The 115,343-nt window shown below is 53.6% G+C and carries 83 protein-coding genes (1 of these 83 running past the window's edge); 41 read left to right on the plus strand and 42 right to left on the minus strand.

The window, feature by feature from the left end:
* From ACO064_RS00005 to ACO064_RS00020, 4 genes are all read left to right on the plus strand, one after another.
* The coding region (locus ACO064_RS00005; RefSeq protein WP_421825373.1) for a SusC/RagA family TonB-linked outer membrane protein at positions 1-2,841 on the plus strand (2,841 nt) is incomplete at its 5' end.
* A gap of 97 nt (positions 2,842-2,938) precedes the next feature.
* The gene (locus ACO064_RS00010; protein WP_421825374.1) at positions 2,939-4,399 is read left to right on the plus strand and encodes a SusD/RagB family nutrient-binding outer membrane lipoprotein; all 1,461 of its coding nucleotides are present in this window, start codon (positions 2,939-2,941) and stop codon (positions 4,397-4,399) included.
* A complete protein-coding gene (locus ACO064_RS00015; RefSeq protein WP_421825375.1) occupies positions 4,396-5,670 on the plus strand; it encodes a dipeptidase in 1,275 nt (424 codons plus the stop codon). Before ACO064_RS00010 ends, ACO064_RS00015 begins: the two co-directional genes overlap by 4 nt.
* A gap of 157 nt (positions 5,671-5,827) precedes the next feature.
* On the plus strand, positions 5,828-6,736 hold the full coding sequence (locus tag ACO064_RS00020; RefSeq protein ID WP_421825376.1) for a Nif3-like dinuclear metal center hexameric protein: 909 nt from the start codon (positions 5,828-5,830) through the stop codon (positions 6,734-6,736).
* Between the two features lie 113 nt (positions 6,737-6,849).
* On the opposite strand, the gene ACO064_RS00025 is transcribed toward ACO064_RS00020, so the two are convergent.
* The 4 genes from ACO064_RS00025 to ACO064_RS00040 all read right to left on the minus strand — a co-directional run bounded on the left by ACO064_RS00025 (position 6,850) and on the right by ACO064_RS00040 (position 10,160).
* Positions 6,850-7,032, minus strand: coding sequence for a hypothetical protein (locus ACO064_RS00025; RefSeq protein WP_421825377.1), 183 nt, complete (start codon positions 7,030-7,032; stop codon positions 6,850-6,852).
* A 12-nt stretch (positions 7,033-7,044) separates the two neighbouring features.
* On the minus strand, positions 7,045-7,200 hold the full coding sequence (locus ACO064_RS00030) for a hypothetical protein (RefSeq protein WP_421825378.1): 156 nt from the start codon (positions 7,198-7,200) through the stop codon (positions 7,045-7,047).
* Positions 7,201-7,283: 83 nt separating this feature from the next.
* The gene (locus tag ACO064_RS00035) at positions 7,284-8,681 is read right to left on the minus strand and encodes a sialate O-acetylesterase (RefSeq protein WP_421825379.1); all 1,398 of its coding nucleotides are present in this window, start codon (positions 8,679-8,681) and stop codon (positions 7,284-7,286) included.
* Positions 8,682-8,753: 72 nt separating this feature from the next.
* Complete coding sequence (locus ACO064_RS00040) at positions 8,754-10,160, minus strand: sulfatase (protein ID WP_421825380.1); 1,407 nt, start codon at positions 10,158-10,160, stop codon at positions 8,754-8,756.
* A 129-nt stretch (positions 10,161-10,289) separates the two neighbouring features.
* Between ACO064_RS00040 and ACO064_RS00045 the strand changes: the two genes are divergently transcribed.
* From ACO064_RS00045 to ACO064_RS00065, 5 genes are all read left to right on the plus strand, one after another.
* Complete coding sequence (locus ACO064_RS00045) at positions 10,290-11,459, plus strand: alpha/beta hydrolase family protein (RefSeq protein WP_421825381.1); 1,170 nt, start codon at positions 10,290-10,292, stop codon at positions 11,457-11,459.
* Between the two features lie 602 nt (positions 11,460-12,061).
* Positions 12,062-13,195: an FAD-dependent oxidoreductase gene (locus ACO064_RS00050; RefSeq protein ID WP_421825382.1), complete on the plus strand. Its 1,134-nt coding sequence runs from the start codon at positions 12,062-12,064 to the stop codon at positions 13,193-13,195.
* A 58-nt stretch (positions 13,196-13,253) separates the two neighbouring features.
* Complete coding sequence (locus tag ACO064_RS00055; protein WP_421825383.1) at positions 13,254-13,775, plus strand: RidA family protein; 522 nt, start codon at positions 13,254-13,256, stop codon at positions 13,773-13,775.
* A gap of 56 nt (positions 13,776-13,831) precedes the next feature.
* A complete protein-coding gene (locus ACO064_RS00060) occupies positions 13,832-16,024 on the plus strand; it encodes an alpha-galactosidase (RefSeq protein WP_421825384.1) in 2,193 nt (730 codons plus the stop codon).
* Positions 16,025-16,150: 126 nt separating this feature from the next.
* Positions 16,151-16,888 (plus strand): carboxypeptidase-like regulatory domain-containing protein, encoded by a 738-nt coding sequence (locus ACO064_RS00065; protein ID WP_421825385.1) that lies wholly within the window; start codon positions 16,151-16,153, stop codon positions 16,886-16,888.
* 9 nt (positions 16,889-16,897) lie between these two features.
* On the opposite strand, the gene ACO064_RS00070 is transcribed toward ACO064_RS00065, so the two are convergent.
* From ACO064_RS00070 to ACO064_RS00085, 4 genes are read right to left on the minus strand one after another with little or no spacing between them, the layout of a single operon-like run.
* Positions 16,898-19,120, minus strand: a complete 2,223-nt coding sequence (locus ACO064_RS00070; protein ID WP_421825386.1) for a VWD domain-containing protein — start codon at positions 19,118-19,120, stop codon at positions 16,898-16,900.
* Positions 19,121-19,164: 44 nt separating this feature from the next.
* The gene (locus tag ACO064_RS00075; RefSeq protein WP_421825387.1) at positions 19,165-19,692 is read right to left on the minus strand and encodes a hypothetical protein; all 528 of its coding nucleotides are present in this window, start codon (positions 19,690-19,692) and stop codon (positions 19,165-19,167) included.
* Positions 19,689-20,303, minus strand: coding sequence for a hypothetical protein (locus ACO064_RS00080; RefSeq protein WP_421825388.1), 615 nt, complete (start codon positions 20,301-20,303; stop codon positions 19,689-19,691). Before ACO064_RS00080 ends, ACO064_RS00075 begins: the two co-directional genes overlap by 4 nt.
* Before the next feature lie 57 nt (positions 20,304-20,360).
* Positions 20,361-20,978 (minus strand): cupin domain-containing protein, encoded by a 618-nt coding sequence (locus ACO064_RS00085; protein WP_421825389.1) that lies wholly within the window; start codon positions 20,976-20,978, stop codon positions 20,361-20,363.
* A 222-nt stretch (positions 20,979-21,200) separates the two neighbouring features.
* On the opposite strand from ACO064_RS00085, the gene ACO064_RS00090 reads away from it, so the two are divergent.
* The 4 genes from ACO064_RS00090 (at position 21,201) to ACO064_RS00105 (ending at position 28,603) form a co-directional block, all read left to right on the plus strand.
* Positions 21,201-24,320 (plus strand): two-component regulator propeller domain-containing protein, encoded by a 3,120-nt coding sequence (locus ACO064_RS00090; RefSeq protein ID WP_421825390.1) that lies wholly within the window; start codon positions 21,201-21,203, stop codon positions 24,318-24,320.
* A complete protein-coding gene (locus tag ACO064_RS00095) occupies positions 24,298-25,053 on the plus strand; it encodes a LytR/AlgR family response regulator transcription factor (RefSeq protein WP_421825391.1) in 756 nt (251 codons plus the stop codon). The genes ACO064_RS00090 and ACO064_RS00095 overlap by 23 nt, the downstream gene beginning before the upstream one ends.
* A gap of 572 nt (positions 25,054-25,625) precedes the next feature.
* The gene (locus ACO064_RS00100) at positions 25,626-25,961 is read left to right on the plus strand and encodes a PadR family transcriptional regulator (protein WP_421825392.1); all 336 of its coding nucleotides are present in this window, start codon (positions 25,626-25,628) and stop codon (positions 25,959-25,961) included.
* Complete coding sequence (locus ACO064_RS00105; RefSeq protein WP_421825393.1) at positions 25,958-28,603, plus strand: ABC transporter permease; 2,646 nt, start codon at positions 25,958-25,960, stop codon at positions 28,601-28,603. The genes ACO064_RS00100 and ACO064_RS00105 overlap by 4 nt, the downstream gene beginning before the upstream one ends.
* Before the next feature lie 126 nt (positions 28,604-28,729).
* Here the strand turns inward: ACO064_RS00105 and ACO064_RS00110 are convergent, their stop codons facing one another.
* Entirely contained in the window at positions 28,730-29,710 is a 981-nt protein-coding gene (locus tag ACO064_RS00110; RefSeq protein WP_421825394.1) for a 3-keto-disaccharide hydrolase, read from the minus strand.
* Positions 29,711-29,770: 60 nt separating this feature from the next.
* Positions 29,771-30,676, minus strand: coding sequence for an oxygenase MpaB family protein (locus ACO064_RS00115; RefSeq protein ID WP_421825395.1), 906 nt, complete (start codon positions 30,674-30,676; stop codon positions 29,771-29,773).
* Between the two features lie 216 nt (positions 30,677-30,892).
* On the opposite strand from ACO064_RS00115, the gene ACO064_RS00120 reads away from it, so the two are divergent.
* From ACO064_RS00120 to ACO064_RS00140, 5 genes are all read left to right on the plus strand, one after another.
* Complete coding sequence (locus tag ACO064_RS00120; RefSeq protein ID WP_138991778.1) at positions 30,893-31,351, plus strand: (2Fe-2S)-binding protein; 459 nt, start codon at positions 30,893-30,895, stop codon at positions 31,349-31,351.
* Positions 31,352-31,453: 102 nt separating this feature from the next.
* Positions 31,454-33,595 carry a molybdopterin cofactor-binding domain-containing protein gene (locus tag ACO064_RS00125; RefSeq protein WP_421825396.1) on the plus strand — a complete coding sequence of 714 codons (2,142 nt, stop codon included), beginning with the start codon at positions 31,454-31,456 and terminating at the stop codon, positions 33,593-33,595.
* Positions 33,596-33,895: 300 nt separating this feature from the next.
* On the plus strand, positions 33,896-34,678 hold the full coding sequence (budA, locus tag ACO064_RS00130; RefSeq protein ID WP_421825397.1) for an acetolactate decarboxylase: 783 nt from the start codon (positions 33,896-33,898) through the stop codon (positions 34,676-34,678).
* Positions 34,679-34,800: 122 nt separating this feature from the next.
* Positions 34,801-35,322 carry a GreA/GreB family elongation factor gene (locus tag ACO064_RS00135; protein ID WP_421825398.1) on the plus strand — a complete coding sequence of 174 codons (522 nt, stop codon included), beginning with the start codon at positions 34,801-34,803 and terminating at the stop codon, positions 35,320-35,322.
* A 94-nt stretch (positions 35,323-35,416) separates the two neighbouring features.
* Complete coding sequence (locus ACO064_RS00140; RefSeq protein WP_421825399.1) at positions 35,417-36,802, plus strand: DUF4403 family protein; 1,386 nt, start codon at positions 35,417-35,419, stop codon at positions 36,800-36,802.
* A gap of 5 nt (positions 36,803-36,807) precedes the next feature.
* Here ACO064_RS00140 and ACO064_RS00145 read toward each other — a convergent pair whose 3' ends face one another.
* Positions 36,808-37,677, minus strand: coding sequence for an alpha/beta hydrolase (locus tag ACO064_RS00145; RefSeq protein WP_421825400.1), 870 nt, complete (start codon positions 37,675-37,677; stop codon positions 36,808-36,810).
* Positions 37,678-37,789: 112 nt separating this feature from the next.
* Between ACO064_RS00145 and ACO064_RS00150 the strand changes: the two genes are divergently transcribed.
* Positions 37,790-39,664, plus strand: a complete 1,875-nt coding sequence (locus ACO064_RS00150; RefSeq protein WP_421825401.1) for a CocE/NonD family hydrolase — start codon at positions 37,790-37,792, stop codon at positions 39,662-39,664.
* Between the two features lie 11 nt (positions 39,665-39,675).
* Positions 39,676-40,452, plus strand: a complete 777-nt coding sequence (locus tag ACO064_RS00155; RefSeq protein ID WP_421825402.1) for a zinc-dependent peptidase — start codon at positions 39,676-39,678, stop codon at positions 40,450-40,452.
* A 27-nt stretch (positions 40,453-40,479) separates the two neighbouring features.
* Here ACO064_RS00155 and ACO064_RS00160 read toward each other — a convergent pair whose 3' ends face one another.
* From ACO064_RS00160 to ACO064_RS00215, 12 genes are all read right to left on the minus strand, one after another.
* Positions 40,480-44,019 carry a tetratricopeptide repeat protein gene (locus ACO064_RS00160; protein ID WP_421825403.1) on the minus strand — a complete coding sequence of 1,180 codons (3,540 nt, stop codon included), beginning with the start codon at positions 44,017-44,019 and terminating at the stop codon, positions 40,480-40,482.
* 161 nt (positions 44,020-44,180) lie between these two features.
* Complete coding sequence (locus ACO064_RS00165) at positions 44,181-49,313, minus strand: putative Ig domain-containing protein (protein ID WP_421825404.1); 5,133 nt, start codon at positions 49,311-49,313, stop codon at positions 44,181-44,183.
* A gap of 103 nt (positions 49,314-49,416) precedes the next feature.
* Positions 49,417-49,686, minus strand: a complete 270-nt coding sequence (locus ACO064_RS00170; RefSeq protein WP_421825406.1) for a hypothetical protein — start codon at positions 49,684-49,686, stop codon at positions 49,417-49,419.
* Positions 49,687-49,715: 29 nt separating this feature from the next.
* Entirely contained in the window at positions 49,716-50,864 is a 1,149-nt protein-coding gene (locus ACO064_RS00175) for an NAD(P)/FAD-dependent oxidoreductase (protein WP_421825407.1), read from the minus strand.
* Positions 50,865-50,914: 50 nt separating this feature from the next.
* Positions 50,915-51,580 carry a peroxiredoxin gene (locus ACO064_RS00180; protein ID WP_421825408.1) on the minus strand — a complete coding sequence of 222 codons (666 nt, stop codon included), beginning with the start codon at positions 51,578-51,580 and terminating at the stop codon, positions 50,915-50,917.
* 32 nt (positions 51,581-51,612) lie between these two features.
* Positions 51,613-51,810 (minus strand): hypothetical protein, encoded by a 198-nt coding sequence (locus tag ACO064_RS00185; RefSeq protein ID WP_421825409.1) that lies wholly within the window; start codon positions 51,808-51,810, stop codon positions 51,613-51,615.
* Between the two features lie 214 nt (positions 51,811-52,024).
* On the minus strand, positions 52,025-52,768 hold the full coding sequence (locus ACO064_RS00190) for a LytR/AlgR family response regulator transcription factor (RefSeq protein ID WP_421825410.1): 744 nt from the start codon (positions 52,766-52,768) through the stop codon (positions 52,025-52,027).
* A gap of 5 nt (positions 52,769-52,773) precedes the next feature.
* Complete coding sequence (locus tag ACO064_RS00195) at positions 52,774-56,031, minus strand: histidine kinase dimerization/phosphoacceptor domain -containing protein (protein WP_421825411.1); 3,258 nt, start codon at positions 56,029-56,031, stop codon at positions 52,774-52,776.
* 408 nt (positions 56,032-56,439) lie between these two features.
* Positions 56,440-57,153, minus strand: a complete 714-nt coding sequence (locus ACO064_RS00200; RefSeq protein WP_138991762.1) for an RraA family protein — start codon at positions 57,151-57,153, stop codon at positions 56,440-56,442.
* 42 nt (positions 57,154-57,195) lie between these two features.
* Positions 57,196-58,047, minus strand: a complete 852-nt coding sequence (locus ACO064_RS00205; protein WP_421825412.1) for a LamG-like jellyroll fold domain-containing protein — start codon at positions 58,045-58,047, stop codon at positions 57,196-57,198.
* Positions 58,044-59,303, minus strand: a complete 1,260-nt coding sequence (locus ACO064_RS00210; RefSeq protein WP_421825413.1) for a spinster family MFS transporter — start codon at positions 59,301-59,303, stop codon at positions 58,044-58,046. The genes ACO064_RS00205 and ACO064_RS00210 overlap by 4 nt, the downstream gene beginning before the upstream one ends.
* A complete protein-coding gene (locus ACO064_RS00215) occupies positions 59,303-62,182 on the minus strand; it encodes a glycosyl hydrolase 2 galactose-binding domain-containing protein (RefSeq protein ID WP_421825414.1) in 2,880 nt (959 codons plus the stop codon). The genes ACO064_RS00210 and ACO064_RS00215 overlap by 1 nt, the downstream gene beginning before the upstream one ends.
* A gap of 18 nt (positions 62,183-62,200) precedes the next feature.
* Between ACO064_RS00215 and ACO064_RS00220 the strand changes: the two genes are divergently transcribed.
* Positions 62,201-62,437, plus strand: coding sequence for a hypothetical protein (locus ACO064_RS00220; protein ID WP_421825415.1), 237 nt, complete (start codon positions 62,201-62,203; stop codon positions 62,435-62,437).
* On the plus strand, positions 62,409-62,582 hold the full coding sequence (locus ACO064_RS00225; RefSeq protein ID WP_421825416.1) for a PIN domain-containing protein: 174 nt from the start codon (positions 62,409-62,411) through the stop codon (positions 62,580-62,582). Before ACO064_RS00220 ends, ACO064_RS00225 begins: the two co-directional genes overlap by 29 nt.
* Here ACO064_RS00225 and ACO064_RS00230 read toward each other — a convergent pair.
* The 9 genes from ACO064_RS00230 to ACO064_RS00270 all read right to left on the minus strand — a co-directional run bounded on the left by ACO064_RS00230 (position 62,564) and on the right by ACO064_RS00270 (position 76,427).
* Complete coding sequence (locus ACO064_RS00230) at positions 62,564-63,358, minus strand: SDR family NAD(P)-dependent oxidoreductase (protein ID WP_421825417.1); 795 nt, start codon at positions 63,356-63,358, stop codon at positions 62,564-62,566. The two genes, ACO064_RS00225 and ACO064_RS00230, sit on opposite strands and share 19 nt — an antisense overlap.
* Positions 63,359-63,545: 187 nt before the next feature.
* The gene (locus tag ACO064_RS00235; protein WP_421825418.1) at positions 63,546-64,736 is read right to left on the minus strand and encodes an enolase C-terminal domain-like protein; all 1,191 of its coding nucleotides are present in this window, start codon (positions 64,734-64,736) and stop codon (positions 63,546-63,548) included.
* A 69-nt stretch (positions 64,737-64,805) separates the two neighbouring features.
* The gene (locus tag ACO064_RS00240; RefSeq protein WP_421825419.1) at positions 64,806-66,182 is read right to left on the minus strand and encodes an endo-1,4-beta-xylanase; all 1,377 of its coding nucleotides are present in this window, start codon (positions 66,180-66,182) and stop codon (positions 64,806-64,808) included.
* 114 nt (positions 66,183-66,296) lie between these two features.
* Entirely contained in the window at positions 66,297-67,745 is a 1,449-nt protein-coding gene (locus ACO064_RS00245; RefSeq protein ID WP_421825420.1) for a RagB/SusD family nutrient uptake outer membrane protein, read from the minus strand.
* Positions 67,746-67,834: 89 nt separating this feature from the next.
* Positions 67,835-70,834, minus strand: a complete 3,000-nt coding sequence (locus ACO064_RS00250) for a SusC/RagA family TonB-linked outer membrane protein (RefSeq protein ID WP_421825421.1) — start codon at positions 70,832-70,834, stop codon at positions 67,835-67,837.
* 188 nt (positions 70,835-71,022) lie between these two features.
* A complete protein-coding gene (locus ACO064_RS00255; RefSeq protein WP_421825422.1) occupies positions 71,023-71,760 on the minus strand; it encodes an IclR family transcriptional regulator in 738 nt (245 codons plus the stop codon).
* Between the two features lie 163 nt (positions 71,761-71,923).
* The gene (locus tag ACO064_RS00260; protein WP_421825423.1) at positions 71,924-74,734 is read right to left on the minus strand and encodes a M14 family metallopeptidase; all 2,811 of its coding nucleotides are present in this window, start codon (positions 74,732-74,734) and stop codon (positions 71,924-71,926) included.
* A 159-nt stretch (positions 74,735-74,893) separates the two neighbouring features.
* A complete protein-coding gene (gene budA, locus ACO064_RS00265) occupies positions 74,894-75,715 on the minus strand; it encodes an acetolactate decarboxylase (RefSeq protein ID WP_421825424.1) in 822 nt (273 codons plus the stop codon).
* 316 nt (positions 75,716-76,031) lie between these two features.
* Positions 76,032-76,427, minus strand: a complete 396-nt coding sequence (locus ACO064_RS00270) for a Dabb family protein (protein ID WP_421825425.1) — start codon at positions 76,425-76,427, stop codon at positions 76,032-76,034.
* A 215-nt stretch (positions 76,428-76,642) separates the two neighbouring features.
* Here ACO064_RS00270 and ACO064_RS00275 point away from each other — a divergent pair, with 215 nt between their 5' ends.
* The gene (locus tag ACO064_RS00275; RefSeq protein ID WP_421825426.1) at positions 76,643-77,965 is read left to right on the plus strand and encodes a DEAD/DEAH box helicase; all 1,323 of its coding nucleotides are present in this window, start codon (positions 76,643-76,645) and stop codon (positions 77,963-77,965) included.
* Positions 77,966-78,022: 57 nt separating this feature from the next.
* On the opposite strand, the gene ACO064_RS00280 is transcribed toward ACO064_RS00275, so the two are convergent.
* On the minus strand, positions 78,023-79,603 hold the full coding sequence (locus tag ACO064_RS00280; RefSeq protein WP_421825427.1) for a serine hydrolase: 1,581 nt from the start codon (positions 79,601-79,603) through the stop codon (positions 78,023-78,025).
* Positions 79,604-79,817: 214 nt separating this feature from the next.
* Between ACO064_RS00280 and ACO064_RS00285 the strand changes: the two genes are divergently transcribed.
* Positions 79,818-80,213: a T9SS type A sorting domain-containing protein gene (locus tag ACO064_RS00285; protein WP_421825428.1), complete on the plus strand. Its 396-nt coding sequence runs from the start codon at positions 79,818-79,820 to the stop codon at positions 80,211-80,213.
* A 77-nt stretch (positions 80,214-80,290) separates the two neighbouring features.
* Here ACO064_RS00285 and ACO064_RS00290 read toward each other — a convergent pair whose 3' ends face one another.
* Positions 80,291-81,007, minus strand: coding sequence for an SDR family oxidoreductase (locus ACO064_RS00290; RefSeq protein ID WP_421825429.1), 717 nt, complete (start codon positions 81,005-81,007; stop codon positions 80,291-80,293).
* 349 nt (positions 81,008-81,356) lie between these two features.
* On the opposite strand from ACO064_RS00290, the gene ACO064_RS00295 reads away from it, so the two are divergent.
* From ACO064_RS00295 to ACO064_RS00310, 4 genes are all read left to right on the plus strand, one after another.
* Positions 81,357-81,959, plus strand: coding sequence for a peptidylprolyl isomerase (locus tag ACO064_RS00295; protein WP_421825430.1), 603 nt, complete (start codon positions 81,357-81,359; stop codon positions 81,957-81,959).
* Between the two features lie 85 nt (positions 81,960-82,044).
* The gene (locus tag ACO064_RS00300; RefSeq protein WP_421825431.1) at positions 82,045-85,209 is read left to right on the plus strand and encodes a SusC/RagA family TonB-linked outer membrane protein; all 3,165 of its coding nucleotides are present in this window, start codon (positions 82,045-82,047) and stop codon (positions 85,207-85,209) included.
* 36 nt (positions 85,210-85,245) lie between these two features.
* Positions 85,246-86,658, plus strand: coding sequence for a SusD/RagB family nutrient-binding outer membrane lipoprotein (locus ACO064_RS00305; RefSeq protein WP_421825432.1), 1,413 nt, complete (start codon positions 85,246-85,248; stop codon positions 86,656-86,658).
* A gap of 135 nt (positions 86,659-86,793) precedes the next feature.
* Entirely contained in the window at positions 86,794-87,558 is a 765-nt protein-coding gene (locus ACO064_RS00310) for a cupin domain-containing protein (protein WP_421825433.1), read from the plus strand.
* Between the two features lie 322 nt (positions 87,559-87,880).
* On the opposite strand, the gene ACO064_RS00315 is transcribed toward ACO064_RS00310, so the two are convergent.
* Entirely contained in the window at positions 87,881-89,350 is a 1,470-nt protein-coding gene (locus ACO064_RS00315; RefSeq protein WP_421825434.1) for a PLP-dependent aminotransferase family protein, read from the minus strand.
* A 186-nt stretch (positions 89,351-89,536) separates the two neighbouring features.
* On the opposite strand from ACO064_RS00315, the gene ACO064_RS00320 reads away from it, so the two are divergent.
* From ACO064_RS00320 to ACO064_RS00365, 10 genes are all read left to right on the plus strand, one after another.
* Positions 89,537-90,160, plus strand: a complete 624-nt coding sequence (locus tag ACO064_RS00320) for a pyridoxamine 5'-phosphate oxidase family protein (RefSeq protein ID WP_421825435.1) — start codon at positions 89,537-89,539, stop codon at positions 90,158-90,160.
* A gap of 108 nt (positions 90,161-90,268) precedes the next feature.
* Complete coding sequence (locus tag ACO064_RS00325) at positions 90,269-90,880, plus strand: RNA polymerase sigma factor (protein ID WP_421825436.1); 612 nt, start codon at positions 90,269-90,271, stop codon at positions 90,878-90,880.
* 69 nt (positions 90,881-90,949) lie between these two features.
* Complete coding sequence (locus tag ACO064_RS00330; RefSeq protein ID WP_421825437.1) at positions 90,950-92,059, plus strand: FecR family protein; 1,110 nt, start codon at positions 90,950-90,952, stop codon at positions 92,057-92,059.
* A gap of 107 nt (positions 92,060-92,166) precedes the next feature.
* Positions 92,167-95,562, plus strand: coding sequence for a TonB-dependent receptor (locus tag ACO064_RS00335; RefSeq protein WP_421825438.1), 3,396 nt, complete (start codon positions 92,167-92,169; stop codon positions 95,560-95,562).
* A 13-nt stretch (positions 95,563-95,575) separates the two neighbouring features.
* The gene (locus ACO064_RS00340) at positions 95,576-97,018 is read left to right on the plus strand and encodes a RagB/SusD family nutrient uptake outer membrane protein (protein ID WP_421825439.1); all 1,443 of its coding nucleotides are present in this window, start codon (positions 95,576-95,578) and stop codon (positions 97,016-97,018) included.
* 11 nt (positions 97,019-97,029) lie between these two features.
* Positions 97,030-98,376: a polysaccharide pyruvyl transferase family protein gene (locus ACO064_RS00345; protein WP_421825440.1), complete on the plus strand. Its 1,347-nt coding sequence runs from the start codon at positions 97,030-97,032 to the stop codon at positions 98,374-98,376.
* A 1-nt stretch (position 98,377) separates the two neighbouring features.
* Positions 98,378-99,664 carry a polysaccharide pyruvyl transferase family protein gene (locus tag ACO064_RS00350; protein ID WP_421825441.1) on the plus strand — a complete coding sequence of 429 codons (1,287 nt, stop codon included), beginning with the start codon at positions 98,378-98,380 and terminating at the stop codon, positions 99,662-99,664.
* 34 nt (positions 99,665-99,698) lie between these two features.
* Positions 99,699-100,973 carry a polysaccharide pyruvyl transferase family protein gene (locus ACO064_RS00355; protein ID WP_421825442.1) on the plus strand — a complete coding sequence of 425 codons (1,275 nt, stop codon included), beginning with the start codon at positions 99,699-99,701 and terminating at the stop codon, positions 100,971-100,973.
* A gap of 58 nt (positions 100,974-101,031) precedes the next feature.
* Positions 101,032-102,300: a polysaccharide pyruvyl transferase family protein gene (locus ACO064_RS00360; RefSeq protein WP_421825443.1), complete on the plus strand. Its 1,269-nt coding sequence runs from the start codon at positions 101,032-101,034 to the stop codon at positions 102,298-102,300.
* Positions 102,301-102,330: 30 nt separating this feature from the next.
* The gene (locus ACO064_RS00365) at positions 102,331-103,602 is read left to right on the plus strand and encodes a polysaccharide pyruvyl transferase family protein (protein WP_421825444.1); all 1,272 of its coding nucleotides are present in this window, start codon (positions 102,331-102,333) and stop codon (positions 103,600-103,602) included.
* Here the strand turns inward: ACO064_RS00365 and ACO064_RS00370 are convergent.
* The 7 genes from ACO064_RS00370 to tkt form a co-directional block, all read right to left on the minus strand.
* Complete coding sequence (locus ACO064_RS00370; protein ID WP_421825445.1) at positions 103,599-104,483, minus strand: alpha/beta hydrolase; 885 nt, start codon at positions 104,481-104,483, stop codon at positions 103,599-103,601. The genes ACO064_RS00365 and ACO064_RS00370 overlap by 4 nt on opposite strands.
* Positions 104,484-104,611: 128 nt before the next feature.
* On the minus strand, positions 104,612-105,346 hold the full coding sequence (pgl, locus tag ACO064_RS00375) for a 6-phosphogluconolactonase (RefSeq protein WP_421825446.1): 735 nt from the start codon (positions 105,344-105,346) through the stop codon (positions 104,612-104,614).
* Positions 105,346-106,860, minus strand: coding sequence for a glucose-6-phosphate dehydrogenase (zwf, locus tag ACO064_RS00380; protein WP_421825447.1), 1,515 nt, complete (start codon positions 106,858-106,860; stop codon positions 105,346-105,348). The genes pgl and zwf overlap by 1 nt, the downstream gene beginning before the upstream one ends.
* The gene (gene gndA, locus ACO064_RS00385) at positions 106,857-108,284 is read right to left on the minus strand and encodes an NADP-dependent phosphogluconate dehydrogenase (RefSeq protein ID WP_421825448.1); all 1,428 of its coding nucleotides are present in this window, start codon (positions 108,282-108,284) and stop codon (positions 106,857-106,859) included. Before gndA ends, zwf begins: the two co-directional genes overlap by 4 nt.
* A 125-nt stretch (positions 108,285-108,409) precedes the next feature.
* Positions 108,410-109,513, minus strand: a complete 1,104-nt coding sequence (gene tal, locus ACO064_RS00390; RefSeq protein ID WP_421825449.1) for a transaldolase — start codon at positions 109,511-109,513, stop codon at positions 108,410-108,412.
* Positions 109,514-109,641: 128 nt separating this feature from the next.
* Positions 109,642-110,088: an RpiB/LacA/LacB family sugar-phosphate isomerase gene (locus tag ACO064_RS00395; protein WP_421825450.1), complete on the minus strand. Its 447-nt coding sequence runs from the start codon at positions 110,086-110,088 to the stop codon at positions 109,642-109,644.
* Positions 110,089-110,208: 120 nt separating this feature from the next.
* Positions 110,209-112,221, minus strand: a complete 2,013-nt coding sequence (tkt, locus tag ACO064_RS00400) for a transketolase (RefSeq protein ID WP_421825451.1) — start codon at positions 112,219-112,221, stop codon at positions 110,209-110,211.
* A gap of 196 nt (positions 112,222-112,417) precedes the next feature.
* Here tkt and ACO064_RS00405 point away from each other — a divergent pair, with 196 nt between their 5' ends.
* From ACO064_RS00405 to ACO064_RS00415, 3 genes are all read left to right on the plus strand, one after another.
* A complete protein-coding gene (locus ACO064_RS00405) occupies positions 112,418-114,535 on the plus strand; it encodes a S9 family peptidase (RefSeq protein WP_421825452.1) in 2,118 nt (705 codons plus the stop codon).
* 82 nt (positions 114,536-114,617) lie between these two features.
* Complete coding sequence (locus ACO064_RS00410) at positions 114,618-114,938, plus strand: DUF4377 domain-containing protein (RefSeq protein WP_421825453.1); 321 nt, start codon at positions 114,618-114,620, stop codon at positions 114,936-114,938.
* A 21-nt stretch (positions 114,939-114,959) separates the two neighbouring features.
* Positions 114,960-115,343: the 5' portion of a hypothetical protein gene (locus ACO064_RS00415; protein WP_421825455.1), read on the plus strand. It continues 270 nt past the right edge of the window; 384 of the gene's 654 nt are visible here — the first part of the coding sequence; its start codon is at positions 114,960-114,962; its stop codon lies beyond the right edge, outside the window.

Genomic DNA, 115,343 nt, shown 5'->3' on the forward strand with positions numbered 1-115,343 from the left:
ATCGGCAGCAAAACTTCCATCGATGTGGCACTGGAAGAAGATGCGGCACTGCTCGGCGAAATTGTCGTAACGGCCCTCGGCATCACCCGCGAAAAGAAAGCCCTGGGCTATTCGGTTCAGGAGGTAAGCGGCAAACAACTTACCCAGGCGCGGGAGACGAACCTCGTCAACGCCCTGTCCGGTAAAGTGGCCGGGGTTCAGGTGACCAACTCCAACGGCGCACCCGGTGCCTCCTCCCGGATGGTGATCCGGGGAGCCAGTTCCATCGGCAGCAACAACCAGCCTTTGTTCGTGGTAGACGGTGTTCCGATCGACAACGGCAACTACGGTTCTTCGACGGCAGTGGATTATGGCAACGGTGCCGGGTCGCTAAACCCGGATGATATTGAGTCGGTTAGCGTCCTGAAAGGTCCCAGTGCAGCCGCCTTGTACGGTTCCCGCGGAGCCAACGGCGTGGTCCTGATCACGCTGAAAAGTGGAAAAGGAGGCCGGGGCATCGGCGTTTCGGTCAACTCCAATACGGCTTTCGACAGCCCGTTCCGACTGCCGGAATGGCAAAATGAATACGGACAGGGCGGTAAAGGCCTGTTCTCCTACGTCGACGGACGGGGCGGTGGCGTCAACGATGGCGTCGATGAAAGCTGGGGGCCTAAACTGGATGGCCGGTTGTTGCCGCAGTTCGACTCACCCATCGGCGCCGATGGCAAACGGACGCCGACGCCCTGGGTAGCCCATCCCGACAACGTCAACCAGTTTTTTGAAACCGGCCGGACGCTGACCAACAACGTTTCCGTTACGGGAGCCAGCGACAAAGGTGATTTCCGGCTTTCGTTCACCGACCTGAACCAAACCGGCATTCTGCCCAACACCGACTACAAACGGCGGACGGTTTCGCTGAATGCGGGCTGGAATCTGACCAAAAAACTGAGCATCCGCGCCACCGGAAACTACGTGAAAGACGGCAGCGACAACCGCACCAACTGGGGCCTCTATTTCATCTGGTTCGGCCGGCAGGTTGACATGGAAAAACTGAAACAGTATCAGGCTCCGGGTAGCATTTACCAGAACAACTGGAACTACAATTACTGGACCAACCCCTATTACCAGCTCAACGTCAGCGCCCGCGAAAACGAACGCGACCGCCTGTTTGGCAACCTGGCCGCTACCTACAAATTCACGCCCTGGCTTACCCTGACGGCCCGCACGGGAACGGATTTCTACGAAGACCGCCGGAAAACGAAGAATGCCGCCCGGACCTCCAACCTGTTCGACAGCTACAACGAAGAGCAGATTTATGTCCAGGAATCGAACTCCGATTTCCTGCTGAACGCCACGCATAAATTCGGCGAATTCGACGTAACCGCTAACATTGGCGGAAACCACCGCAAAAACTTCTACCAGCGGAACTACATGGGGGCCACGGAGTTAGCCATTCCCCGCGTCTGGAACATGGGGAACTCCCGCCAGCGGCCGGTAACGGAAAACTCCTACAACCAGCGCGTTATCAACAGTGCCTACGCATCGGCCAACGTTGGTTTCCGGAATTACCTGTTCGTAGATTTGACCGCCCGGAACGACTGGTCGAGCACGTTGCCATCCAACAACCGCTCGTATTTCTACCCCTCGGCCGCTGTCAGTGCGGTGTTGACCGACATGTTCAATGTGAACTCGCCGGTGCTGTCGTTTGCCAAAATCCGGGGCGGTATTGCCCGCGTCGGGAACGACACCGAGCCGTTTAACCTGCTGCAAACCTACGCCTACGCCAACGCCTGGGGCAGCACGCCGTCGCTGGCCGAAAGCAACGCCATGCTGAACGCCAATCTGAAACCGGAAATCACGAATTCGTACGAAATTGGGGCGGAAGTGAAACTCTGGAACAACCGTGTGGGCGTCGATGTGACGTATTACAACAAACAGTCGTTCAACCAGATTCTGAACGTCAACATCTCGAACGCAACCGGTTTCTCCTCCAAGCTGTTGAATGCCGGTCGGCTGGAAAACAAAGGGATCGAACTGCAACTATCGGCCACGCCCGTCAAAACCGGTGCGTTTCAATGGGATGTTGTCCTGAACTGGGCCCGTAACCGCAACAAGGTACTGGAACTGGCCGAAGGTCTGACGACGTATACGCTGAACCCGACCACCAACATCCGCGGCATGGGCGTTGAAGCCCGCATCGGTCAGCCGTATGGCACGTTCTTCGGACAAGGCTTCCTGCGCGACCCGAACGGCAACATCGTTTACAGTGGCGGAGTGCCCCAGATCGACCCGGTTCGCCGGATTCTGGGTAACTTTACCCCGAAATGGATTGGTGGTATTCAGAACACCTTTACCTATAAAGCACTCTCGCTGAGCACCTTGATCGACATCAAACAAGGGGGCGACATTTTCTCGCAATCGATCAACATTGGTCGCTACACCGGGGTGTTGAAAGAAACGACCTTCGGTCGGGAAGACGGCATCATCGGCGAGGGGGTTAAAAACATCGGAACCGCAGCCGAACCCAACTATGTGCCGAACGATGTGCGGGTTTCGTCGGAAGAGTGGCACCACAAATACTACTCGCTGACCAACAACGAAGGCACCATTTTCGATGGCAGCTTTGTCAAACTGCGGGAAGTTCGGTTGAGCTACGTCCTCTCCGGTCAGGTGTTCAAGCGCTTACCATTCCGGGACATCTCGTTCTCGATCGTGGGCCGGAACCTGGCGTTGCTGCACAGCAATGTGCCGCACATCGATCCTGAAACCAGCTTCTACAACGACGGAAACCTGCAGGGCATCGAAAACGGCCAGATTCCCACCACCCGCTCCGTTGGCTTCAACATCGGCTTCAATCTGTAATCTGTTTTCGGTATACGGTATACGGTTGGCTGACGCGTCCTTATTCGTGCGTCAGCCAACCGTATACCGAAAACCGAAAACCCCAAACCAACATACCATGAAACGCAACTCTTTTTCTTTCCGCTATAAAGCCGCTGTGGCCGCGCTCTTTTTGAGTATGTCGTCCTGCACGGAAAATTTTGATGACCTCAACACCAACCCCAACAACCCGACGGTAGCCTCTGCCGACCTCTTTATGCCCCACGGTATTCAGAGCGCGGTCGATGTCTATTGGGGCGGCTCACTGGGGCAGGACATTGGCTCCGGCATCTCGCAGCACTGGGCCCGGATTCAGTATACTGACGTCGATCAATACACGATTTCGAACGACATCATCAGCAACAGCTGGCGCGACTTTTACATCGAATCGCTCGCTGATTACCAGCGCATTTACAAAATCGGGGCCGAAACCGGCAACACGAACTACCAGGCAGTGGCTGTCATTCTGCGCTCCTGGGTGTTTTCATTGCTGACGGACATTTACGGCGACATTCCCTACAAAGAAGCGATCATGGGGCTGGAAGGCTCGCTGCAACCGAAATACGATACCCAGAAAGACGTCTATGCCGGTTTGGTGGCCGAACTGAAAGGAGCCAGTGACCTGATCGATGTGACCGACAAAAGCAAGGCCATTGCGGGTGACATTCTGCTCGCCGGTGACCTGACCAAGTGGAAGAAGTTTGCCAATTCGCTCAGCCTGCGACTGCTCAACCGGATGTTGAGCAAAACCGACGCGCCCATCGACGTGAAAGCCGAAATCACCCGGATTCTGAGCGATCCCGCCAAATACCCGGTGCTGGCTTCCAACGCCGATAACATTCAGTTGAACTACCTGGCGGCTGTTCCCAACAACAATCCGATCAACGAAAACCGCAAAACCCGCGATGACCACCGCATTAGCGCAACCATCGTCAACAAGATGCTGGCGTTGAGCGATGCGCGGCTGGCGGTGTATGCCGACCGACCCGCCGACGGGGGTGAGTATAAAGGAGTTCCGAACGGCCTGTCGGCTTCGGATGCCAATGCCCTGGGGTTGTCGAAAACCTCGAAAGTCGGGGCGTATTTTACCAGCGCAACGGCACCGGGTGTCATCCTGAGCTACGCCGAACTGCTGTTTACCAAAGCGGAGTTTGCCTACAAAGGCATCACCGCAGCCGGTACGGCCGCCACGCTCTACAACAGCGCCATCACGGCGTCGCACGATCAGTATAAACTCACGGTTTCACCGGCTTACCTGACGGCGAATGCGATGAAAGACGGCGCTGCGGGCTACACGCAGTTGATGGAACAGAAGTGGATTGCGCTCTACGGCCAGGGTCTGGAAGCCTGGTCGGAATACCGCCGGACGGGCATCCCGACGTTGACCGCTCCCGCCCTGAACACCAACAACGGCGTGGTTCCCACCCGCTTACCGTATCCCGGCTCGGAAGAATCGCTGAACTTCACCAATTTCGATGCCGCGCTGAAAAGTCAGGGAGGTCAAAACGACAAGAAACTTAAACTCTGGTTTGCGAAATGAAAAACTGGCTATTCCCCACCCTCCTGGCCTGTCTGGCAACCGGCGCGCTGCCGGCATCGGCCACCGACGATGACAAAGCCCTGCTGAAAAAAGCGAAGAAAATCCACGAAAAAGCGTTTACCGTGGACACGCATGCCGACACGCCCATGCTGCTGTCACGCGGGGGATTCGACGTCACGAAGGAAAACGATGCCCGCACAACCAACAGCAAAGTGGATTATCCGCGCATGAAAAAAGGCGGACTGGATGCCATTTTCTGGGCGGTTTATCTCGGACAGGGACCGCGCACGCCGGAGGGTCACGAAGCCGCCAAACAGAAAGCCCTCGGCATTTTCGATGCGGTTCATGCCACGCTCAAAAGTACGGCTTCGGAAGCGGAACTGGCGACGACGCCCCAGGATGCCCTCCGAATCGGAAAAACCGGGAAGCGGGTCATTTTTATCGGGGTGGAAAACGGCTATCCGATGGGGCATGACGTGTCGATGCTGAAGAAGTTTTATGACCTCGGTGCCCGCTACATGACGCTTTGCCATTCGAGCAACAATGACATCTGCGACTCCTCGACCGATCCGAAAGGGGCTGAATACCAGGGCCTGAGTCCGTTGGGTGAGCAGGTTGTTGCGGAGATGAACCGGCTGGGTATGATGATCGACGTTTCGCACGTTTCCGACTCCACGTTTTATGATGTCGTCCGGCTGTCGAAAGTCCCCATCATTGCGTCTCACTCGGGTGCCAAAGCCGTTTGCGATCATCCCCGCAACCTGACCGACGACATGCTGAAAGCGCTGGCGAAAAACGGGGGCGTGGTGCAGTTGAACCTGTTGAGCGACTACGTAAAAACCATACCGCCCAGCCCCGAGCGGGAAGCGGCCCAGAAAGCCATGATGGAAAAATGGGGTGTCAAAGACCGCCGGTCGATGATGGGTGCCATGAGCAAACTGTCGGAAGAGGATCAGAAGAAAATCCGCGCTGATTTCATGGAACTCAACCAAAAATACCCGGTGCAACTCGCCACGGTGAAGGATGCTGTCGATCACATCGACCACATCGTGAAGCTGATCGGCATTGACCACGTGGGCATGGGAGCCGACTTCGACGGCGGTGGTGCCCTGGCCGACTGTTTCGACGTCAGCCAGTACGAAAACTTCACGGTCGAGTTCGTGCGTCGCGGGTATTCCAAAAAAGACATCGAGAAAATCTGGAGCGGCAATTTCTTTCGGGTCATGAAAGCCGTTGAAAAAAGTGCCCCGACAGAAATGATCGGGAAATAAACGGGGTTCCTTCTGTGGAATAAACCGTCTTTCTTAACCTAAACATCCGAAATGCCCCGCTGCAAAGTGGGGCATTTTTTATGGCGCATTCGCCCGAAATGTCCGCAATTTTGGTTAAGCTTGCCGTGGCACAAGCGTTCAAAAAATAACCGAAGCCATGATAACCCCGGAAAAACCAGGACGAAGAGAATTTGTCGGCACCCTCACCAAAGCATCGCTACTCCTGACCCTCCCAGGTCGTACGCCCACAAACGGTTTTTGGCAATCTGCCGAATCCGTCACGGTGGGTCAGGTGATGGAACTGATTCTGAAAACCATTCCAAATGCGCCGTTTCCGAAAACCGTCGATACGCTCAAATCCGGCACGGTGGATCAAAAGGTGACGGGTATCGTTTCCACGATGTTTGCCACCATGGACGTCATCGAGCAAGCCGCCCGACTGGGAGCCAACTTCATCATCGTTCACGAGCCCACCTTTTACAACCACGCCGACGAAACCGACTGGCTGGCGAAAGACGAGGTTTTTAAGCGGAAACATGATCTGCTGGAGAAACACGGCATTGCCGTCTGGCGGTTTCACGACTACTGGCATTCGCACCGCCCCGACGGCATCCGCATGGGTGTGGTAACGGCCCTGGGCTGGGAAAAGTACATGGATGCCGGCAACCCGCGGATGATCACGCTCCCCGCGCCCCTGCCGTTGAAACAGGTTATAGCTCACGCCAAAGAGAAACTGGGCATCGCGATGATGCGGGTGGTGGGCGATCCGGCGCAGGCCTGTCGGCGGATTTTGCTCATGCCGGGTGCTTCGGGGGGACGAAGCCATATCCTGGCGATTCAGCAGGACAAACCGGATGTGATTCTGTGCGGGGAAATCAGCGAGTGGGAAACCGCCGAATACGTTCGGGATGCGCGCCAGCAGGGCCAGAAACTATCTTTGGGTATTCTGGGACACATCATGAGTGAAGCGCCGGGAATGCAGTGGCTGGTGCCCTGGCTGCAACCGAAACTGCCCGGAATGAAGATCACGTATATCGATTCCAAAAATCCGTTTATGTATTTGTAAAAGGAAGAAGGAATGTAAAATGATAAATGACGAATGCTAAATGTAAAAGTAGCCAGGCGCTCTGGAAAGACTTTTACATTTAGCATTCGTCATTTATCATTTTACATTCCCTTTCAGATAAAGCTATCATCGAACTCGTCAACAACGGTCAGGTCATTCATGTCGAACCATTCTTCCGAATCGTCATCCAGTCGGCAGAGGACCTGCGTTTCGTCTTCATTCAGGCTCGAAACCGTCAGGGTATGGCCGTTGTTGACGCTCGCATCCGCGTGTTTTACCGTATCTCCGTAGTGCATAGGTAGATAGATTTAAACAACGGGTGTTCCACGATGTGCGTTTTGTTCGCGAAGTTTGGCAAGAGCCTCTTTTTGGTTTTCATCCAGCGGTTTTTGCTCACCCTTCCGTTGCTCCAGAATCCAACGAAACAAAGCAGTACCGCGTAAGGGATGGCTAAATGTTTTCATACTTTCGATCTACTTTTTATCAAATTTACAAAAATCGGTTATTAATCGCCCCACTCTTTTCATTGTTAACCAGGAAATACTACTTATTTTTTAACTCCCAGCCCCAAATCCCACGCATCCGTGCGAAACGGAATCACCGGCAGGCCTTCCTTGCTAAAGAGATTCGGCACCGGGGCATCGCGGAACGCAAACCGCACCGCCACCGGATTTTTGATGTTCTCGGCCCAAACCTCCAGCGTGTTTCCTTTGATGCGGGCCTGCGCTTTGGAAAATACTTTGTCGGCTTCCGCAATTTCCAGCTCGGTAATGTCGGTTCCTCTGGCAATCAAGCCGTTGGGCGCGTTGTCGAACGTAATCCGGATTTTGTTGCCGTCCACCTGCATCGAACGGTATTGGGGGCTTTTGTATACTCCCACAGTCTGGCCGTAGGTTTCCGCCAACGCCCAGTTAGCCAGACGATTACCCACTTCTTTTTTGTAGGCCGGGTGAATATCCTTCAGGTTGTCCACCAGATCCGTCGTCACGATCATCCCGGATTTCGGAATGTCCATCGCTTTTGTCTGGCTTTCCCGCGTGGCTGCGGTCTGGTACTTATCACCGTAGGTATAGGGAGCTATCTGGACGTAATAAAACGGAAAATCCGTCTGCCAGACGCCCCGCCAGGCGTCGACCAGCGCGTGCGTCAGTTTGTAATAAGCCGGGGCATCGTGCCGGTTGGCTTCGCCCTGGTACCAGATTACGCCGGCAATCGGGAACGAGGTGATCGGTGCGGCCATGCCGTTGTAAAGCACACCCGGTTTGTTGGGTGCCCAGGGCACTTTCGACATCGCCTGCGCCGACCGGCGGGTTTCCGGGTAAAGCATCGCGATGGGTTCCGGCACCCAGGAGTCCATGTAAGAACCGCCCCACGACATGTCGATCAAACCGATGGGAACGTTGAGGGTGTTTTGCAGTTTCTTTCCGAAAAAATAACCGACCGCGCTGAAATACTTCATCGTCAGGGAATCGCAAACCGCCCAGTTGCCCCGAACGTCGATCTGGGGCGAATCCGCGGCCCGTTTCGGAATTTTGAAGAACCGGATGTTGGCATTGAACGCCGTTGGCAACTCGGCGCGGGCATCTTTGGCGCCCCCGCTCGCCGTCATTTCCATGTTCGACTGCCCGGAACACAGCCAGACCTCGCCAATCAGGATGTTGGTCAATTCGACTTTGTTATATCCTTTGATCGTGATCGTGTAGGGTCCACCGGCTTTCGGAGTTCGGAGACTTACTTTCCAGATGGCATTGTCGGCGCAGGTCGTGCTCACCGGCTGGCTTTCCCAACTAGCCGAAACCGTCACTTTTTCCGTCGGATCTGCCCAGCCCCAGATCATGATTTCGGTCTGCTGCTGCAACACCATGTTGGAATTTAAAACAGACGGCAAGGTGACATTGGCCCAGGAGGTCGTAGCCAGCAATACCAGCGCGAGTATCTTTTTCATGCAGTTTATCGAAGACGGATCAGGGAGTTCGTTCCAGGACCGCAAAGTAAACGGTATTCGTCATAAAACCGTCTATTTCTCCACAATGGCATCCAGCAAGGGCGCTACCGGCACCACCCCCGCCCGGTGTTTTTCAAACTCCTTTTTCAGATCCTCCAGAATCTCGGGGTGTTTGCTGCCCACCTCATAGCGTTCGCCGGGATCAACTTCCAGGTTATACAGCAAAGCCGGGTCGTGCGGAACCGGCGCTTCCGGCGAATACGACGGATGGGTCGTGAAATGCGCCTTCCAGGGGCCTTTCCGAATGGCATACAACCGGTCGGAATCGTAATAATACACCAGATCGGTCACCTTGTCTTTTTGGCCGGTCCACAAATCATGGATGTTCTGGCCGTCCAGCACCCGATCTTTCGGCAGTGGCACCTTCGCCAGCGTCAGAATGGTTGGGAACAAATCCATCGACGTTGCCACGGCGGACGACACGGTGTTGGCTTTTACCCGGCCGGGACCCCAGACGATGGTCGGAACGCGCATTCCGCCCTCGTAGGTCGACCCTTTCGCTTCGAACAACGGCCCCGCCGAACCGCCTTCTTCTTCCAGGCGGTTTTTGATCAGCCACGGACCGTTATCGCTCAAAAAAACCACATAGGTGTTTTTATCCAGTTTCAGATCCTTCAGTTTTCTCAGAATCTGCCCCACGCTCCAGTCCAGTTCCTCCACCACATCGCCATACAGACCGCGCTTGCTTTTGCCGTTGAAATCGTCGGATGCGTATAACGGAACGTGCGGAAACGGGCTGGCATAGTACATAAAGAACGGTTTTCCTTTGTTCGCCGTAATAAATTTCAGCACCTCATCGGTATATCGTTTGGTCAGTAAACGCTGATCCGGTTCCGTTTCGATGACCTGGGTATTCCGGTATAATGGCAAAGGCGGGTTCGTGTTGGGTGGAATCCCGGCGGCTTTCGCCCCCGAAATTGATCCCACTTTCCCCATATCATTCGAATAGGGCAAGCCAAAATACGAATCAAAACCGTAGTTCAATGGCAGGTATTCCGGCCGGGAACCCAAATGCCATTTCCCGACTAAACCCGTCTGATACCCATTGGTTTTCAGCGCTTTCGCGATGGTAACTTCTGAATGCGGAAGGCCATTGGCTGAGTTCGTAAAAAACACCACCCGTTTTCCGAAAATGCCGTTCCGAATCGGCAACCGCCCCGTCAGCAGAGCCGCCCGGCTGGGCGTACAAACGTTGGCGGCCACGTAAAACTGGGTAAAGCGGGTTCCTTCGACGGCCATCTGATCAAGGTGGGGCGTTCGAATGGTGGGATGACCGTAGCAACTTAGATCGCCGTAGCCTAAATCATCCGCCAGAATGATGATAAAGTTAGGCTGTTTGGCCGACTGCGCCCTTCCATCATACAAAGTCCATAGTGCCAGTAGAGAAAATAAGCCTGCGGTTTTGAAAAAAGACATCATGGAGGGTTAAGTTTTGATTCGAACCGCAAATAAACGGTTTTAAACGTGATTAGTCCACGGGAAACCGCATCTTATTTTGTCTCCATGCCAAAAACATTTACTTTAGCATAACCCTAAATTCAACCTGAAATGCGATCTTCGTTTGCCGCTCTTTCGTTGCTCTCTCTCCTTTCTTTGCATGTGGTTGCCCAACCGAATCCCGACCGGCCCGAGTTGCGGCAGGGGGCCTACTATAGCGAACCCGACGGTGCCAAAGCCCTCCAGAATTGCGCCATTGCGTACAACGACCGGGCTTCCTGGGAAAAACGGGCCGTCCAGATTCGGCAAGGGATTCGCGACGGTTTGAAACTGCCGGAAAAACCGGCCTTCGCCCCGCTCAACCCCATCCGGCATAGCCTGCGAAAAATGGACGGCTATACGGTCGAGAACGTTGCATTTGAAAGTTTACCCGGTTTTTACATCACCGGAAATCTGTATAAACCAGTCGGCATTTCCGGGAAAACAGCCGCCGTTCTTTGCCCGCATGGGCACACGGCCAACGCCGACGCCCGGTTTGTGGAGCAGACCCAGCAACGCTGCATCACGATGGCCAAAATGGGTGCCGTGGTGTTCGTATACGATATGCTGGGCTACGGCGATTCGAAACAGTGCAGTCACAAACTCCCGGAAGCCGCCAAATTACAGACGCTGAACAGCATCCGGGCGCTGGATTTTCTGACCGGTTTGCCCGAAGTCGATCCCGAACGCGTGGCGGTTTCGGGCGAGTCCGGCGGGGGAACGCAGACCTTTCTGCTCACGGCGCTGGATTCGCGCGTGAAGGTTTCGGTGCCGGTTGTGATGGTTTCGGCGCACTTCTTCGGTGGTTGCGTTTGCGAGAGCGGTATGCCGATTCACAAACGCCCGACCCACGAAACCAACAACGTTGAGATTGCCGCCCTGGCCGCTCCCCGCCCCATGATCATGATTTCGGACGGTGGTGACTGGACCAAAAATACGCCGAATGTCGAATTCCCGCATGTCCAGCGGATCTACGGTTTTTACAACGCCAAAAACCGGGTCGAGAATGTTCACCTGCCGAACGAAAAGCACGACTTCGGCCCTTCCAAACGAACGGCAGCCTACCGCTTTCTGGCCCTGCATCTCAAGCTCGACCTGACTAAAGTGATGAAAGACGGCCACATCGACGAGAGCCCGAACGTGCTGTTAAAACCGACTGATTTGCAGGTTTTTACGGACGTCTATCCGCGCCCTTCCAACGCCGTGGTGGGTGATGAGGCCGTGATGGCGTTGCTGAAGTAGAAAATCTAACCAACTGAATGATCTATGAGCAAGATTTTCAAAGCGCGCGCGTCAGAGGACATACCAAGCTACGACAAAATGTATTGGTGGTCAAAAACACCAGAGGAACGATTGCAAGCTGCGCTGAAATTGATCCAGCATGCTAAGGAAATCTACCGCGCCAATCCGGCTAATCCTCCCCTTGCCAATGGAAACCGAATACATAAATCTAATACGCCTATTGAACGAAGAAGGCGTTAGGTATGTAATTTGAAGAATGTCACCAAAACCCCGTCGTCCTGACCATACAAGGAACTCCTGTCAATTTTATCAGCCTACCAGACTTAATAAAGAACAAAAAAGCAGTCGGCAGACCACAGGATTTGCGTGACCTGGAAAATTTGCCCAACGCCTAAGACCACAATCTTCCCAAAATAGTCCATTTTAAAAAATAAATAGGATATATCCCCTACAATACCAAAAGTATATTTTGAAATTTCGAAATTTATAGTAGATTTATTCCGACCGCTTCATTCTCTTTTCCAATAGCCTGATCAGGCTATTTTTCCGTTTCATCATCACTAATCCATCTAAAAACCGGGCAAGCTGTCCGGTCTGCGACTATGAACCGTCGACATTTTCTGCACACAGCCGGTATGAGTTCTCTGGCCGTGGCCTCCGGAGTAAGTTCCTGCGCTCCCCGCCTGAGCGCCATGTCAAACCAGCCCCTGCACCGCGTTCCGAAACTGAAACTCTCGCTGGACCGCATTGTGAAAGAAACCGTGGGACTTCGACCCTTCCGGGCATCCGGACCACGCATTGCCAAAGAGACACTGGGCAGCAAAACCCTGGTTCACAACTATGGCCACGGCGGCAGCGGCTGGTCGCTCTCGTGGGGAACCGGCAATCTGGCCCGCGAGCTCGTCCTGTCGACCGGCGAGAAAAAAGTGGCGGTTTTGGGATCGGGAACGGTTGGTCTGGCAACCGCCCGCTTGCTGCAGGAAAAGGGCTGTGAAGTAACCATTTACACCAAAGACCTGCCGCCCAATGTGACGAGCAACCTGGCAACCGGCACCTGGTCGCCCGCTTCCCGCGTGTGTGATCCGAAAGTAGCCACCCCCGAATTTCACGCTTTGTGGGAAAACGCCACGCGGTTTTCGTTCCGGCGGTTTCAATTTATGCTCGGATTAGACGATATTGTGTCGTGGGTCGACGAATATGGAGTCAGCAACGAACCGTTCCGGCAACAAACGGACCCGGCCATCGGCGGTGAGGTCTACCACCTGGCGGGTCTGATTCCCGAGCGGAAAGAGCTGACACCGAAAGAGCATTCGTTTGGTGCCAAATATGTTTCCTGGCGGTCGAGCATGATGTTCAATATTCCGAGTTACCTCCACCACCAACTGAGTACGTTTATCATGCTGGGGGGAAAACTCAAGGTGCAGGAGATCAAAAAACTGGAAGATATCGATGCCCTGCCCGAAATGTGCGTCGTCAACTGCATGGGGCTGGGTGCCAAGGAAATCTTTAATGACGAAGAACTGACGCCGATTTCCGGGCAACTCGCCTGCCTGATTCCGCAGAATGAAGTGACTTACAAGCTCAATGCCCGGGGTGCCAGCATCATTTCTCGGAAAGACGGGATTTACCTGGGGGGCAACGGGTTGGTTGGCAACTGGGATACGACACCCAAACGGGAAGTAACCGAAAAATTTGTCGATACCATTCAGCAGGTAATGAAGGAAATGAGAAGCTAATAAACGCCTTACTGTTAACTGATTACCTACTTTCAATTCACCATAAACTTTACCCTTTGTGAAAAAAATCTTTACGGTTTTTGTTCTTGGTTTATCCATCGTGTCGGGTGTTGCATTCGGGCAATCAGTCGAAGCCAAATTAAAGGAGCAGGGCATCGAACTGGCTAAACCGACCGCTTCACTGGCCAATTACGTCAAAGCCGTCCGCACCGGCAACCTGGTTTTCCTCTCGGGCCATGTCTCCAACCGGGCCGATGGAACCGGTATCAAAGGCAAACTGGGCAAAGACCTGACGGTTGAGCAGGGCTACGAAGCGGCCAAATTATCAGCCATCGGGCTGCTATCATCCCTGAAAGCCGAAATTGGCGACCTCAACAAGGTGAAACGCATCGTCAAAGTGTTGGGAATGGTCAACTCCGCTCCCGATTTCACCGATCACCCCAAAGTGGTCAATGGCTGTTCTGATTTATTCGTCAAGGTGTTCGGTGACAAAGGCAAACACGCCCGCTCGGCCGTTGGGGTGGCCGCGCTGCCCTCGGACTACGCGGTTGAAGTGGAGATGATCGTTGAAGTGGAGTAAAGTAACTTCCCGTACAGTTTCTTTTGTTAGCTTTGCGGCCTATAATTCGTGCTACCATGAGAAACTTTTGCATTTTCCTAGCCTTTATTTGTCTCAACGCGTTTGCCAACCCGAAAGCCCCCGGCGACACCCAGATTGCCATCGAAACCCAGCGAACGGCGCTGGTCATCCGGGTCGATAATGCAGGCGACCCCACGGTGATCCACCTCGGAAAGCGGCTGCAAAACACCGCCGAATACGGCCTTTTATCAGACAACGGAAAGCGCGGAGAAGATTATACCCAGCTTTACAATTCGGCTTACACCCCAGCGGGCGCGCGCAATCTGCTCGAACCGGCGCTTCAGGTTGCCCATGCTGACGGCAATCCTTCTTCGGATCTCAAATACATCCGTCACGAAACGCAGACGGTTTCCGACGGCGTTGTTCTGACCACGATTTTCCTGAAAGATCCGCAGTATCCGTTTGAAGTAAAGCTGTTCTACAAAGCCTATCAGCAGGAAGACGTGATCGAACAGTGGTCCAGTATTCGGCATACGGAGAAAAAAACCGTTCGTTTGCAGAAATATGCGTCAGCCAATCTCTACATTCCCGCGAAGAACTATTACCTGACGCACTTCCACGGCGACTGGGCAAAGGAGATGAATCCCGAAGAAATCCCATTGACGGCGGGGCTGAAAGTGCTTGATTCGAAGCTCGGAACCCGCGCCCATCTGTTCCAGCCGCCTTCCTTTCTGCTCTCGCTGAACAAACCAGCGGAGGAAGAAACCGGTGAAGTCATCGCCGGAACGCTGGCCTGGTCGGGGAATTATCAGATTCAGTTCGAGGTCGATCCGCTGCAAAATCTGCGGCTGATTGCGGGCATCAATCCGTATGCTTCGGAATATCTGCTGGCCCCGGACAAGGAGTTTGTTACCCCGGCTTTTCTGTATACGTATTCGGATTCGGGCAAAGGACAGGCCAGCCGGAATTTGCACCGCTGGGCGCGAAAACACCGCATTCCTCAGGGCGAAGGCAACCGGTTAACACTGTTAAACAACTGGGAAGCGACCTATTTCGACTTCAATGAAGAAAAACTGACGACTTTATTCAAAGACGGCAAAAAGCTGGGCGTTGACTTATTTCTGTTAGATGATGGCTGGTTTGCCAACAAATACCCCCGCAACGACGACCATACCGGCCTGGGTGACTGGCAGGAAAACAAGCAGAAACTCCCGCACGGACTGGGTTATCTGGTGAAAGAAGCCGAAAGCGCGGGTATCAAATTCGGGATCTGGCTGGAGCCGGAAATGGTCAGCCCGAAAAGCGAACTCTACGAAAAACATCCCGACTGGGTGATCAAACTGCCAAACCGCCCGGAATACTATTTTCGGAATCAGTTGGTACTGGATTTGTCCAATCCGAAGGTACAGGATTTTGTATACGGCGTCGTCGACGGAATTCTGACCAAAAATCCTACCCTGAGCTACATCAAATGGGATTGTAATGCGGTGATTTACAACGCCTATTCCGCCACCAATCCCAACCCGTCGCACCTGTATGTGGAGTACGTGCAGGGTCTTTACAAAGTGCTGGAAAAGCTGCGGGTCAAATACCCGAAGCTGCCGCTGATGTTGTGCTCGGGCGGGGGCGGGCGGGTCGACTACGGCGCCTTGAAATACTTCACCGAGTTCTGGCCGAGTGACAACACCGACGGTCTGGAGCGTATTTTCATCCAGTGGAATTATTCGTATTTCTTCCCCGCCATCGCGATGTGTAACCACACCACCGACTGGGGCAAACAACCCATCAAATTCCGCACCGACGTCGCGATGATGGGCAAAATGGGGTACGATATTGTGGTCAGCAAACTCGACGAAAAAGAGCTGGCCTTCAGCCAGGACGCACTGAAAACCTACAGCCGCGTGAAGGAGGTGATCTGGAAAGGCGACCTGTTCCGGCTGGTATCCCCCCAGACTTCCGACATGGCTTCATTGCTGTATGTGAGCGAAAAGCAGGACAAAGCCGTGTGGTTCAATTACCTGGTCGGAAACCGCTATCGGGAAGGCAGCCAGGGAGCGATTCGGTTGAGCGGTTTGCATCCGGCGAAGAAGTACCGGATTCAGGAAGTGAACGTATATCCGGGCACCAATTCACCGATCAATAGCAGTCAGACGGTTTTTTCGGGCGATTATTTGATGACGGTCGGTTTCAATCCCACGGTCGATGCGCGCCGGGCCAGCGTCGTGCTGGAAATTACGGAAGCAAATTGAGTGTGGCGGTCGTTTCATCGGTTCGAACTTCCATTTCACCTCCGGTTTTTGTCAATTACTACCAGTTTTAGATGAATTTGGGTCGGTTTACCTGCACATTTGAGAAAGTAAACAACCGACTTTCTCATGAAACCATCCCTTCTCGCGCTGCTGACCGTTGCAGCGCTCAGCCTTTCTTCGTGTTCCAAAACCAAAGACCCCGTTGAACCGGGAGATGCTCAGGCCGGTTTTGTGTCCGGCAAAGTGGTCGATTCGCAGGGCAAACCCATTGCCAAAGCCGACATTGTAGCCGATGACACCCGGTATTATAACAGCAACGTGCTGGGGCAAACCGACGCGAAAGGCAACTACAAACTGGAGGTCGGCAATGGTTCGTTTTATGTCCGCGGAACCGTCAAAATGAAGTACGAGGGCCAGAATTACGTGCTGGATCTGTTCGTGGAAGACGACGGTGCTTTTGCCGGTTCCGACGGTGCCGTTAAAAACATGACCTTGAAACTGACCGGCGAGCGAACCGGAAATTTCGGCGACGACGGCGTTTATGGTGGCAAAATCGAGGTGTTCACGCCCATCGGTTTCTACGACACCGAGAATGTGGAACTTACGCTGGAACCCGTCGCCCCGCTCATCGACGGCACCACCGGAAAGAAGATCGTTCAGAAACCGGATTACCTCTACATCGACGACGTTCCCCTCGGAAAGTACAAAATAACGGCCCGGTATGTGCCCGAAAACAAACCCATGAAAGTCCGTGTCCGCAACGTCGGAAGTTTTCAGAATTCCCTCACGACGCTGTTCGTACCAGCCTATGCCGGTGCTACCGGCCGGTATAAAATGGACATCGAAGTTTCCGAGCCGGAATAGAACGCCGGCCTATCTTTCAATTTTCACATCGAATGCAAACGAAGCCGTTCCGGCGGCTTTATTCACCTGTCCCTGGGTAAACCGGATCAGGCCTTTTTTGCCCTGCTGGGTGCGAAACGACCACAGGTATTGCGTGAGTGGAGCCGACGTATTGAGATCCGTCAGTCCTTTGACGAGTTCCGTTTTCTCGTCGGCTCCCGCATCGAACGTCCAGGCTTTGCGCAGGGCCGCGGCATCGGCGAATGTCTCCCATTGGTTGGCCGGAATGGTGGTGTAACGCAGGAACGTATTCGCAAAAAACGGCCATTTCTGCTGGTCGATCAGCGGCCAGATGGTGTAGGCTCCGCAGGAAACCCCGCAGTTTTGAACTGCCCGCGGCCCCGCAAACCAGGGACCGGAATAGTAATCAAACACCACATCGATTTCGTAGGCGACTTTTGCGCCATCGGCAAACCGGTAGAACGTGCCGTTGTCGAGATCCAGTAAATTGCGGGTTTGCGGGTCATTCGACTGCCCTTCTTTCAGATCCAGTTTCAGGTTGGCGAACACGCGGACGTCGGCGCTGGCCGGAAATTCCTGCTGACCCAAAACCGCCGACCGCGCCAGCCGTTCATCACCCGTGATGGCGACGTCGAAAATGCAGTGGCCAAGTTCGGGCTGGCGGTTGACGCCCGCAGCCTGACACACGCCTTCCGCCCATTTGTATTTTTCGGGATCAATCACCGGAAACGTTTTGGGAAAGGACCGGTCGGTATACGAATCGGTGGTTTTCCCGTTTTCGTACACAAAAAGCGAGTTGGGGCTGGTAATTCGCCAGCTATCGGCAAACGTGGTGTGGATCGTCGGAAAGCTTCGTTCGATGGCGGTTCCATTGGCCAATTTAAAATCATTTTTGTCGTCTCCGTCAAAATTGCCCATCAACCCGGTTACGTTTCCCTTGCGGGCATCGCCGAGCATGACGGCATAGTCGAGGTAAGGCGTATTCCAGCGAATCGTGACGCCCTCACCCTGGGCATTCGTAAACACCAGCTTCTCTTTTGCGGCTACCCGCAGTTGGTTACCGTTGGCGAGGGGCAGTTGGGTGAAGGAGAACAGAGCGATTTCTTTCTTGTTGACAAAAAGCCGGGGCGCTTCGAGCGCAGCGGGGTTTACCAGAAAGCAGATTTCATCGGTGCCGATGCGGGCCGCAACGCCCGTCGTAACGGTTGCCCGGTTGGTCTTGTAGGCATCTTCCTGCCGGGCCTGAATTTCAATCATCTCGCCTTTGGTGGCCACAAACTCTCCTACGGCCTGAAAACCGTAATCCAGGCCATCGTGTGTAACGACGTGTGGGTCACCCATCGCCCGGCCGGCCGCAGCCGCAGCATTGCCAAAAGCATCTCCCAGTCGATCAAAAATACCGTTAAAGGCATCGCTGACACTCCTCGGACCGCGGTTGGTTCGCCCGGCCTGGGCGGCTGCCCGGGCAGCTTCTTCGCGGGCCGCTTGCTCGGCGGGCGTTTCTCCCCGCGAGTTTCGTTGCACTGGCGCGGCATTGGAAGGCATTTGTGCCTGCGGAACCGGATTGACAAACCGGTATTCGGGCAAGGGCGAACCGGGCTGGGGGGGTGGCGAATAGAAGTATCCACTGTGATAGTTGACACCCTGATTTCGTCCCAATGTCTGTGCCCGGGCGGGCGTCGCCAGCAGCGCAACCAGAAATTCGTCCAGATCGAACAAGCCGGACTTCCGGTGCAGATCGGCCAGTACCGGTCCTTCGTTTGCCAGAATACCCCAAATGGTGTTTTCGCTCAAGTTGGATTTGGTGGCGCTGTAATCAGCGACTTTCGTGAGCCGACTAACGATGAAATCAGTCAGGGTACCGAAGCTTTTGACTTCGGGAGCTTTAGCGGCAATGTCGGCCTGCGCGGTTTGAATGGCGGCATCGATGGCGGTAAATCGGGTGGTTTTATAGGCCAGGTATTGCGCCGACATAAAACCGGCCACTTCCTGATTCGCATACACATCAAACCGAAAATCCAGAATGGCCACGCCCTTGTTTTGGGTCGTTGCTTCCGTACACTCGATAATGAGCTGGTGATACCGAATTTCTTTTGGCCCCTCGGACGAAGCTGCCGGATCGGTTTCTTTCTGTTTACACGACAGCGAGAGCAGCAACAGGAACACCACAGCCGCGCCGAACCTGGGTCGAAACCCCATTCGCCCGGTATTTTTTTGGAACGTACGATTCATCGTCGTTTGCTGTTTCTACGGTTGGATGACTTTCAGACAGACACTCAATCAATCGTTAAAAACTCACCGTCGGTAATGGTAACCGTCGTGGGTCCGGCGGTTCCGCTGCCCAGGGCATATTCCAGATTCAGTGTCCCGCTGAAGGTTCCGGCTACCCGCTCACTGCTGGCCTGGGTGACCTTCACGGTCAGGCTGCTGCCGGGTGCTTTGGTGCTGAGATAGCTGCCATTTACCGAGCCATCACTCAACGACAGGGCCGCTATGCTGCCGCCGGCACTCTGAGGAATGATGGTATACGAACCGGGGGCTGTGCTGCCATAAATATTGACGGTCAGGTTGTCTTTCCCCGCGTCTCCACTGAACGAAATAATCCCCTGATCGGCAATACCGGGCACTTTACCCGCAACACCCGTGATTTTGCTGGTCGCCGTCCAGGCTTTGCCGTTGATTTTCATGCGCAGGAAAGCCTGAGCCCCTGGCTCCGGATCGTCGGTTTTATTGCCCCCGCAACCCGCTCCCGAGTTGATCAGCAAAACCGCCAGGAATAGACTGTACTTGAAGAGTTTTTTCATGATTGTACCCGTGAAAAATGGACCGTCACTTTTTTATCAAACCGGGGGTCGGCACTGCTCGAATAGCCCGAACCGGTGGCAGTGTTATACGTAAAAGCGAGCGTCAGGATGAGCTGGTCACCCTGCCACTGTCCGCCGTCGACCGCCGACAGGACATTGAAATTTTTGCGCAGTTGCTGTTTTTCATCCAAAGCCCGAAAATGAATCGTGTTGAGCCGACTTCCGGTTTTGTCGCTAACGGCCCCGTAAAATTCGTATTCCTCAATACCCCGCTGACTGGTGACGGTCGCAAACCCGTCGAACCGCTTTTTGTCGGATCGCGAACCCAACCCTTTCCGGTGCCGGGTTCGGTGGCTTGCCTTTTTGGCCCGTTCATCCTCCGTCATCGGCACCAGAATTTCAAGCCGAATGGTTTTCCGTACGCCGTCCGGGTCCAGAAAGTTACCCTGCCAGGTGCCCACGAGTAGATCTGCCTTTTTATCCTCGCTGTAGGCCCACGGGCGTTGCGATAGATCATTCCGGTAGCTGACGTAGTAGTTGCACTCATAAACGCCCCAACTAATGCCTGCCAGCCCGATGATCATCAGAAGAATCGTTTTGCCTTTTGTCATTGCTTTCTGACTATTTACCGTCGGAGCGGTTAGTTTCCGGTTGAGCAGTGCGTTGCCTCATCCTCTGAGCCCGTATTTTTCGATCAGGGGCTGTCGTTTTTCAGGAAATCCTTTCATTCCGAACTTTTTAGCCAGTTCCCGGTATTTGGTCCTGATTTCAGGGGAATCCATCGCCAGCCCTTGCGCCTGAGCCTCTTTGGGAAAAGTGTGAAAGGAAGCTTCCAGATAGTCTTCAAACGGCTGTTGGAAATACATATCGATGGCGCGGACGGTCTGGTCGGTCGCATTCCAGAACGTATGAATGATCCCCCGCGGACGCAGGTGCCAGCCCCCCGCCTGAACCTGAAAAACCTCCTCACCGACCAGCACACTGACGGTTCCTTCCAGCACATACATCAACTCATCGAGGGCTTCGTGAAGATGCGGAGCCGGACCCATTATTTTCGGACCGACCACAAACTCAACACAGGAATACTGCCCGTTGGTCTGGCTCTGACGCACCCGGGTTCGAATCCCGATGCCCTGTGGACCCGGCAACAGCGGTTCGGTCGCGGGCGGCAGGTAAAAAGGGAGCAACTGCTCACCGGATCCGGGCTGATCGGCCAAAGCAGCCGAAGGGATGCCTGCTAAAAAACCGGATGCGACCGTTGCCGCAAGAAAATCACGACGTTCCATATAAAGATCATTTAGTAATCCCGGAACCTGCTGGCCTGATCGGGCTGTCAGATTCTTTTTCACTACGCGGCCAGTTTGGTCAATATGGCCCCAAGGTGAATGCAGCCTTGCTTAAAATCCAATGCGTTGAGGGAACGGACGCAGCGATTGAGGAAACGGCCCGGCCGGGCGTTGACAACGTAGAAATCCGGGCGTACCTTGTGGGCGAAAGCCTTTCCGGATATGAAGCGCATTGCCCGGCTGATGATGGGGTTGATGATGAGCCTGTTGCCCTTCCTATCGCGGGGACAGACGGAGTCGTTTGTGATCGAAACCATCGGGCTGCGGCAGGGTTTGCCGACCTCCGATATTCACGCCTTGTTCCGGGATGCCAACGGCTACCTCTGGCTGGGCACCGACATCGGGCTGGTTCGCTACGATGGCTACGGTTTTGAAACCATCAGCGTGTCGCAGGAAGGACGCTGGCTGGGCCTGGTCAATGCCATCACCGAAGACCAAAACGGGCAGTTGTGGGTCGGAACGGAAGACGGTTTATTTGTGGTTCAACATGGCATCGCTCACGCGGTTCGGAGTCTGCAAACCGGTCGTTTCGTGCGCATGAACCACTTGCTCTTCGATCAGCGGCAAAACCTCTGGTGCGCCACCAGCAGCGGGGCTTACCGGATCGATCAGTCGGATCTGCAAACCCTCACCGCCAATCCGGCCGCAACCATTCAGCCCAAAGCCTTGCCGGATTACGAGAAATGGGTTCCGAAACCGGCGGATCGGCGGGTGTTTTCGCTGGCTTTCGACGAGCAAAACCGGCTCTACATCGGCGGGAAGTTCGATTTATTCCGCTATCAACCGGGCAAACCGCTGGAACAAATCTGGCAAAGTCCGGGGCCTAAAGTGGAGATTCAGTCGCTGGCCGTACGGTCTTCCAACGACCTGATGTTCACCACCCTCGGCCTGTCGTGTGTGATCCGGCTCCGGAACGGTCAGGAAGAACGGCTGTTAACCGACCGGATTTCCAGCGATGTCATCTGGCAAAATAACCAGTTCTGGCATCTCTCCTACGGGCTTTACCACCAGGGAGCCAACGATGCGCAGCCCATTCAGGAAATCAATTTATACCGCAAAACCAGCGGCAGCTTCACCAAAATGCTGCTCGATCAGGAGGGCATTTTCTGGATTGCCACCAACGAAGGGCTGCTCAAACTCCGGCGTTCGGTCTTTGAGCGGTTTCCGCTGCCGCCTTCGGTAGCTGGCAACGAAATCAGCGGTTTGGGTCGGTTCCAGCGTCAACTGCTGGTCGGCGCGCCCCACGGTCGGCTGTTTGTTCGAAAAGGCCACCAACTTCAAAAAATAGGCCGGGATCTGACAACGATTGCCGGGATCAGCGCCATTCGGGAGGATGCGCAGGGGACGCTCTGGCTGGCCACCACCTATCAGGGACTGTTTTCGTTCGACGGAAAAACCGCCCGTAAGTACACGGCCGCCGACGGGCTGGGCGATGAAGGATTCAACGACATTTTCCCAGATAAAAAAGGTAATCTATGGGCCGTGGGCGACGTCGGCATTACCCAAATTTTGGCTGACAGCGCGGCAAACCGCCGGTACCGGCTGCGGTTTTATGAACCGGTCACCAATCGCTACAAGTTCACCATTTTTTATTCGGGACTGGCCGCACCGGACGGCACGCTCTGGCTCGCCAGCGACTACGGTCTGGTTTCTTTTCGACACGGTAAATTTACGCACCACCGCCTGACCATCGGGCCGGTGACGGTTCGCTCCATCCGTAAAATTGCCTTTGACAAACGGGGCCGGGTTTGGCTGGCGACCGAAGGACAGGGGCTGCTGCAGGGGCATTTTACGGGCGGTCTTTTTCGGCCCATCCGCCAATACACCACCCGTGACGGTTTACCTTCCAACACGTTCAACGACGTGTTGGTGGACAGCAAAGGGCGCATCTGGGCGGGTGGTTCAACGGCCCTGACCTGCCTGATTGCCGACGCAGCCATCACCCAAATCCGTAATTTCGATTACAAGGACGGTTTTTTCGGTGAGTCGTTTCAAAACCCGCATCTGTTTGAATATCCGAACGATACGCTCTGGATCAGCAGTTCAGAAGGACTTCTGCGCTTCCCGCTCCGGCAACTCGACCAGATCCGGAAAGCGCCGTCCAGTCTGATTACGCGGGTTCGGTTGCGCGACGGCAAAGACGCCATTTTTCAGTATGCCGAAAGCCGGGACGTCCGCAGCGGGTTGCCCCTACGTTGTCAGTTGCCGGCTTCTCTGAACGCCCTGACATTCGGTTTTGCCTTGCCGAGCCTGGTCAATCCGTCGTTCAACCGCTACCGGTTTCGGCTCGACGGCAGTGGCGAAAGCTGGCGGCAGGCATCGGGCAGCGATCGGTCCGTGACCTATGCGGGTCTGAAACCGGGTTCGTACACTTTTCGGATGGTGGGGGCTTCGGCCAATGGAATCTGGAGTTCCGTCGTTTCGTTTCCGTTTGAGATTCTGCCGCCCGTCTGGCAACGAGCGTGGTTCATCGCCCTGGCAATCATCGGACTGAGTCTTGGGATTTGGGGGTTCATCCGCTACCGGGAACAGCGGATCAAGCGTCGGGAAGTGGAGAAAAACCGCCTGGCTCAACTCATCGCCGATCTGGAAACGCGGGCCATTCGGGCGCAGATGAACCCCCACTTCATTTTTAATTGCCTCAACTCCATTCAGGAATGCATTCTGGCCGATCATACCGATGCGGCTTACCGGTATTTGTCGAAGTTTTCGCGGCTCTTGCGCATGGTTCTGGAAGAATCTGCCCGGAATTTTCACGCCATCCAACACGAACTGGAGCTGATTCGGCTGTATCTGGAACTGGAATCCATGCGCTTCGACCAGCCGATGCACTACAGCATCGACGTCGATCCGGCCATCGATACGCAAAACTGGCAAATACCGTCGCTCCTGCTGCAACCGCTGGTCGAAAATGCCATCTGGCACGGCCTCATCCACCAGTCGGAACCGCGCCAGCTTCGGCTGGAAATCCGGCAAAATAACGACCAGACGCTGACCTGTATCATCGAAGACAACGGCGTCGGTCGCCAGCGCGCGGCTGCGCTTTCGGCCCAAAAACTGGTGACCCGCAGCACCCGCGGACTGGCACTGGTGACGGAACGTTTGCAACTGCTCGAACCGGCGGGGCACGGGCGCGGAAGCTTGCAGATTGAAGACCTCGTCGATGCCGAAGGACACCCCGCCGGAACCTGCGTCCGGGTTCAACTGCCGATCATCACCCAGATTGCCGTCCGGGCCAGCCCCCTCTATCCTCCTGCTTATGTATCGCGCCCTGGTCATTGACGACGAACCCCGAGCCTGCCACGTTCTCGAAATTCTGGTCGGGAAATACCTGCCCGAAATCACGGCTTTCAAAACCGCCTTAAGTCCCCGGGAAGGGATTTCGCTCATTCGTTCCTTCAAACCCCATTTGGTTTTCCTGGACGTCGAAATGCCGGTTTTGAACGGTTTTGATGTGTTAAATGCCATCGATGACTGGGGGGCCAGTCGCTGGGATTTCGAGGTTATCTTTACCACGGCCTACCACCAGTTCGCCTTGCAGGCCATCAAAGTGAGCGCGCTGGATTATTTGCTGAAACCGATCGACATCGATGAATTGCGGATTGCCTTCGACAAGTTTTTGCGCCGACAACCGCAACTGATTCCGCCCGGTGTTCTGATCAAAAATCTGGTTCATAACCTCAAAACACCCAACCCGACTCAGCATAAACTGCCCATTCCGACCACCGAAGGCATTCACCTCCTCACCATTGCCGACATCATCCGCTGCGAAGCCGACAACAACTACACGTTCTTTTACCTGACTGAAAACCGCCGGTTTTGTGCCTCCAAAACCCTGAAAGAATTCGAAACCATGCTGCGGGAACACGATTTTGTGCGGGTTCATAAATCCCATCTCGTCAACCTGCAGTTTGTCGAACAGATCGACCGGGATGGAACGGTTCAGCTTACCAACGGCACCGCCATCATGATGTCCCGGCGCGTCCGGCAATCTTTTTTCTCCAAACCGGGCTAACCCTTCGGCTCCCAACCGACGGTTATTCGATCAACCGCCCCCATCCCGCACCGCCAAAAAGCCCAACGGGCTGATCATCATTAGCCCCGGATGAAATCCGGGGGACAAAATAGGCGTCATCCCACACCACCAGCAAAGCCCAACGGGCTGCCCATCATTAGCCCCGGATGAAATCCGGGGGATGGGAATGCGTCATCCAAATCGTGCATAAACCCTGAAAGGGTTGAATCCCTCCTACCATAATCCTATTTAACCCTTTCAGGGTTTGAACTGAAACTACGCCTATTCTATTCCCCGGATTTCAACTCCATCCCCCGGATTTCATTCCCATCCCCCGGATTTCATTCCCATCCCCGGATTTTATCCGGGGCTAATGATGATCAGCCCGTTGGGCTTTGCTGGTGGTATGGGATAAGGTTCGCCTGGATACCCGGATTGCATCCGGGGTTATCCATAGGGCAACCCGTTGGGCTTTTTGCACTGTCCAATTATTTTACATACATATACTGAATTAATAATTTTATTTTACATACATTTGACAAATTAATCAAACCTGTTTAAAGAACGAGCCCATGAAGGGGACGAATCTCGGAGAATTTGAAGAACTGGTGTTGCTGACCATTGCCGCCCTCATCAGCGAAGCCTACAGCGTGGCCATTTGCGACGAACTGGAAAAATATACCGGCCGGGCGACCAAGCTGGGGGTTGTTCATGCCGTTCTGAACCGTCTGGAAGAAAAAGGACTGGTGAAAAGCTGGCTGGGCGAAGCCACCAGCGCCCGGGGTGGCAAACGCAAAAGGTTTTACGAAGTGACCCACGCGGGAAAAGTTGCGCTGACGCGTTCCAAGGAGGTTCGTGAAGCCCTCTGGCGGATCATTCCCGGCTTTAATCTGGAAGGTTCCGTATGAAAACGGCCGCTGAAAAACCGCCTGAACCACCGCGCTGGGCCCGCAATCTGCTCCGCTGGTACTGCCGTCCCGACCTGCTCGAAGATCTGGAAGGCGATATGAACGAATATTTTGAACGCAACCTGATCACCAAAGGCGTCCGGCGCGCCCGCTGGATTTATATCCTTGATGCGCTGAAATTTTTCAGACCGTATACCATCCGCAAACCCGATTTCCTCCACTTCCTCATTCATTGGATCATGATTGGCAGCTACCTCAAAACGTCCCGGCGCAGTCTGGTGCGCAACAAACTGTTCTCATTCATCAACATCATCGGGCTGGCCGTCAGCCTGTCGGTAGGCTTGCTCGTCATCGCGTTTCTGACGGACCTGCTTTCCTACGATGTTTTTCACGAAAAGAAGAACCGCATCTACCGCATTCAGACAAAAAATGAAACGGCTGACAAAAATGTCATGGATTTTGCTTCAACGTCGCTGAAAGCAGGCTATAAAATCCGGGAAACAATCGCGGGCGTTGAAGACGTATCGCTGATCCGGCGAGGGTTTTACAGCGATGCGAAAGTCAGCGACGAAACCATCATTCCGCTCGAGGCAACCTGGGCCGATCCTTCGTTTTTCAAGGTGTTTACCTTCCCTCTGCTCAAAGGAAACCCGGCCACGGCGCTGAAAGAACCGTATTCGCTGGTGGTCACCGAAAAAACCGCCCGGAAGTTATTTGGCGATGCTGAAGCCATGGGTAAAACCGTCCGGTTCGATACGTTAAATTACACGGTAACCGGCGTTCTCAAAGACCTGCCCAAACTGTCGCACATTCAACTGGATGCGTTGGTTTCGCTGGCGTCGATGGTCGGCCAGAAAGCCGATTCCGATGGTGGTATTCTGGACTGGAGTAACATCTTCCAAAACTACGTGTACCTGACGGTCCCTGAAAACGCCAATCTTCAGGCCATTCAGGCTGGTCTTGATAAACTGAGTGCTGCCGAAAATACCAGACTTGACCGCCAGAAAATTACGCTTTCACTCCAACCGATGGACAAAATTGTCCTGGGGGGACGGTTATCCAACGAGATTGGTGTCAACATTCCAAAGCCCGCGGTCTGGACGCTGATTGGGCTGGCTTTTGTGGTGATTCTCTCCGCCTGCTTCAATTACACCAATCTTTCCATTGCCCGGTCGATGCGACGTTCCCGCGAAGTGGGCATTCGCAAAATTGTTGGTGCGCTGAAAGGCCACGTGCTGGGGCAGTTTCTGGCCGAGTCGGTCATCATTTCCGTGCTGGCACTGGTCTTTTCGTTTCTGCTGTTTCTGTTCCTGCGCATTCAGTTTCTGGCGCTCGCTCCTCCCTTAGCAGAGGTGGTTTCGCTTGAATTATCACCCCGACTTATCCTTTATTTTTTGCTCCTGGCCGTTGTCGTTGGGCTTGCCGCCGGTTTTTTGCCCTCCCTGTTTTTCTCCCGCATCCAGGCGGTTCAGGTGCTGAAAGATGCCTCCTCTCTCAAGGTATTCCGGCACGTCAACCTGCGCAAGGCATTGATTGTGATCCAGTATACGTTTTCGCTGATCTTTATTACGGCCACCCTGATCGGCTACAAACAGTACCGGGGGTTTCTGTCGTTCGATCTGGGCTTTACCACTGAAAACATCCTGAACATCCGGATGCAGGGCAATAAAAATAATCTACTGAAAAAGGAATTGGCCCAAATCCCGGCGGTGAGCCAGATCGCCACTTCACGCATGATCACGAGTCTCGGGAGCCTGTACGGAACCCAGTTGAAATACCAGAACAAAGGGGAAAAGGATTCGGCAATGATCTGGCAAAACTTTGTCGATGAAAACTACATTCCACTCCACCATCACCGATTTTTAGCCGGAACCAATTTCATCAACCGTCCAATCAGTGGCAACGAAACGGAAGTCGTCGTGAACGAGCAGGTTCTGAAACGATTTCACATAGCCGACCAAAACCCGGCCGAAGCAGTAGGCCAGCAGGTGATTGTGGATAACAAACCCTTGACAATCGTTGGGGTGTTAAAAGATTTTCATTACGGCACGATGGATCAGAAAATTGAGCCAACGGTTTTCCGGTATTCCGCCGACGAATCCAATGGTTATCTGAACGTTGGCATCAAATCCGAAGATTACCCGGCGGCTCTGTCCAGCATCGAAACCGCCTGGCAGAAAATCGACAAAGTGCACCCGCTGAAAGCCGTCTTCTACGATGAGCAGATTGAAGAAGCCTACAAACAGTTCGAGGTAATGGTGAAAGTGATCGGTTTCATCACCTTCCTGGCCATCTGCATCGCGTCGATGGGATTGTTCGGCATGGTGGTGTTCACGACGGAAACCCGCTTGAAAGAAATCAGCATTCGTAAAGTGCTGGGGGCCAGTGAAGGAGGACTAATTTTTCACCTGAGCAAAGGCTTTTTGGTGTTGTTGCTCATTGCCACCGTGATCGCACTGCCGGTTACGTACCTTTTCTTCGACCAGTTCATCCTGACGAAATTCGTTTACCACCAGCCGATCGGACTGAGTGAATTGCTGATCAGTGTGCTGGTGGTCATGGTGCTGGCTTTCCTGCTCATTGGCTCGCAGACCTTGAAAGCAGCCAGGAGCAACCCGGCGAAGGTATTGAAGAGTGAGTGATGTTATTACACAGAGTTTATCAGAGGAAATCAGACGGGGCCGCCCGGCGGTTAACCAGAGAGTCTTTGATTAACCGCCGGGCGGCCCCGTCTGATTTCCTCTGATAAACTCTGTGTAACGACCAAATCACTTCTTATACGTACACTTCGAATTATCCGCCACCCGGTAATACGACTTGTAGTTCAGCGCTTTCTTCACCATGCAGCCTTTCAGATTCAACACTTCGATGTTTCGGAAGTCGATGGCGTGGCTTTCACTTTGCAGGGCGATGTAGCCGCCCGTCAACAGCGTGTTATCTTTCTTGAGCCAATAGTCCGGATTTCCCACGTGGCCGGAGGCAAAATCGTTCTGCTTGCTGATGTAGCCACCGCCAATTTTCGGTTTTTCGTAGGTCAACACCGTGTCGCCTTCGATGATGTGGTGAATGATTTCTCCGCCCAGCACCACCGCCGTTACCGTGACCCACTGATCGCCGTCGTAAGTTTTGGATTGCGAGTCGATGCAGTGATCGGGAATTACTTTGCCACCCATTTCGACGATGGTCCCCGGCGTGCAGAGGTTGGCCGTGTGCCGAACGCCCTTGCCCAAACCGCCCAGCGTCTGTATTTCCAGCGAAATCGGAAAATCCTGGTCTTTGGTCAGGCTCTTTGCCGACTGTGAGTGGATCATTACCCCGCTGTTGCGCACATTCCAGTTGGCACCACCCGGCACCTGGTCGCCCAGAAACCGGTAGTCAAACTTGAGAATATAATACGAAAAAGGCTCTTTGTAGTAAATGTGACCGTATTTGTTGTCGAAAGTCTTGTATTGGTCATACATAATCCGCATCATGCCGTTTTCGGCCCGGAACGTATTCTTGTAGTTGACATTCAGGTCTTCCCCGGCAACCTTTATATCCCAGCCGCTCAGGTCTTTGCCGTTGAACAGTTGAATCCACTCCTCCTTTTTCGGGTCGTTCTTCTGGGCGAAAACGGGTTGGAAGAAAAGCAGGAAAAGACTGTAACACAGGGTTAATCGGGGATAATCAGAGTTTATCAGGGAAACTCTGATAAGCTCTGATATCCTCTGATTAACTCTGTGTAATGATTTCTTCGTAAATAATGTCATCAGTTTTGAGCTTTATATTGATTGCTGCCATAAGAAAAAACGAGATCGAGTCTACTCAGGTCAGGACATCCGTTGTTTTTTTTGAATCAGCTTTGTTGGCCCCAACTCCTCCACGGCGGGCAGACCGGTTGTATACGTGCGATGGAACGTATTTTCGACCAGTTTCGGATACGGTTCAAACGTAATCCAGCGCAGCGGTCCTTTCCGAAGCCAGAACGAAGCTTCCAGCAATCCGCAGAACCAGGCTGGCGGTTTCGGATAGCCAAACGCTTCCCGCAGTTTGTCATTGATTAAAGCCGCAAAAACCGGCTTCACGGCGGGTCGCAGCGGTTTAGGCACCCAGCCCTGCACAATGCGGACGGTAGAATCGGCGACGTGGCGGTTGCTATCGGCATACCGGAAATGCTCCGCTTCGTAGGATTCCGTGAAAATGTTGAGAGCTTCAATCGTTTCAGGAATATCGGTCAGGTTCATGCGCTGCCCGACTTCCCGGAAAAACAGAAAGAAAGCCTGCTCCTCCGCCGGAATCAGCTTCCGCCAGCCGTAGCGGTTGATCCAGTTGATGGGATAAAAGATGAAGGTGGCCAGCACCATCAGAAAATCCTCGTTCGGGATCTGGTAAAAACCGTGGATGCGGTTCATTTGCGTGACGGCGCGCAAGCCGGTTTCGGTATTCAAACCGTATTGCATGAACCAGGCAATCAGGATGCTGGTGTCATCGTAGCGCTTCTGGCCGTGTTTCTCAAACTCGCCCGTTCGCATCAGCAAAGCCGAGGTTCGGGGACTGGCGTAGGTGTGAAAGAGAGCCAGTTCGAGCGCCCGCGTGATGTCGAACGGAAATTCGTAGCCCACCAGCAACTGCACCATGCGCTGGTAGTCCCGCTGCGGATCGAGCTGTTCCAGTTCGCGACGAACCGCCGGATTTCGGAATACGCCCGCTACTTTTGAATAAACCGGTGCTGTCATAGCCGTATTCTTTCGATGAATTGGGGATAGGAACGCGGATGAAACGGATCAAAACGGATTTTATCTGTGTAAATCCGTTTTGATCCGTTTCATCCGCGTTCCCATCCAAATTAATTAACAGACAATAGACTTCAAACTGCATAAATTCGGGCCAATCTTCCGGATTCGTGCGCTAAATTTGTAATTTAGCTCCGATTCCAAACTCACTCCTTCACTATGGCCTTGTTCAAACTGCAAATCAACGGCAAAAGCTACCAGACCGAAGCCGAAGCCGACACCCCGTTGTTGTGGGTATTGCGCGATAATCTGGGGCTGTTCGGCACCAAATACGGTTGCGGGATTGCCCAATGCGGTGCCTGCACCGTCCACCTCAATGGCGAAGCCACCCGTTCCTGCACCTTACCCGTTTCGGCCATCGGCACGTCCAAAGTTACGACGATCGAAGGATTGTCCAAAAATGGCGACCACCCGGTTCAGAAAGCCTGGGATGAGGTGGATGTAGCCCAGTGCGGCTACTGCCAGGCCGGACAAATCATGACGGCGGCTGCGTTGCTGAAACGCAAGCCCCAGCCCACCGATGCGGAGATTGAAGCCACCATGTCCGGGAATATTTGCCGCTGCGGCACCTACCACCGCATCAAAGAAGCCGTGAAAGTAGCCGCAAAAACAAAATAAGTTTACGGTTTAAGGTTTTCAGTTTACGGTGGCTGACGCACGCTAAATGAATGCGTCAGCCACCGTAAACCGTAAACCGAATACCCCAAACCCCAAACCAACATGTCTTCACAACTCAATCATAACCGCCGGAATTTCCTAAAAATTGCCGCAGCAACCGGAGGAGGTCTCCTGCTGGGCTTCAACTGGACCGATTCCGAAGCCGCCGTTGCAGGCGCACCCCTCAAAGGCGTGGCCGCTCCGGCCATCGATTTCAATAGTTACCTCTCCATCAATCCGCAGGGTGTCATCACCATTTTGTCGCCTAATCCGGAAGTGGGCCAGGGCATCAAAACCGCCTTCCCGATCATCGTGGCGGAGGAACTGGATGCCGACTGGAAGAACGTTGTCGTTGAACAGGCCCCGCTCGATACCCAGAAATTCGAACGGCAGGTCGCCGGGGGCAGTGGCTCCATTCCACACTCCTGGAAACGGCTGCGCGTGGCCGGTGCTACGGCCCGGCACATGCTGCTGGAGGCTGCCGCCAAACGCTGGAACGTGTCGGCGTCGGACTGCACGACCAGCAAAGGATTCGTGCTCCATGCCGCCAGCAAACGCAAACTGAGCTACGGTGAGTTAGCCACCGAGGCTTCAAAAATGCCGGTTCCGGCCGATGTAAAACTGAAAGAAATCAAAGATTTCAAGCTGATCGGTCAAACGATCAAAAACGTCGATAACCCCGGCATTGTGACCGGAAAACCGCTGTTCGGGCTGGATTTCCACCGCGAAGGGATGCTGATCGGCATGTTGCAACGCCCGGCTTTTGGCTATAAACTAAAATCCGTCGATTCGGCAGCGGCCAAAGCCATGCCCGGCATCGTCAATGTCGTGACTATCAACAACAGCGTGGCCGTCGTCGGCAAATCGATTTGGCAGGTCAAAAAGGCCAAAGACACCCTCAAGATCGAGTGGGAAAAAGATGGGAATCTGGAAAGCACCTCGGACCACAACCGCATTTTCAAAGAAATGCTGGACAGCCCGAATACGACCGTTCGGCGGAAAGACGGTGATGTTGAAACTGCTTTTAAAAATGCCGCCAAAGTCGTAAAAGCCGAATACCAGTGTCCGTTTCTGCCGCACAGTCCACTGGAACCGATGAACTTTTTCGCCCACGTCAAAGCCGACAGCGCGGAGTTGGTCGGGCCAAGCCAGACACCGGAGGCCGCCCGTAATCAGACAGCGAAACTGCTGGGTTTACCGCCCGAAAAAGTAAGCGTGCAACTGACCCGCATGGGGGGCGGTTTTGGTCGTCGACTCAATACCGACTACGCCATCGAAGCCGTTCAGGTTTCCAAAGCCGTCAATGCACCGGTGAAGGTAATGTGGACGCGCGAAGACGACATGACCGGCGGTATTTATCGCCCGGCCGTTCGCTACCGCTTCGAAGCGGCTCTGGATGCGCAGAACAACCTGATTGGCTATAAGTTGCGGGGTGCCAGCATCAATGCCGGCAACGCCACCCGCGAAGACAACTTTCCGTCGGGAGCCGTTGAAAACCTGCTGATCGACAGCATCGACCACAAATCTCCCATCACGACCGGCCCCTGGCGCGCGCCGATCACCAACTTCCTGGCGTTTGCCGAGCAGGCTTTCCTGGATGAGGTGGCCCAGGCCGCCGGGAAAGATCCGGTGCAGTTCCGGCTCGAATTACTGGACAAAGCCAAGCAAAAACCGACCGGCAAAATCACCTACGACATCGACCGGATGAAGGGCGTTATTCAACTGGCGGTCGAGAAATCGGGCTGGGGGAAAAAGACCGGCGTTTCGCAGGGATTTAGTGTTTATTTCTCCCACCGCTCTTACGTGGCCCAGATTGGCGAAGTGGTGGTTGAAAAAGGCAAACCGGTTTTGAAAAAAGTGTATTCGGCCGCCGACTGTGGCATCGTGATCAACCAGAGCGGGGCACAACAGCAGGTTCGCGGGTGTGTGGTCGATGGGATTGGTCACGCCATGTACGGCAACATCACTTTCAAAGACGGCATTCCGGATCAGAAAAACTTCAACGATTACAAGCTGATTCGGATGAATGAAGTACCGGAGGTCGAGGTCCATTTTGTTCAGAATGAGATCGAGCCAACCGGTTTGGGGGAACCCTCGCTCCCACCCGCGGGTGCAGCCGTGGCCAACGCCATTTTCAAAGCCACCGGCAAACGGCTCTACAACCAGCCTTTTGTCCAGACCGAGGTGTTTAAAGGCGTTTCATAAGTGATGTGTGCTGAACGGGATTGATTTAAACCAAATAAACGCCGAAGTGAATGTTTATCAGCCCACAGCTTTAGCTGTGGGTATAGTGATTCCACCTACTACAGAACCGTTTCAACGGTTTTATCGGCCATAAACCGTTAAAACGGTTCCGGAATGATTCGGTTTCGTTTGAATTCCCCACAGCTAAAGCTGTGGGCTGATAAACATTCACTTCGGCGTTTATTTGGTTTAAATCAATCCCGATCAGCATCAGTGCAACTACCGTATTCCTTCCCCTTTATTGCTTACTCAACGACCCGGATGCAAACCACACTTGGGGTAAAACGTGCTTTTTTCTATTCAATTGTCAGTTTAATTTTTCTAACTGGACAGTCCTGCACGACCAAAGAAGACGCCACGCCCGACACGAGTTCCACCACGGATTTTCTCTACCAATACTCCATCATCAATGCGCTGCTGGCGGGCGTTTTCGACGGCAACCTGACGTTCGGTGAGTTGAAAAAACACGGCGATTTTGGCGTCGGCACCTTCAACCGGGTAGATGGCGAACTGGTAATCAATGAAGGGAAACGGTACCGGATTCGATCCAACGGCAGCGTTTCCGAAGTGGCCGACCGCGACAGTACGTCGCTGGCGTTCGTGAAGTTTTTCAAAGCCGACTCCAGTTTTACCGTCCAAACCGCCGGGATGACCCTGGAGCAGCTTCAAAAAAAGATCGCGGCTGCCCTGCCCGTCAACGAAATCTACGCCATCCGCATCAAAGGCACTTTTTCGAAACTGACCACCCGCGCACCCGCGCCCGCCCAAAAACCGTATCCGACCCTGAACGACCATCTGGCCAAATCACAGGTCATTTTCAACCTGACGAACACCACCGGTGTAGCCGTCGGTTTTCTGGTGCCGACTTATATGGAGAAGGTGAACGTTCCCGGTTTTCACTTTCATTATCTGGCGGACGACCTTCAATCGGGCGGACACGTCTACGATTTTACGGCCACTCAGGTTACCGTCGAGATCGACCGCACCAAAGGCTATTACGTCGAACTGAATACCAACGTCGACTTCGGAAAAGTGACGTTATAGGCTAATCAAGATTGCAACCGCGACGGCGGACCGTTCGGTTTCGATCAGCCCAAAACAATTCGTCGTCCCGTTGGTTTCAATCGTTTGGACACAACCCTTTTATAACCAACCGATCACCCGGAATGAGCAGTGCTTTTTTGAAAAACGAAACCGCCGATGCACCGGTCGTGATCCCCGCACGCGCACCACTGCCACCCGGCGTAACCAATTACGTGACACCCCGTGGTCTGACGTTGCTGCGTGATGAACTGACTGAACTGGAAGCGGAACATGCTCACTTACAAGCCCGTTCAGCAACCGACGAAAACGAACGCAGCCGACAACTGGCGCTGCTGAACGGGCAAATGGCCAACCTCAACCAACGGATTTCGAGTGCCAAAGTGGTGGATTCTCACCCCCAGGACGAAGTTCGTTTTGGGGCCACCGTCGTTCTGAAAACCAAAACCGGAAAATCACCGGGGACTGAACGCCAGTTTACGATCGTTGGGGTCGATGAGGCCGATGCTTCGCAAGGGTTTATCGCCTTCACGGCTCCCATTGCCCGGGCCATTCAGGGGAAACGGGTAGGCGATGTGGTTTCCCTACGAACCGTACAGGGAGAAGAAATTTTGGAAATAACGGCGATCCGATATGAAATCGGATAGAAAACAACCGGTAAAAATTATGGGTTGACGCAAACAACCACAAATAACCATAGTTTGTACTGTAAGGTTCTCCGCTTACGGCCTTCCCTCTTGAATGACTATACGGTTTTTATTTCGCCTGACCCTCGGCCTGGCTATCCTTCTTTCTTTGACGCGGTGCCAGAAAACCGCCCCCCAACCCCCCAAAGCCGAAGGTTTTGACCCCGCCATCCCCGGCGACACCTCTTATCTGGCCGGCCCGATTACGTTTACGCTGAAAGAATTACAGGAAAAAATCAATCAGGAGCTTGATCCGGTACTGGTGGGCAAAGGCTCGTCGAGTGGAAAGTCGGGCGGTATTTTTCCGTTTAAGGTCGTTCGCTCCGGGCCGGTTCGCATTCAGTATGTCAACAACCAGGTGAAGTTTTCGGCTCCTTTGGGACTGTATATCAACTCGCCTTTTAGCGCCGGTAAAACCTCCGAACAGCGGCCCTTCTGTTCGCTTCACGTCAACTTTCAAAGTCCGCTGACGGTGACACCGAACTGGCGGCTGGCCAGCAAGGTGCATTTTACAAATTACGAATGGATTGTCGAACCCGAGATCCGGTTTCTGGGCAAGGATATTTCACTGACCAATTTTGCCAGAAAACTCCTCGACAAACACCAGTCGGCGATTGAATCGGCCATCGACACGGCGGTTTACAAGGAACTCCGGCTCGACCGGATGGTGATGCCGATCTGGCAGAACATCCAGAAACCGCTGCTTATTGATCGTTCCTTCGGTCTTTGGCTACTGCCCATTCCGCTTGGCGTTGAGGCCAGTCCACTCGATGGAGATTCGGTCAACATCACGACGCACTTGCGGATTGCTTTTGCCACCAAAACCGTGTTGCAACCCGAAAAACCGGGCCATTCGGAGGTCAAATTGCCCCTTTTGCAGAAACGGGAACAGGTTTCTCAAGTCTCGGACCTTCGTCTGCTGAGTGTCATTCCGTATGCCGACATCAACCGGATGCTGGCCCGCACGCTGGCTAAAGAAAAAAAGAAGTTGCTGCTGGGTGCCCTGACCATTCAAAAAGCCTCAGTGTATGGCGGTCAACGTTCGTTGATCGTTAAAACCGAGGTCAGCGGGCTGCTCAATGGAACACTTTACCTGAAAGGTCGCCCCACGTTTGACACCCTAACCAACACACTCCACATCAAAAACCTGGATTTCGACGCCGAGACGGTTCGTGAATTGTCCAAACTCTCCAACACCCTCGTTCACAACGGCCTCGTCAAACTGCTGGAAAGTTTTCTGACGGTTTCGCTGGGCGGAGAGATTGAAAAACTTCCGCAAACCATCAGCGAGTCGTTTAAAAAAGGAGAAACCGGCAACAAAACCGACCTCGGCATTCAGTCTTTCCGGTTTACCCCCCAGAAAATCGCGATCCGGCCCGACGGGATTCAGGCCCTGATCCATGTCCAATCGAAGGTGGCAGTTCGGGTCAAACAGTTATAACCAGTCTACTGAAAACTCTGGTTGATAAAGTTCAATGCATCCGGCAAACCCGTGCGCCAGTATTCCCAGGTATGACCGCCGTTCCGGACCCGGTATTCGTGCGGAATATTCACATCCCGCATCAGGATGTGCAATTCGGAATTGCCCCGGTAGAGCAGTAAATCATCGTCTCCGCAATCGAGGTAAAACCGGACGGCTTTCTTTTGCGCTTCCGGCATTTTCTGTACCAGATACAGAATACTGTTCTGATTCCAGAAATCGGTAATGCGGTTTTCGCCTTCCTTCAACTCGCCCATTGTGGAACGGTACCGGCGCAAATATTCCTGATGCGGCATTTCTCTAATCTGCTGATCGGTCCGAACGCCCGAACTCAGGGCCGCACAGGAACCGAACAAATCGGGGTGGTGAATCGCATACAGGAGCGAACCAAAACCGCCCATCGACAAACCAGCCACCGCCCGAAACCGTTTCTCGGTCCGGCATCGGTACGTTTTTTCAATAAAAGGAATCAGTTCTTTCATGAAGTAATCTTCATACTGGTACTTCCCGGCAACGTTGTTCATGTAGAACGTCATCTCGGCATCCGGCATCACCACAATCAACGGCGAGATTCGACCTTCTTTAATCTCCTTATCAACAATGGCTTGCATATTTCCCGACTGGAGCCAGGCTGTCTGGTCGTCGCCCCCGCCGTGGAGCAGATACAAAACCGGGTAGGCTCGCTGGGAAGTTTCGTAACCGGGTGGCAGGTAAAGTGCAAACTTCTTGTCTTTTTTCAGAAGTGTACTTTTGATTGTCAAATCGTCGAAAACTTTACTCTCCTGAGCAAGACCGGGCAGAGAAAACAACAGGCAAATTAGCCACAGGAAACGCATGAAACTCGAGAAGTTAAAGGTGGAATCCATCAAATTGGGAGCAATTTAGCGGTTTTCTGACTTTCTTCCTTATCTTACTTCCCGTTCATCGCTCAATCAATCGAATACAATCATGAAACGTCTTTACTGGATTCTGCTGGCCTTGCTGCCGGTGCTCGCTCACGCCCAAACGCCCGATTCCACCTGGTTCCGAAACCACTATACCAAACAGGAAATCTACATTCCGATGCGGGACGGAACAAAGCTCTTTACCTCCATTTATGCCCCCACCGATCAGTCCGAAAAGCACCCGATTCTGATGTCGCGAACACCCTATTCCTGCGCACCGTACGGCGACAAGGCATACCGAAATTTCTACTCCAATCACTACAAAGAATACCTGAAAGAAGGCTACATCCTGGTGGTGCAGGACGTGCGCGGTCGCTGGATGAGCGAGGGCGTTTTTGAGGACATTCGTCCGTATAATCCGACCAAAACCGCCAAAACGGATGTCGATGAAGCCAGCGATACATACGACACCATCGACTGGCTGGTGAAAAATCTGCCCAACAACAACGAAAAAGTGGGCGTTTTCGGCATTTCGTACCCCGGTTTTTATTCAACCATGGCGGCTCTGAGCAAACACCCGGCCCTGAAAGCCGTCAGCCCGCAAGCCCCGGTGACCGAGTGGTTTAAGGGAGACGATTTCCACCACAACGGGGCTTTGATGCTCATGGATGCGTTCAATTTCTACATCCGGCGCGGTTTTGGAGCGCCCCGACCCAAGCCCACCACCGTGGGTCCCAAAGGCTTCTCGCCCCCGACCAAAGACAGCTACGATTTTTTCCTGCGCACCGGTGCCATTCCGAACTTCACGAAGTATGCCGGTGACAGCATCCGTTTCTGGAAGGATCTCACGCAACATCCGAATTACGACGCCTTCTGGAAAAGCCGCAACGTTGGCAACTTTGTCGGTGACATTGCCCCCGGCATTGCCACGCTGATCGTCGGCGGTTTGTTCGACGCGGAAGACTGTTACGGTGCCTGGGCCACGTATACCGACATTGAAAAAAAGGCCAAAAACAACAACAAAATCATCATGGGGCCGTGGTTCCACGGGCAGTGGGCCGGGCGCGGCAGTGATGGTTCTTCGCTGGGCAACGTGCAGTTTGGCAGTCCCACCAGCGAATGGTATGCCAGCAAAATGGAAGTTCCGTTTTTCAATTTTCACCTGAAAGGCAAAGGGAATATCGACCAAATCAAGGAAGCCAACATCTTTTTTACCGGCGAAAACCAGTGGCATCAGTTCGAGAAATGGCCCCCGGTCAGCACCACCGAAACCGCCCTTTACCTGCAACCCAACGGCGCGTTGAACTTCACCAAACCGACCACCACCACGCCCTCGTTTACAGCTTACGTGAGTGATCCGGCCAAACCCGTTCCATACACGGACGGCGTCATCATCAACCGGACGCGCGAATACATGACGGACGACCAGCGGTTTGCGGCTGCCCGCCCGGACGTGCTGGTTTTCGAAACCGATGTTCTGACAGAAGACCTGACGCTGGCCGGGCCGCTCACCGCCGATTTGCAGGTGAGCATCAGCGGCACCGACGCCGATTTTGTAGTGAAACTGATCGACGTTTTTCCGGACGATTTCGAGTACAGTAAAACCGATCAATACCTGATGAACGGCTACCAGATGATGGTGCGGGGCGAGGTGATGCGGGGGCGTTTCCGCAACAGTTTCGAAAAACCGGTCGCTTTTGTACCGGATCAGGTTACCACCGTCAAATATACTTTGCCGGACATTGCCCATACGTTCAAAAAAGGGCATCGGCTGATGGTGCAGATTCAAAGCTCGTGGTTCCCGCTGGTCGACCGGAATCCACAGAAGTTTGTAGACATCTACCACGCCAAAGACGCTGATTTCCAGAAAGCAACGATCAAAATTCACCACAGTGAAAAAGCCGCCAGCCGCATCGTGCTACCGGTTTCGAAGTTGTAAATTCCTTTTGCATGGCCTACTTGATTTTTGGTCTTGCCGTTCTGCTGCTCGGCGGGCTAATCTGGAGCTACCGGCGACGGAGCCGCCCGGTTAGCCCGCCCGCAGCGACGGATTACCGCCCGCTGTTGCGGGAACACGTCGCGTATTACCGCGCGCTGAGCGACGACGATAAAAAGAAATTTGAAGCGCGTGTCGAGCAGTTTTTGAGTCAAACCCGCATCGAGGGCGTCGGCACAACGGTGGATGAGTTGGATAAAGTACTGGTGGCCAGCAGCGCGGTTATTACGATTTTCGGCTTCAAAGACTGGTCGTTTTACCGGCTGACGACGGTTTTGCTGTACGAGGACCGTTTCAATGCGGCTTTTGAAACCGACGGAAAAGGACGCAACATTCTGGGCATGGTCGGCGAAGGGGGCGCGTTGCAAAGCACGATGGCACTCTCGAAACCGGCACTGCACGAAGGCTTTGCGGACGAATCCAGCACCGAGAATACTGGCATCCACGAGTTTGTCCACCTCCTCGACAAAGCCGACGGGGCCACCGACGGAACCCCACGGTTTTTCCTGGACCGCAACCACGTCAAACCCTGGCTGCAACTGATTCATGCCAGTATTGCCGACATCCAGGCCAACCGCTCCGACATCGACCCCTACGCCCTGACCAACGAAGCCGAGTTCTTCGCCGTGGTCTCCGAGTATTTCTTCAAACGCCCGGAGTTGCTGAAGGAGAAACACCCGGAGTTGTTTGTGCGGTTGGAGGATATTTTTCAGCAGCGGTTGGGGAGATAAAGTCTAATATCTGAACAATTCTAGAAATTACTTTTGTGCATATTCATCTAGCTTTTTTTGAATTAACTGAATGAATTTATCGTATTCTTCTTCTCCGACCATGTTTTTAATTTTAGTGAGCCAATTTTCAGGTTGGTTAGTATAGGAAGAGCTTATCTCACTTAAAATCTGATAAGCCATATAAAAAAAAGTGGTCGCAACTCTTAAATTCTGGAAGTTATGAAAATAAAACTCACCCAACCTAAATAAAGTATTTCCTTCTCCACCTTTGTCCCTAATTTCACGCTGAATTGTCCGAATACTGTTTAAACATTTAATTGGCACCTCATAATTTCCCAAGGCAAAGTACGATCTCCCTATATCATCAAGTGCAGAGATCTCCCTCGTTTTTGCTCCAATTTTTCCATAAATTTCTAAACTTCGATTTGAATAATCTATTGCCAACTCATACAGTTTTAAAGAAAAATAAACTTGCCCAATATTTTTCAAGGAGTCACCTTCTCCAATTTTATCTCCAACATCACTCCGGATTTGACGACTATCCTCCAAATACTTTAACGCACGATTGTATTTACCCGCTTTTTCTAAACAAAATCCAATGTTATTTAGCGTATTACCTTCGCCAACTCTATCCCCAATTTGTCGTCGGATGAACAGGCTATTTTTAAAATACTTCAATGCTATAACACATTGCTCCATTCGTAAATAGGCTTGGCCGATATTATTCAATGTTACCCCTTCACCATACTTATTATTTGTTTCTTGTCTGATCACCAAGCTTCTTTCCATGTATTCTAAAGCTTTTCCATTTTCTCCTTGTTCAAGATAATGCTGTCCAATATTATTTAATGAAGATCCAATGCCATTTTTGTCCTCATTTTGGCTATTTAGTTGTAATCCCAATTGCAATGATTCAAGGCTCTGATTATAATCGCCAATATTATTATCAATTATTCCTAATATGTTCCAAGCATGAGCTTTAATGCTTGGATTGATTCTCTTCTTTAATATTTCATTCAATAAATCTTTAGCAACAGGGTACAACCCCGCCAATCGAAGATCATATACTAGATCAAATACCGTATTCGCATACTTATCCCAAGCTGTAGCATGTGCGAAATAGTCCTTTGCCAATAGTTTATCTTCCGAAGTTGGTTGTTTTTGAAAGAAATCACCTATTCCTTCAGATAATTCGTAAAAATGTTCTTGTGTCATCTGCTCTTGCCCTTTTAGCCACACACGTGTCAATGCGTGCACTTCAAATTGCCGTTCATTTTCGTCCCAAAAACAAAGAGACCAGTCGCGCAATGAAGCCAAAACCGGCAGCAATTCAACAACATCTTTCTTCATTACTGCACCTAAAGCCACCACAGATGACCTACTAAAAAATACTGAAATCACGCTAAATACCGCCTGTTCAACTTCTGTCAATTGATTTAAAATCCGATCCAGAAGCAAATTTTGGAAAATGTCTGTTTCTACTTTCCTGACCTGAATATCAAAATTTGCCAAATCAAAATTCTGATCTTTATTTACTAAGCCTTCGAGAATTTGTAAACCACGGGGATGTCCGTCAATTCTTAGATGAACAATATCTCGTTCTTTTTCAGAGAGTTGGCGGAGAGTTTCGGAAGAGTTTAGATATCGATATTCTTCGGCATAACTCATTTTGTCAATTGGTATGTAAATCAACTCGGTATCAAATCCGAGTATTCGATACCGAGTTGTAAATAGAATATGACAGGACGAGGGAGCTTTTTTCAATAATAAATAAAAAAATATTCGAAGGCTTTCCGAAACAATTGTTTGCTGCTGTAAATCCTTTTCATCAGTTTGAATATCTTCAAAGTTGTCAAAAATTAAAATAGTTGGATGTCCTTGCAGGTAGTTATCAATCAATGATTGTAATTTCTGTCCAGAATCTTTCTTTGGATCATCCAGTTGTTTTTTAAATTGATTTGATAAAAAATCACCCGGTTGCTTTGATTCTTTCCATTTTTCAAAAAGCCATTCTAGGATTACAGATTCCTGAATTTCTCCCTTTCCACGAAAAATTAATATATCGTGTCCGTTTTTTCGGCGGTAGTGTTCGGCAAACGCTTCGGCGGTGGTGGTTTTTCCCAAACCGCCCAAACCATGCAGACAAACGGCTTTACCTTGTTTAAACGATTGCCGTAACTGGATTAATAACCGCTTTCGCCCAATAAATCCCTCACCAATCAACCGCGTGTGGCTTCCCCGAATGAAAGCCGGTTTGGGATAAAACCGGTTCAGAGTTTCCGTATAGTATTGTCCTTTTTTCACCAGCACTCCAATCGCCTGATTCTGATACAGCACGGGCGTAAACCATTCCGCCGGGGTAAAAACCGTTGGCGCATTCTTCCGTCTTTCCTGGACATGCTCCCACAACGCCAGCCGGGCATCATGCATCGCTTTCGTCAGCGTGTCGCCGTAGGCCAGCTTTTTGTAGAGGATTTCGGTAAATAGCCGGGCTCCGATGTCGGTCACCGAAAACCGCATGGCCAAAATGGCGGGCAAACCCACGGCGGCCATTTGTTCGGCAGTGCTGCCTTCCGACCCGCCCACGGCGGTTTCGCAGGCACTCAACACCAGCAATTTGATCGACGAAAAACCGTTCAAGGCCTTCCCCAATTCGCGGCCCGTCGTTTGGCGTTCGTTGCCATCCTCATCTTCCAGATACAAAACTCCCTCTTTCACCGCATCCACGTACGAACCGTGTCCGCTGATGTGGACAATATCATGGCTTCGTGCGGCTAAAGCTTCCTTAATTTCTTCCAGATTGGCACAATCCAGAATTTCCATGACCAGTTTCGGTTGCTGATCACCGGTAGCTTCCAGGGAGCGCACGGCTTCGATGATTTTCCGCTGCTCTTCCTCGATTTCCAGCAACTGGCTCTTTCCGGGCAGGTTTTCGGGCAAGGCCGGAATAAACAACAGTTTAAGCGGGGCGGCTTCAGCCGTTGGTCCTTGCCGGTTAAATTGCTGCAAGATTTTCTCCCGGCTGCGAATCAGTCCAAAGTTATCTCGCGGCAGTTCATTGACACCGCCAGGCGTTAGTTTTGGCAAAACCATCTCCCATGGCAGGTTCTGGATCTGTTCGTCTTCTGTCGAAATAACCAACAGCAAATCGCTGATTTTGTGCGATTGCAATAGCGAAAGGAAGTCGCAGCAAACGGTGCCGATATCGCCCGAGAAAAAGGTATTGTAAAGTTCATCCGCCAGCACCGTTTCCCAATTTTCGGGCGAATGCGTGTCAAAAGCACTTCGGTAGCGGTTTCCATCTCCCCCACGTCTGTAGTTCTGAAATTCGTCAACTCGTCCAAATAAGCTTTCGGAGATGACTACGTTCAGTGTTTCCCGAAACAGATGGATTGTTAAGTCATCTTCGGATTTTACCGATAACATGGCTTCGTAGCCCGAAGCTCCTTTTTCGATACGGAGGAACAGAATGCTGTGCGGGAAGTCCCGCTCGATGACGTAAATCTTGTCGCCAATATGGACATTACCACCCGCCGTAATGCTGCCATAAACGATATTTTTCTGCATGGGATAGGAAGAGAACCGGTCAAAACCGAAGATACCGAATTATCGACAAGCAGATGATCCAATAGGATGATTTTACACAAATCGAATCCCCTTGAAACCCAAAATCCCCCAAACCAGAATTTGTCCTTCCAGCTTGGGGGATTGATCCTTAAAAAGCAATGCTACCGTTTCTGTATTTTCAGCGTAACCTGGCTTCCGCCCTGTTGTACCCGAAGAAACAGCAGGCCCGCCGGTTGTTGTCCAACGGATAGCGACTGGCGCTCAACGGCTTTCGCCTGATCAATCCGGCGGTGGCTCACCAGCCGACCATTCACATCCGTCAATTGCAGGTCAACCGCCTGGCCCCCGGCACCCTGGATTTCTACCGCCACCTGATCTCCAATAACCGGGTTGCCCAGAACCGTGACCTGAAGTTCCGGTTTCTGTTCGGCCGACAAGCGGGCCGGGGCACACTGGAACGCTTTGGGTGAACCTTTCAGTACAAAGTTCGACCCCAACACCCGCGCCAGCACCAGCATCCCGTTGGTAACACTGCCCGGTGGCGTAAACTGATAGGCATGTGCGCCGTTGCCTTTGCCCGCGTCCTTCAGATCCTGGCGGGAAATATTGGCTAACGTGCTGCCCAACACCGTGATGGTGCCCGGACTGGGTTCGAGGTAAAACTCGACCGTCAGCGGGGTGTTGGGTTTGTTGCGGTCCCAGACCCAGCCCCGGATGCCTCCGCAATCCAGCTTGTCCAGATAGCCTTCGAAGCTGCCCGTCACCGTCGTGGTCGACGCTGGCTGAACCGTCAACGGGAAACTCACCGAGTTGGTCAGGTGGCCATCCGTGGCCGAGTAAGCCAGCACAAAGGTGCCCGCTTCGGAGGGCATCCCGCTGATGACCCTCGTGGTGGGGTCGATCGACAAGCCTTCCGGCAGTCCGCTCAGAGCATACGTCAGCGCGTCACCATCCGGATCGGTGAAGGCTACCAGCGTTCCCGAGAAAGGAACACCGACCTGAGCCACCACGGGCGTAATCAAAACCGTTGGCGTGGGCGGCTGCGGAGACCGGTTGCCCCCCGGCCCGGCGTTGCCCTGGCAGATCAGGGCTTTCGGCGAATCTTTCAGCACAAAGCTGTTGCCCGTCACCTGCGCCGAGAGATTGTGGGGCAAACCGTCCTTGAGATTTTCGGGAATTGGCCAGATAAAGGCGTGTTTTCCGTTCCCCTTCCCGGCATTTAACAAGTCCTGCCGAAACTGGTCGGCCATCAGGGTGGCAATCACGTTGGTGCCGTCGAGAATATCGATGGAAACGGCGGTATTGGGTTTGTTGCGATCCCAGGCCCAACCCCGGAACGTGGCGCAATCGGCTCCGTAGATGAACCCATCGAACGAACCGGTGACGGTTGGCGCGTTGACCACCACGGTTACGCTGGCGGGATCGCTGATACAGGCCTTGTCAGTACAAACGGCCTGATAGACAAAGGCTCCGGGCGTGCTGGTGACCACGGTGATGGCTCCGGTTCCCGAGGAACCGCCCGGCCCGGTCCAGTTGAGCGTCCCCGAACAATTGCTGGCCGTTAAATTGACCGCCGGAACCCCCTGCGTGACGGTGGTGCTAGTGAGGTTGGGAAGGGACGGGATCGCAGCAACGAGCAGTCCACTCATGGCCGAGGCTGACTGTTCATTCGCAATGATCGTCAGGGTGAAACTTTGGGTACCCGAGCCACTGGCTACCAGCGTCTGGCTGAACGGATTGCTGCTGCTGGTGCCCGTCACTGGCGCGCTGCCGTTGGTGAGCGTGTAGGCATAACTGCCCGATACATTCCCGACGGTGGCGGTGAAGGTGACCGGACTCCCTGCACAAACGGTGGCTGAACTGGCCGTAAAATCCGTCAGGCTGGGAACGGCAGCGGCTCCCTGATAAACCAGTTTGACATCGTTGGCGGTATAGACGACTGTCCAGCCTGACGGAACGGTGACGGAACTGAACGTTCCATTGAGCCCCCATGGTGCCTTTAAGAGGGTCACTTCATCACCATTGGTCGGGGTATAGCCAATCGACACGGTTAACGTACCGCTGATGGTGGCGGTGTAGTTCACGGAAATCTGGTCGTAGTCGACACCCGCCTTGCCGGTTCCTTTCACATCGATTTCCAGGGTGCTGTTGCCAAAATCCCGGCTTCCGTTGAAACTGATCCAGCCGGGCGAATACCCCGGCGACAGCGTGCCGCCCGCGTGGAGAAAATTCGCCCCATCGATGGAACCGGTTCCTTTGAAAACGCCACCGGTTTTATTGGTGAAGGTGCTGCCAAATGCTTCATTGAAATGCGCCAGTAGTTTGTTGTCCGCTGGTGTTAATGCGCCAATGGTAACGGTTCCTGCATTCGCGAAGTCCTCTTTTTCGATATCCAAACCGCCCAGAAAAAAATGGTCGATGTTGATTTGTCCCCCCGCTTGGTTGGCAAAACCCGCCCGGTTGATGATGCCATACTGCATCACAACGTTCTGGGTTCCGATGGTGAGGGTTCCGGCATTGGTAAAGGAAGCGGGGGCCGTCAGGGTGATGTTGTGAAGCCCGACGTATGAGGAGCGATCGATTTTGAGGTTTCCTCCCGCGTTGTTGGAAAAAGTGGCCTGGTTCTCCAGCCCTGTCGAACCCACACCGGCTACCCCGCCGAGGGTGATGGCGGCTGCATTGGTGAACGTTCCCAAACGGTTGTAAAGGCCAATTTCGCTGGAACGGTCAATCCGGACATGGCCGCCCGTTCCGGTATTTGTAAAGGAATTCTCATTTACAATACCATACTTTCCTGTCATTTCAGATTCAGATGCTCCGATGGTGATGGCGGCCTCATTGGTAACCGTACCTTTACCCTGATCATTCGAAATTTTCGTATTGAGAATACCGGCTTCAGTGAAGCGATCGATGCTGATTGATCCTCCGGAATTGTTGAGGGGACCAACGTTGTAAATCCCGTACTCGCCGACACCCGCTACGCCACCGATGGTAAGGATGGCCGAATTGGTGAACGACCCCGAATGGCCGATGTTCGAAGCGTTGTAAACTCCATTTTTGGTCGAGCGGTCAACCCGGATATGGCCGCCTGCATTCGAAAATACGCCGTAATTATAAATCCCGTACTGCCCGATAGTTCCTGATCCGCCGATGGTGAGAGTCGCCGAATTGGTAAAACTTCCTTCGGCAATGTACACTCCGGCAGTAGTGGAACGGTCGATGTGGATGTTTCCCCCGGCGTTATTCTTGAAAATACCGGCTTCCTGAACGCGAATGCCCACATATCCCACACCGGCAATGCCACCGATGGTGATGGCGGCTGCATTGGTAATCGTGCCGGCGATGAGATTAATCCCGTAGTTATCGGAACGATCAACAGCAATCGCTCCGCCCGAATTGTTGTTAAAAGTCCCCCGGTTTTCAATCCCCGAGCGTCCCACTGTAGCGATAGACCCGATGTTGATGGTCGCCGAATTGGTAAAGCTTCCACTGATCGACTCAAGTTCGTCGGCATGGTTCACCAGCGCCCGCAGCGAGGACCGATCGATTTGGGTGGTTCCACCGGTGTTGTTGAAGGTCGCGCTGTTCCAGATACCGTGATACCCCACCGTGGCATTCGCCCCGATGGTGAGGTCGGCCGCATTGGTGAAGGTGCCGCTGGCGTGATAAATGCCGGTGTCGGTCGAGCGGTCAATCCGGATATGACCACCCGCATTGTTGTTGAAAGTAGCCTTGTTCCAAACGCCATAAGCCCCCACGTTGGTGTTTGCGCCAATGGTGATGGCAGCCGAATTGGTGAAGGTCGCATGGATCGACTGGGCGACGTCCCCATTGTTCATCACCGCCCATTCGGAGGTGCGATCGATGTGGATGCTCCCGCCGGTTGTGTTATTGAACGTCGCATCGTTCCTGATTCCCTGAAGCCCGACGCTGGCCTGCGCCCCCATGGTGATGTTGGCCGCATTGGTGAAGGTGTTGGCCGTGTGAAACAGCGCAGTGGTGCCGTACCGATCAATGCTGATGTGGCCGCTTCCCTGATTGATAAAAGCCGCCCGGCTGATCAGGCCATACGTTCCCACAATCTCCGAGGCACCGATGGTGACGGTTCCGGAATTGGTAAAGGTGCTGGCGGCATGATGAAGTCCGACGTAGGAGGAACGATCGATGTGGAGGTCGGCCCCCGCATTGTTGATAAAAGTCGCCTGGTTTTCCACTCCCGTAGCTCCGACACCGGCGTTCGCGCCGATGGTGATTGACGCCGAATTGGTGAACGACCCCGACGCGTTGAGAAGCCCGATTTCGCCGACGCGGTCGATCCGGATCTGGCCGCCCGTGTGGTTGAACGTTCCCCAACTCGACAAGCCATAATTTCCCGCTGGTTCTGTAGCCCCGATGGTGATGGCTGCGGCATTGGTAAAGGTGCCGTCCGCGTGGTAAAGCCCCGTTCCGCTGGTGCGATCGATGGTGATGGCGCCCCCCGCGTTGTTGTTGAAGGTGCCCCGGGTTTCAATGCCCGCGCTGCCGGCCGTCGTCGAGGTTCCGGCCGAAACGGTCGTGGCATTGGTGATGGTGATGGTGGCGGAATTGGTAAAGGTAGCATCGATCGATTTCGCAGCTTCGGCATAGTTCACCAGCCCCCGAAACGTCGCCCGATCGATGCGGATGGTTCCTGCGGTGTTGTTGAAGGTGGCATTGTTCCAGATGCCGTGCAGCCCAATATCGGCCAGCACGCCGATAGCAATGTTTGCTTCGTTCGTAAAGGTGCCGCTGGCCTGAAAAATTCCGGTATCTGTCGAGCGATCCAGGTGGATTTCTCCACCGACTTTGTTGGTAAAACTTCCCTGGTTGATCATCCCGTATTTTCCGACGCTGGCGACCGAACCCAGGGTCAGGTTGCCGCTGTTGTCGATGGTGCCGAGATTATTTAAACCCGCCGTGAATTCAGACGGGGTGCTGTAGGTGGCGAACCCGTTGATGGTCAGGCTTCCGGTCGCGTTGATGGTCAGCAAGCCCCCGGCCTGGATGAGCACCGATTGGGCCACGGCCGCCGTTCCACCGGCAACAATGGGGTCATTCGTAACGTCGGGAATGATGACGTCGTCGGTGGCATCCGGTACCCCCGCCGACCAGTTGCCCGGTTTGTCCCAGGCGCTATCCACATCACCCGTCCAGGTGGTCTGCGCAAACGCGCTGCTGGTTACCCAAGCAAACAGCGGAAGTAGCAGCCAAAACCGCCGGGTGGCAGTTCTACACCCGGCATTATTCATTGTAGGGTTCAGTAGTGATTCTCTCATAGAATTTTCTATTTCATTGGTGGACGACGATTGACGAATGACCATCGACGATTGCCAATGGTCGGCGGTCAATCGTCATCCGTCAATCGTCGTTCGCCAATCGTCATTCAGCAGTATACAGCATGACGTCTTCTACCCGGAATTTAACCAGTTCGATGACCTGTGCCTGGGTTCTCATCAACGGCGGAATGGCGCGAAGTGCGCTTTCTTTGTTCTCAAAATCGTAGATAAACCACATTTTATGAACGCCGTCTTTACAGCCCCAATGCGCGTGGGAGATGATGTGCGAGCCGGAGGTCAGGAAAACGTTAATCACTTTTTTACATTCCGACACCGTCTCCGAGTGCGGGATTTCAACGAGATAGGTTGGCATTTTCTGGGTGTCTAGGGGTAAACAAAGATTCAATTTTCAACGGAAGGGATTCCGAACCAGCGGGCTTTTCGGCTGGAGCCGAAATGGTCCTTGTCAACGACCAGCATTTCGGAGGGTTCGTGGTGAATACCGTGGGGCTTGGGCCCCGAGAAAAAATCGACATCCACCCGGCCCACCCGGCCTTCGCCAAATTCGATGTAACAGGAGCCCGCACCCGTATAGGCGGACGCGTTATCCTTCCCACGAAACGATGCGATGATGGAAGCAGCCGCAATTTTGGCCGCCCCTTCCGCAAAAACCCCGGCTTTGGGGGTTCCAACGCTGGTGACATCGCCGATGGCGTATACGCCGGGAAACCGGGTGAGCAGATCCGTCTTCGTGACCGGGATCCACCCGTTTTCGGCCAGACCGCTTTCCAGAACGACATCCGGTGCTACGTGTTTGGGAATACCGAGGAATAAATTGTACGGCATTTCTGTGCCATCGTCCAGCATAGCGACTTTTCGCGATGCGTCGAGCGAACGGACTTTCCGCTGGGGAATGAACTGGATGTGCCGTTCTTCAAACGCCCGGAGCAAGGCTTTCGACGTATCGGGCGACGGTGGAATGGGTGAGCCAAAAGGCATAACGATGCTGATGGTGCAAGCGTCCCGCAGCCCGCGTTTGAGCAGGTAATCATGCAGCATCAAAGCCGCTTCGCTCGGAGCGGGCGGACACTTGAACGGTGCCCCACATACGCCGACTATGGCGTGACCACGGGTAAACTGTGGAATGACGTTCCGTAACGTTTCGGCCCCGGCAAACGAGTAATATTCATGGCCACCTTCCGCCAGTCCCGGCGTGGCCGCCAGGTCGTAATTGGCACCCAGGGCAACCACCAGCACATCCGCATCGTAGGTGGCCTTCTGGGTCGTAACCTTTTTGGCAACCGGATCAATTGCCGTGATGGTTTCCTGCCGGAACCGAACGCCCGGTTTGACCAGGTGACGGTACGGAATCTTGACCGCATCCGCCGGTTTTCGCCCAAACATTACATCCAGTTTGGAAAAACCGAAGAAAAAGGAATCGTGTTGATCGATCAACGTCAGATCCAGCTCATTACCGAGGGTTTCCGAAAGAATGGTGCTGAGTTCCAGGCCACCAAAGCCTGCTCCGAGTACCAGTACGCGTAATTTCATGGTACGGTTTTTAGTGGACGGTTTGATTGGAAATCGCCTTGATATGACCCTCAGTTTTTGCCCGGTTGAGCCACGATGCGCAGGTACGGTTTGATGGTTTTCCAGCCATTCGGGTATTTTTCTTTGGCTTCCGCATCCGAAACGGCCGGCACAATGATCACATCGTCGCCATTCTGCCAGTTGACCGGCGTCGCCACCTTATGAGCTGCCGTCAGTTGCATGGAATCCAGCACGCGCAGGATTTCGTGGAAGTTGCGCCCGGTGGTCATCGGGTAAGTCAGGTGCAGTTTGATTTTCTTGTCGGGCCCCACGATAAAAACCGTCCGGACGGTGTGGTTGGTGGCCGCCGTCCGGCCCTCCGACGTTCCGGGTTCATCGGCCGGCAGCATGTCGTACAGCTTGGCGATGGCCAGGTCGGTGTCGCCGATCATCGGGTAGTTGACCGGATAATGTTGCGTTTCTTCGATGTCGGCTTTCCATTTCAGGTGGTTCTCGACCGGATCGACGCTGAGACCCAGGACCTTGCAGTTGCGTTGTTCAAAATCGGAAGCCAATTTGGCCATATACCCCAACTCGGTGGTGCAAACCGGGGTAAAATCTTTCGGGTGGGAAAAGAGAATGGCCCAGCCGTCGCCGACCCAATCATGAAAATTCAGGGTTCCCTGGGTCGTTTCCGCCTGGAAATCAGGAGCGATGTCACCTAATCTGAGACTCATGGTGTTTGTTTTTTGGAGGGTTTGAAAAATGGTTAGAGCAGCAGGTATCGTTTTTGGCACTGTTCGCATTCGTATTTTTTGGGCGTTATGGTGCCCAGCGATACCAGCCTGATAAACCGCCCGGCGATGGATCGTTGGGGAGAAAGCACCAGATTGCCGCCACAGTGGCTGCAGCGAATCCCCAGAATAGTCCGTTTGATGATGATTTTGTCCAGATCGAGCAATCCCATAACGGAACCAAAACTGTTACCGTTTGGGCAAATGACCAACTAAAAGGGACGAATGTAGCTTGTGTGGGATGAACGAAGGGAACTTGGGGAAGGGGGGATTTTGACCATTGACGATGGACGGTTGGCCATTGGCCATTGATTGTTAACTTTTGACGTCGCCCATTGGCAATAGTCACCGGTCCATCGTCAGCCGTCAATGGTCAATGGTCAATGGTCAATCATCACTTTTCAGTCCCAACGCTTTGAAAAGCTCTTCCCGGTGGGATTTGCCGATGGGAATCTTAACCCCTTGCAGGGAAATTTCGGTTGGGAAAATATCCTCGATGTGGTTGATATTTACGGCGTAACGCCGGTGGATGCGGATGAACAAGGCGGGGTCCAACTGTTCCATAAAATCGTGGATGGTGGAGCGAACCATCACTTTCTTTTGGGAAGCCAGATGCAGGGTCACGTAATTGGCGTCGCTCTCCAGATAAAGCAGTTCCTTCAAAAACACCTTTCTGAACACATAACCGTCCTTCACAAACATGAAATTTCGGGCCGGGTGTGTGGCTACCGGCGCGGGCTTGACATCCGTCTGATTCCCGGTAAAGTTGCTGAAGGCGATTTCAATGGCCGCAAACAGTTCTTCCTTCGTAAACGGTTTTACGATATACGCATGCGGTTTTACCTTTTTGGCCCGGTCGATCGTTTCGGCATCGCTGTTGGCCGTTAAAAAAATAAACGGAACCGGATCGGATTCATTGAGCTTCTGCGCCACATCGATCCCGTCTTTCCGACCGGCCAACTGGATGTCGAGCAATACCAGATCCGGCTTGTCGTGTTCGAGCATTTCGAGGGCTTCGGTGTAGGTGATGGCCGGGCCGCAGTGCGAATACCCCAGCTCGTCGAGGGTATTCAGAATCGTCCGGGCAATCACCAGTTCATCCTCCACAACGCCTATTTTTAAAACAGCCATGACCTTTAGTCTTCGTTTTTCCGCTGATTGCGGTTGGTAAAGTAAATGGTAAAAGCAGCCCCGTTTTTCGTGGCATACTGCACGCTGCCACCAATCTGGCGGCTCAGGTCATTGACCAGTTGCAGACCCAGCGTCGACGCCCGGGCCAGATCGAAACCGGGCGGCAGACCGGGGCCGTTATCGGCATACAGCAACTGGTATTTCCCTTCGGTGAGCGAACGAATTTCCAGATGGATTTCACCGGCGGCTACTTCCGAAAAAGCATATTTAAAAGAATTGGACAGCAACTCGTTCAGGATCAGTCCCAGCGGAACGGCGGAATCAATATCCAGATGCAAATCCGGCACGGTGATTCGGATGACGACCGGTTTTTGTTTTTGAAAAACACGCTGAACCTGTCGGCAAAGGTCATTGATAAATCGTTTCAGATCAATCGTGCTGAGGTTTTCGAACTGGTACAGGTTCTGGTGAATCAGCGCAATGCTGCGGACCCGGTTTTGGCCATCCCGCAAGGCATCTTTAGCGGTTTCATCCGTCAAGCTCCTGCTCTGAAGTTCCAGCAAGCCCGAAATAACCTGCAGGTTATTCTTGACCCGGTGGTGAATTTCTTTCATCAGCACATCCTTTTCCAGCAGCAAATCCGACTGTTCGGCCAGGGAGCGTTTTAACTGGACGGTTCGTTCATTAACCGTTTGCTCCAGCTTTTTTTTATCATCCGCCAATTGTTTTATTCTGAACTGAATGAAGAAGTAAACCGCCAGCAAAAACAGCAGGATGGCCCCGGAAATAAACCACCATTGCCAATAAAACGGCTTTAAAACGGTCAGGGGAAGTATCAATTCACTTTTGCTCCACGCTCCCTCCCCGTTTTGTCCTTTGATGTGCAGGGTAAATTCGCCATAGGGCAGCCCACTGATGCGGATGGAATTCTCCGTGATGTAATTCCAGTCCTTATCGATGCCTTCGATTTTATACGCATACCGGTGCGCTTCTTCTTTGGTAAAATCCAGCAATTGAAATTCCAGGGTAAAAAACCGGTCATTGGGTTTCAGCGTAATGTGTGCCGTGTTCAGCAGTTCGGTGGTTTTGTTGACCAGCTCATTTTGAGAGCTGACAAACTGGTTAAACGCAATGATCCGCAACGGCACTCGAAGCACGGTGGTATCGGCTCTGAAATCCCGGGGATAAAACGCATTGACACCGTCGATGCCCCCAAAAAAGAGCCGACCGTCGCTGCTTCGAAACGAAGAAGTTCGGTTGAACTCGTTGTGTGTAATGCCATCGACGGTGGTGTAGGTATTGACAGAAAACGACTTTTGGTGAAAGCGGATCAGGCCGTAGTCAGAACTGATCCAGAGATGGTCAAATTCATCGGGTTCAATCCGGTACAACACATCGGACGGAAAACCGGCGGTGATGTTGAACTGCCGGATTGCGTTGATTTTGGGGTCCCAGCGGTATAACCCTTCGCCGTTGGTGGCCAGCCAGAAAATCCCGTCGGCATCCCGGTAAGCATCCAGTAAACTCAGACCATTGAGAAAAGGGGATTGGATTTTGACGAATGACGATGGTCGATTGACCGCCGACGATGGACCATTGACGATTGACGATGGTCGGCGGTCAACGGTCAATCGTCCATCGTCCATCGTCAGTTTAAACAACCCATTCTCGGCCACGGCCCAGACGGCACCGGTATTGTCTTTAAAGAACCGGTACACAAATTTGGCTTCGGGCGTATTGGGCGGTGTCACGGAAAGCGAATCGAACCGGCGGGTATTGGAATTGAACAACGAAAAACCGGTGGTTCGGCCCAGAAGCAACAGGCTGTCGTTCAACGAAAACAGCGACCAGATTTCCGACCCCTGCCCGCCCGGAATGGTTGTAATCGTATTCTTCGCTACATCGTACCGAAACAGGTTATAACCGCCAACGTAAAGATTCGAATCGTGTTGAACAATCGCATATTTAATTTCCTCATCGGAAACCGACTGTAGTTTACCGCCCTGCTGTCCGAACGTGTGCGCCCAGATATTGGCAACGATCGGGCCGGTTTTCTCCGCATATATTCCCCGGGCCTGGCTGTTGGGCTGGACGGTTTGCTGACTGATGGAAAAATACGGCACGAACCGGTTCTTTTCAATCGTCAGTTGCAGCACCCCGAGGGAAGTACACAGCCAGAGGTTGCCCAGATTGTCCGGAAAAAGCCCGTAGATAAACAGATTTTCAAATCCTTTCCAGTCCGGTTTCGCCACGATTTTCAAAAAAGCATCTTCCTTCCAGAGGTAAAGCGCATCCGTACTGATGTACAAAATGGAAGAAAGGGCATTGGTTGCAACCACAATCTGATACCAGTACCGGTCTTTTACCGCGTTCAGGTAGTATTTTTGCGGATCCCCGACGGATTCAAACCGGCCTTTTCGGGTCAGCTTGCCAACAGCAAAGTGATCCACTTCGGTTTTGGTGTTGTAGGTAACGAGCAGTTCGTTTTGGCGCGTAAAACCCAGGGGTAATGATCGCAACACATCCTTTTGCGTAAAGGCAAAAACCGTATCACTCGTGATCAGATACTGGGTGTCCTGGTTGGTTAATTTCAGCAGGGCATTTCCGTTTCCGAACACGCAAAAAGGCCCGGTAACACGGTGGTTGATCTCTGACTGGGTTCGATCCCAGCCTTTCAGTTCGTGGCGGAGCCGAAACCCCCGTTCGGAAGAATATTTCCAATACCGGAAGGGAAAAGCCGTCAAAAAACTGACTTCATCGGTACCGTCATTGGCGATCCAGTAGACATCCTGCTCTTTAAACGGCAGGTTGGGAAAAGCCGCCGTCAGTGTTTTAACTTCCTGCGTCGTGGCATCCATCACATCCACTTTTCCATTGGTGGTGAGCTGGAACCCCGTACTGCTGTAGGCAATGAACAAGTGATTGGCATCATCTTTTGCCAGTTGCACCACTTTATTATCCTGCAGATGATTCCGTTGTCGGGTAAAAAGCAGACAATCTTTCCCATCATAACGGTTCAAGCCGTTGCGGGTGCCAAACCAAAGAAAACCGGCGGCATCCTGTAGCCCACAAAACACCTCGTGAGAAGCCAGGCCATTTTCAATAGAAAGCAATCGCTTGGTAATGGTGTAGTCCGAAGGCGCTGGTGTCAAGTTGTTTTGCCCCGGCAACGAATGACCGATCAGCAGGAAAACCAGAACCAGGGGGCTGCGAAAAATAGAAGAAAAGAGGTTTCGCTTTAAAAGCCAAACGAACCGGGCCATTGTAAAGGGTCTTAAAACCGCCGGCTAGATACGATAGATGTTCATAAAGCGCAACAATTATTTCGTTATTGTTCCCGCAGAACCATAGCTGGTTGCTCCATAACCGCTTTTTGCCCGGCCTTGTCCCCCCTTTAGGGGGCGGTGGGGCAACCACAAAATCACCGCCGGATTCCTATTTGGCTTATCAGCCCACTGCTTTAGCTGTGGGTATAGCGAAAAGTACCCCCTTCCAACAAAACCGTTTTAACGGTTTGCGGGACGATGAAACCGTTAAAACGGTTCTGTCATGATTCGGGTTTGTTTCCATTTACCCCACCGCTAAAGCGGTGGGCTGATAAACATTCAATTAGGCAGTTGTTGTGTTGAATCACTAAAACGTCACCGGGTTTGCCAGACACAATCCCCCTTTTAAAACCGCCCGAATTCTTTGTAGACATCGAAGGGATCACGCCCGGTTGCCATGGCTTCCCGGCTGCGGGATTCACTGGCAAACCACTCTTCGGCCAGTTCCAGAACCGGAATGGTCAGGTCGTACGGCACCACTACCACACCATCGTTGTCGCCGAAAATGTAATCGCCGGGGTTCACTTTCAGCAACCCATCCATTCCCTTCACAAAAATGGGAATCTGGTAATCCACCACCATAAACCGCCCGAAGGCTTCGACCGGATTCCGAAACCGGCAGAAGGTCGGGAAGTCCATGTCGATCAGGTAGTTGGAATCCCGCGTGGAGCCGTCGATAACCGCCCCAACGCAGCCGTGGGCAGCCGCTGCCGTAGCCGAGATTTCGCCGAAATGCCCGCAGGAAGTGTCGCCCTGGGTGTCGCGAATCTGGACAATCCCCGGTTTCATGCTTTTGAACATGCCGAGCCGGATGTCGTGGACTTTCGTGTCCCGGCTGGGCGTTGCCACGCCGTGGGCCGTAAACGCCGGACCAGCCACTTTCATGGTGTGGGTCAGCGGATACACCCCGCTGGCCATGCACTGCTTGTGATACCCGAGGTGTTCGAGGGCGTCCGAAACCAGGCCCGTATACAGCGTGAGATACCGGCTCTGGATTTCCTGCCAGTCATAGTTAACGTCCACTTGCCGAACAGGATACGAATTCGTCATTACTTCCATTATGCTACGTAGTTAGTGAGTTAATACTCGATTTTATTGTTGTTAACCGCCGTTCCCGACCGGGTTCGGCAGCGGATTATTGTGATGAATCTGCTGAATTTCTCCGGCGGACAACGCCCGGTCGAAAACCGCCAGACCGCCCAGTTGTCCGACAAAGTCGTTGCCGATGGCTCCCAGCCGGTGAACGGCCCCCACCGTGAAGTCGGAGCCGGTTTCGCCCCCGTCGAAAATACCTTCGGCATACGGATACGGATTCCGGCCGGGCCGCACGTCGAACCGACCGTTGTGGTACGACCGGATTTCCCGCCCGTCGTACGTCATAGCCAAAAACGTCCACGCATCAAATGGCACGGGCGTCTGGCCGATGGACACATCGACGCACCATTTTTCGCCGGGGGTCGGCCCGCCCACGCCCGAAATGTGGCCGCACACCTGGTCGGCGCTCTGGTGCAGCCGGATGTTCAGAAACAGGCAGTACTGCCGCATTTTCCGGGTTTCATTCCACAGCCCGGCAATGGCTTCGCATTCGGCGTTGTGGTTGCTTTTGGGTTGACGTTTCACCCAGGCCAGCACCGTCACCTGGGCGTTTTTGCCGTGCATGTTCAGACCGGGACAGTCGGCGCGGGGAATTGTCAGGTAGTCATGTTCCCTGATATCCAGGGAAAAATCCGACAAAACACCGCCTTTCACCATCGGCACCGGCCCGGTTGGCTCCTGCAAGCGGTAGGCATATTTCCCTTTGGAGAGCAAAGGCTGTTTCTCCGAAAAATCCCAAAGACACAGCAAGTTCGGAACCGACACCAGGGATTGATCCGGTGGCGTGGCTTTGCTGGAAGACATCATCATCATACCGCTGAGCAGGGTGGTTTGCGTTAGAAAAGTTCGTTGGTTCATTCGATTGGTTCGCGGTCTCTGTCAAAAAACCAGAGGGCTCCGCTGCCGATAAACAGGCTCCCCAGTACGTAAACTCCTGAAAGACTGGCGAGACCGAGCGTCAGACCCAGCGTGGGTTTCAGAACACCGAGCAGATAGGGGGCCGAAGCCCCAATCAGAAAGGCGCAGGCCAGCATCAACCCGTAGGCCGACGAGCGGATTTTGGGCGACACCACCTCATACAGCGAAGCGACAATGTTGGAATCGTACCAGCCCCGAAAAATACCAAACAGAAAGAGGGCAACGTAGGTCATGGTCTGCGTCTGGCTCATGCTGATCCAGTAGATAAACGGCGCTCCCAGCAACAAGCCCAATGCCTGAACGACCAGCCGACTGCGGGGGTTGGTTTTCGCGAAATGATCGGAAATTCTGGCACCCGACAACACCCCCAGAAAAGCCCCGAGGTGGTGGTAGAACAGAGCCGAAAAACCGGCATCGGTCAGGCTCATCCCGAACTTGTCGACCAGGAACGAAGGCATCCAGGTCAGGTAGCCGACGTTGACAAAAACCATGCAGCCAAAACCCAGCGTCAACATGATGACGGTTGGTTTTCGAATCACAATGCGGGCGGTTTCGCCGATTTCGGCCAGCAACGGTTTTTGCGGGTCGGTTTTCAGAACGGGGGTGTCTTTCGGAATTCGGATAAAAAACACCACCGCCAGCAAAATCCCCAGCCCGCCGAAGAGGTAAAAAGCTTTTTGCCAGCCGTATTGCTCCCCGATGTACCCCGCAATAATGCCGCTCAGGATAATCCCGAAATACACCGCCGTCTGGTGAATCGACAGGGCAAACGACCGGCTTTCCCGGTATTTTTCGCCCAGCAGGGCATTCGCCGAGGGCGCATAAAACGCTTCGCCCCCGCCCGTGGCAATGCCCCGCAGCAGAATGAATTGCAGAACGGTTGCACAGAAACCCGTCAGCAGGGTTGCGCACGACCAGAATAGCAGACAAAACCCAAGAATATTCCGGCGCGAAAACCGGTCGCCAACAAAACCGGCGATGGGTACCAGCAGCCCGTAGGTCCAGACCAGCGCAGAAGCAATCAGGCCCAGTTCGGCATCGGTCAGGCCGAGGTCCTGGCGGATGAGGGGCAGCACGACGCTGAAAATCTGCCGGTCGGCCTGGTTCAGAAAAAACGCCAGCCAGAGCAGCGTCAGCAACTCCCAGCGAAAACCGGTCGGTTTTTGCGTTACAACGGGGGCGGGTTCGGTCATCATCAGGGAAGTTTAGCGGTGATCGTTGGGGCATTCCAGGCACTGACCGACAAGCTGGCATTTTTGCGGGTTTCGGGTTCCCGCCAGAGGACATCGAGCGTCAGTTCCTGCGTTTCGCCGGGGGCCAGCCAGTTGTAATTGTCCGACGCGACGATGGCCCTTTTGGTGCCGGTAATATCGACTTTGGTCATGAAAGCCGGGACGTTTCCGATATTGCGGATCCGGACCCGAAGGCGGCTCTGGTCTTTCCCGAGCGGTTCGCCGGACACTACTGCCGAAGTCAGCGACGTAACGGTTTTGGCAACGGTGGCCTTCAGAAACGGCCCTTTTTCCAGCGTCGGCCACGGAATGGGGGTGCTGACGTATTTCTGGTAAAAACCGTCTTCTTCCAGCATCGAAAGGCTGCGGGGGAAATAAAACGAACGGGACAGCAGCTTTCCACCGGCATCGTGCAGTTCGATGAGAATCAACAGAAACCGGTCGCGGTAGTTGGCAGGAATCGTAAAATCCCCAGCATTCACTTTGCTCACCGAGGTGCCTGCGCCGACGTTCACCGATTTTTCCTGTTGCCAGAGGGTTTTAAACGCATCGTCGAACACCCGAACGCTCACTTTCGCACCGGCAATTCCCGTTGGTACTGAATGCGTTATCTTTACGGGAAGCGCCATGCGTTCACCCGGTTTCCAGAGCAGTCGCGGCAGGTCGATGGCCACGTGGGTGGGTTCGTAAGTTCGTTTCAGGAAGTAATACGGCGCACCGGCATTCCCGAACCAGTCCAGCATCTGAATGGCAATCACGGGCCAGTGGCGTTTGAAAACCCACGGCATCAGCCCCGCCGTGACGGGGTAATTGCCCTGCATTTTTTCGGACAGAATCTGGTAAAACTCCCCCGCTCCGATTTGGGAAGCTTCCGCAATCGATTCAATCGTTGGGTCAGCCATGTCGGCAACGTGCGACGCCCGGCTTAACATCCGGGGGACACGACTGGGGCCGTATTCCGTAAAATGGTGGATAAATTCCGGGTGAGCATCCCCAAAACTTTTGTCCCACATTTTGCCCAGTCCCGTAAACTCTTTGTGGTCAACGGTTTCGTAGAACAAACCCGCTTCGGGAATGCTGTGCATCCCGGTTTCCGACACCCAGGGTTCGAACTGGTAACTGCGGTTATACCAGGTTGGGTCCATGTCGGGATAGGCGTGCATGGAGCCGTCATCGGGCGTGGTGCGCACGAATAATCGCGATTTGTCAAATATATCCAAGTTGCGTTCCAGAATCCCGATGGACTTCGCATTGCCGGACGAATACGGATTGAACTCATTGCCCCCGCACCAGATCACCAGCGAGGGGTGATTGCGCAAACGGGTGATGTTCTGAACCACCTGGGCTTCCCAGATGTCCTGCGGAAAATCGGGCGTGTCCTGGTTGCCGATCGGGAAATCCTGCCAGACCATGATGCCCAGTTCGTTGCAGATGTCGTAGAAGGTGTCGGTTTCGAGCAGGCCACCACCCCAGATGCGGATCAGTTGCACACCCCTTTTTTTCGCGGCTTCGAGCGTCCAGCGGTAGCGCTCTTTCGGCAAATCGAGCAGAATATCCTGGGGCGTAAAATTCATGCCTTTGACAAAAATCTTTCGGCCGTTGACCACAAACTGCCAGTTTTCCCAGCGGTCGGCAATGCGTGGTCCGGCGGTGGCGACCCGGTCGATGGTGCGAATCCCGTAGTCGAATTGCAGGACATCGGAGGCTTTCCCGGCCCGTTTCAGAGTTACTTTTACCGTATACCGGTTCGGCTCTCCCAGCCCGTTCGGCTGCCAGAGCCTGGGGTTGGGCAGGGTCAGGTCGTGTTCAAACCAGTTGCGCCCTTCATACACGCTGAGCGGGAATTCCTGGGATAAAACCGTGTTTTGGGCCGAAATCAGCTCGACCAGCAGGCTCAGTTTCTCGTTGATCGGGCTAAAAACCGTCCCTTTTTCGTTGGGATGGTTCAACTGCGTATTGTTCCACGGGTGCAGTTGCTGCTGGAGCGAATGGCGGTTGGCAAACACTTCGCCCGAAAGGTGCAGCTCGGCTTTTCCATTCGTCAAGGTTTTGGTGGTCAGATAAGGCCGCTCCAGGTGAACCGGCGGCACTATTTCCAGACGAGCCCCCTGCCACATGCCCACACTGAAAAACGCTTCGCCCCCCGAACCGCCCGAGATCACCCAGGGTTTGATGATCCGGCCACTGGCCCGCGGATTAAAACCGGTTCGTTTGGAAAAATCATAGTCGCCGGTCGAAGTTCGGGGCAGAGTTTCGTAATCCGTAGCCTTGTTGCCCCAGTTTCCGGCGCGCACTTCCACCGTAATTTCATTCGCCTGCCCCCATCTGACCAATCGGCTGATTTCAACCGAAGGGCCGCCAAACATACCCTCGTGAACCCCCACCAGGCTGTCGTTTACCCAGACTTTCGAGAAATAATCGACGCCGTCGAAGCACAGAAAGAGCAACGAACCCTGCGCAGACGCCGGGAGGTCTACGGTTTTCCGGTAATACCAGACCTTTTCTTCCAGCCAGCGGTATTGCGTCGAGTTTTTGTGGTAATAGGGATGCGGTAATTTTCCGGCTTTGAAATACACCCAGTGAACCGAATTGGGAACGGTAGTCGGAAATGGGTCTTTCCGGGGCGTCTTCAAATCCGCTACGGGCGCATCGGTGTGCGACAATTCCCAACCGCTCCCCGACAATTCGATGTGCTGCGCTCCGGTGCGGGGGCTGATGCGGTACGGGCTCCAGAGTTTCGGGCTTTTGTCATCCGACGACACCGATCCCGGCTGGGCCGAAACCGAACCGACCGTCAGGAGTGTTGTGAGTAGGAAGAACAAATAAATCGGATTATCTTTCATTGTTAAAAAGCTAAGGTCATGGAAGCACTCAAATTTGTACAAAGAGTTACCGACGATACGCTGGTGTTGCCGATGCCCCCATCGTATCGGGAGCAAGAGGTCGAGGTGATTGTTTTGAAGAAAGAATCGGCTCCAAAACCGGAACTGACGAAAGAAGAAAAGCTGAAAATTCTTCGCAAATACAGAGGTACCTTGCCAAAGTGGGAGCCTGGCCCTGATTTTGAAGATGAAAACATACAATTTGCTTCCGAATGATGCCATTATACTGGCACATTGTCTGACTGCGGGTATCCATTACTTGGCTTCTTACGATTCTGATTTTCAAATTCCCTGCGCAAGCGAAGGCGTTACATTAATCGACACCGTCGAGGTGTTGCACGCTCATTTTCCGGCTTCATAAGGACCCGGTTTTCCGTATCCGCGCATCAGCAGCAAACCGCCGTCGAGGGTGATCGTTGAACCGGTCATGTAACTGCCCGACGCCACCAGATCGACCAGCACTGCCGCCACCTCCTCAGCCTGTCCCAGTCGCCCGGCCGGAATTCCCTGACTGACTTCCTGAAGCAAGGCCGGATTTTCCCAAACCGCCCGGTTGATGTCGGTCTGAATGGCCCCGATGGCGAGCGTGTTCACCCGAATCTGGTGCGGAGCCAGTTCCATCGCGACACCTTTCATCAGGGTTTCGAGCGCCCCTTTGGTTGCGCCGTAGAGACTCAAGCCCAAACCGGGTCGGATGCCGTTGACTGAGGTAATCGTCCAGATGCTTCCCGCAACACCCTGCTTCACCATGTTTCGGGCCACCGACTGGGTCAGGAAGGTGGTGCTTTTGAAATTGACCGCGTTGAACTGCTCAAAATCAGCCTCCGTTACATCCAGAAAGTGCTTTTTGTACGAAACCCCCGCGTTGTTGACCAGCACATCCAGCGACCCCACCAGTTCCCATGCCTGCTCGCCCAGGCGGATGGCCTGAGCGGTTTGCTGTAAATCGGCCTGAAGCACATGAGCAACACCGCCCTGCTGCCGGATCGTGTCGGCAACGATTTCGGCGTCGGCCCGGTTTTCGTGAAAGTGAATCACCACCGCACACCCTTCCTCCGCCAGCCGCAGCGCAATGGCCTTTCCAATACCACCCGACGCCCCCGTAACCAGCGCTTTTTTACCCGTCAATCTCATCATTCAGCGTCCCTATTAATGTTGTTTGCTAGTCGTTATTATTGTTGACATCATCACATTCTGTCCCTAAATCCCCTGAAGGGGACTTTTTGCGCCCGGTAAATTCTGCGTCCAAGTCCCCTTCAGGGGATTTAGGGGCAGCACACGATATTCACTATTCGTTATTCAGTGTTCATTATTCCCTATTCCTTCACATTCCTCCCACTGTCGGAAACCAATCCGGCCGATACGGGTCCTGGTGAAAACGGGCGTAGTAATCGCCTTTCTCCTCGTAATATTTTTCGTAGTGTTTCATCTTGTCCTCATCGAGCGTGACGCCCAGCCCCGGCCCGGTGGGCACCTTGATGCAACCGTTTTCGTATTTCATCAAACCGCCTTCGATGATGTCGTCAGTGAGGTAATGGTAGTGAGCATCACCGGCAAAATTCATGGTCGGAATGGTGGAAGCCGTATGAATCATGGCCGCCAGTTCAATGCCAAATTCTGCCCCGGAGTGCATGGCAACGCCCAGATTGAAGGTGTTACAAACCGCAGCCAGGTCTTTCACCCCACGCGGCCCTTCCCAATAATGCAGGTCCGTCAGCACAATGTCCACCGAACCCATCCGGATGGCCGGAGCGAGGTCGTCGAATTTGGCGGGATACATGTTTGTTGCCACCGGAATGCGAATCTGCTTGCGGACGGCGGCATTGCCTTCCAGCCCCCACGACGGATCTTCAAAATATTCGAGGTTCAGATCTTCCATCCGGCGGCCCATCTGCACGGCGGTCTGCACCGACCACAAGCCGTTCGGGTCGATCCGCAAGCCGAAATCGTCGCCCAATTGCCTGCGGCAGAGTTCCAAAACCCGAACTTCCTCTTTGGGAGCCATCACCCCCGCTTTGAGCTTCATCGCCTTGACGCCCAGCGTTTCGTGCAGTTCCTGGCAATAGTCGGCCAGATCCTCGGCGGTTTCGTCGTGCCCCCCACCCGGCCGGTCATACCGCCAGAACAGATACGCAATAAACGGCACTTCGTCGCGGATGCGCCCGCCCAGCAAATCGCTCATCGGGCGACCCAGCACTTTACCCTGAATGTCGAGACAGGCCATTTCGAGGGCGGCATACAGGCGGGCATTGGACAGATAATAAATGCTCCGCAGCACCTTCAACTTCATGATTTCCAGTTGAAACGGATCGAGACCGATGATGCGCGGTTTCAGCTTTTGCAAAGCGCCCCGTTGGTCTCCCCCGCCCACTTCCCCCAGTCCGACAATGCCTTCGTCGGTGATGACTTCGACAATCGTCCGGAGAAAATAACCGGGATGCACGCCGGTATTGTGGCGAAGCTGGGCGTTGAGCGGAATGGCCACGCAGCGGGTTCGCAGGTCGATGATTTTCATACTTGTTTTTTTGATTGCCGTATAAGGGCCTTATTCTACGATTTTAATGCGAATCGACCATGAGCCTTTTCAGTCGAGCACCACGACCTGCGTGCGGGCACCACTTTTTGGAAACTGAACTTCTTTCTCGTATTTCTTCCCGTTCCGTTGTGTAACCACTTTATACGTACCGTAGAAGCCCTTGTAACTTACCGCGTTATTTCTGGGCGAAGTCGTTACGTTCGTGCGCCACTCTTTGTTAATCAGCCGGTCCAACACGTCGTAAGCGGGCTTTTTGGTAAAGTCACGGTTTAACAGGCCGCCTTTCCATTTGTCTTCGCCGGGCACCACCGTACCATCCGGTTTGATCCGGGCGGGCGCGGCTGTTCCATCGACCAGATTCCACCAGATGATGCCTTCTACGTTGGGGTGACTAAACCATAGTTTGTAGTAATTTTCCGTCATGACGGCCTGGTATTCAGGGCCTTTTTCAGATAAGGCCGATACTGTAATTTCGGTAATGTGAATGGGCAAATTGAAGTCTGCGTACAAATCGAGGGTGTGGAACAAGGTAGAAGGCGTCATGGCTTTCCCTTTCAGAATCTGCTCATATTCAGGCTCGCTGAAGTTATGAAACTGCATTCCGATCGCATTGATTTTGGCATTCCGTAACAGCAGATTTTCGGTGAGCAGATAATCGGCATTGTATTCACGCTTGTTGCTGCGTCCCCAGATACCGGTAGTGAAGTTGAGCGTAAACACATTGCTGTTCGGGAAATGCCGCTCGCTTTCTTTAAACGCCTTCAACGCGAAATCTTTCGGCATCAGTACGTCGGCGTGGCGGTCGGTTACTTCATTGACGACGTCCCAAATCTGAATGTCGTGACCGTATCGCTCACCGATTTCCTGGATGCGTTTGCTGATTTTCTGCTCCATGATTTTTTCATCCTTCGGTAGCCAGGTTGGCAGCGACCAGCGCGGATTGTCCCACACGAGCGTATGGCCTTTGGGCGTGAGATTGTGTTTCCGGACAAACTCCATCACCACGTCGGGCGCGGGACGGCGGTAACTATAGGGGCTGTCTTTTCCAAAACGGAGTTTGCCCGGCTCAGGCTCCAGTTCAGGCCAGTAGAACGGAATGGTCACGAAATTGAATAGTTTGGCAAAATGCTCTTCATACAGCGCATCTTCTTTCGGATTCCGGAACCCCTTCACCATAAAACCGTTGGCTCCGAAATAAAAATCGTGGCGGGTTTGTGTTAACGAAACCTCACCGGTTGAAACGGGATTGCCTTCTTTATCTGTAAACTGAATGGTGAAGGCCCCCATCCGGTTTTCGCGGATGCCATCGGCAATCCGTTGCTGGATGGCGGGGTCGTTCCACTGATTTTTATACTCGTCGGAAAGCTGGGCCGAAGCCTGAAGGGCTGATACGGTTAGGAATGCAGCCGTGACAATGTGTTTCATCTTTAATGGTTATCCGGTTGGAAATGGGCGGGCTGGTTGTTTTTTTGGAAATTTTCAATTGCCCGGTTGAGCCTGTTTCAGAGGTTCGTCTTGTCGGGTATCGAAAACCAGCAATCAATACCCCGGATTCTGATCAGTCGCGGTAAGAGCCGTGTTATAATTCAGTTCCGAAACCGGAATGGGCCAGAACAGGTGTTTATCGGCCACGTCTTTCCCGGTGGCGGTTTTGATCACCTCTTTCAGTTTGGCCGGTCCGAGCCGTTTCAGATCGAGCCAGCGTTTGGCTTCATACTGCGTTTCGTAGCCCCGCTCTTTCAGCACCAACTCGTGAAAATTCGTTGCGGTGTAGTCCGCCGGTTTGAAATCCACGTCCGAAACTGCCGTTGGCACCTTTCCGTAGGCCCGGCGGTGCACCTGATTCAAAGCCTCCATCGCAGCCGCCGTTGGCCCGGTTCCGGCCCGGCTGGCGGCTTCGGCATACAGCAACAGAATATCAGCGTAGCGGTAAATTGGAAAATCATTGCCCGCGCCGTCGCTGGTAGCCGCAACCGGGTCCGAGAACTTCTTACACAAAATGCTGTTTTTCCCCAGACCAATATCCCAGCTATACCAGAAGGCGGTTTTCCGTAAATCCTTTTCATCCCAGGTTTTCTGCATCGGATTGCTCTGGGTATCGCTGTAGTGGGCATAAAAACCGCCCGCGCCGTGGAGTCTCGAACCCGGATGGTGCGCAAACATCGCCAGATACATCCCCTGCCCACCCTGACGGGTTGCTTTCAGATACCAGATTTCTTCCGTCGAAGTAACGACTGTCGGGCCGAACACTTTGCTGTCAAAATCGGCAGCAACCGCCACCGGCACCAGCGAAAACTTCCCGGATTTGATGATTTCATCGGCTTTGTCGCGGGCTTCGGCATACTGGTTCCGGGTAAAATACACTTCCGCCAAAGCCGCCTTGGCCGCCCATTTGGTGGCCCGGCCCACCTGCGTACCTTTGTCGGGCAGGTTGGCTTCCGCTTCTTTTAAATCACTCAGGATCAAGGTATACACTTCTTCGGCGGTGTTGCGCTTGACATTGGGTTCACTGAGTGTCGCTTCGGTGCGGATCGGCACGCCACCCCAGTTGCGGACCAACCAGAAATACGCGAAAGCACGCAGGTATTTGGCTTCAGCGACATACTTCGTGACGTCGGCCGGGCTGATGCTGGTGCCTTTCGGAGCATTCTGAATCACCAGATTGGCATTGCGGATGCTGAGGTAGAACAACCGCCAGCCGTCGTCGGTCCGCGGAATGTTCGTGCTGTTCAGTCCCTGAAAATCGCTCAGCACCTGGTAGCTGCCCCGCCCGTAACTGTAATCGGTATACGCTTCGAGCTGCGCACCCAACTGCCCCGTGATGCCATTGGTGGCCCGGAGCTGGGCGTATGCCGCATTCACGGCGGCTTCTACTTCACTGGCGGTATTGTAAAACGTCTCCACCGCGACGGCTTTGGGCTTCTCAACCAGCACATCCTCGCAAGCCAGCAGGCTGAGGAATAAGGGAAGGAATAGGATCTTTTTCATATCTATTTGTGATTGAGCGAATGAGTGATTGAGTGAATTATCCATGCGACAGCCACTCAATCGCTCATTCACTAATTCGCTCAATAAAATTAAAACCCGACCCGCAGGCCGAAGGTGACGGATTTCGAGGTGGGATAGCTGTAATGGTCGATGCCCTGGCCGATGGAATTGGCGCCCCCCTGCGAGTTGGTTTCCGGGTCCCACCACGAGTATTTTGTGAGGGTCAGCAGGTTCTGGCCACTGGCGTAGACCTGCGCCGTTCGCATCCAGGTGACGCCCATTTTCTGCAACGGCAGGTTGTAGGCCAGTTGAATGTTTCGCAGGCGCAAATACGACCCATCTTCGACAAAGCGATCGGAGTAATTGTAGCTGTTGGCGCGGGAAATAACCGGGTATTTCGCCGTGGTGTTGGTCGGCGTCCAGTGGTTATACAACACTTCACGCGGCATGTTCAGCCCAAAACCGTAGTCGAGCGTGTTGTTGATCGAACTGACGTTGACCAGGTTATTGCCTTGCGTTCCCTGCACAAAAAACGTGAGGTCGAAACCCCGGAACGACATGGCCGAATTAAAACCGTAGATAAAGTCGGGATTGGGATTGCCGATGATGGTTTTGTCGAGCTGGTTGATCACGTTGTCGCCGTTCTGATCCACATACTTCACCTTGCCCTGTTCGGTGTAGCCGTTTTCCACGTACCCATAAAACACGCTCATCGGCTGGCCTTCGCGCAGCAGGTTGGCGGCATCGCTGATGAGCGTTACGCCCACACTGCCGCCCAGAATGTCCTGCCCGCCGTTCAGCTTGACCACCTTACTGCGGTTGAACGAGATATTGCCGTTTACATCCCACTTAAAGGCCTTGTCGAGAATGCGGGCTTCCAGCCCAATTTCCAGGCCTTTGTTCTGAATTTGACCGACGTTCCGAATCGTGCTCGTAAACCCGAAACCGCTTGGTAACTGCACCGTATTGAGGAGGTCACGGGTGTGTTTGATGTAATAATCGAGGGTCAGGCGGAAGCGGTTGCTGAGAAAACCCGCGTCAATCCCGAAGTCAGTTTGCTCGGTGGTTTCCCACTTCAGGTTGCCGGGCAACTGCGTTCCGGGGGCGAAGGTGTTGTAGAGTGCATCGTCGAACACGGTTTTTCCCGCCGACAGGTTGTTGAGCGTCGCATATGCCCCAATCGCCTGGCTACCCGTCAAACCCCAGCTTGCCCGCGCCTTCAGGTCGGTAATGAACGGCACATTTTTCATAAATTCTTCTTCCGATACCCGCCAGGCCAGGGCGCCGGAGGGGAAATAGCCCCATTTGTTGCCTTCGCTGTATTTGGAAGAACCGTCGGCCCGGAAACTGATCGTAGCCAGATACTTGTTGTTGTAGCTGTAATTCACGCGCCCCAGATACGACAGCAGCGTGCTGAGCGAATAGCCCGTTCCCGGAATGCCCGGTGTTGCTGCCGAACCCAGATTGGCGGTTTCGGTGATATCGCTCAGAAAGCCCACGCCCGACGCGTTCAATGATTTGCTCAGAAAATCCTGGTAGGTGAACCCGGCCACCGCTGAAATGCTGTGTTTGACGGCAATGGTTTTGATGTAGCTGATCGTGTTTTCACTCAACAGGCTCATTCCCCGGCTTGTCGACACGCTGGCACTGCCCTGGGAGTTGACAAATTTGGTCGTTGTGTAGGAATCCGTACGGTCATCGCTGTTTTCAATACCGCCGGAAATCTTGATGGCCAGGCCGTCGAACGGTTTGAATGTCAGGGCCGCATTGGCCAGCACCCGGTTGGCATCGACATCGTCGGAAGACTGGTAGATGTAATTCAGTGGATTGGTCAATACGTTGGAAATGAAAGGATAAGCCGTTGCCAGCACGCGATACGAACCGTCTTCGTTGTATGGAGTCAGGGTTGGCGGGGCCGAAATGGCCGCTGAGATGAGCGAACCGCCCCGGTTGCCGCCCCCCGAATTCTGGCGGCTCGTTGTGATTTTGGTCAGCGTGGCACCATACGACAGGTTGAGCTTTCGGCTGACATCCGACGAGATGTTGGCGCGGAGCGAATACCGCTTGTAGTCACTGCCGATCACAATGCCCTGCTGATTAAAAATACTCCCTCCCACCGAATACCGCGTTTTCTCGTTGCCTCCGCTGATGGTCAGGTTGTGCGTCTGCATGGGTGCTTTCCGGAAAATCAGATCCTGCCAGTCGAATCCTTCGCCAAAACCGTCGATTTGCGCCTGCGTAAAATACGGGGTCACTTTGTCCGTCGTGGCCTGTTCATTGTAGAACGTCGCATATTCCCGGGCATTCATCAAATCCAGCTTTTTGCGCAGGGTCTGGGTGCTGTAGCTGCCTTCATAATCTACCTGCATTTTGCCGGATTTGCCCTGTTTGGTCGTAATCAAAACCACCCCGTTCGCGCCCCGCGACCCGTAAATGGCCGTGGCCGAGGCATCTTTCAGAATTTCGATGCTTTCAATATCCGTGTTGTTGATGATGGTCGGATTGCTGCCCGAAGTCGGAAAACCGTCCACCACATACAGTGGTTCGTTGCTGCCCTGAATCGAGTTGGTGCCACGGATCCGGACGCTGATACCGGCCCCCGGCGCTCCCGTGTTCTGCGTCACCTGCACACCCGGCGCCCGGCCCGACAACGCCTGGAGGACGTTGGTTGCCGGAAATGCGTTCAGCTCTTTGGCCTTCACCTGCGCCAGGGAGCCGGTCAAATCCGACTTCCGGACCGTTCCGTAGCCCACGACGACGACCTCATCCAGTTGCCGGGAATCGACCACCAGAGCGGCATTGATCACCGACTGGTTTCCGACGGCGATTTCCTGCGCCACATAGCCCACCGACGAAATGACCAGCGTTGCATTGGCCTGATTGGCCAACGTGAGCCGGTAATTTCCTTCCGCATCCGTTGTGGTCCCCGTTGTGGTTCCTTTGAGCGAAACCGACGTACCCGGCAAGGGCGCATTGTCGGCCGCCCCGGTTACACGGCCCGTTATCACCACCGATTGCGTCCATCCGATCGACGGGATCAGCAGAACCGCCAGACAGACACGAAGCCATCTATAAAGGTTTTTTTTCATAGAGTTCAGCATTTAATTTTTATATTATAAAATCTAATTTTATTTCATTGCAATTCTAATCACAAATTCGGATTCACTCCAAATTATTTTCAATTTTTTTATAAAAAATAGTCCTTTCAGTCGATCTATGGATTTCTCCGGGCACAAAAAAAGGGCCGAAGCCCTTTTTAAATTCATCATAAACTACTTTAAATCAGTCTTTTATTGATCTTCTCGGCTGAGTTCCGAAGAGAAGCAATCAGTTGTCTTTTGTCGAGCGCCATGTAACGGTATTCGGGCAGGTAGATGCTGAGACTGGCCACCACCAGGCCATTCTTGTAAATGGGTACTGCCAGCCCCATGACATGGCGGTTGGCAATCGTTTGCAGGGCCAGTTCTTCCCGGCGAATAAGCGCCAGGGTTTCCAGCAGGTTCGATTCGGATTGAATTTCGGGCCAGGAATCGCCGGTTGGCAGACCAAATTTTGCGATAAACCGCTGCTTCTTTTCGTCGGGGAGCATCGCTATCAAAAGCCGCCCGGAAGCCGAATCGTACACCGGCTTGATGTCGGTCGTCCGCACCTGTAAATCCTGTTCAGCGAACGTTCGATACAACGCAATCCGCTGATTATCTTTAAGAACAGCCAGCAAACAGTTTTCATTAATGTGCAGTGTCAGGGCGTCCATTTCTTCACGGGCCGCTTCCAGTAAGTCTTTCTGATACGATTTATTTCCCGTTAAGTAATACGATTTGGCACCCAGAATATACCCTTTTTTGGTACCGACCTGCTCGACATACCCCCGGGTGACCAACGTCTTGAGAATGTTGGCGCAAGTACCGTGGTTTAGACTTAAGCCGTCGGCCAGTTCCGTGAGGGATTTGGGTTTCTCCGGTTCATTCGCAATTTGCTCCAGCAGGTCGAGAGCGCGGTTAATTACCTGAATCATTTTACATCAATTTTATAATGCAAAATAAATGCAAATTATAACAAACCAAAAATCATCTTGCCAAATCCTTAGCAACCGGTCTGTGAAACAAAACTGGCCGGGATCAGAACTGCGTTTTGCAGCACCAATCCCGGCCAGCGGAATGATTCAGTATTCGACCCGGTTACGGCATCGACGTCGAATACAATTGGTTAAACAGCAGTTTGAACGTGCCCTGCGCCTGCGCGCGGAAGGTGATTTCCGGACCAAAGGCGTAGAGTTTGCCGGAACCGACGGGGGCCATGAAAGCCGCAACACCATCCTGCAAATAGGCCTGTCCCCAGGCCCAGCCACTCCGCAGCGGTTTGTCGGTCGAGAACCACGCCAGAGGTTTTACGGTCCCTTTCGCCACAGCATCCGGAGAGATTTTGAAAACCGGGCTGGCGTCGAAATACACATCCGTTTGCTTCGCCATACCCCAGGTCGCCTGCTGGGTCGAATCCAGATCGATCCGCAGTATGCTGCCGGGAATGTAGTATTTTTCGTTCGACAGTGGCCGTTCCTGACCCGCATTGGTCATTTCCACCAGCGCATTTTTCACCGGCAAACCCAGGTGATAGGCGAGGTTGGTGCTGCTGCCGATGGTGACAACATTGCCGCCTGCTTCCAGAAATTTCCGGAGTTCCGGAATCGACTTTTCGGCGGTAATCTTGCCCAGCCACGGCCGGAATTCGGCGGGCAACTCTTCGGCTTTGGGTTCCCGGCTGGCATAACCGCCACCTTCGCCCGGCCCACCGCTACGGGTAGCACCCGCTGCCGGAATGGCCCGGGTCACGAATACAATGACGTCGTATTTCTTCTTCAAGTCACCGGCGTCAATGTCCTGCGAATACACCACCTGCATCGGAAAATGGTATTGTTCCATGATCCAGCGCACCCAGCCCGACGGCATCGATCCGCCGTAGGCATCCCACAAGGCAATCCGCATTGGAGCCACTTTGACCAGCGAACCCGTCGGTCGTTTGGCCACACCAACTACTTCCAGCCCCAGTTCTTTGGCCGATTTGTCCAGAATCGACTTCGCTTTGGCCGAAGCCGGAACAAAGAACGCGCCCGCGCCGAGCGACGATTTACCGCTAACACCGGTCGGTAACCGGAACACCTCAACACCCGATTTCAGCAAATCATTGACCGCAATGAAGGTGTTATTGGCCTGCGCGCTCAGCGCGTATCCAGCCGCAGCCGTCGCGTCGATTTTTCCTTTCGGCGACTGCAATTCGCCATACGGCAGTTTTTTGAACGGCCCATCAAACCCTTCCAGAATCCGGTCGACTTTGACACCCATCTGGAACGCCAATGTCCAGCCAGCAGCATCGTAGGGACGAACCGGCGGTCCACCGGGATACTGGAAATCGTTCGGGTGATCCTGCGGTTCGAACATGTCCAGCACGTGGGGCCGGAACGCCTGATCGGTTTTGACGACGTACGAACCCGCCGGATATTTTTTGCCCGCGACCGTAAAATCAGCCGTGGCTTCCTGAATCTGAATCCCGGTTTTGATGAGGGCGTTGACAAATTTGACCGCCGTGGCAAAATCCGGTTGGTCGGCCGAAATGATAAACCCGCGTGGGTCCCGTAGCGCCGGATCTTTCAAAACCGCATCGAAATATTTCACCGGAATTCCACCACCACGCGGCAGCAAACCGTATTGATCGGGCGTCGTAGCCCCGGCGGCTCCGGGAGCGGCTTTTTTCAAATCCGCCTGGTGCAATTGATTGATCGCATCGACACGTTTCGGCGAAAGCGTCCAGTAATCGGTGCTGCCGTGTTCAATGGCATTTTTGCCCATCTTATAAATGTTGTACAGCAACTGATCGCCGTGACGGGCCGCATAATCCAGCGTCGCGTAATTGAGCGAGATCGAATAATCGATCGACTGCTTGAAATGCCACTTCTGGGGCGTTACCGGAAACGGCGTATTACCGTTGGGAATCAGGCGATTGGGGACGAGCGGCACATCTTCGGGCGTCGGATTCCCGATGATTTCCGTCAGCAAACCGATCATGTTGTGGAAGTGCGTCGTTGTGCGCAATCCACCGTTGTACCAGGTTGAGAAAACCGAACCGCCCAGTCGCGTAAAACCGGGTTTGTTTTCGGAATTCAGCCGGTTGATCATGGCCGCACCGAGGGCGTCGATTCCGGTGATCATCAGCGGTTCGAAGACGTAATTGAACGGGTCACGATACGGCGGTCCTGCCAGCACCGAACCCGCCGGGCCACGCTGGTGGTGGTTGTACATAATTTGCGGCAACCACTCGATAAACAACTGACGACCAATATTTTGCGACTCTTTCATGTTCATGATGAAAAAATCGCGGTTGTTGTCGTGACCCGCGTATTTCTGATACAGACGTGGCACATTTTCCAGCAAACGCTTTTCCGGTTTGGGTTCGCGCATATACCAGCTACTGACCAGTTCCTGTCCATCAGGATTGGCGTGGGTGAGCAGAATCACCACGTTATCCAGAATCCGCAGCGTTTCGGGGTCTTTGCGGCTCACCAATTGCCAGGCGGTTTCGATCAGTTGCATGGTGCCGACGGTTTCGGTGGCATGCAAGCCACCATCGATCCAGACCACGGCCTTTCCTTCGGCCGCCATCGCGCGGGCCTGCTCATCACTGATGCCTTCGGCGCGGGCCAGTTTGGTAGAAATTTCCTTGTAGCGGTCGAGTTTTTTGAGATTTTCGGGCGACGACACGATGATCATGTACTGGTGCCGCCCCTCTTCCGTCATGCCAATATCGACCAGTTTAGTGCGGTCCGAGGTGGCTAATTTTTTGAAATACGCTTCGGTTTGGGTGTAGGTGGCGAGTTGGTAGTCGTCACCGATGTTGAAACCGAAATGTTCTTTGGGTGAGGGAATCGTCTGCGCCTGAACGGCGGTCAGATTCAAAACCAGCAAGAAGAATAAACCTTGTAAAAAATGTCTTCTCATAGGAAATCGGATTAGTTCGTTGGTAAGACGAAATAAGCTATTTTTCTGATTCCATAAATCAGTTACAAAATATAATTTTATCATTTATAATGATTGCCATATATTTTATGGAAAATTACAGAAACAAAAGCTGTTGTGTGGCGCAAATCTCCAAACCAGCTACTCAATCTTCTTCAGCTCCTCCTGCCGGTCCTTGTCCAGACTGACTTTGTCGAAGTCAGCGTTGGTGTTCAGTTCCACGCTGTACCCCTGAATTTTGTCAATCTCGACGGTGAGGTTGTTCGTCGTAAAATCGAAGATATGCCCACCGGCTTTGTGGTCGTCGGTCAGGTAATGAAAGTGAAAACCGGGGACATTGACCTTCGCCAGATAGCCCGGCAACAGAAAGCCGATCACCACACCACGCGTGTTGGTGAGGTTGAAAAGGTATTGTTCTTTGGCGAGGTGGTCTTTCAGCGACGGATACGGTTTTTGGGCGGCACCGGGCGCGCGGGCCGTCAGTTTCGGAAAGTCGCCTTTCATCCGGATGGCATACATTTCATTGGCGGGCAAAACCGCCATCAGGTCTTTTTCAAGCTGGTCGAGCGTAGTTGTCCCGTTAATGGTAAAGGTGGAGTCCGCCTTGAAAAACTTTACAAAAGCAATCGACGTGCTGTCGGTGTCCGGCATCTCGTGAATGCTGCCGTCGGCGCTCACTTTGTACACCGTACCCTGATCGACGATCAGTTCGCCGTCCACCCGGTTGAAGGTGCCGATGCCAAAATCGCCTTTGGTTTTCAGTTGCCCCAGCGTCAGATTGCCGTCGAAGACCCCGGCGAGCAAGGCATCGATGATGGAATACTGGTACATGAAGTCATTAGTCTGGACGGTCTTGGCGGTTTCGGCGGGTTGTTGCTGGGTGCAGCCCTGCATTAAAAAAAAACCACCCAGCAGAATGGTTAGCATGTTGTTTTTAGCCGCAGCCGTTGAGTCAGTAGTCATTTGAGGGAGAAAGGGTTAAGTTTTACCCCGGAGGGGTTGAACAGCGAAGCGTCGGTAGTCGTTGCCAAAACCGACAGCGGTTATATTTTTTACCCCGGAGGGGTTAAACAGCGTAGCGTCTGCAGGTAGAATCCCGATTAACCGTTCCGCGTGCCGATAGGTACGCAACGATTCGCAGGGAAAATGGGGTTGCGTACCTGACGGCACGCGGATATGAAAATAACCGAATATTCTACTACCGACGCTGCGCTGTTAGATCCCTCCGGGATAAATGGCTTATATATCGAAATGAACCTAATTCCATCGTCGAAGTGGGTTACCGCTTCGGGCCAACGGAATCATAGACGATTACTTTTTCCCACAAGGCCGAATAGTCTTCCACGAATTTCAGGTGAATGGGATGCGTCTGGTAAATCTCTTCATCCATCAGGTTATCGAAAAAGCACAGCCACGACACGGCATACGAGCGTTCGATGACGGAACGGGTGGTCGGTGCCGGTGTACCAATGTGTACCAGTTTGATCGTCGGCACCTTCGCCAGTTTATTCAGGCCTTCTATTAGTTTGGCTTTATCGGCCTCGCTGCCCGGATTTTTCAGGTAAAAATAAACGTGGTGGACAAACAGCTCTTTCGGTGCGCTGCCTGATAACCCCAGACCGAGTCCGGCACCAACACTGCTTTTGACAAAGGCTCTGCGTGATTGTTCTTTCATAAAAGTTTGCTCCGATATTGAAGTTTCGTTGTGTTTTGTCCCCTTTAGGCCGGGCCGACGCTTCGGGATTTAGGGGTTAAAAGACAAAAATGAACAAGATTCTCCGATTTGCTGTCTGGTTCTGAAAAATACTTTCGCCGACCGAAAACCGCCCCAAACACCGGCTTATTCCGGGCAAATCGTCGGGGGCGGTTAAAATCCGTTACTTTTGCAGCATGGAAACCAACCTAGACCTTGCTCCCCTGCTTTCGAACCTGGGAATTGAAGCCTTCAACCCCATGCAGCGGGAAGCCCGGGAAGCCATCGTGGCCGAGAAAGCGGTTTTGTTGCTGGCTCCCACCGGTTCCGGCAAAACCCTCGCTTTTTTGTTGCCCATTCTGCAACTACTTAAACCGGAGCAAAAAACAGTCCAATGTCTGATTCTGGCACCTTCGCGCGAACTGGCGTTGCAGATTGAGCAGGTCTGGAAAAAAATGGGGACGGGTTTCAAAATCAACGTCTGCTACGGCGGACACCCAATGGCGACCGAAATTCAGAATCTGACTACACCACCGGCGGTTTTAATCGGAACACCGGGGCGCATCGCCGACCACATCGACCGCAAAACGGTCGACCTTGACAGTATTCATACGCTGGTGCTGGATGAGTTCGACAAATCGCTGGAACTTGGTTTTCACGACCAGATGTCATACATCATCGGCGGTTTGCGGAATCTTCAAAAACGCGTGCTGGTTTCGGCTACGTCCGGCATTTCCATTCCGGAGTTTACGGGTGTGCGTTCGCCGGTCAAACTCGATTTTATTCCCGACGATGACCGCGACAAAAGCCTGACGACGAAAATTGTTATTTCGGAGGAAAAGGACAAAGTCGATACGCTGTTTCGCTTGCTTTGCGCGCTGGATTCGGAAGCGGCTCTGATCTTCTGCAACCACCGTGATGCCGCCGAACGAACCAGCGCCATCCTGAACGAAATGGGCATTGTTTCGACCTTCTACCACGGCGGCATGGAGCAGGACGACCGCGAACGCGCTCTGATACAGTTCCGAAACGGCAGTGTCAGCTACCTCATCACGACGGACTTGGCCGCCCGGGGACTGGACATTCCCGAGATGAAATACGTCATTCACTACCACCTGCCGCTGCACGAACACGAGTTTTTGCACCGCAACGGCCGGACGGCCCGGATGCACGCTTCCGGAACCGCCTACATACTGCTGCACCGCAACGAAGAGCGCCCCCGCTATCTGCCCGAATCGCTCGACGAGTTTGTCATTCCGGCCAATCAGCCGCTGCCCAATCCACCCCAATTCCAGACGATTTACATCAGTGGCGGCAAAAAAAACAAACTTAATAAAATCGACATTGTCGGATTTTTCTCCCAGAAAGGCGGCCTGGAAAAAGGCGATCTGGGCCTGATCGAAGTGAAAGACTTCATCTCCTTCGCGGCCGTCCGCAAATCCAAAGTCAGGGAACTGCTGGCGAAGATCAAGGACGAAAAAATGAAAGGTAAAAAGTATAAGATTGAGGTGGCGAGGTAGGGGGATGGAGGATTGACGATGGACCATTGACGATTGACCATGGTCGGTGGTCAATCGTCAATGATCCATCGTCAATTTTTTCGTAAACTCCAGGTCGTGGAAGTCGTAACTGAAGTCGGTTAAGGGCGAAATGGCTTTCATTTTCATCGACACCGGTTTTCCTTCATAATCCAGCCCAAACATCACAAACGCATCGGCTTCCAGGCTCCGGTCGTTCCACTTCACCACGAACGTGTTGCCCTTATAAGGAAACAGTTCGCCCGATAAGCGCGGTGAGCGCTTCGATACGAACAGGAGTCTCAGGTTATCCGGCACAATCGAAACGTCGCCCAGCCACTTATCGTGGTAGGTTCCGGTGTAAAAATGAATCGGCGGTTTGGCCGCAGTACTCTCCTTTTCAGCCTTGACGGTTTTCCAGACTTCGTCGGTTACTTTGTCGGCATTAGCGGTATTTTCGCGCAGCCGGTCGCTGTACTCCTTCACGCGATCGGTGCCGGTGATCCCGAAATAACTGTCGAGAATCTGATTGGTAATGGCCGTGAAAGCCGCCCCGGATTGCTGGTTGGTCAGCACAATAATGCCCAGTTTTAGTTCCGGTATAAGCATCACCTGCGTCACCATACCGGGCAAGCCGCCGGTGTGCGAAATCTGTTTGTAACCCTTTGCATCGTTCAGTCGCCAGCCCAACCCGTAGGAACTGAAATGGGTGTTATAGGGGCCGGGCGCGCGCACCGGAATGATCGTCTGGGGCGACCACATGTCGTCCTGCACTTTTGCACTGAACAACGTTTTGCTCAAACCGTCGCCATATTTTCCACCATTCAATTGCATGATCACCCATTTGCTCAGGTCGTTGATGCTGCTGTTGATGCCGCCCGCCGAATTCCCGACGTCCAGCCGACCCCGCCTGACCGTCCGTAATTTGCCCTCGATCACGGCGTGGGCCTCAATGACGTTCGATTTATTTTTGAGCCGGGAAAACGACGCTGCGCTGTTTTCCATCTGGAGCGGTTTCATGATCCGGGTTTCCACAAATTCCTCCCAACTCTGGCCCGACGCCCGCTTCACCACCTCACCTGCGACCATATACAACAGATTGTCGTAATCGTATTTGGTCCGAAAACCGGACGTCTGTTTCAGATACCGCAGGTTATGAATCACGTCTTTCAACTGAAAATCACTCGAATCGGGAAAGAACATCAAATCTCCGGCGCCAAGGCCCAAGCCACTGCGGTGGGTCAGCAAATCGCGAATCGTAAAATCCTCGGTGACGTACGCATTGTATAGCCGAAACTCCGGGATGTAGTCGATCACCTTGTCGTCCCAGGTCAGTTTGCCCTCATCGACCAGCATGCCGAGCGTGGCCGCCGTAAACGCCTTGCTATTGGAAGCAATGCCGAATAGGGTGTTCGCGTCCACTTTCTGCGTCGAATGCATGGACCGGACGCCATAGCCTTTCGAATGAATCACGTTCCCATCTTTCACAATGGCGACGGCAATTCCCGGCACCTCGAAGGTTTTCAGGGTTTTCTCGACCAGTTGATCGATTTGGGGCGACGTGATGACCTGTGCAGAAGCCGGTTTTATAATCAGGAAACTGACCAATAGAAGGCCGATAAAGCGTATGGATGCTCTCATAAGGGAGATTTTGATGGGTTTTTAAAGATACGCAGTTCGCGCCGATTAATTATTCATCCATCCAGCAAACCATTCATCGATCCGTTTTACCGCCGGAGTACTATGCATAGCAAGGTAGCGCATTTCGCCGTTGTTTTGATCCATCGAAACGGCAAATCACAAGCTGCCGCAGACAACAACAAATACGAAACACAACACAAAAACAACAAATACCATGAAATCCATCATCGCTTCCGCTTTCCTCGCTTTAACCGTTGCCACGTCGTCATCCAGCTTTGCGGCTGATCACAAAGAAACCGCCGGAACCCAAACCACCTACCAATCGGTCGTTTACCCGGTAATCAACACCTCGAAAATTCGGGTGAATGTCAACAAGGACAAAAATGCCAAAATCAACGTCACGTTGAAAAATGAATCCGGCGAGATCCTGGCGTCGGAAAAATTGGGCAAAGGACACGAGTCATCGGCCATTCGCTTTGACCTGAATCAACTGCAGGACGGTATTTATCAGGTAGAAATTTCGGACGGCAATACCAAACAGGTGAAAGAAGTGAAGTTGCAAACTTCAGCGCCAGCGGTAACTACCGAACGCCACATCGCTATGAACTAAAACCCGAAATCTTCGGGTAGTAAAACGAAAGAAGCCGGCTGAAAAGTCGGCTTCTTTCGTTTATAAAAGTCCTTCTTTTATTTGCCACCGGGCCGGGAAGGACGCACCTCGATTTTGCTGGGGAGCGTCCGGGCGGGCATCCGGATCAGGTCGGCTACGATCTGGCCAATGTCTTCGGGCTGGATTTTCCAGGCGTCTTTTTCACTCGGCTTGTGGTTGTTGAAATACGAAGCCACCGAACCGGGCATGATCGTCGTCACCTTGATGCCTTCGCTGCGCAGGTCGAGCATCAGCGCCTGGGAAAAACCGACGAGTCCGAATTTGCTGGCGTTGTAGGCCGTGCCGTTTTCGAAGAAGTTGGTACCGGCCAGGCTCGAAATCGTGATAAAATAACCCTCCGATTTTTTCAGCTCGTCCAGCGTTGCCTTGATGGAATTGAAAACGCCGGTCAGGTTGATGTCGATGGTTTCCTGCCATTGGTCGGAGGTCAATTCCTGAATCGGGGCAAAGTGCCCCACCCCCGCGTTGGCGATCACGTAATCCAGCCGACCCCACTGCTGGGTGATGGCATCGACGGCGCGTTGCTGCGACACCAGATCGCGGACGTCGGCGGCAATGCCCAGCGCAAAACCGTCTTTGATTTTGTTGAGCGAAGCGGCTGCTTCCTCGGCCGCTTCCTGCGAGCGGCTGGTGATGGCCACCCGAATGCCTTCGTTGATCAACACTTCGGCAATGCCGTATCCAATGCCTTTCGATCCGCCGGTAACGAGGGCGGTTTTGATGAGTTCTGCCATACTGTAAAAAATAAAAGTAAGTCGTTGACGCTTCGTGAAGCTGAAGAGATAACCGCAGGTTTTACCGGAAAGTTTACAGTTGCCATCAGGAAACATCTACAAAACAGTGTTGCTATCCGAAGAAAGAAAGTTGCTATCCGGACAGTAAGAAACATGAAAATTAAAAAAAAGGAAACTACCGATTTTTCAAGAATAATGCATTCCAAACCACTTGTCTTGCAAGTTTTTATACTATAGATTGCTGTATAGCCAATAGATTCTATTGAAGCTTAAAATCTTCTTGAATAAGATCAATAAATCAACCGAATAAAGCAAAAAATCCTGGTAAACATCTCATTTATAACAACATATGAAACAAGCACTACGGTTTTTCCTGGTCCTTTCCTTCTTTTTTTCAGGGGCGAATGCCCAGCGCGTTCGCATCGATACGGAAGCGGGTTCTCTGGTTTTAGAGCTGTACGCCGACAAAGCGCCCGGCACGGTGGCTAATTTTCTGAGGTATGTCGACGACAAACGCTACGATGGGGCCACGTTCTACCGGGTCGTCCGAATGGATAACCAGGCTACGAGCCCTGTCAAGATCGAGGTGATCCAGGGTGGACTGGGTACCGATTCGACCCGCATGTTTCCGCCCATTGCTCAGGAAACGACCCAAAAAACCGGGCTAAAACACCTCGACGGTACCCTATCGATGGCGCGTGGTTTACCCAACAGTGGCGCTTCGGAATTCTTCATCTGCATCAACGCCCAACCCGAACTGGATTTTGGAGGCAAGCGTAACCCCGACGGCCAGGGCTTTGCCGCGTTTGGCCGCGTGGTCGAAGGCATGGAGATCGTGCGCCGGATTCAACAGGGCGAAACCGGGCAGCCGGGCCCCACCAATGCGTACTCGAATCCCTTGCAATTGCTCAAAAAACCCGTTCGCATCCTTCGCATCAATCGGATTCATTAAACGGTAAAATCAATTCTTCCGCTGGATCGGTAGCCGGGAAAGCGGCCATCTCTGTTTTTTTTCCACTTTTTCAACACGTACACCTATGAAAAAAACGCTACTGGCGTTCCTGCTCCTCTGTGGATGGATGTCCCATGCCCAAACCCGAGTCGTGTCAGGGAAAGTTACCTCGCCCGAAAATGAGGGCATTCCCGGGGTGAACATCTTAGTGAAAGATGCCACAACCGGTACGGTTACCAATGCCGAAGGGACGTATCAGATTACGGTCCCGGCCAACGCAAAAACGCTCGTTTTCTCGTTCATTGGCTACAAAACCGCCGAGATGGCTCTCGACGGGCGCAGTACACTGGACGTTAAGTTAGTGGCCGATCTGGTCAATCTCAATGAGGTTGTGGTGACGGCCAATGCCATTGTTCGGGAGAAGAAAGAGCTGGGCTACGCCGTTTCGACGGTGGGCGGGGCAGAATTGGTGAAAGCCCGCGATCCCAACCTGCTGAATTCGCTGGCCGGGCGGGTGGCCGGGGTGCGCATTTCCCAACAGTCGGGGTCGGTGGGTGGCTCAACACGGGTCATGATCCGTGGCGCAAACTCCCTGTCAAGTTCCAGCGAACCGTTGTTCGTGGTCGATGGCGTACCGATTTCCAACTCGTCCTTCAACGGCTCCGAAACCGATATTGTAACGGGGGGCGTCGATGTCGGCAACCGGGCGGGTGACCTCAATCCCGACGATATTGAGTCGATGAACGTCCTGAAGGGTGCCGCAGCGTCGGCCCTTTATGGATCCCGGGCGCGAAACGGGGTGATCGTTATTACGACCAAGCGGGGCAAAGCGGGATCGAAAAAAATGAACCTGTCGTTTAACTCGTCGTACCGGACAGACAATGTCCTGCGCGTACCCGATACACAGAACCTGTACGCCCAGGGCAACCTCGGCGTCTACAACCCACGACAGGGCAATGGCTGGGGACCGGCCCTATCGAGCCTCACCGGGCCGGTTCAGGATTATACGGGCGCAACCGTTCAGGGTTTAAGCGCCCATCCGGACAACTGGAAGAATTTTTTCGTTACGGGCCATACCCTCATCAACAGCCTGTCGATGGATGGGGCCAGCGAGCAGGGCGACTATCGGATCGGATTTACCAACCTCCGGCAAACGGGCACCGTACCGGGCTCCGAGTTGGGCCGGAACACGTTCGCCATCAACGCCGGGCGCAAAATCACCGATAAGCTCACCTCACGGGCCTGGCTCAACTACGTCCGGACGACCAGCGATGGCCGACCGCAGCAGGGTTCCAACACGACCAATATCCTGTCCACCATCCTGACCGGAATCAACACCACTATTGATATCAACGACCTGAAAAACAACCTCTTCGCCCCTGCAACGCAGGCCGTCCCGGCGGGTTGGACGGGCGACCTGGCGCGGGCGATCGACCTCGACGGCATTCAGAATAACCCGTATTTCGTAACGGCATTCAACAAGTTCTCCAACTCGGTGGATCGGGTTTATGGAGGCACCAGCCTGGGTTACGAGGTAACGCCCTGGTTCAATGTAACCGGGCGCGTCGGTACGGATTTCTTCACGGAAAACCGCCGGTCGACCACCCGCCGGGGTACCCGCGGACGTCTGAACGGCCAATTCGACACCAACGAAATTTACGAGCGGGAGCTACAGAGTGACCTGATCGGGACGATAACCCGTCGATTGTCGAGCGACTGGACGTTTAAAGGGATTATCGGACATCAATTCAATCAACGGACCATTCGGCGGTCGCGGGTGCTGTCCGACGGGCTGAACATCGACCAGCTCTACACGTTTGCCAACGCGCAATCGAACGTGGCCTCGAACTTCTACAGCCGCCGGGAGATTTTTGGGGTGTATGGGGATTTCAGTTTCGATTTCAGAAACTACCTGTTTCTGAACGTCACGGGCCGGAATGACTGGTCCAGTACGTTACCCGTTAACAACAACTCGTACTTCTACCCGTCGGTCAGCGCGTCGTTCATTCTGACGGAAGCCTTCCCGAACCTCGGCCTGGTCAAACGCGACATCCTGAGTTACGCCAAGTTTCGGGCCAACTACGCCAATGTGGGTTCCGACGAAGATCCGTACCAACTCGCCTTCACCTACAACCCGCTCACCCAGGCCAGCGACATTTATACGTTCAACATCCTGTATCCAATCGGGGGAGCATCGGCCTTCGGCGCCACGAATGTACTGCCCCCCACCAACCTGCGTCCGCAGCAGCAAACGTCGTACGAATTTGGTACCGAACTCAAATTCTTTGGCGGTCGCCTGGGTCTGGACCTGACCTACTACCGGAATCTGAACTACGACCAGATTATCTCCATTGCCATTCCGCAATCAACCGGCTACTCGGCCCGGCGGCTCAACGTGGGTGAAATCTCGAATACGGGCGTTGAAGCCATGCTGACCGCGACTCCCCTAAAAACCCGGTCGGGCTTCCGGTGGGATGCGGCTCTGAACTTTAACCGCAACCGCAACCGGGTCGAGTCGCTGGCCGATGGACTCACCGAATTTGTGACCACCTCGGGCGATGGTTTTGGCATTTTCGTCGTAGCCCGGCCCGGCGAAACCTTCAACATCCAGGGAGTAGGCTGGTTGCGCGATCCGCAGGGAAACATCGTCATCAACCCGACCACCGGCCTGCGCACCCCGGGACCTCGGAAGCTCCTGGGCAACATTTACCCCGACTGGACGATGGGGATCAACAACAGCTTTTCTTTCAAAGGAATTGATTTTAGCTTCCTGATCGACATGCGCAAAGGAGGAGTCATTAATTCGCAAACGGTCGGTATTGTACGGAGCGGTGGTCAGGCGGCCGAAACCGCCGTGAATAACCGGACCCCGTTCATCGATCCCGGGGTAATTCGCAATGCCGACGGAACCTATCGGCCCAACGACGTACCGGTGGCCAGCGTGCAGCAATACTGGAGCCAGCAAGACAATTCGGTGAGTCCCGAAACGAATACATTCGACGGTTCCTACACCAAACTGCGGGAAGTACGGATTGCCTACAACCTGCCCCGGACGCTGGTGAACCGAACTCCTTTTGGCAGCATCGCCCTTGGTCTGGAAGGTCGCAACCTCTGGATTATTCACTCGAACGTCCCCCACATTGATCCTGAAGCAAACGTGCTCGGCACCGGTCTGATTGGCGAAGGGCTGGAACGGGGTAGCATTCCCAGCAACCGAAGCATTGGCGCCAACCTCCGTTTTACTTTTTGATCAACCATTCGCTCACTTCTAACGGCTTCCTTCACCATGAAAAAGATCCTATATGCTGCCCTGCTGGCGCTGACGTCCACCGGCTGTTTCAGGAACAGCGACCTCAATATTGACCCCAATCGTTCGATCACCGTCGATCCGGCACTGCTTTTTTCCGGAGCAAGCACCCAGTTTTCACTCCTGCGCGTCGGCGAACTGACCTGGCCCGTAGCCCTGATGAGCCAAATGTGGGCTTCGGGTGGGCGCTGGGGATTGGCCCAGGCCCAATACGACCAGACCCGTATTCGCTCGGTTTGGGGACGCACCTACACGGATGTGCTCAAAAACCTGGAGGTAGCGATCACCATCGCCCAGAGCACCCAGCCCGTCAATACCAATGCCGTGGCGCAGTGCAAAATCATGAAAGCATTCGCCTATTCCCAGACGTCTCTGCTCTGGGGCGATATTCCGTTTACGGAAGCGGCTACCGGTACCGTCGATCTCCCCAAATTCGATAAGCAGGCCGACGTGCTGAATGGGTGCATTGCGCTGCTCGATGAAGCCACCGCCCAAATTGATCCGGCCGGCAAGGGCATTATTGCCCCGAATGACCTGTATTATGGCGGGGATATGACCAAGTGGCGCAAGTTTGCCAACTCGCTCAAATTGCGCATTCTGTTTTCCATGGTTGATGCGGACCCCACAAAAGCAGCGGCCATCAGGCAACTGCTGGCGGCTGGTAATCTGATTTCTGCCACCACCGATGCCATGCAGTTCCAGTATTACAACCAACCCGGCCGGCAAAATCCGCGCTTTTCGTTCACGGCCATTTTCCGGGGGGGCGTTCAGTCGGACTGGTACGCTTCCAAAGTCGTTTATGATTTGCTTGCGTCCCTGAACGACCCCCGCATTCCTTATTTCTTCCAGGCAGGACCGGGTGCTTCCGCTAATGAGTTTGTAGCCCTCAACACCACCGAAGGATACACGCCCAAATCGTCGCTGGTGCACATGAACCTGCTCAAACCCGACTTGCCTGAAGTTTCTTTTTCCTACTCCGAACAACTGCTTTTGGAAGCCGAATCCATCGCTCGTGGTTTTGCGCCGGGGGGATTCGATCTGGCGACGCAACGGATGCGGGCGGGCGTACGGGCGTCCCTGGTGTCTTTTGGCGTACCAGCCGCCCAGTCAGATGCCTATGCCAACCAACTCCCCGCGCTGACGGCCGCAAACCACCGGACGGTATTGGCCCAGCAGCAATACCTCGATTTGTTCATGAGGCCCGTTGAGGGGTGGGTACAACTTCGTCGGTCGGGGGCCTTGGGTCAGGAAATTCCGGCCATGACCACACCGGCCGGTGCTCCCGTTGCGGGGCTGGTCCGGCGGTTACTTTACCGCAGTGAGGAAATTAACTCCAATCCGAAAACACCGACGGGTTTAGCAGTAGATACTCCTCAGTGGTTTGATAAATAGGAGTACAGCCTGCACAAAGCGGTCCCTGCATAGAGAAGGGGCCGCTTTTTTTAATACCCCGGCAAGCCTGCCCGGTGAGATTCGTGGCACTTTTTGCACTACCTTTGAATAGAATCCCACGAATCACTTTTCCCAATGAAACCGTTTTTGCTTTCCCTGCTGATCGTCTTCGCCACTTGCCCGGTCTTCTCCCAAACCATCCCTTCCAAAGTTTATTCCTGGGATAAAGCGCCGGTGGTTAAAAAAGACGGCGTGATCGATCGGACGATTCTGGAAGGCACCACGCGGGATTTCAACGATTTCTCCGTCCACGGCATCACGCTTCCCCCCAACCATACCCGGCAACCCGCCCTAACGCTGGACGATGAGATGCTGATCATCGTCAAAACCGGGGAACTGACGGTTTCAATCGGAAGCCGGATCAAAACCCTGGGCCCCGGCAGCGTGGTGCTGATCATGCCCGGCGATGCCCACCGGCTTGAAAACAAAAGTACTGCGCCCGTTACGTATCACCTCATGCGGTATACGTCGAAAGAAGTGCCGGATCTGGATTTAGAGCAGATGAAGGGCCAATCGTTCTGGGTCGACTGGAAGGACGTGGCCTACCAACCCAACGCCAAAGGTGGTCGGCGCAATATCTTCGACCGGGCGACGGTCATGTGTAAACGTTTCGAGATGCACGTTACAACGCTCAATGAAGGGTTGTGGAGTCATCCGCCCCACACCCACCGGGCCGCCGAAATCCTGCTGCTGATTGAAAATACGGCCCAGGAAAGCATCGATGGCGTGATGCAATCGGCGAAAGTCGGCGATATTATTTTCTTGGAATCCAACGTTCCCCACGGTATTCTGAACACCACCAAAGGCTCGTGTACGTATTTCGCGTTTCAGTTTGAGTAGTGATCGAATTGTCAGCCAGAATTATTCAAAACCGCTCCTCGATTTTCATAACATGCCATTTTAATATGCCCCATTGGGGCAAAACAGCGCAGCGTCGGTAGAAAAAGATGATTGGTTTTTTCCACGCGTGCCGTGAGGTACGCGACCATTTACCGAAATCCGACGGTTGCGTACCTCACGGCACGCCGTGGCGCGAAATACTCGTACTGGCTACCGACGCTGCGCTGTTGAATCCCTACGGGATGATGGGTTGGTTGCCATTTGCTAGCGCTCCGGCGACGCTGCGCTGAATCCCTATGGGACGGATGACGCTCTTAATTGATCAACCTTTTATCACCTTCCGCAAAATAGCCACACTGTGTTCCAACTCGGTTTCGGTGCTGGACGCGAAACCCAACCGGGTGCTGTTCAGCACTTTTCCGGGCGGATTGTGCGCTAATCCATCCGAAAACATAAGCCCTTCCGTTTTGGCTTTCCGGGCCAGTTCGGCAAGATCGATTGAGGGATCGAAGGTCGCCCAAACCGCCAGACCGCCATCCGGTTTAACAAATTGCACACTACCCGCTAACTCGCTGGTTAGCAAGGAACAGAAGTAATTACACCGGTCTGCATACGTGTGGTGGGCCTTTTTCAAATGCCGTCGCATGTCGCCGTTTCGGAACAATTGACCGATTGCAAATTCCAGCATCGAGTCGCCCTGCCGATCGATGATGCGTCGCAAACGGGCCAGTTCATCGATGACGGTTTCTGACGCGACTACGTAGCCCATCCGAAAAGCCGGGGCCACCGATTTCGACAGTGAACCGATGTAGATGACCAGGCCGTTTGGATCGGCGCTGGCGAGCGGCAGAATCGGTCGGCGGAGGTAATGGAATTCATAATCATAATCATCTTCCAGAATGACAAACCCGTGTTGCTGACTCAGTTGCAACAGCCGAAGTCGCCGGTCGGGCGGCAACGTTACCGTGGTCGGATAATGGTGGTGGGGCGTCACATACACCAGCCGAACCGGGCGACGCTCGCAAAGCTCCGCCAACGCTTCTACATCCAAACCATGTTGGTCGACGGGAACGGTCAGCAATTCGGCCCCGGCCTGCTGAAAATTCATGTTGGCCCCCGACCAGTTGGTTTCGCCCACCACCGCCGTCTGACCCGGTTTCAGCAGCAACGTACTGGCCAGGTGAATACCCATCATGCTGCCGCGCGTAATCAGGATGTTGTCGGCCGTCGTTCGCAACGCCCGGGTTTCGTTCAGGAAAACCGATAATTCTTCCCGCAGAAGCCGGTTGCCTTTCGGATCGCCATACCCAAAATGCTGCTGCGGATTTCCCCAGCGAAAATAGCTCCGGTACGCACGGGCCAGTTCCTCCATCGGGGCCAGCCGGATGTCCGGAAAACCGTCGTCCAGCCGCAGGCCGTCTCCCATCAGGAGCAACGGACGGACCAGGTGCGGCCTGGACTCGAACTGAAAACCGGGTTTGCGATTAATTCGTTGCTCATCGACCTCATCGACAAGGGATTGTGGCCGGACCAACGGCAACGGATCCGCCACAAATGTACCGCTACCCGCCCGCGATTCGAGCCAGCCTTCTGCCAGCAATTCGTCATAAGCGGCAATGATCGTTTTGCGATGGAGCTGAAGCAGTTCGGCCAACTGCCGCGTTCCCGGCAACTTCTGGCCGGTTTTTAAAACGCCGTCACCGATCAGCCGCCGGAGTTGTTCGGCCAGTTGCAGGTAGACCGAGGCTTCGGCAGATTTATCGACCGTGATCAGGGTTTTGAAAGGCAGCATACCGGACTACTTATTTTTGAAAAACCGGATGATATAGGTAATCCGGTAAAGGTACAAATTTGTAGGACAACTCACAATTTTAAATCGTTTACGGTTTTCAGTATTCGGTTTACGGTGGCTGGCGCATGATAAGAACGCGTCAGCCACCGTAAACCGAATACTGAAAACCGTAAACCAACTTAACGCATGCAAACAACACGTACAACACCCAGCCGCTCGGCAAAACGGGCTCATTATGAAGCCGAAACGATTTATTCCATTCTGGATGAAGCGCTTTACTGCACCATTAGTTACGCAGTTGACGGACAACCCTGGTCGATCCCAACGGCCTTTGTCCGGGTGGGCGACCGGCTGCTGATTCACGGGTCGGTCGGCAGTCATTTTATTCGGGAGGTTGAGAAAGGCATTCCGGTTTGCATTTCGGTAACGCTGCTCGACGGTCTGGTGCTGGCCAAATCGGGGTTCAGCCACTCGGTCAATTACCGCTCCGTCATCATTTTTGCCACCGCCGAAAAAGTGGAAGACTATGCCCAAAAAGTGGAAGCGTTGATCCTGATTACCAATAAATTGATTCCTGAACGCTGGGATGATTTACGGAAAGAAACGGAAAGTGAAATCCGGAAAACAACGGTTTTGTCTTTTTCACTGGTGGAAGCTTCCGCCAAAATCCGGACGGGTCGCCCCAAGGACGAACCGGAAGATCTGGCGTTGCCGATCTGGTCGGGCATCATTCCGTTGGAAACCGTTCGTCGGGCGGCTATTCCCGATGAATCGAGCGTGGCTTTACCCCTGCCTCCCTATCTTCAGTAAGAACAGCGTATAACGACATTACGAATGAACATTGTTTTTTTAAGAGTAGGAATTCCCCATTCCCACGTTTAACAGGAGTCCGGAAGTTTTCGTCCGGGCTCCTGTTGTATGAAGACCAGTGGAAATGCGTCGGCCGGAATGGACTTGCTGTTTTGGGAGCAGCTCAAGAATGGCAACGAAACCGGTTTGCGGAAATTGATCGAGAAGTATTTCAACGCCTTGCAGAACTACGGCTACAAATTTCTGCGCGATGAAGACTTCGTCAAAGACTGTGTTCAGGAGGTGTTTATCGAAATCTGGAACCGGCGCGAACGCGTTGCAGTTCCCGACAGCGTCCGGGCCTACCTGCTCAGTTCTGTCCGCAAGCGGGTGTTGCGCGAAGGGTACCGGCAACGCATCAACCGGGACGACGAACCGACGGACCTTGAAAATGACCTGAACTTCGTGGAATTTTCGCCGGAATGGTCGGTTATCGAACAGGAAAGCCTGGCCGAAACCACCAAACGGATTGCCGATTCTCTGAATCAACTGCCCAAACGGCAGCGTGAAGTGATTTACCTCCGCTACTACCAAAACCTCGAACGCGACGAAATTGCCGAAATCATGGGCGTCAACCCCCAGTCGGTTTCCAATCTGCTACAGGCCGCCTTCAAAACCTTCCGCGACAACTGGGTCGGTTTTATCCTTTTTATCGACCTGATCAAAACCAGCCCTTTTTAAATAAACGGACATAGGCGGGTATCTGAATGCAACATCCGCCATCTGTTCATAGCATGAACGTTTACCACCATGAGGACGCCCGATTATCGAAACTACAGCGTTGACGACTTGACGCGGGACGAGTACTTCCGGCATTGGGTCATCGACCGCAACGCCCAAAGTGGCGCGTTCTGGTCGGAATGGCTGGCCGAAAATCCGGATTGCACCGACAAAGTGCAGGTAGCCCGGGCCTTTTTGCAGGCACTGGAGGAGAAAAATACCGCCTTACAACCAGCCGAACTGGATCAGATTTTTAATAATATCGTTCAATCCAATCAGCAGAACGTCGTTCCGTTGTGGCAAACCACGGTTTTTCGGGTGGCGGCTTCCCTCCTGCTTTGCGTAGGTTTGGGCTATTTTGCGTTTCGGTACGTGTCTCAATCCGGCACGGGTCTGCAAGCCGATAGCCGGGATTCATCCCTGAAATACCTCAGCCCCGCTCTGGTCAATGATTACACCGAAACCGTCAATGAAAGCGCCGAACCCCGGACGTTTGTGCTCCACGACAGCAGCACGGTGATTCTGTATCCCAAAGGAACGCTGCGCTATCCGAATCGTTTTTCGGCCACCAAACGGGAAGTTTACCTGAGCGGACGGGCGTTTTTTTCAGTTAAGAAAAACCCCAAAATGCCGTTCTGGGTGTATACCGACCAGATTTCGACCCAGGTACTGGGAACCAGTTTTCTGATTACGACGGGTGAAACCAACGCCAAAGTGGAGGTTCGGTCGGGCCGGGTGTCGGTCTATATGCGGAAAGATGTGGAGAAAGAACAGCCCGCCCGCAAGAACGAGTCGGTCGGCATGGTGCTGACGCCCAACCAGCAGGTGGTGTTCTCGACGACCGAAAAAAGGCTGGTAAAATCCGTCGTCGAACAACCGATTACGCTTCAGAAAGTCACCAAAGAGGCTTACATTTTTGAGGAAGCACCGGTTTCGGAGGTGTTTTCGTTACTGGAAAAAACCTACGGCCTGACGTTTATTTACGATGCAGCCAACCTGAAAGACTGCTACCTGACGGCCAACCTCGCCGGTGAATCATTGTTTGAAAAACTGAATCTGATCTGCAAAATCACCCGCTCGTCCTACGAAATGGTGGATGGACAGATCGTTATTCACAGCGAAGGGTGTGAAAATAACTAGTTATTATTGAACCGATTAGGCAATTCCGGTAAATTTTTTCTAAAAAAATTACCGGAAACCAGTATGTAACCACCGCTGTCGCTATCCATGAGCAAACCCCTTTTCTCATGGATAGACTTTATAAAAAGCCCCTTTCCTTCCGGACCCTCATGAAACTATCGGTTATTCAGCTTCTGATGACGATCCTGTTTGTGGGTGCGACGTATGCCCACGATGCCAACGGCCAGGAAGTGCTGGAGCAGCGCATCGCGGTGAAAGCCGAAACCACCAACCTGAAAAAAGCACTGACGTTTCTGGAGCGTACTGCCAATGTGCTTTTCATCTACAATCCGCGCGAAATTCAGGTCAACCAGAAGGTAACGCTGGAAAACCGGTTTGTGACGCTCAAAGAAACACTTAACGACCTGCTGACGCCACTTCACATTCGCTACGAAGTAAGCGGGAAGCAGATTGCCCTTTTCAAAATGAACGGCACGGGCAGCACACTCCCGAACAACACTCTGACTACCAGTGACATCCTGGCTGATCTGACCGTATCTGGTACGGTTTCCGACGAAAAAGGCGAAGGCTTACCGGGCGTCAGCGTGCTGGTGAAAGGCACCACACGCGGCACAACGACCAATGGCGACGGGAAATACCAGATTGTGGTTCCCAATGAATCCAGTGTGCTGGTTTTCAGCTTCGTCGGGTTTGTTTCGCAGGAAATTGCGGTGGAGAAACGCACCAGCCTCAACGTTTCGTTGAAAACCGACAACAAGAGCCTGGAGGAAGTGGTCGTGGTGGGATACGGAACCGTGAAAAAATCGGATCTGACGGGCTCGGTTGCCAAAGTCGGCGAAGCCAACATCAAGGCCACGCCCATTCCGTCGCTCGACCGCGCCATGCAGGGCCGCGCTGCGGGGGTTCAGGTAGTGTCCAACTCGGCGCGGCCCGGCGGAAACTCCACCATCCGGATTCGGGGGTCGGGCTCGGTCAATGCCGGCAATGATCCGCTCTACGTCATCGACGGTTTTCCGACAACGGGTCTGAACTCCATCAATACCGACGACATCGAGTCCATCGAAATCCTGAAAGATGCGTCGGCCACCGCCATTTACGGCTCGCGGGGTTCCAATGGCGTGGTGCTCGTCACGACCAAACGGGGCAAAGCCGGTAAGGCAGTAATTAGCTACGAAGGCTATTACGGCAACCAGTCGGTGCGCCGGAAACTCCCGATGCTTAACGCCCGTCAGTTTGCCGAACTGGTCAACGACGCCCAGATCAACAACGGCGGCAAGGCCTATTTCGACGGCAGCACGGCGGATCGTCCGCTGGTTTCTACCTTGGGCGAAGGCACCGACTGGCAGAGCATCGTCATGCGCGATGCGCCCATTCAGAATCACCAGCTTTCGGTTTCTGGGGGCGCCGAGAAGTCCCGGTATGCAGTGTCGTTTGGCTATTACGGTCAGGACGGTATTCTGCTGAAATCGGATTTCAAACGCTACACGCTGCGGGCCAACCTCGACAACGATCTGACATCGCGGCTGAAAGTAGGTGTCACCATGCAGGGAGCCTATACCCTCACCAACAACCCGCGAACCGAAACCGACGGCAACCTGGCCGTGAGCGGCATCATCAGTTCAGCCCTCAATTATTCCCCCACCTTTCCGGTACGGAATGCCGACGGAAGCTATTACAAAAACCAGGGCGCGCTGAACGGGCTGGGTGCCGACAATCCGCTGGCCGTCGCCAACGAATTTACGGACAAAACCGCCCTCATCCGCATCCTGGCCAATGCCTACGTCGACTACAAAATCATCGAAGGGCTGACCTTCCGAACCAGTTTTGGGACAGATTTGCAAAGCTCGAAAAACAATTCCTACGTCACCCGGCTGGCGGTGGTGGGCGCGAGCGTGGGCGGTAGTGCCTCCGTATCCAGCTCCCAAAGCGTCAACTGGCTGAACGAAAACATCCTGAATTATACCCGGCAACTCGCTCCCAAACACAGCCTCAATGCGGTTTTGGGGTATACGATTCAGGGACTGGCTGCCGAAAGCGTGGTGGCCAATGCCAATACCTTTTCCGACGACTTTGCTTCGTATAATAACCTCGCAGCCGGTTCGACCCTGGTGGCCCCGCGCTCCGGGAGCAGCGACTGGCGGCTGATTTCGTATCTGGCGCGGGTCAATTACGGCTTCGATGATCGCTTTCTGTTGACGCTGACCGGTCGCCGGGATGGGTCGTCGCGGTTTGGGCCGAACAACAAATTCGGGTTCTTCCCCTCCGGTGCTATTGCCTGGAAACTCGCCAACGAACCCTGGCTGAAAGACCTCACGTTTATTTCTGATGCCAAACTGCGGGCCAGCTACGGTTTGTCGGGAAATCAGGAAATCGGGAACTACCAATACCTGGCCAACATCAGTTCGGCCCCTTACGTCATCGGCGGGGCACTGAACGTCGGATCGGCCACGGCGGGCATTGGCAACCCCGATTTGCGCTGGGAAAAAAACGCCCAATTTGACGTCGGTTTTGACGTCGGATTGCTCAATAACCGCATTCAGGTATCGGCCGATTATTACATCAAAAAGACCTCTGATCTGCTTTTTAACGTGGGTGTGCCTACTTCCTCCGGTTTTTCCACCACGCTGAAAAACCTGGGTAGTGTTCGCAACAAAGGCTTCGAATTTTCGATGAACACGATCAATGTGGACCAGGGCGGTTTTCGCTGGACGTCGGAATTCAACATCTCCTTCAACCGGAACAAAATCCTGTTCCTGGATGGCCGGAAAGAATTCCGAACGGGCTCGGATGCCACCATTTCCAACACCACCCAAAACCCGATTTTGCTGCGGGTCGATAGTCCGCTGGGCAATTTTTTCGGGCTGGTTACCAACGGTATTTTCCAGAACCAGGCAGAAGTTGATGGGTCGGCCCAAAAAACGGCAAAACCGGGTGATCTCCGGTATGTGGACCGGAACGGCGATGGCGTGATCAACGATGCCGACCGGGACATCATCGGCAACAGCAACCCGGATTTTTTCGGCGGGCTGAACAACACATTCTCCTACAAAGGCTTCGACCTGAACATTTTTGTACAAGGCACATACGGCAACGAAATCCTGAATTTTGCCACCTTCGACCAGTTGAACCTGACGGGTGGCAACAACCAGTCGGCCCGGGCGCTGGACCGCTGGACGCCCACCAATCCCAGCAACACCATTCCCCGCGCCAACGCCGGGGGCGGCTCCCGGCTGCTTTCGTCGCTGCACGTCGAAGACGGTTCGTACCTGCGTTTCAAGAACATTTCGCTGGGCTATAACCTGCCCAAAAGCCTGTTGAACCGCCTGTCGGTTGGCTCCGCCAAAGTGTATGTTACCGCCCAGAATTTCATTACCCTGACCTCGTACTCAGGCTATGATCCGGAAGTGAACCGCTACGGAAGTTCTTCACTGAGCCAGGGGCTGGATTACGGCGGGTACCCGTCCGCAAAAACCGTATTAGTAGGTCTGAACCTGAAATTTTAATGCATAGATGGCTATGAAAACCAACACCTTATTGCTCTTTGTGGCCCTATTGGCAACCGCCTGCGAAAGCCAGCTCGACCTGTCTCCCGTAACGAACCTGACCAATGCCACCTACTACAAAACTGCCGACGATGCCAAAGCCGCGCTGGGAGCCTGCTACAACGCCATCGGCAACACAGACCCAAACCTGGACATTACGACGACCGACGACGCCATCCCCTTTCTGACGGGCGACGCCAACCGGCCGCTGTTGTGGCGGTATGACATCACGCCTGCCAATTCTTTTGTCAGTCTGTATTCACCGGCCTACCGGGGCATCAACCGCTCCAATACCGTCATCGACCGTTTGCCCGGTATTGCGATGGACGAAACGCTGAAGAAGCGCTACATCGCCGAAGCGAAGTTTCTGCGGGCGTTGCATTATTTCAACCTCGTACGGCTCTATGGCGATGTGCCGCTGGTGACGAAAGAAACCACCTCGCTGGAAGGCCTGGAACTCCCCCGGTCGCCGGTCAATGATGTTTATGCGTTGATTGAAGCGGATTTGAAGGAAGCCGAGAGCGTTTTACCGGTTACCTATCCGGCCAGCGAGTCGGGCCGGGCTACGCAGGGAGCCGCCAAGGGGATGCTGGCAAAACTCTACCTCTGGCGCGCCGGAACCACCGCTGGTTCGCCTTTCTGGACACAGGCAGCAGCCAAAGCAAAGGAAGTAATCGACCAGGGCGTTTATGCGCTGTATGACAACTATGCCGATGCGTTCGCGCTGACCGCGCGGGGTGGCAAGGAGAATATTTTTGAAGTGCAATATCTGACCGATGTGCGCGGCCACAGCATTGGACGCGGTTTTGGCGTCCGGGCCGCCCTGATTTACCCCAGTGGCGGAGCGGGCATTGCACGGGTCAGCGCCAGTTTGTTCAATGCCTATTCGGCAAACGACAAACGGAAGCCGGTTACGTTCATCACGTCGTATGTCTACAACGGCGTGACAACCAATCTTTCCATCACCGATCCTGACCCTACGAAGGCGGTTTCTTTCCAGAAACTGTGGGACAAAACCGCCAAAACCAACGGCGGTGAAGGCACGAGCGTTCCGATCCTGCGGTATTCCGATGTGTTGCTGATGCAGGCCGAAGCCCTCAATGAAGTGAACAACGGTCCGACCGCGGAAGCCTATGCCGCCATCAACAAAGTGCGCATCCGGGCGGGACTGACGGCCTTGACGGGCCTCAACTACCAGCAATTCAAAGAAGCGGTTTTGCTGGAACGACGGCTGGAGCTGACGTTCGAAAACAACCGCCGGTTCGATCTGATCCGGACGGGCAAGCTGGTGGAGGCCGTGAAAGCCGACAACACGTTCAACCGGAATCCGGTCATCAAGCCGTTCCACGTTTTACTGCCCATTCCACAAGTGGATATGGATGCCAATCCGAGTCTGGTTCAGAATCCCGGCTATTAATCGAACCAAACATGATGCGCAGTCGAAGAGACTTTTTGAAAGCAACCAGCCTGTCGGTGGCCACCGCTGCCCTGCCACCGATGGGAATGCAACACCCGGTTCCGCACTCTTTCGTTTCGAAGAAGACGCCGACCATCATGCTGCGCTCCTCGTGGCGGGATGCCAACATCGGCGATCAAGGTCACACGCCTGGCACATTAAGACTCCTAGAACGCCATATTCCCGAAGCGCAACTGCTCCTCTGGCACGCCGAACCCCGGCCCGAAACCGAAAAGCTGGTGACCCAAAATTTCCCGAAAGTCAAAATTGTGCGGGGTAATTTTTACACAGGAGACACCCTTTCGGACGAGCTGAAAGCGGCTTTCGACCAGACGGATCTGCTTATTCATAATTCGAGCCAATCTTTTAATTACGGCTTGTATAACTACGAATGGGGCGGCCCGATCAGGGCGCTGACGCCGTTTTATTACTGTTATGACAAGGGGATTCCGTTCGGTATTTATGGACAGTCGTTCGATAAATTCGCCCCGCCTTCGCAGTATTTTTTTCGGGATATTCTGAACCGGGCGGCTTTTCTGTACGCCCGCGACAACGAATCGCTCAACTTCCTGAAAGCCGAAACCTTCCATCCGTCCATCCTCGAATTTGCCCCGGACGGCTGTTTTGGAATCGATATCCGGGATGAACGCAAAGGGCTGGCGTATCTGACACAGGCAGGTTTGGAAGATGGCAAATTCCTGGTGGTTATTATCCGAACCAATACGCCCCATTTCAACGAAAAAGGGGAAGGAAATTTACTAAATCCCACGAAACCGACGCCTGAGCAACAGGAGCAGGACCGCACCCGGATGGCTAAAATCAGGCAGGTCATTACACACTGGATCAAGGAAACCGGTTATAAAGTGCTGCTGGCGCCGGAAGTAGATAAAGAAATGCCGCAGGCGAAAAATCACCTATACGATCAACTGGACGTGACCATCCGGCAGAAAGTCGTTTTGCGCGACACCTTCTGGAATGCCGACGAAGCCATGTCGGTTTATGCCCGCGCTCATTCGCTGATTGGTATGGAACCGCACTCGTTGATTATGGGCCTGGCCCTCGGTAAACCGGTGATTCACGTTCGCTCCCATTTCCACGGTCGAAAAGGCTGGATGTTTCGCGACATCGGCTTGCCTGAGTGGCTGTTTGAAGTGGACGAAAGCCCGGCTTCGGCCTGGATCGACCAGCTCTCAAAAATTCACCGCGACTATCCGGCGGCCAAAGCCAAGGCACAAAAGGCGATGGCATTCGTGCAAAAACGTCAGTCCGAAACCATGATGGCTGTCCGCAAAATCGTGGGTTTGCCAAGCACCAAATAGTATGACACCTGATTCAACGTATTCCAATCGACGCATTTTCCTGAAACGTGCTGCCCTGGCAACTGCTTCCCTCCTGTCATCGATAAAAGGCATTTCCGGCAAAAAAGCCCCCGCCATCGTGCTGCGGTCGTCGTGGCAAACCGTCAACATCGGCGACATCGGTCACACGCCCGGCGTCCTCTCGCTGCTGGAAAAATACCTGCCCGATGCCAGCATCCGGCTCTGGCCGAGCAGTGTTGGAAATGGCGTTGAGGAATTGCTCAAACGCCGGTTCCCCAGGGTTTCCATCGTCCAGACCCCGGAAGAAATTGCGGCTACCCTGAAAGAATGCGACTTTTTGCTGCACGGCTCCGGGCCGTCGCTCGTTGCCCGCAAGGATGTGGAACGCTGGCACCGCGAAACCGGCAAACCGTTCGGGATTTATGGCATCACCTTTCCCGGGGTCTACGCACCCGGCCCGGCCGCCAGCAAGGTCAACCCGCTGGACGTCGAGTTGTTGAACCAGGCCAAATTTGCGTTTTTCCGGGATTCGGTTTCGCTGGGGATAGCAAAAGAAATCGGAATAAAAAGCCCGGTTATGGAATTTTGCCCGGATGGAGCTTTCGCCGTGGATTTCCGGGATGACCAGGCCGCCAACGCTTTTCTGTCGAAACACGGACTGGAAGCGGGTAAATTTCTGTGCGTAATTCCGCGCACCCGGTTTACGCCCTACTGGGAAATTCCCGCTAAAAAAACGCCCTTCGATGCGGAACGAAATGCAATCAACGAAAAGATGAAGGAGCACGACAACGCCCCCCTGCGGGAAGCAATCATTGCCGTCGTTCGCCAGACCGGGCTGAAAATCCTGATTGTGCCGGAAGACGAGACGCAGGTCAAACTGGGCAAGGAAATTCTGCTCGATAAACTGCCGGAGGACGTGAAGAAAAACGTAGTGTGGCGCGACCGCTACTGGCTCACCGACGAAGCGCTCAGCACCTATCTGCTGTCGGCGGGTTTGTTCGGACTCGAAATGCACTCGCCCATCATGTGCATCGGCCACGGCATTCCGGCCATTGTCTGCCGGTTTGCCGAACAAACCAGCAAGGGCATGATGTGGCAGGATATTGGCCTGGGCGACTGGCTGTTCGACGTGGACAAGCCCGAAGAAGTGGCCCGGATTGTTCCGGCGGTTCTGGCAATGGCCAAAGACCCCAAAGCCGCGAAGGCAAAAGCCCTGAAAGGCAAGCGATTTGTCAATCAGCGACAAAAAGAAACGATGGCGGTTTTAGCCAGCGTACTAACGACTTAACCGGTATTCCAGACTCATCCTACTGCTTTGAACCATGCAAAACCGCCGATCTTTTCTTCAACAAACGCCCGCGTTCCTCGGCCTGCTGATGAGCATTCCGGTACTGGCAAAGAAAGCCGCTAAGAAAACCATCCTCCTGCGGTCGTCGTGGCAAACCGTCAACATTGGCGACATTGGACACACGCCCGGTGTGCTTTCGCTGCTGGAAAAATACCTGCCCGATGCTGAGGTTCGTCTGTGGCCATCGGATGTGGGAAGCGGTGTGAAGGAGATGCTGACGAAACGGTTTCCCAATGTCCCCATTGTCAAGACGCCCGACGAGGTGAAGCAGGCGTTTGTTGACTGCGATTTTCTGCTGCACGGTTCCGGTCCCTCACTGGTGGCGGGGGCAGATGTAGACCGCTGGCGGAAAGAAACTGGAAAACCATACGGCATTTACGGCATCACATTTTCTGTATCGCATACTACTGAAAACCCCACAATTCTCAGCCCGGCATCAGCTTTGAATGTCGACATTCTGAGTAAAGCAAAATTTGTCTTTTTCCGGGATACGGTTTCGATGGCCGTAGCAAAGGCGAACGGCGTCACCTGCCCGATCATGGAGTTCGGGCCGGATGGGGCTTTTGCCGTCGATCTGCACAACGACCAACTGGCAAAAGATTTCCTGAAAGAACACGGTCTGGAAGACGGGAAATTTTTATGTGTTCTGGCCCGGCAGCGGTTTACACCCTACTGGGAAATTCCGGCCAAAAAACGGGCATTCGAGGAGCCTAAAAATGCGCGAAACGAACAGATGCGCGAGCACGATATTGCGCCACTTCGGGAAGCCATCATCGCCGTAGTTCGGCAGACGCCGATGAAAATCCTGATCGTTCCGGAAGACGAAACGCAGGTCAAACTCGGCAAGACCATGTTGTATGATCCGTTGCCAAACGATGTCAAAGCGAATGTTGTCTGGCGGGATCGCTACTGGCTCACCGACGAAGCCGTCAGCACGTACCTCCGCTCGGCGGGCTTGTTTGGGCTGGAAATGCACTCGCCGATCATGAGTGTCGGCAACGGCATTCCGGCCATCGTCTGCCGCTTTGCCGAACAAACCAGCAAAGGGTATATGTGGCGGGATATTGGTCTGGGCGACTGGCTGTTCGACATGGACAATGAGCAAGAGATCCCCGGCATCGTTCCGGCGGTTTTAGCCATGGCCAAAAACCCCAAAGCCGCCAAAGCAAAGATCAAGAAAGCCCAGAAGTTTGTCCAGCAACGCCAGCGCGACACGATGGCGGTTTTAAAGAAAGCCCTGATTGGCTAAAGCTTACAGGGCTTGATCTAAATTCAGAATTGGAATGACATTCTAAATCATTGCTCACATGCAAAACCGCCGATCTTTTCTCCAACAAACACCCGCGCTCATCGGGCTTCTCATGAGCGTTCCGGCGCTGGCCCAAAAAGCCGCCAAGAAAACCATTCTGCTGCGTTCCGCCTGGCAAACCGTTAACATCGGCGACATCGGCCACACGCCGGGCATCCTCACCCTGCTGGAACGATACCTGCCCGACGTCACGATTCAACTCTGGCCGTCGGACATTGGCAACGGTGTGGAAGAACTCCTGCAAAAACGCTTTCCCAAAGTAATTATCCTGAAAGGCCCGGAAAAGGTGACGGCGGCTTTCAACGACTGCGACTTTTTGCTGCACAGCTCCGGGTCGTCGCTGGTGGCCCGCAAAGACGTGGATCGCTGGCACCGCGAAACCGGAAAGCCGTTCGGCATCTACGGTATTTCGTTGCACGGCGTTTTTCCGACCCCACTGGCATCCAACGCCACTTCGGCGGCTGAGGTGGAACTGATCAGCAAAGCGCAGTTTATCTTTTTCCGGGATTCGGCCTCGCTCAAGTTTGCGAAGGAAAAAGGAATTACCTGCCCCATCATGGAATATGGTCCGGATGCCGCTTTTGCGGTCGACCTGCGGGATGATGCGTCGGCAAAGGCTTTTCTCGAAGCGCATCAACTGGAAACCGGCCAATTCATGTGCGTCATTCCCCGGTTGCGGTATACGCCCTACTGGAAAATTCCGGCTAAAAAAGCTGCTTTTGACGAATTTAAGCACACCCGGAATGAGGAAATGAAAGAACACGATCATGCCGTGCTCCGCGAAGCCATCAGCGCCGTGGTCGGGCAAACACCGATGAAAATCCTGATTTGTCCGGAAGACGAAACCCAGGTGGCCATTGGCAAAGAAATGCTGTATGATCCGCTCCCGGCCGATGTCAAAGCCAAAGTCGTCTGGCGGGATCGCTACTGGCTTACCGGCGAAGCCATCAGCACCTATATGCGGTCGGCGGGGTTGTTCGGGCTTGAAATGCACTCGCCTATCATGTGCGTCGGCAATGGCGTTCCGGCCATCGTCTGCCGGTTCGACGAACAAACCAGCAAAGGCATCATGTGGCGGGATATTGGCCTGGGCGACTGGCTGTTCGATATGGACAAACCCGGGGAAGTGGCCCGCATCGTTCCGACGGTTTTGGCAATGGCCAAAGACCCAAAAACCGCAAAAGCCAAAGCCGCAAAAGCTCGAATTTTCGTTGAAAAACGCCAGCGCGAAACGATGGCAATCGTGGGCAAAACGCTGGCGGTCTAGCCATTCCATCCTAATATCCAACCGATTCCCATGCCAAACCGCAGAGAATTCCTGAAGCAAACACCGTCACTGATCGGGTTGCTACTCAGTGTGCCGTCGATTGCAACCGCGACATTGCCCGCTAAAAAATCCATCATTCTCCGCTCCTCGTGGCAGACCGAAAACATCGGCGACATTGCCCATACCCCCGGTGTTTTGACGTTGCTGGAAAAGTACCTGCCCGAGGTCGAAGTCCGACTATGGCCGTCCAATGTCGGCAATGGTGTGGAGGAAATGCTGATGAAGCGGTTTCCCAAGCTGATTATCCTCAAAACTCCGGAAGAAAAGAAGGCGGCAATGGCCGAGTGCGGTTTTCTGCTGCACGGCTCCGGGCCGTCGCTGGTGGGTCGGAAAGAAATTGAACAATGGCGGGAAACGGGCAAACCGTACGGTATTTACGGCATCACCTGGCCCGGCGTCTACGGTTTTCCGGAAGACCGCTGGAAGTTCAATCCGACGGATGTTGAGCTACTCACGAAAGCTCGGTTTGCCTATTTCCGCGATTCAGTTTCGATGGAATTTGCCAAGTCAAAGGGCGTTGCCTGTCCGGTTATGGAGTTCTGCCCCGACGGTGCGTTTGCGGTGGACATTCGGGACGATAAAGCCGCCGACGCGTTTTTGAAGGAACACGGGCTGGAAACCGGCAAGTTTCTATGTGTGATTCCGCAACTTCGGTTTTCGCCCTGGTGGGAATTGCCGCAGAAAAAACTGTCGGTCAATCCGGAAAAGCACGCCCGGAATGAGGCCATGAAGGAACAGGATAACAAGCCGATCCGGGAAGCCATTATTGCCGTCGTTCGCCAGACGGCGATGAAAATCCTGATCGTGCCCGAAAACGAAACCCAGGTTCGGATTGGCAAGGAAATGCTGTATGATCCGCTGCCGGACGATGTGAAAGCGAAAGTCGTCTGGCGCGATCACTACTGGCTCACCGACGAAGCCGTCAGCACCTACATTCGCTCGGCGGGTTTGTTCGGCATCGAGATGCACTCGCCCATCATGTGCATCGCACTGGGTATCCCGGCCATCGTCTGTCGGTTTGAAGAACAGACCAGCAAAGGAGCCATGTGGCGGGATATTGGCCTGGGCGACTGGCTTTTTGATCTGGATACGCCCAAAGACGTTGCGGGGATTGTTCCGGCGGTGCTGGCGATGGCCAAAGATACCAAAGCCGCCAAAGCGAAGGCGCTGAAAGGCAAGCAGTTTGTCAATCAGCGGCAAAAAGAGACGATGGCCGTAGTGAAGAAAAACGTCGGTGCCTAGAGGCCGACGAACTTGCGTAACTCCCGGTAAATGCGGTTATTTTGCCAGTAAAGCTGCGTCACCATGCCGACGTGTTTTTTACCCGGCAGAACCGTATAGTCGTGTTTTACACCCAGTTCCCGAAGCCGCTCGTGAAACTTTTGAGTGCTGCTGGCAATGCTTGGGTAGGTTCGGCTGCCGGTGTAGATCAGCATGGGCGGACTGGAGGACGTAACCTGATAGTGAGCTGACATGGCCCGCCAAACCGTGGAATCGTTTCCAAACGGAACGAGGTATTGCTCATCATTGGGATACTCCATTTTCCGGAGGTAATCGAACATATTCAACCCCGCCGGATCGTCGAGAATGGCACCCTTGACGGGATTAGGAGCTAAGCCGAACTTCGTAAACAACCGGTCGTCCGTGGCTAACAAAGCCGCCAGTCCGCCACCCGCCGAGTGGCCCATAACGAAAATCCGGTTGGGATCTCCGCCAAATCCGGCGATGTGCTGCGTGGTCCAGCGCACGGCCCGGGCGCAGTCGTCGGCCATCGCTGGCACTAAAACCGCCGGAGATAGGCGGTAATTGATGATGACGGCCACCACGCCCTGTTTGGCCAGGCGACGGCCGATAAACGAATAGAGATTTTTGCTGCCGCCATCCCAGTTCCCGCCGTGAATAAAAACCACGACGGGGAAAGGCCGCGCAGCTTTTTGTTTGGGCGCATACACATCGAGCACCTGACGCTCGGCATCGAAATCCGGAGCATCGGCGTTCACATACGCAATGTCCTTGGTCCGCTCGCTGGGCCGGGCCGTAGCGTATTCATGGATGAAGAGACTGAGCAGTCCCACGACAAAAAATACAACGGGAATTTGCCAGAGCAGTCGGAATAAGGGCATTAGACGAGTGGCTTTTAAAAAGAATGATAAATATTAAATGATGAACGCTAAATGTAAAAGTAGTCACCCATCCGGCACTTTTACATTTGGCGTTCATCATTTTACATTTATCATTCCACTCTAATTTCCTAAACCGACAGCACCGATGCCGCCGGTTCATCCAGAAACCAGTGCACCTCACCCTCGGCGTCCCGAATGAGTTGGGCGGGGTGGTTTTCGATGTCCTCGGCCCCGTTCAGAACCGCATCAACGGCTTCAGCTTTCCCTTTTCCGTAAACCAGAAAGGCCAGGTGATGCGCCAGATTGATCAGGGGTGCGGTCATCGTGATCCGATACACGTTCTGATCTTTCAGGAAAACCGCCTTCACCGAAACCGAGGTGTCGTGCAAAACCGGGGTGTGCGGAAACAGCGAAGCGGTGTGCGAATTATCGCCCAAACCCAGCAACACCAGATCAAACCGAACCTGTTCCGCCTGATACCGATGCTGAATGGCCTGGGTGTACTTCAGCGCGGCTTCGTCCGGCGGCAGGCTCGTATCGACCGTAAAAATGTTCTTCGCCGGAATGTGCAGCGGGTCGAACAGTGCTTTTTTGACCATCAACGCATTGCTGTCCGGATCGTCGGACGGCACGTAGCGCTCGTCGCCGAAGAAAAAATCGACTTTTTCCCAATCCAGTTGGCTACTGAATTCGGGCGAAGCAAGCAGTTCGTACAGTTTTTTGGGAGAACTGCCGCCCGAAAGCGCGACCGAAAACCGCCCCGTATCGGCAATCGTTTCCTTCGCCGTCCGGACAAAGAATTCGGCCAGATCCAAAACCGCCAGATCGGCGGTTTTGGAGACGTGTAAAATCGGCTGGCTCATCAATGTTTTCCGTTTAGGGGTAGTGTAAACCAGTGAAAACCGTCCTGCGCAATGAGGGCTTCGGCGTTTTCAGGCCCCCACGAACCGGCGGGATAATTCGGAAAACTCAGGCTTTTCTTGCTTTCCCAGGCGTGCAAAATCGGCATAATCAAATCCCAGGCGGCTTCCACCTGATCGCTCCGCATGAACAAGGTCTGGTCGCCCAGCATCGTGTCGAGCAGCAACGTTTCATAGGCTTCGGGCGGTTTTCCGGCATACGTGCCGCTGTAGTCGAACACCAGATCGACCGGATTGAGCGTCATGTCCAGACCGGGCCGTTTGGCCTGCATCTGCAACCGGATGCTCATTTCGGGCTGAATGCTGAAAACCAGGCGGTTTTGCTGCCAGTTTTCGGCGGATTCGGGCGGAAAAATCGAGTGCGGAATGTTCTTAAACTGGATCGAAATGATAGACGCCGACTGCGCCAGGTGCTTGCCGGTTCGGAGGTAAAACGGAACGTCCTGCCAGCGCCAGTTGTCGACAAAAAATTTGAATGCCGCAAACGTTTCCGTGTTGGACTCCGGGTTCACTTCTGGCTCTTCCCGATAACCCGCCACTTCCTTGCCTTCAATCCAGCCGTGGCCATATTGCCCGCGAACAGCCGAAAACCGGATCGCATCGGCATCGAACCGGCGCATGGATTTCAGCACATCCACCCGGCGGTTCCGGATTTCGTCGGCGTCCATGTTGATCGGCGGTTCCATGGCAATCAGACACAGCAACTGCAAAATGTGGTTCTGCACCATGTCGCGCGTTGCCCCGGCGCCGTCGTAATACCCGCCCCGGTCTTCGACGCCCAGTTGTTCGGTCACCGAAATCTGGACGTGGTCGATGTAATTGCGGTTCCAGATCGGTTCCAGCAGCGCATTGGCAAACCGGAAAGCCATGATGTTCTGCACGGTTTCCTTGCCCAGATAGTGGTCGATGCGGTAGATCTGTTTCTCGTCAAAAATCCCCTGCAATTGCTTATTCAGGGCTTTGGCCGATTCCAGATCATGCCCGAACGGTTTTTCAATGACAATCCGCGTGCGCTCCATGCCGTCTTTCGGGCATTTTTTGGCAATGTTGTCCGCAATAATCGGAAAAAAATTGGGGGCCACCGCCAGGTAATAAATCAGGTCGGCTTTCTCGTTCCATTCGGCTTCGTACGACTCGATCCGGCTCCCCAGTTCCTGGTACGTTTTCGTGTCTTTCAGGTCCGAAACCTGGTAGTAAATGTTCTTGCTGAACGTGTCCCACTGCTCGGCTTTGGCTTTGCCGCTGCGCGAAAACAGGTTGATTCCCTCCAGCAGTTTTTCCCGAAACTGATCATCACTGAGTTGGGTCCGACCGGTTCCGATGATTGAAAAATGGGACGGCATCCAGCCGTCTAAATACAGGTTGTATAAAGCCGGTGCGAGTTTACGCCAGGCTAAGTCGCCGGTTCCGCCGAAAATGATAAATACGGTGGGTTGCGGTGTGAGCGTTGATTTCATGGTTTACCGGGTAATGGCGTCCAGTGGGTGTGGAAAACGCCTTCTTTACCAATAAGTTCGTAGGTGTGAGCACCAAAATAATCGCGTTGCGCCTGAATCAGATTCGAGGGCATATTCTCGCTGCGGAACGCATCAAAATAAGTCAGGGAAGCCGCAAGAGCTGGCACGGCAATGCCCGCCGTCAGGGCCGAAGCCACCACCGACCGCATGCCCGGAACACTCTCATTCACCAGTGTTTGCACCGACTCATCGAGCAGCAAATGTTCCAGGCTCGGTGCGTTTTCGTAGGCATTGAAAATCTCATTGAGCAAAGTCGCCCGGATGATGCAGCCACCCCGCCAGATTTTGGCAATTTCGGCCAGGTTGAGGTTGTAGCCGTACGAAATCGAGGAACGATACAACAAATCTAGCCCCTGCGCGTAGGTCATCACGGTACTGAAATACAGGGCCTGCTCCAGACTCTCCAGCAAGGTATTTTTGTCAATTTCCAGAAGCGACGGTTCGTCGCCATATACCGTAGCCGCTTTGATCCGCAGCACTTTATATTTGGACAAATTGCGCATCGACACCGCCATATCAATCGTCGGAATCGGCACTTCCAGATCCATCGCCACCTGCGACGTCCATTTGCCGGTTCCCTTCGATTTGGCCTGGTCTTTAATCAGATCGATCAGATACTGGTCGGAGTCCGGCTCTTTGAAGCCGAAAATATCCCGGGTCACTTCGATCAGAAACGATTGCAACCGGCCTTCGTTCCAGGTTTTGAAGAGTTCGTAAATTTCTTCATTCCCCATCTTCAACCCTTTGCGTAGCACTTCGTAGGTTTCGGAAATGAGCTGCATCAAACCATACTCGATCCCGTTGTGCACCATTTTTACAAAGTGACCCGACGCGCCCGGCCCGATGTAGGTTACGCAGGGAACGCCGTCGACTTTGGCGGCAATGGCGTCGAAAATCGGTTTCAAGGTCAGGTACGCAGCTTTGTCACCACCCGGCATCATGCTCGGACCTTTGCGCGCGCCCTCCTCGCCCCCGGAAATCCCCATTCCGAAGAAGTGAAGTCCCTTGGAATCCAGCGCTTTGTCACGAATATCGGTATCCGTAAAGTGCGAATTTCCACCATCGATGATGATGTCGCCCGGTTCGAGCAGCGGCACCAGTTTGTCGATCACGTTGTCCACCGGTTTGCCGGCAGGCACCAGCATCATGATGGCGCGGGGCCTGGTCAGGCTCTGGGTCATGGCCGCCAGATCCGTAAATCCTTTGACCGGTTTACCCTCGCCTTCTTTCTCAAAACCGGCCACCTGGTCGGGATTGATGTCGTAACCGGCTACCGGAAAGCCGTGGTCTGCCATGTTCAGCAGCAAGTTGCGGCCCATCGTACCGAGGCCGATCATTCCAAAATTATACTTCGTTTCTGCCATTGAACTCGTGCAAGTTTAGAGGTGGTATTCGGTATTACGGTTTACGGTTTTCAGTTTACGGTGGCTGACGCATGCTTTTCTCTCGCGTCAGCCACCGTAAACTGAAAACCGTAAACCGGATACCGTCAAGCGGTTTCGAGCGATTTTTTCTGGGTTTCGATGGCCGCCAGCAGTTTTTCGTAGGGCTTATTGAATTTATCGATGCCTTCGTCTTCCAGTTTCTGGGTGATTTCGTCGATGTCGATGCCCACCGTTTTCAATTGTTCCAGGATGGCAGTCGCTTTATCAAGGTCATTTTCCAGACGGCTTTGCGCATCACCGTGATCACGGAAGGCCACCAGCGTTTCCATCGGAATGGTGTCAACGGTGTCGGGGCCGATCAGTTCTTCCACGTATTTGGTGTCGGGAATCGCCGGATTTTTGCTGCTCGTGCTGGCCCACAACAACCGCTGCGGTTTTGCACCAAGTTCCCTCAGTTTCGCAAACCGCACGCTGTTGAACACGCGTTTGTAGATTTCGTAGGCTTTGCGGGCCGAGGCAATGGCGACCTGCGCTTTCAGTTCGGGAAGTCCTTTTTCGTCCAGAATCGGATCAACCATCACGTCGATGCGGCTCAGGAAGAAACTCGCCACCGAGGCAATGCCGTCGATCGGCTGACCAGCGGCTGCACGGGCTTCCAGACCGGAAATGTACGCGTCGGTAACGGCTTCATAACGATCCAGTCCGAACAGTAGCGTGACGTTGATGTTGATGCCTTCACTGATGGCGGTCTGAATCGCCGACAAACCGGGGGCGGTTCCGGGAATTTTGATCATCACATTCTCGCGATCCACCGCTTTCCACAGTTCACGCGCCTGCTTGATGGTTCCTTCGGCATCCAGCGCCAGAAACGGCGACACTTCCAGGCTCACATAGCCATCCGCTCCACGAACTTCTTCTTCATACACCGGCTTAAACAGATCGGCCGCCCGCTGAATGTCGCTGACGGCCAGGCCGTAAAATATATCCTCGTTGCTCTTGTCGTCTTTTGCCAGCGTCTTGATGTCTTCATCATAATCGGAGCTGCTGCTGATGGCTTTCTCGAAAATCGCCGGGTTCGACGTAATCCCGCGAACGCCATCTTCGTCGATCAGCTTTTGCAGTTCGCCGGAGTCCATAATTTTCCGGTCAATAAAATCCAGCCAGATGCTCTGTCCAAACTCATGAATTTGTTTTACGCGATTTGCCATGTGTTGAGGGATTTGTAGTTTATGGTTTTGGGATCTTATGTTTACGGTTTTCAGTATTCGGTTTACGGTGGCTGTTGCGTTAGTAAGTGTGCGTCAGCCACGTAAACCGAATACTGAAAACTGAAAACCTACTTCTTTTCTAACTCAATTACTTTCTTCAATCTCCGCAGGTGCCGTTCGGCACCGCTGAATTTTGCTTCCAGAAACGCCTGGACGAATTCTTCAGCGACCCGGTTTCCCGTAATACGTCCGCCGAGGCAAATTAAGTTCATATCATCGTCTTCCACACCCTGATGGGCCGAAAAATGGTCATTGATCAACGCAGCCCGCACGCCCGGAATCTTGTTGGCGACAATAGCCGCCCCTACGCCACTCCCGCAAACCGCCACGCCCCGCTCCACATCGCGGCTGGAAACCGCCAGCGCCAGCGGAATGATCAAATCGGGATAATCGTCCAGCGAATCCAGCCGGTATGCGCCGTAATCGACGACTTCATAGCCCAGGTTGGTCAAAAAAGCCTTCAGCGTTTCCTTGAGTTCGAAACCGCCATGATCAGCGGCAATGCCTATTTTCATTTCATTATAGTTTACCGTTTTCTTTACTTCGATATTCGATATTCAACATTTAACATTCGATATTCATTTTGTTGAGTTTTTAATATCGAATGTTGAATATCGAACACTAAATATCGAAGTTTAACTACCAAGAAGCGCCTTCGCCCGCTTCACCACATTCTCCACCGTGAAGCCAAACTTCCTGAACAAATCCTCCGCCGGGGCGGATTCGCCATAGGTGGTCATGCCCAGAATATCGCCTTCGTCGGTGACGTATTTGTACCAGCCCATTTCAGCACCCGCTTCCACCGCCAGCCGTTTTTTCAGGGCTTTCGGAAACACTTTTTCCTTGTAAGCCGCACGCTGCCGGTCGAACAATTCGAACGACGGCATGCTCACGACCCGGGCCGAAATATCGTCTTTTTTCAGTTCTTCCTGCGCCTGGAGCAACAACGAAACTTCCGAACCGGTGCCGATCAGAATCAGATCCGGCTCTTTTTCAGAATCCGACAGAATGTACGCACCTTTTTCCAGTTCCGTCGCCGGGGTGTATTTCTCCTGATCGATGACTGGCAATCCCTGGCGCGTCAGCACAATCACCACCGGACCGCCGGGATGCTGAATGGCCACGCGCCAGGCCTGGGCGGTTTCGTTGGCATCTGCCGGTCGAATCACCACCACATTGGGCATGGCCCGGAGTGCCATCAACTGCTCGATGGGTTGATGCGTCGTTCCGTCTTCGCCCAAACCGATGCTGTCGTGCGTAAAGATAAAAATCGGGCGGAGTTTCATAATGGCCGCCAACCGAATCGGCGGGCGCATGTAATCCGAAAACACCAGGAATGTCGCGCCGTAGGGAATAATCCCTTTCGTCACCGCCAATCCGTTCAGCACCGCACCCATCGCGTGTTCACGGATTCCAAAGTGAAAAATGCGACCGTCCCGGTTTTCTACCGAAAAGGAGTGGTAATTTTTCAGATCCGTATCCGTTGAGGGCGACAGATCGGCTGAGCCGCCAATGAGGTGCGGCAATTCGTCGGCAATCGCATTCAGCACTTTTCCCGAGGCTTTCCGGGTGGCGATTTTCTCTTCACCGGCGGCAAAAACCGGAATTTTCTTTTCCCAGCCTTCCGGTAGTTTTCCGTTGCTCACCAACTCATATTCCTCCGCCAGTTCGGGGTATTTTGCCTTGTAAGCTTTGTAAAGATCGTTCCACTTATCCTCTTTCTTCGCGCGCTCTTTCCCGATTCCCCGGTAATACTGCAACACGTCGTCCGGCACGACAAACGATTTTTCGGGGTCAAACCCGAATTTCTCCTTCACCAGTTTGATTTCATCGGCTCCCAACGGCGAACCGTGTGCCTCCGCCGTGTCTTCCTTGTTCGGACTTCCGTAGCCAATGTGCGTCCGTACCTTGATCAGCGAAGGCCGTCTGGTTTCTTCCTGCGCGGCTTTCACGGCCTGATACAGAGCTTCCAGATCATTGCCATCGGGGACGACCTGCACATGCCAGCCATACGACAGAAACCGCTGGGCCACGTCTTCCGTAAACGTCAGATCGGTGCTGCCTTCGATGGAAATGTGGTTGTCGTCGTAGAAATAAATCAGGTTACCCAGTTGCAGATGCCCTGCCAGCGAGGCAGCCTCGGCCGAAATGCCTTCCATCATATCGCCATCGCTGCAAATGGCGTAGATTTTATAGTCGAAAAGCGGAAAATCCGGCTTGTTGTAGCGGGCGGCCAGATGATACTGCCCAATGGCAAAACCGACCCCGTTGGCAAACCCCTGCCCCAGCGGCCCGGTCGTTATTTCAATGCCTTTCGACAACCCGTATTCCGGGTGGCCGGGCGTCTGGCTGTCCAACTGCCGAAACTGCTTCAGGTCGTTCATACTCAGCTCATACCCGGTCAGATACAGGTAACAGTACTGCAACATACAGCCATGCCCCGCCGACAGAATAAACCGGTCGCGGTTGGGCCAATCCGGATTTTTCGGATTGTAGTTCATGGCTTCCGTCCAGAGAATATGGCCCATCGGGGCAGCTCCCATTGGCAAACCGGGATGGCCGGAATTGGCTTTCTGCACGGCATCGGCGGCCAGAATCCGGACGGTGTTGATGCTCAGCTGTTCTATGGATTGGGTTGGGGTTTTCATCGAAATGGGGGATAAAGCGACACGTAACGTTGACTTAGTTAACCCCCCGCCAAAAGGGTTTGTTCATCTCTTCAAAGTTATTTCACAGAGTGTATCAGAGACAATCAGAGGTACACAGAGTTTTTTTTCTCTGATAAACTCTGATTTACTCCGCTTAACTCTGCGAAATAACGCTTTTCATTGTATTTTCGAGCATATGAAAACAGCCTTCATTCGCTTTGTAGCCAGCTTTCTTCTCTTCCTTCCCATCGTCGCACAGGCGCAATCGTTCCCTTTGGAAACCGTCAGGAGCTACCCTTTCCCCTCCGACCTCACCAGTTCGGCCCAGGGGTCGCGGCTGGCCTGGGTGTTCAATGAACAGGGCCGCCGGAATGTCTACGTCGCCGAAGGCCCGGATTTTGTACCCCGAAAACTGACCAACTACACTGAAGACGACGGGCAGGAAATCACCAGTCTGTCCATCTCGACCGATGGAAAATGGGTCATTTACGTACGCGGTGGCGACCACGGTTCCAACTGGGACGACGCCTTGCCGGTCAACACATCGTCCTCGCCTAACCCCATCAAGGTTCAGATCTGGAGCCTTCCTTTCGCGGGTGGCGAACCGAAGTCGTTGTCGGAAGGGGACGAACCCCTGATTTCGCCCAAAAATGACCAAATCGCTTTTATCAAAGGCCATCAGGTCTGGACGGCCCCCATCGACGGGTCCTCACCCGCCAGGAACCTCTTCACGGCCCGGGGCGAAAATGGGTCAATCCAATGGTCGCCCGATGGGTCGCGGCTGGCCTTCGTCTGCAACCGGGGTGATCATGCTTTCGTCGGCGTTTTCACCAACCCGGAAACGCCCATCCACTGGCTGGCTCCCTCCTTTTCGCGCGACCGCTCCCCCCGCTGGTCGCCCGACGGCACCCGAATTGCCTTCGTCCGAACACCTGGTCTAGGTGGCCCCCCGGATTCCCTGCTGGCCCGGAAACACCAGCCCTGGGGAATCTGGACGGCGGAGGTTGCCACCGGGAAAGCCCAACCGCTCTGGCAGGCTCCTAAAACACTGGCGGGGTCGTTGCCACCAACGCACGGCGGAACCAACCTGCACTGGGCCGCCAACGACCGAATCGTGTTTCTTTCGTACCAGGACGGTTGGCCCCACCTCTATTCGATGCCCTCCACGGGTGGCTCTCCCCTGCTGCTGACACCGGGCGGTTTTATGGCCGAACACATTCAGCTAAGCCCCGACCGCAAGTGGCTGGTTTTTAGCGGCAACACCGGCCCCGACAAACTGGACATCGACCGGCGGCACGTGGTTCGGGTGCCGGTCGACAAAGCTGCTGTGGAAGTGCTGACCCCCGGAGCTGGACTGGAATGGACGCCGGTCGTAACGGGCGACGGTTCAACGATTGCGTTGATTAGCGCGACGGCCCAGCGTCCTCCGCTGCCCGCCGTGATGCCCTTTACGAAAGGAACGCCACGGCTACTCGCCCAAAATCTGATTCCTGCCAATTTCCCAACCAGCCAGTTGGTGACGCCTAAACAGGTCATTTTCAAAGCCGCCGACGGTGTAACGGTTCACGCCCAGCTTTTTGAACCGGCGAGTGGCCCTTCCAAAAAACCGGCGATTATCTATGTACACGGCGGCCCCATGCGCCAGATGCAACTGGGCTGGAATTATTCCGATTATTATTCCAATGCCTATGCCTGGAACCAGTATCTGACGAGCCTCGGCTTTGCGGTTCTGTCGGTCAATTACCGGCTCGGCATTGGCTACGGTTACGCGTTTCACCAGCCTGCCAGGGGCGGCCGAAACGGCGCATCCGAATACCAGGACATCCGGGCGGCTGGCGAATGGCTGGCGAAGCAGCCCCAGATCGACGCCAGCCGGATTGGGGTGTATGGCGGTTCCTACGGCGGTTATTTGACGGCCCTGGCGCTGGGTCACGACTCCAAACTTTTTGCCGCGGGCGTTGATATTCACGGCGTACACGACATGACCAACGAGCGAACCGGGTCGGTTTCCCACCAGATCGAACAGATTCCGGATGCCCAACTGGCCGCAAAAGTAGCGTTTGAGTCGTCGCCGATTTCGGTAGTGAACACCTGGACTTCGCCCGTGCTGATCATCCACGGCGACGACGACCGCAACGTGCGATTCAGCCAGAGTACCGATCTGGTCCGGCGGCTGGAAGCGAAGGGCGTCCCGATGGAGACGATGGTCATTGTGGACGATACGCACCACTGGATGCGGCACGACAATGCGCTGAAAGTGGGCAACGCCACGGCGGATTTTTTCAAGCGAAAACTGCTTAAAACCGGCCGGTAAATTCTTTCCGGATGGCTTCCAACGCATTGCGGTTCAAACTGGTCATTACAGCATCTCCTTATCAACCAAATGCCTGTTTCCCATGAATCGCTTCTTTGTATTGTTTCTGATTGTTCTGTTTTCCAGTTGTGACCAAAGTGACCTCAAACCCGATCTGATTACGATGCAGGTGGCCGACCATTACCAGAATTGCACGGGCGTTGGCCCTATGAAATGTCTGCTGGTCAAAATAAACGATGCGCCGAACTGGACGTATCATTACACTGGTATTGAAGGCTTTACCTATGAAGAAGGGTTCGAATATAAACTGAGCGTGAAGCGGGAGAACATCAAAAATCCACCAGCCGACGGCTCCAGTATCCGGTACACCTTAGTCAGCGTGATTGAAAAAATCAAACCTTAATCAAGCCCAACCGCTCCGCCCATGAGAACCTTTACCCTTATCGGTCTGTTGTTTTTTTCCTTTTTTACCGCTCAGGCGCAACGCTGGCAGGGTCAGATAGGCACTAATTTCGCCACGTTGCCGGGTCGTTCACTGGAACTTACGTCGGCCTGGAGTCCGAATCTGAACCAGTGGGCGCTGACGTTCCATGCCGGATACACCTACCACAATCCGTTCGGCGGTTTTCGTTCCGGGTACGCCTGTGATTGCGGGGTCGATAACCTGAAAACATCGGGAGCGTTTTTCAAAGTGGGTTCCCGTTTTGATGTGGTTCGCCGAACCGGTCGTTCGACCAAAGTGGGATTACCGATTGGGGTTCAACTGATTGGCTCGCAATACCGGCAGGAAGGTACGATTTCGTCCTTT

The organism is Larkinella sp. (assembly GCF_965227735.1).
In the GTDB taxonomy this organism is placed as follows: domain Bacteria; phylum Bacteroidota; class Bacteroidia; order Cytophagales; family Spirosomataceae; genus Larkinella.

Excerpts from the sequence above, each read along its gene's own strand:
- ACO064_RS00085 (WP_421825389.1), bottom strand. The coding sequence starts at position 20,978 with ATGGAACGTCGTGATTTTCTTGCGGCAACGGTCGCATCCGGTTTTTTA.
- ACO064_RS00410 (WP_421825453.1), top strand. The coding sequence starts at position 114,618 with ATGAATCGCTTCTTTGTATTGTTTCTGATTGTTCTGTTTTCCAGTTGT.
- ACO064_RS00115 (WP_421825395.1), bottom strand. The coding sequence starts at position 30,676 with ATGACAGCACCGGTTTATTCAAAAGTAGCGGGCGTATTCCGAAATCCG.
- ACO064_RS00060 (WP_421825384.1), top strand. The coding sequence starts at position 13,832 with ATGAGAAACTTTTGCATTTTCCTAGCCTTTATTTGTCTCAACGCGTTT.
- ACO064_RS00230 (WP_421825417.1), bottom strand. The coding sequence starts at position 63,358 with ATGATGAGATTGACGGGTAAAAAAGCGCTGGTTACGGGGGCGTCGGGT.
- ACO064_RS00245 (WP_421825420.1), bottom strand. The coding sequence starts at position 67,745 with ATGAAAAAGATCCTATTCCTTCCCTTATTCCTCAGCCTGCTGGCTTGC.
- ACO064_RS00120 (WP_138991778.1), top strand. The coding sequence starts at position 30,893 with ATGGCCTTGTTCAAACTGCAAATCAACGGCAAAAGCTACCAGACCGAA.
- ACO064_RS00010 (WP_421825374.1), top strand. The coding sequence starts at position 2,939 with ATGAAACGCAACTCTTTTTCTTTCCGCTATAAAGCCGCTGTGGCCGCG.
- ACO064_RS00345 (WP_421825440.1), top strand. The coding sequence starts at position 97,030 with ATGATGCGCAGTCGAAGAGACTTTTTGAAAGCAACCAGCCTGTCGGTG.
- ACO064_RS00175 (WP_421825407.1), bottom strand. The coding sequence starts at position 50,864 with ATGAAATTACGCGTACTGGTACTCGGAGCAGGCTTTGGTGGCCTGGAA.
- ACO064_RS00330 (WP_421825437.1), top strand. The coding sequence starts at position 90,950 with ATGAGGACGCCCGATTATCGAAACTACAGCGTTGACGACTTGACGCGG.
- ACO064_RS00195 (WP_421825411.1), bottom strand. The coding sequence starts at position 56,031 with ATGGCCCGGTTCGTTTGGCTTTTAAAGCGAAACCTCTTTTCTTCTATT.
- ACO064_RS00270 (WP_421825425.1), bottom strand. The coding sequence starts at position 76,427 with ATGAAAGAACAATCACGCAGAGCCTTTGTCAAAAGCAGTGTTGGTGCC.
- ACO064_RS00285 (WP_421825428.1), top strand. The coding sequence starts at position 79,818 with ATGAAATCCATCATCGCTTCCGCTTTCCTCGCTTTAACCGTTGCCACG.
- ACO064_RS00095 (WP_421825391.1), top strand. The coding sequence starts at position 24,298 with ATGTATCGCGCCCTGGTCATTGACGACGAACCCCGAGCCTGCCACGTT.
- ACO064_RS00320 (WP_421825435.1), top strand. The coding sequence starts at position 89,537 with ATGCAAACAACACGTACAACACCCAGCCGCTCGGCAAAACGGGCTCAT.
- budA (WP_421825424.1), bottom strand. The coding sequence starts at position 75,715 with ATGACTACTGACTCAACGGCTGCGGCTAAAAACAACATGCTAACCATT.
- ACO064_RS00370 (WP_421825445.1), bottom strand. The coding sequence starts at position 104,483 with ATGCCCTTATTCCGACTGCTCTGGCAAATTCCCGTTGTATTTTTTGTC.
- ACO064_RS00025 (WP_421825377.1), bottom strand. The coding sequence starts at position 7,032 with ATGCACTACGGAGATACGGTAAAACACGCGGATGCGAGCGTCAACAAC.
- tal (WP_421825449.1), bottom strand. The coding sequence starts at position 109,513 with ATGGCAAATCGCGTAAAACAAATTCATGAGTTTGGACAGAGCATCTGG.
- gndA (WP_421825448.1), bottom strand. The coding sequence starts at position 108,284 with ATGGCAGAAACGAAGTATAATTTTGGAATGATCGGCCTCGGTACGATG.
- ACO064_RS00290 (WP_421825429.1), bottom strand. The coding sequence starts at position 81,007 with ATGGCAGAACTCATCAAAACCGCCCTCGTTACCGGCGGATCGAAAGGC.
- ACO064_RS00205 (WP_421825412.1), bottom strand. The coding sequence starts at position 58,047 with ATGAACCAACGAACTTTTCTAACGCAAACCACCCTGCTCAGCGGTATG.
- ACO064_RS00305 (WP_421825432.1), top strand. The coding sequence starts at position 85,246 with ATGAAAAAGATCCTATATGCTGCCCTGCTGGCGCTGACGTCCACCGGC.
- ACO064_RS00105 (WP_421825393.1), top strand. The coding sequence starts at position 25,958 with ATGAAAACGGCCGCTGAAAAACCGCCTGAACCACCGCGCTGGGCCCGC.
- ACO064_RS00355 (WP_421825442.1), top strand. The coding sequence starts at position 99,699 with ATGCAAAACCGCCGATCTTTTCTTCAACAAACGCCCGCGTTCCTCGGC.
- ACO064_RS00070 (WP_421825386.1), bottom strand. The coding sequence starts at position 19,120 with ATGAATCGTACGTTCCAAAAAAATACCGGGCGAATGGGGTTTCGACCC.
- tkt (WP_421825451.1), bottom strand. The coding sequence starts at position 112,221 with ATGAAAACCCCAACCCAATCCATAGAACAGCTGAGCATCAACACCGTC.
- ACO064_RS00155 (WP_421825402.1), top strand. The coding sequence starts at position 39,676 with ATGGCCTACTTGATTTTTGGTCTTGCCGTTCTGCTGCTCGGCGGGCTA.
- ACO064_RS00395 (WP_421825450.1), bottom strand. The coding sequence starts at position 110,088 with ATGAAAATAGGCATTGCCGCTGATCATGGCGGTTTCGAACTCAAGGAA.
- ACO064_RS00075 (WP_421825387.1), bottom strand. The coding sequence starts at position 19,692 with ATGAAAAAACTCTTCAAGTACAGTCTATTCCTGGCGGTTTTGCTGATC.
- ACO064_RS00145 (WP_421825400.1), bottom strand. The coding sequence starts at position 37,677 with ATGCGTTTCCTGTGGCTAATTTGCCTGTTGTTTTCTCTGCCCGGTCTT.
- ACO064_RS00185 (WP_421825409.1), bottom strand. The coding sequence starts at position 51,810 with ATGGGATTGCTCGATCTGGACAAAATCATCATCAAACGGACTATTCTG.
- ACO064_RS00225 (WP_421825416.1), top strand. The coding sequence starts at position 62,409 with ATGAAAACATACAATTTGCTTCCGAATGATGCCATTATACTGGCACAT.
- ACO064_RS00160 (WP_421825403.1), bottom strand. The coding sequence starts at position 44,019 with ATGCAGAAAAATATCGTTTATGGCAGCATTACGGCGGGTGGTAATGTC.
- ACO064_RS00170 (WP_421825406.1), bottom strand. The coding sequence starts at position 49,686 with ATGCCAACCTATCTCGTTGAAATCCCGCACTCGGAGACGGTGTCGGAA.
- zwf (WP_421825447.1), bottom strand. The coding sequence starts at position 106,860 with ATGAAATCAACGCTCACACCGCAACCCACCGTATTTATCATTTTCGGC.
- ACO064_RS00250 (WP_421825421.1), bottom strand. The coding sequence starts at position 70,834 with ATGAAAAAAAACCTTTATAGATGGCTTCGTGTCTGTCTGGCGGTTCTG.
- ACO064_RS00030 (WP_421825378.1), bottom strand. The coding sequence starts at position 7,200 with ATGAAAACATTTAGCCATCCCTTACGCGGTACTGCTTTGTTTCGTTGG.
- ACO064_RS00045 (WP_421825381.1), top strand. The coding sequence starts at position 10,290 with ATGCGATCTTCGTTTGCCGCTCTTTCGTTGCTCTCTCTCCTTTCTTTG.
- ACO064_RS00360 (WP_421825443.1), top strand. The coding sequence starts at position 101,032 with ATGCAAAACCGCCGATCTTTTCTCCAACAAACACCCGCGCTCATCGGG.
- ACO064_RS00235 (WP_421825418.1), bottom strand. The coding sequence starts at position 64,736 with ATGAAAATCATCGACCTGCGAACCCGCTGCGTGGCCATTCCGCTCAAC.
- ACO064_RS00200 (WP_138991762.1), bottom strand. The coding sequence starts at position 57,153 with ATGGAAGTAATGACGAATTCGTATCCTGTTCGGCAAGTGGACGTTAAC.
- budA (WP_421825397.1), top strand. The coding sequence starts at position 33,896 with ATGCAAACCACACTTGGGGTAAAACGTGCTTTTTTCTATTCAATTGTC.
- ACO064_RS00065 (WP_421825385.1), top strand. The coding sequence starts at position 16,151 with ATGAAACCATCCCTTCTCGCGCTGCTGACCGTTGCAGCGCTCAGCCTT.
- ACO064_RS00210 (WP_421825413.1), bottom strand. The coding sequence starts at position 59,303 with ATGATGACCGAACCCGCCCCCGTTGTAACGCAAAAACCGACCGGTTTT.
- ACO064_RS00150 (WP_421825401.1), top strand. The coding sequence starts at position 37,790 with ATGAAACGTCTTTACTGGATTCTGCTGGCCTTGCTGCCGGTGCTCGCT.
- ACO064_RS00240 (WP_421825419.1), bottom strand. The coding sequence starts at position 66,182 with ATGAAACACATTGTCACGGCTGCATTCCTAACCGTATCAGCCCTTCAG.
- ACO064_RS00335 (WP_421825438.1), top strand. The coding sequence starts at position 92,167 with ATGGATAGACTTTATAAAAAGCCCCTTTCCTTCCGGACCCTCATGAAA.
- ACO064_RS00110 (WP_421825394.1), bottom strand. The coding sequence starts at position 29,710 with ATGACATTATTTACGAAGAAATCATTACACAGAGTTAATCAGAGGATA.
- ACO064_RS00405 (WP_421825452.1), top strand. The coding sequence starts at position 112,418 with ATGAAAACAGCCTTCATTCGCTTTGTAGCCAGCTTTCTTCTCTTCCTT.
- ACO064_RS00350 (WP_421825441.1), top strand. The coding sequence starts at position 98,378 with ATGACACCTGATTCAACGTATTCCAATCGACGCATTTTCCTGAAACGT.
- ACO064_RS00165 (WP_421825404.1), bottom strand. The coding sequence starts at position 49,313 with ATGAGAGAATCACTACTGAACCCTACAATGAATAATGCCGGGTGTAGA.
- ACO064_RS00260 (WP_421825423.1), bottom strand. The coding sequence starts at position 74,734 with ATGAGAAGACATTTTTTACAAGGTTTATTCTTCTTGCTGGTTTTGAAT.
- ACO064_RS00325 (WP_421825436.1), top strand. The coding sequence starts at position 90,269 with ATGAAGACCAGTGGAAATGCGTCGGCCGGAATGGACTTGCTGTTTTGG.
- ACO064_RS00035 (WP_421825379.1), bottom strand. The coding sequence starts at position 8,681 with ATGAAAAAGATACTCGCGCTGGTATTGCTGGCTACGACCTCCTGGGCC.
- ACO064_RS00125 (WP_421825396.1), top strand. The coding sequence starts at position 31,454 with ATGTCTTCACAACTCAATCATAACCGCCGGAATTTCCTAAAAATTGCC.
- pgl (WP_421825446.1), bottom strand. The coding sequence starts at position 105,346 with ATGAGCCAGCCGATTTTACACGTCTCCAAAACCGCCGATCTGGCGGTT.
- ACO064_RS00220 (WP_421825415.1), top strand. The coding sequence starts at position 62,201 with ATGGAAGCACTCAAATTTGTACAAAGAGTTACCGACGATACGCTGGTG.
- ACO064_RS00180 (WP_421825408.1), bottom strand. The coding sequence starts at position 51,580 with ATGAGTCTCAGATTAGGTGACATCGCTCCTGATTTCCAGGCGGAAACG.
- ACO064_RS00255 (WP_421825422.1), bottom strand. The coding sequence starts at position 71,760 with ATGATTCAGGTAATTAACCGCGCTCTCGACCTGCTGGAGCAAATTGCG.
- ACO064_RS00190 (WP_421825410.1), bottom strand. The coding sequence starts at position 52,768 with ATGGCTGTTTTAAAAATAGGCGTTGTGGAGGATGAACTGGTGATTGCC.
- ACO064_RS00365 (WP_421825444.1), top strand. The coding sequence starts at position 102,331 with ATGCCAAACCGCAGAGAATTCCTGAAGCAAACACCGTCACTGATCGGG.
- ACO064_RS00215 (WP_421825414.1), bottom strand. The coding sequence starts at position 62,182 with ATGAAAGATAATCCGATTTATTTGTTCTTCCTACTCACAACACTCCTG.
- ACO064_RS00300 (WP_421825431.1), top strand. The coding sequence starts at position 82,045 with ATGAAAAAAACGCTACTGGCGTTCCTGCTCCTCTGTGGATGGATGTCC.
- ACO064_RS00315 (WP_421825434.1), bottom strand. The coding sequence starts at position 89,350 with ATGCTGCCTTTCAAAACCCTGATCACGGTCGATAAATCTGCCGAAGCC.
- ACO064_RS00275 (WP_421825426.1), top strand. The coding sequence starts at position 76,643 with ATGGAAACCAACCTAGACCTTGCTCCCCTGCTTTCGAACCTGGGAATT.
- ACO064_RS00080 (WP_421825388.1), bottom strand. The coding sequence starts at position 20,303 with ATGACAAAAGGCAAAACGATTCTTCTGATGATCATCGGGCTGGCAGGC.
- ACO064_RS00135 (WP_421825398.1), top strand. The coding sequence starts at position 34,801 with ATGAGCAGTGCTTTTTTGAAAAACGAAACCGCCGATGCACCGGTCGTG.
- ACO064_RS00310 (WP_421825433.1), top strand. The coding sequence starts at position 86,794 with ATGAAACCGTTTTTGCTTTCCCTGCTGATCGTCTTCGCCACTTGCCCG.
- ACO064_RS00090 (WP_421825390.1), top strand. The coding sequence starts at position 21,201 with ATGAAGCGCATTGCCCGGCTGATGATGGGGTTGATGATGAGCCTGTTG.
- ACO064_RS00140 (WP_421825399.1), top strand. The coding sequence starts at position 35,417 with ATGACTATACGGTTTTTATTTCGCCTGACCCTCGGCCTGGCTATCCTT.
- ACO064_RS00340 (WP_421825439.1), top strand. The coding sequence starts at position 95,576 with ATGAAAACCAACACCTTATTGCTCTTTGTGGCCCTATTGGCAACCGCC.
- ACO064_RS00295 (WP_421825430.1), top strand. The coding sequence starts at position 81,357 with ATGAAACAAGCACTACGGTTTTTCCTGGTCCTTTCCTTCTTTTTTTCA.
- ACO064_RS00050 (WP_421825382.1), top strand. The coding sequence starts at position 12,062 with ATGAACCGTCGACATTTTCTGCACACAGCCGGTATGAGTTCTCTGGCC.
- ACO064_RS00100 (WP_421825392.1), top strand. The coding sequence starts at position 25,626 with ATGAAGGGGACGAATCTCGGAGAATTTGAAGAACTGGTGTTGCTGACC.
- ACO064_RS00040 (WP_421825380.1), bottom strand. The coding sequence starts at position 10,160 with ATGATGTCTTTTTTCAAAACCGCAGGCTTATTTTCTCTACTGGCACTA.
- ACO064_RS00280 (WP_421825427.1), bottom strand. The coding sequence starts at position 79,603 with ATGAGAGCATCCATACGCTTTATCGGCCTTCTATTGGTCAGTTTCCTG.
- ACO064_RS00020 (WP_421825376.1), top strand. The coding sequence starts at position 5,828 with ATGATAACCCCGGAAAAACCAGGACGAAGAGAATTTGTCGGCACCCTC.
- ACO064_RS00015 (WP_421825375.1), top strand. The coding sequence starts at position 4,396 with ATGAAAAACTGGCTATTCCCCACCCTCCTGGCCTGTCTGGCAACCGGC.